At 61.0% G+C, this 99639-nt stretch carries 81 protein-coding genes and 1 pseudogene (1 of these 82 only partly in view); 61 read left to right on the top strand and 21 right to left on the bottom strand.

From position 1 onward, the window contains the following. Positions 1-472 precede the first annotated feature (472 nt). The 3 genes from ACFPN5_RS25210 to ACFPN5_RS25200 all read right to left on the bottom strand — a co-directional run bounded on the left by ACFPN5_RS25210 (position 473) and on the right by ACFPN5_RS25200 (position 2271). Positions 473-637, bottom strand: a complete 165-nt coding sequence (locus ACFPN5_RS25210; RefSeq protein ID WP_379786599.1) for a hypothetical protein — start codon at positions 635-637, stop codon at positions 473-475. Between the two features lie 265 nt (positions 638-902). Beyond that, a complete protein-coding gene (locus ACFPN5_RS25205; RefSeq protein ID WP_379786598.1) occupies positions 903-1454 on the bottom strand; it encodes a TetR family transcriptional regulator in 552 nt (183 codons plus the stop codon). A gap of 166 nt (positions 1455-1620) precedes the next feature. Further along, positions 1621-2271: a TetR/AcrR family transcriptional regulator gene (locus tag ACFPN5_RS25200; protein WP_379786597.1), complete on the bottom strand. Its 651-nt coding sequence runs from the start codon at positions 2269-2271 to the stop codon at positions 1621-1623. 224 nt (positions 2272-2495) lie between these two features. Between ACFPN5_RS25200 and ACFPN5_RS25195 the strand changes: the two genes are divergently transcribed. Genes ACFPN5_RS25195 through ACFPN5_RS25185 form a run of 3 tightly spaced genes read left to right on the top strand, consistent with a single transcriptional unit; the run spans position 2496 to position 6761 of the window. Continuing rightward, positions 2496-4163, top strand: coding sequence for an MFS transporter (locus ACFPN5_RS25195; RefSeq protein ID WP_379786596.1), 1668 nt, complete (start codon positions 2496-2498; stop codon positions 4161-4163). A 4-nt stretch (positions 4164-4167) separates the two neighbouring features. Continuing rightward, positions 4168-5334: an HlyD family secretion protein gene (locus ACFPN5_RS25190; protein WP_379786595.1), complete on the top strand. Its 1167-nt coding sequence runs from the start codon at positions 4168-4170 to the stop codon at positions 5332-5334. Beyond that, positions 5331-6761, top strand: coding sequence for an efflux transporter outer membrane subunit (locus tag ACFPN5_RS25185; protein WP_379786594.1), 1431 nt, complete (start codon positions 5331-5333; stop codon positions 6759-6761). The genes ACFPN5_RS25190 and ACFPN5_RS25185 overlap by 4 nt, the downstream gene beginning before the upstream one ends. A 130-nt stretch (positions 6762-6891) precedes the next feature. Here ACFPN5_RS25185 and ACFPN5_RS25180 read toward each other — a convergent pair whose 3' ends face one another. Together ACFPN5_RS25180 and ACFPN5_RS25175 are read right to left on the bottom strand one after the other, a co-directional pair. Beyond that, positions 6892-9765: a bifunctional diguanylate cyclase/phosphodiesterase gene (locus ACFPN5_RS25180; protein WP_379786593.1), complete on the bottom strand. Its 2874-nt coding sequence runs from the start codon at positions 9763-9765 to the stop codon at positions 6892-6894. 59 nt (positions 9766-9824) lie between these two features. Next, positions 9825-9947 (bottom strand): hypothetical protein, encoded by a 123-nt coding sequence (locus ACFPN5_RS25175; protein ID WP_379786592.1) that lies wholly within the window; start codon positions 9945-9947, stop codon positions 9825-9827. 235 nt (positions 9948-10182) lie between these two features. On the opposite strand from ACFPN5_RS25175, the gene ACFPN5_RS25170 reads away from it, so the two are divergent. The 6 genes from ACFPN5_RS25170 (at position 10183) to ACFPN5_RS25145 (ending at position 17145) form a co-directional block, all read left to right on the top strand. After that, positions 10183-11040 (top strand): 3-hydroxybutyryl-CoA dehydrogenase, encoded by an 858-nt coding sequence (locus ACFPN5_RS25170; protein WP_379786591.1) that lies wholly within the window; start codon positions 10183-10185, stop codon positions 11038-11040. Between the two features lie 88 nt (positions 11041-11128). Further along, positions 11129-11878, top strand: coding sequence for an electron transfer flavoprotein subunit beta/FixA family protein (locus ACFPN5_RS25165; RefSeq protein ID WP_379786590.1), 750 nt, complete (start codon positions 11129-11131; stop codon positions 11876-11878). Positions 11879-12115: 237 nt separating this feature from the next. Beyond that, on the top strand, positions 12116-13045 hold the full coding sequence (locus ACFPN5_RS25160) for an electron transfer flavoprotein subunit alpha/FixB family protein (protein WP_379786589.1): 930 nt from the start codon (positions 12116-12118) through the stop codon (positions 13043-13045). A 493-nt stretch (positions 13046-13538) separates the two neighbouring features. After that, a complete protein-coding gene (locus ACFPN5_RS25155) occupies positions 13539-14486 on the top strand; it encodes a thiamine pyrophosphate-dependent dehydrogenase E1 component subunit alpha (protein ID WP_379786588.1) in 948 nt (315 codons plus the stop codon). Continuing rightward, positions 14483-15481: an alpha-ketoacid dehydrogenase subunit beta gene (locus tag ACFPN5_RS25150; protein ID WP_379786587.1), complete on the top strand. Its 999-nt coding sequence runs from the start codon at positions 14483-14485 to the stop codon at positions 15479-15481. Before ACFPN5_RS25155 ends, ACFPN5_RS25150 begins: the two co-directional genes overlap by 4 nt. A gap of 380 nt (positions 15482-15861) precedes the next feature. After that, positions 15862-17145 (top strand): cytochrome P450, encoded by a 1284-nt coding sequence (locus ACFPN5_RS25145; protein ID WP_379786586.1) that lies wholly within the window; start codon positions 15862-15864, stop codon positions 17143-17145. Between the two features lie 164 nt (positions 17146-17309). Here the strand turns inward: ACFPN5_RS25145 and ACFPN5_RS25140 are convergent, their stop codons facing one another. Further along, on the bottom strand, positions 17310-17792 hold the full coding sequence (locus ACFPN5_RS25140; protein WP_379786585.1) for an EthD domain-containing protein: 483 nt from the start codon (positions 17790-17792) through the stop codon (positions 17310-17312). A 54-nt stretch (positions 17793-17846) separates the two neighbouring features. Here ACFPN5_RS25140 and ACFPN5_RS25135 point away from each other — a divergent pair, with 54 nt between their 5' ends. From ACFPN5_RS25135 to ACFPN5_RS25120, 4 genes are read left to right on the top strand one after another with little or no spacing between them, the layout of a single operon-like run. Beyond that, positions 17847-19091, top strand: coding sequence for a WD40/YVTN/BNR-like repeat-containing protein (locus tag ACFPN5_RS25135; protein WP_379786584.1), 1245 nt, complete (start codon positions 17847-17849; stop codon positions 19089-19091). Positions 19092-19125: 34 nt separating this feature from the next. Next, the gene (locus ACFPN5_RS25130; protein ID WP_379786583.1) at positions 19126-21630 is read left to right on the top strand and encodes an efflux RND transporter permease subunit; all 2505 of its coding nucleotides are present in this window, start codon (positions 19126-19128) and stop codon (positions 21628-21630) included. Between the two features lie 17 nt (positions 21631-21647). Further along, entirely contained in the window at positions 21648-22919 is a 1272-nt protein-coding gene (locus ACFPN5_RS25125) for an NAD(P)/FAD-dependent oxidoreductase (RefSeq protein WP_379786582.1), read from the top strand. 25 nt (positions 22920-22944) lie between these two features. Next, complete coding sequence (locus ACFPN5_RS25120) at positions 22945-23265, top strand: 2Fe-2S iron-sulfur cluster-binding protein (protein WP_379786581.1); 321 nt, start codon at positions 22945-22947, stop codon at positions 23263-23265. 93 nt (positions 23266-23358) lie between these two features. On the opposite strand, the gene ACFPN5_RS25115 is transcribed toward ACFPN5_RS25120, so the two are convergent. Continuing rightward, positions 23359-25050, bottom strand: coding sequence for an FAD-binding protein (locus ACFPN5_RS25115; RefSeq protein ID WP_379786580.1), 1692 nt, complete (start codon positions 25048-25050; stop codon positions 23359-23361). 257 nt (positions 25051-25307) lie between these two features. On the opposite strand from ACFPN5_RS25115, the gene ACFPN5_RS25110 reads away from it, so the two are divergent. The 15 genes from ACFPN5_RS25110 to ACFPN5_RS25040 all read left to right on the top strand — a co-directional run bounded on the left by ACFPN5_RS25110 (position 25308) and on the right by ACFPN5_RS25040 (position 43679). Continuing rightward, on the top strand, positions 25308-26687 hold the full coding sequence (locus ACFPN5_RS25110; RefSeq protein WP_379786579.1) for an aromatic ring-hydroxylating oxygenase subunit alpha: 1380 nt from the start codon (positions 25308-25310) through the stop codon (positions 26685-26687). Positions 26688-26786: 99 nt separating this feature from the next. Continuing rightward, positions 26787-27575: an enoyl-CoA hydratase/isomerase family protein gene (locus ACFPN5_RS25105; protein WP_379786578.1), complete on the top strand. Its 789-nt coding sequence runs from the start codon at positions 26787-26789 to the stop codon at positions 27573-27575. Positions 27576-27623: 48 nt separating this feature from the next. Next, positions 27624-28415, top strand: a complete 792-nt coding sequence (locus ACFPN5_RS25100; protein WP_379786577.1) for an acetoacetate decarboxylase family protein — start codon at positions 27624-27626, stop codon at positions 28413-28415. Between the two features lie 40 nt (positions 28416-28455). Beyond that, positions 28456-30105 carry an AMP-binding protein gene (locus tag ACFPN5_RS25095; RefSeq protein WP_379786576.1) on the top strand — a complete coding sequence of 550 codons (1650 nt, stop codon included), beginning with the start codon at positions 28456-28458 and terminating at the stop codon, positions 30103-30105. Positions 30106-30157: 52 nt separating this feature from the next. After that, positions 30158-31267, top strand: a complete 1110-nt coding sequence (locus ACFPN5_RS25090) for a Gfo/Idh/MocA family protein (protein WP_379786575.1) — start codon at positions 30158-30160, stop codon at positions 31265-31267. Between the two features lie 890 nt (positions 31268-32157). Next, positions 32158-33528, top strand: coding sequence for a DUF1329 domain-containing protein (locus ACFPN5_RS25085; protein ID WP_379786574.1), 1371 nt, complete (start codon positions 32158-32160; stop codon positions 33526-33528). A gap of 73 nt (positions 33529-33601) precedes the next feature. Continuing rightward, a complete protein-coding gene (locus tag ACFPN5_RS25080; RefSeq protein WP_379786573.1) occupies positions 33602-34834 on the top strand; it encodes a cytochrome P450 in 1233 nt (410 codons plus the stop codon). A 47-nt stretch (positions 34835-34881) separates the two neighbouring features. Next, the gene (locus ACFPN5_RS25075) at positions 34882-35427 is read left to right on the top strand and encodes an SDR family NAD(P)-dependent oxidoreductase (protein ID WP_379786572.1); all 546 of its coding nucleotides are present in this window, start codon (positions 34882-34884) and stop codon (positions 35425-35427) included. Further along, the gene (locus ACFPN5_RS25070) at positions 35309-35635 is read left to right on the top strand and encodes an SDR family NAD(P)-dependent oxidoreductase (RefSeq protein ID WP_379786571.1); all 327 of its coding nucleotides are present in this window, start codon (positions 35309-35311) and stop codon (positions 35633-35635) included. The genes ACFPN5_RS25075 and ACFPN5_RS25070 overlap by 119 nt, the downstream gene beginning before the upstream one ends. 640 nt (positions 35636-36275) lie before the next feature. Then, positions 36276-37880, top strand: coding sequence for a DUF1302 domain-containing protein (locus tag ACFPN5_RS25065; RefSeq protein WP_379786570.1), 1605 nt, complete (start codon positions 36276-36278; stop codon positions 37878-37880). 185 nt (positions 37881-38065) lie between these two features. Continuing rightward, a complete protein-coding gene (locus ACFPN5_RS25060) occupies positions 38066-39184 on the top strand; it encodes an NADH:flavin oxidoreductase (protein ID WP_379786569.1) in 1119 nt (372 codons plus the stop codon). A gap of 66 nt (positions 39185-39250) precedes the next feature. After that, positions 39251-40000 carry an SDR family NAD(P)-dependent oxidoreductase gene (locus tag ACFPN5_RS25055; protein ID WP_379786568.1) on the top strand — a complete coding sequence of 250 codons (750 nt, stop codon included), beginning with the start codon at positions 39251-39253 and terminating at the stop codon, positions 39998-40000. Positions 40001-40164: 164 nt separating this feature from the next. Further along, entirely contained in the window at positions 40165-40836 is a 672-nt protein-coding gene (locus tag ACFPN5_RS25050) for a TetR/AcrR family transcriptional regulator (RefSeq protein WP_379786567.1), read from the top strand. A 558-nt stretch (positions 40837-41394) separates the two neighbouring features. Next, positions 41395-41961, top strand: a complete 567-nt coding sequence (locus tag ACFPN5_RS25045) for a carboxymuconolactone decarboxylase family protein (RefSeq protein ID WP_379786566.1) — start codon at positions 41395-41397, stop codon at positions 41959-41961. A 347-nt stretch (positions 41962-42308) separates the two neighbouring features. Continuing rightward, positions 42309-43679: a DUF1329 domain-containing protein gene (locus ACFPN5_RS25040; RefSeq protein ID WP_379786565.1), complete on the top strand. Its 1371-nt coding sequence runs from the start codon at positions 42309-42311 to the stop codon at positions 43677-43679. Positions 43680-44291: 612 nt separating this feature from the next. On the opposite strand, the gene ACFPN5_RS25035 is transcribed toward ACFPN5_RS25040, so the two are convergent. Then, positions 44292-45455: an AraC family transcriptional regulator gene (locus ACFPN5_RS25035; RefSeq protein ID WP_379786564.1), complete on the bottom strand. Its 1164-nt coding sequence runs from the start codon at positions 45453-45455 to the stop codon at positions 44292-44294. Between the two features lie 541 nt (positions 45456-45996). On the opposite strand from ACFPN5_RS25035, the gene ACFPN5_RS25030 reads away from it, so the two are divergent. From ACFPN5_RS25030 to ACFPN5_RS25010, 5 genes are all read left to right on the top strand, one after another. Further along, positions 45997-46716 (top strand): CoA transferase subunit A, encoded by a 720-nt coding sequence (locus tag ACFPN5_RS25030; RefSeq protein ID WP_379786563.1) that lies wholly within the window; start codon positions 45997-45999, stop codon positions 46714-46716. Then, entirely contained in the window at positions 46655-47344 is a 690-nt protein-coding gene (locus ACFPN5_RS25025) for a 3-oxoacid CoA-transferase subunit B (protein ID WP_379786562.1), read from the top strand. The genes ACFPN5_RS25030 and ACFPN5_RS25025 overlap by 62 nt, the downstream gene beginning before the upstream one ends. A 277-nt stretch (positions 47345-47621) precedes the next feature. Beyond that, complete coding sequence (locus tag ACFPN5_RS25020) at positions 47622-47852, top strand: biotin/lipoyl-containing protein (protein WP_379786561.1); 231 nt, start codon at positions 47622-47624, stop codon at positions 47850-47852. Between the two features lie 13 nt (positions 47853-47865). Beyond that, the gene (locus tag ACFPN5_RS25015; RefSeq protein WP_379786560.1) at positions 47866-48615 is read left to right on the top strand and encodes a 2-oxo acid dehydrogenase subunit E2; all 750 of its coding nucleotides are present in this window, start codon (positions 47866-47868) and stop codon (positions 48613-48615) included. Positions 48616-48816: 201 nt separating this feature from the next. Beyond that, the gene (locus ACFPN5_RS25010) at positions 48817-50799 is read left to right on the top strand and encodes an oxidoreductase (protein ID WP_379786559.1); all 1983 of its coding nucleotides are present in this window, start codon (positions 48817-48819) and stop codon (positions 50797-50799) included. Between the two features lie 107 nt (positions 50800-50906). Here the strand turns inward: ACFPN5_RS25010 and ACFPN5_RS25005 are convergent, their stop codons facing one another. The 3 genes from ACFPN5_RS25005 to ACFPN5_RS24995 are packed head-to-tail and all read right to left on the bottom strand — an operon-like array spanning position 50907 to position 53883. Continuing rightward, complete coding sequence (locus ACFPN5_RS25005; RefSeq protein ID WP_379786558.1) at positions 50907-51452, bottom strand: nuclear transport factor 2 family protein; 546 nt, start codon at positions 51450-51452, stop codon at positions 50907-50909. Positions 51453-51462: 10 nt separating this feature from the next. Then, positions 51463-52647, bottom strand: coding sequence for a beta-ketothiolase BktB (bktB, locus tag ACFPN5_RS25000; protein ID WP_379786557.1), 1185 nt, complete (start codon positions 52645-52647; stop codon positions 51463-51465). Positions 52648-52695: 48 nt separating this feature from the next. Beyond that, positions 52696-53883 (bottom strand): acyl-CoA dehydrogenase family protein, encoded by a 1188-nt coding sequence (locus ACFPN5_RS24995; protein WP_379786556.1) that lies wholly within the window; start codon positions 53881-53883, stop codon positions 52696-52698. A gap of 247 nt (positions 53884-54130) precedes the next feature. Here ACFPN5_RS24995 and ACFPN5_RS24990 point away from each other — a divergent pair, with 247 nt between their 5' ends. The 15 genes and pseudogenes from ACFPN5_RS24990 (at position 54131) to ACFPN5_RS24920 (ending at position 70109) form a co-directional block, all read left to right on the top strand. Continuing rightward, positions 54131-55264, top strand: coding sequence for an acyl-CoA dehydrogenase family protein (locus ACFPN5_RS24990; RefSeq protein ID WP_379786555.1), 1134 nt, complete (start codon positions 54131-54133; stop codon positions 55262-55264). After that, complete coding sequence (locus ACFPN5_RS24985; RefSeq protein ID WP_379786554.1) at positions 55245-56312, top strand: phosphotransferase; 1068 nt, start codon at positions 55245-55247, stop codon at positions 56310-56312. Before ACFPN5_RS24990 ends, ACFPN5_RS24985 begins: the two co-directional genes overlap by 20 nt. An 18-nt stretch (positions 56313-56330) precedes the next feature. Further along, entirely contained in the window at positions 56331-57524 is a 1194-nt protein-coding gene (locus tag ACFPN5_RS24980; RefSeq protein ID WP_379786553.1) for an acyl-CoA dehydrogenase family protein, read from the top strand. Positions 57525-57549: 25 nt separating this feature from the next. Next, positions 57550-58302, top strand: a complete 753-nt coding sequence (locus tag ACFPN5_RS24975) for an SDR family NAD(P)-dependent oxidoreductase (RefSeq protein WP_379786552.1) — start codon at positions 57550-57552, stop codon at positions 58300-58302. Positions 58303-58512: 210 nt separating this feature from the next. After that, positions 58513-59625 carry a Re/Si-specific NAD(P)(+) transhydrogenase subunit alpha gene (locus tag ACFPN5_RS24970; protein ID WP_379786551.1) on the top strand — a complete coding sequence of 371 codons (1113 nt, stop codon included), beginning with the start codon at positions 58513-58515 and terminating at the stop codon, positions 59623-59625. A gap of 10 nt (positions 59626-59635) precedes the next feature. Continuing rightward, complete coding sequence (locus tag ACFPN5_RS24965) at positions 59636-59974, top strand: NAD(P) transhydrogenase subunit alpha part 2 (RefSeq protein WP_379786550.1); 339 nt, start codon at positions 59636-59638, stop codon at positions 59972-59974. Then, positions 59971-61440, top strand: coding sequence for an NAD(P)(+) transhydrogenase (Re/Si-specific) subunit beta (locus ACFPN5_RS24960; protein ID WP_379786549.1), 1470 nt, complete (start codon positions 59971-59973; stop codon positions 61438-61440). The genes ACFPN5_RS24965 and ACFPN5_RS24960 overlap by 4 nt, the downstream gene beginning before the upstream one ends. 167 nt (positions 61441-61607) lie before the next feature. Continuing rightward, a complete protein-coding gene (locus tag ACFPN5_RS24955) occupies positions 61608-61793 on the top strand; it encodes a hypothetical protein (protein ID WP_379786548.1) in 186 nt (61 codons plus the stop codon). Positions 61794-61920: 127 nt separating this feature from the next. Continuing rightward, complete coding sequence (gene ppsA, locus ACFPN5_RS24950; protein WP_379786547.1) at positions 61921-64353, top strand: phosphoenolpyruvate synthase; 2433 nt, start codon at positions 61921-61923, stop codon at positions 64351-64353. A 123-nt stretch (positions 64354-64476) separates the two neighbouring features. Next, complete coding sequence (gene ppc, locus ACFPN5_RS24945) at positions 64477-67224, top strand: phosphoenolpyruvate carboxylase (RefSeq protein ID WP_379786546.1); 2748 nt, start codon at positions 64477-64479, stop codon at positions 67222-67224. 131 nt (positions 67225-67355) lie between these two features. Continuing rightward, the gene (locus ACFPN5_RS24940) at positions 67356-68072 is read left to right on the top strand and encodes a histidine phosphatase family protein (RefSeq protein ID WP_379786545.1); all 717 of its coding nucleotides are present in this window, start codon (positions 67356-67358) and stop codon (positions 68070-68072) included. 199 nt (positions 68073-68271) lie between these two features. Continuing rightward, the gene (locus ACFPN5_RS24935; protein WP_379786612.1) at positions 68272-68616 is read left to right on the top strand and encodes a hypothetical protein; all 345 of its coding nucleotides are present in this window, start codon (positions 68272-68274) and stop codon (positions 68614-68616) included. Further along, a complete protein-coding gene (locus tag ACFPN5_RS24930) occupies positions 68529-68735 on the top strand; it encodes an integrase core domain-containing protein (RefSeq protein ID WP_379786544.1) in 207 nt (68 codons plus the stop codon). The genes ACFPN5_RS24935 and ACFPN5_RS24930 overlap by 88 nt, the downstream gene beginning before the upstream one ends. A 537-nt stretch (positions 68736-69272) precedes the next feature. Next, positions 69273-69341: pseudogene (locus ACFPN5_RS24925) on the top strand (adenylate kinase); the annotation flags it as partial. Positions 69342-69521: 180 nt separating this feature from the next. Then, positions 69522-70109, top strand: coding sequence for a recombinase family protein (locus ACFPN5_RS24920; RefSeq protein ID WP_379786543.1), 588 nt, complete (start codon positions 69522-69524; stop codon positions 70107-70109). Between the two features lie 235 nt (positions 70110-70344). On the opposite strand, the gene ACFPN5_RS24915 is transcribed toward ACFPN5_RS24920, so the two are convergent. The 4 genes from ACFPN5_RS24915 to ACFPN5_RS24900 all read right to left on the bottom strand — a co-directional run bounded on the left by ACFPN5_RS24915 (position 70345) and on the right by ACFPN5_RS24900 (position 73777). Further along, on the bottom strand, positions 70345-70731 hold the full coding sequence (locus ACFPN5_RS24915) for a type II toxin-antitoxin system VapC family toxin (RefSeq protein WP_379786542.1): 387 nt from the start codon (positions 70729-70731) through the stop codon (positions 70345-70347). After that, positions 70728-70928, bottom strand: coding sequence for a type II toxin-antitoxin system VapB family antitoxin (locus ACFPN5_RS24910; protein ID WP_379786611.1), 201 nt, complete (start codon positions 70926-70928; stop codon positions 70728-70730). The genes ACFPN5_RS24915 and ACFPN5_RS24910 overlap by 4 nt, the downstream gene beginning before the upstream one ends. Before the next feature lie 649 nt (positions 70929-71577). Beyond that, the gene (locus tag ACFPN5_RS24905) at positions 71578-72753 is read right to left on the bottom strand and encodes a tyrosine-type recombinase/integrase (RefSeq protein WP_379786541.1); all 1176 of its coding nucleotides are present in this window, start codon (positions 72751-72753) and stop codon (positions 71578-71580) included. A gap of 673 nt (positions 72754-73426) precedes the next feature. Further along, positions 73427-73777: a hypothetical protein gene (locus tag ACFPN5_RS24900; protein WP_379786540.1), complete on the bottom strand. Its 351-nt coding sequence runs from the start codon at positions 73775-73777 to the stop codon at positions 73427-73429. Between the two features lie 31 nt (positions 73778-73808). On the opposite strand from ACFPN5_RS24900, the gene ACFPN5_RS24895 reads away from it, so the two are divergent. From ACFPN5_RS24895 to ACFPN5_RS24880, 4 genes are all read left to right on the top strand, one after another. Further along, the gene (locus ACFPN5_RS24895; RefSeq protein WP_379786539.1) at positions 73809-74120 is read left to right on the top strand and encodes a hypothetical protein; all 312 of its coding nucleotides are present in this window, start codon (positions 73809-73811) and stop codon (positions 74118-74120) included. Between the two features lie 619 nt (positions 74121-74739). After that, entirely contained in the window at positions 74740-75636 is an 897-nt protein-coding gene (locus tag ACFPN5_RS24890; protein ID WP_379786538.1) for a LysR family transcriptional regulator, read from the top strand. A gap of 131 nt (positions 75637-75767) precedes the next feature. After that, the gene (locus ACFPN5_RS24885) at positions 75768-76553 is read left to right on the top strand and encodes a dioxygenase family protein (protein WP_379786537.1); all 786 of its coding nucleotides are present in this window, start codon (positions 75768-75770) and stop codon (positions 76551-76553) included. Between the two features lie 58 nt (positions 76554-76611). Further along, complete coding sequence (locus ACFPN5_RS24880; RefSeq protein WP_379786536.1) at positions 76612-77190, top strand: YceI family protein; 579 nt, start codon at positions 76612-76614, stop codon at positions 77188-77190. A 62-nt stretch (positions 77191-77252) separates the two neighbouring features. Here the strand turns inward: ACFPN5_RS24880 and ACFPN5_RS24875 are convergent, their stop codons facing one another. From ACFPN5_RS24875 to ACFPN5_RS24850, 6 genes are all read right to left on the bottom strand, one after another. Further along, on the bottom strand, positions 77253-80045 hold the full coding sequence (locus ACFPN5_RS24875; RefSeq protein WP_379786535.1) for a glycosyl hydrolase 115 family protein: 2793 nt from the start codon (positions 80043-80045) through the stop codon (positions 77253-77255). A 227-nt stretch (positions 80046-80272) separates the two neighbouring features. Beyond that, complete coding sequence (locus ACFPN5_RS24870) at positions 80273-81277, bottom strand: alpha/beta hydrolase fold domain-containing protein (protein ID WP_379786534.1); 1005 nt, start codon at positions 81275-81277, stop codon at positions 80273-80275. Further along, positions 81274-82884, bottom strand: coding sequence for a family 43 glycosylhydrolase (locus ACFPN5_RS24865; protein WP_379786533.1), 1611 nt, complete (start codon positions 82882-82884; stop codon positions 81274-81276). Before ACFPN5_RS24865 ends, ACFPN5_RS24870 begins: the two co-directional genes overlap by 4 nt. A gap of 21 nt (positions 82885-82905) precedes the next feature. Next, on the bottom strand, positions 82906-84969 hold the full coding sequence (locus ACFPN5_RS24860; RefSeq protein WP_379786532.1) for a GDSL-type esterase/lipase family protein: 2064 nt from the start codon (positions 84967-84969) through the stop codon (positions 82906-82908). Between the two features lie 8 nt (positions 84970-84977). Then, on the bottom strand, positions 84978-86636 hold the full coding sequence (locus ACFPN5_RS24855) for a glycoside hydrolase family 43 protein (protein ID WP_379786531.1): 1659 nt from the start codon (positions 86634-86636) through the stop codon (positions 84978-84980). Positions 86637-86670: 34 nt separating this feature from the next. Beyond that, positions 86671-88992, bottom strand: coding sequence for a pectinesterase family protein (locus ACFPN5_RS24850; RefSeq protein WP_379786530.1), 2322 nt, complete (start codon positions 88990-88992; stop codon positions 86671-86673). A 226-nt stretch (positions 88993-89218) separates the two neighbouring features. Here ACFPN5_RS24850 and ACFPN5_RS24845 point away from each other — a divergent pair, with 226 nt between their 5' ends. The 9 genes from ACFPN5_RS24845 to ACFPN5_RS24805 all read left to right on the top strand — a co-directional run. Continuing rightward, positions 89219-90433, top strand: coding sequence for a XylR family transcriptional regulator (locus ACFPN5_RS24845; protein WP_379786529.1), 1215 nt, complete (start codon positions 89219-89221; stop codon positions 90431-90433). A gap of 2 nt (positions 90434-90435) precedes the next feature. Continuing rightward, on the top strand, positions 90436-91500 hold the full coding sequence (locus ACFPN5_RS24840) for an aldose epimerase family protein (protein ID WP_379786528.1): 1065 nt from the start codon (positions 90436-90438) through the stop codon (positions 91498-91500). Between the two features lie 126 nt (positions 91501-91626). Beyond that, a complete protein-coding gene (locus ACFPN5_RS24835; RefSeq protein ID WP_379786527.1) occupies positions 91627-92787 on the top strand; it encodes a fumarylacetoacetate hydrolase family protein in 1161 nt (386 codons plus the stop codon). 10 nt (positions 92788-92797) lie between these two features. Then, positions 92798-93583: an SDR family NAD(P)-dependent oxidoreductase gene (locus ACFPN5_RS24830; protein WP_379786526.1), complete on the top strand. Its 786-nt coding sequence runs from the start codon at positions 92798-92800 to the stop codon at positions 93581-93583. Between the two features lie 50 nt (positions 93584-93633). Next, positions 93634-94473 carry an SMP-30/gluconolactonase/LRE family protein gene (locus tag ACFPN5_RS24825; RefSeq protein ID WP_379786610.1) on the top strand — a complete coding sequence of 280 codons (840 nt, stop codon included), beginning with the start codon at positions 93634-93636 and terminating at the stop codon, positions 94471-94473. Next, on the top strand, positions 94470-96266 hold the full coding sequence (locus tag ACFPN5_RS24820) for an IlvD/Edd family dehydratase (protein WP_379786525.1): 1797 nt from the start codon (positions 94470-94472) through the stop codon (positions 96264-96266). The genes ACFPN5_RS24825 and ACFPN5_RS24820 overlap by 4 nt, the downstream gene beginning before the upstream one ends. Positions 96267-96352: 86 nt before the next feature. After that, positions 96353-97357, top strand: a complete 1005-nt coding sequence (gene xylF / locus ACFPN5_RS24815) for a D-xylose ABC transporter substrate-binding protein (RefSeq protein WP_379786524.1) — start codon at positions 96353-96355, stop codon at positions 97355-97357. Between the two features lie 6 nt (positions 97358-97363). Beyond that, positions 97364-98902: a D-xylose ABC transporter ATP-binding protein gene (xylG, locus tag ACFPN5_RS24810; protein ID WP_379786523.1), complete on the top strand. Its 1539-nt coding sequence runs from the start codon at positions 97364-97366 to the stop codon at positions 98900-98902. After that, a protein-coding gene (locus tag ACFPN5_RS24805) for a sugar ABC transporter permease (protein WP_379786522.1) crosses the window boundary here: on the top strand, positions 98899-99639 show its 5' portion. It continues 462 nt past the right edge of the window; the window shows 741 of its 1203 coding nt (coding positions 1-741); the start codon lies at positions 98899-98901; its stop codon lies beyond the right edge, outside the window. The genes xylG and ACFPN5_RS24805 overlap by 4 nt, the downstream gene beginning before the upstream one ends.

Below are 99639 nucleotides of genomic sequence, written 5' to 3'. Positions count from 1 at the left end.
GCTATCCGGTCGAAATCCTGGGTTGTTCTGGCTGCGGGGTTGTGCCGGGTCCTCGTCGATGAGCTCGATGTCGACCATCAAGGGGCCGCCGCTATGTGCGGGCGGGGAAGGTGCAGCCACGCCAGCTGCAGCCCCATTGGGTGTGCCTGCCGTACGCCGGGTAGATCCTTCGTTGGCCTTCATCGCTTGGTCACCCTTTCGACAAGTTAGTTTTTCACTGCAGGTTTGCGTTATCAGACCAGTTCTGCAGACCAGGCGTTTCGGTGAAAACGACGAGACGGCCTTGGACTACTGCTAATGTAGTTTAGACGGAAGCGCCCGCATAACTTTCGATATATCGATCAAATTTGAGCTACCTTCGACCGCTAACCCGACTTTTAGGTGCTCATCAGTTATCGGGAGCGGTATCCCGAGCATTGCAACAGGGAATCGTCGTGAACGGCCTCTTCTAGCCATGCCTAGCGCTAACTATTCATTCCGATGAAGCTCTTCGCGAGACCGATAGCTTACCCGCGCCATTCGCGTTGCCGGTGTGGCCTTCCAGGCCCTGCGCGCGCTTGCCTTGGTACAGAGCTTCGAGGCCGGTGTAATGTGGCGTCAGGCCGCATTTGGAGGCGACGTTGACGACGAGCAGCACCTGCCCTTATGGGCGGCGAGGGTGTCGTCGCTGCTATCGATGCGTTCCAATGGAATGTCCTGGATGGAGGCCATCTAGTTCTTTTGTTGGGTGAATAAACATTTTAGCGACTCGGTGGAAAACGCGTTGGGGATGCGCTGATCAGGCAATGCTCTAGGTGAACGCGGCTACTTCCGCTAGCGCGAAGTGCTGCGAAAGCGGTGATCAAAGCAAGAAAACAATGCTGTCTTTAAGAGCTCAGCTAGTTGGGCTAACAGATCTTTTGTTATTCGATTCGCAGGCGATTGAGAACATCCATGATAATCATAGTCCCCGTGTCCATGAGCGAGAAAGATGTCGGGTTGAACATCCAGGTGCGCATTAGCCCGTCCATCGTGGACCAGAGGTTTAGCGCAAGTATGCCCGGCTGAATGCCATTACGAATTTGCCCGCACTCGACCGCGAGTTTCAACAGCGTTTCTACCTGAGCCAACCAGTCTTCTTGAGCTTTACGCAGTCGAGCGCGCACAGCGCCGAGTTCGTCAACAAATTCAACTTTCACGGTGACAACCGCGAATACCCGCCGGGTCCGGGGATTGTGCTCGATAATACGAAATACCTCGAGAATGACGAGGAAGAGGCAGGATATAGGGTCAAGCCCATCTGACTCCGACAGTCGTCCGCGCGCGCACTCGAAAGGTAAAGTGGCCCGCTCAAGCATGGCATTGAACAGCGCGCTTTTATCGTCGAAATGCCAATAAATCGCACCCCGGGTTACGCCCGCAGCGCTTGCGACATGTTGCAAGGTCGTCCGTGACACGCCTTGCTTTACAAACAATTTCTCTGCAGTATCTAAAATAGTATTGCGCGTAACAAGCGCGTCTGCTTTGGTTCTCCTGACCGTGTTCCCCGTCCCTCGGGTGCTTTTTTTGGTTACTGCAATCTTGAGTACATGGGGCCATCAACTCGATGGAGAAACACGATCAGTGCGCTCTGCGCAGATGCTAGGACGGGGCGCCCCGATCGACGGCCAGCTGCTCTTTCAGTAGCTTCCGATGGGCTTCCCGAATCGCGATAACCTCAGCATTCGGACCGTTCCCGGTCCCATTCAACAAGTGAACCATCAAAGCATGAACCAAAGGCGACAAGGTCAGCTCATTGTGTTCCGTCAGGGTGCAACGCTGCACGTTACCCTTGGAAATCAACGCATCCGCAATCCGCTGCTGCTCGGCACGCTGTGGAGCGAGTACATCACGGCGCCAGTCGCCTACAAGATGGCGAATGCGATTACTTTCGGCAATCAATATGCGGAATACAGACTGAAACACCGGATCTGCGATCCGCGTGTAGCTGAGATCGATCCACGCGTCGATCGCCGTGCCAAGCACGCGTTCGTCTTCGCGCATCAGCAGATCCCATTTCGGCACCAGCGTTTCCTCCAGTAAGGCGGCGAGGATTGCATCCTTGCTGTCGAAGTGTGCATACAGTCCCGCCTGGGACAGGCCAGCGCGTTGGGCAATCTTTTCGGTGCTTGTTGCTCCGAAGCCGTTCGCGGCAAACTCGGCAAGCGCCGCATCAAGTATGAGGCGTTTGCGCGCAGCAGGCGCGAGCCGCACCCGCTTTCGGGTCGGCGAAGTCTCGGCAGGGTCTGACATCGTGTGGTTCCAAATTGTAAAGAGACATAGTTGAGCGCCGGCTTGTTTCCAACAAGCTCCGCGGCCTCACCGGATTATAACGTTAGACCTATCGTTAGTGTGTTACAGTGTGAAGCTCTAACGATAGAGCTATCATTAAAGGATGGGCTAGCAGGTGGTCGCGATACCCCCAAGGCTGGCATGAACGCTGTGCGCGATGACCGCCGCAGTCACAGGAGCAACGAATGGCAACGCCGCAGTACCTGAAACCGAATCCGAACTGGGATGAGCACGAAAAACCCTCGTTTCCTGGCTCGGCGTCGATGCCGTGGCATCTGCCTCATACCCGCTTGGCCTATGCCTTTATTGCTGTGCTTGTTGGTATCACGGGTGGACTCGGCAATGCCTTAGTATCGGTCAACCTCCCAGCCATCCAGGGCTCGCTCGGCCTGACCCCGGCCGAAGGCGCCTGGTTGCCGGCGGCTTACATCATGGCTAACGTCACCGCGAACTTGTTGGTTTACAAATTCCGTCAGCAATTCGGGATGCGAGCATTCGCCGAGATCGGTCTTTCCCTGTATACGCTGCTGACCTTGCTGCACCTGGTGGTAGGGGGCTTTGAAATGGCTGTGCTCGTGCGGGCGGCCAGCGGCCTGGCCGGTGCGGCCACCAGCACGCTGGCCATCTTGTACATGCTCCAGGCGGCGCCCAAGCAGTACACCGGAAAAATGCTGGTGTTAGGAGTCGGCATTGCCCAACTCGCTACGCCGCTGGCCTGGCTGATATCGCCGTCGCTGCTCGAACTCGGCCGTTGGCACAATCTTTACCTGTTCGAAGCAGGCCTCGCATTGCTTTCGCTTGCCGCGGTCGTCGTACTCAAGCTTCCCCCTGGCGAGCACGTGAAGGTGTTCGAAAAACTCGATTTCCTGACCTTCGCGCTGATGGCGCCGGCAGTAGCAATGATCGTCGCTGTGCTTGCACAGGGTTACATGCACTGGTGGTTTGACACGCGTTGGCTGGGGTATTTGCTCGTGGCGGCCGTCGTGCTGCTGAGCGTGGCCCTCTTCATCGAACACCACCGCTCAAACCCGCTAGTGCAGACTCGCTGGCTGATGATGGCGCCGACCTTGCGCTTCCTGATTGGCGCCCTGATCATTCGTTTCCTTACCGCCGAACAGTCTTACGGCGTGGTCGGCATGCTGCGCAGCCTTGGGATGGGGCCGGACCAGATGCAGCCCTTATTCGCCATCATCCTGGCCGGCATACTCTGCGGCATTGCCGCCAGTGCGCTCGCGTTCGGACCAAAAACACTGATTCCGCAGCTGTTGCTGTCGATCGTGCTGCTCGGTCTTGCTGCTGGCCTCGACTACGGCCGCACCAGTCTCGACCGTCCGCAAGATTTCATGGTCAGTCAGTTCATGGCGGCCGCCGGCGCGGGAATGTTCATGGGGCCGCTCATCATGATCGGCGCGATGCAGGCGCTGAAATATGGGGCGGACCACCTTGTCACGTTCAGCGTCATGCTGGCGGTCACGCAGAGCATGGGCGGCTTCATGGGCAGCGCCTTGCTGAGTACCTACCAGCTACACCGCGAACATACCTATTCGACCGACATGGTTGCGCACATCAACCCGGCCGATGCGGTCGTAGGAGCGCGCCTGCGCCAGCAGCAACAGATCTACCAATCGACCCTCACCGATCCGGTGCTGCGATCTGCTACCGGCCTGGCCCAGATGGCGCAGCTCAGCCGGCGCGAGGCCAATGTACGCGCATTCAATGATGTCTTCGCGCTCTGCAGCGCTGCGGCTTTGCTCTTCCTGATCTGGAGCCTGGCACTCGCCATCCGTGCCGCCTCGCTTGCTAAGAAAGCTTCCACTCCTTCAACTCAGGCACCTTCCGGCGCCGCACTTTAATTCCATGAACAGCTCTACCAACCCATCCCGCGCAGACCTGCCCCAGGAAAACCTCAATCCGCCAGCCCCGGACGATTCGAGCAACAGCGCACCGAAATCTTCTGAAGCACCACCGAAGTACATTAAACCCAAACGGTCGACGGTCATCCTCATGGCCGGGGTCGCGTTGGTAGCAATCTTCCTGATTTTGTTTGCATGGAAGCTTGGACCCTTCAAGACCTCGGTGGTGGAAACTGATAACGCCTATGTACGCGGCGCAATCACGGTGCTGGCGCCGCAAGTGAACGGCTATGTAGCGGAAGTGTTGGTCAAGGATTTCGAGCGTGTCAAAGCAGGGCAGGTACTGGCCCGGATCGATGCGCGCATTTACCGGCAACGGGTTGAACAGGCGGTGGCGCAGCGCGAAACGGCATCCGCGCAACTGGACAACGCGGCCCAGACGCAAGCCCAGAACGCCGCCTCGCTCGCCGCGGCGCGCGCCGACCTCGTGGCTGTGCGTGCTGAGGAGGCCCGCGCCAAGGCCGAACTGGCGCGGGTGGAGGAACTCGCGAGCCGCGGCTCGGTGTCGCTCAACGAGCGCGACAAAGTGCGCACGACCGCGCGCCTGGCCACCGCCAACGTGCTGAAGGCGCAAGCCCAGATCGACATCGCGAGCCAGGCCGTCAAGGCGACCCAGGTATCGCGTAGCGCCCTGGAAGCGCAAGTAAAGACGGCGCAGGCCCAGCTGGCCCTGGCGCAGATCGACCTTGATAACACGGTCATCAAGGCGCCGCGCGATGGTCAGGTCAGCGAAGCATCGGTGCGCCTTGGGCAATACGTAACGGCCGGTTCGCAGCTGTTGTTCCTGGTGCCAGACAACTTGTGGATCGTTGCCAATTTCAAGGAAAACCAGACCTGGAATATGCGCATTGGCCAGAAGGCCACCTTCGCGGTCGACGCCTTCGAAGGTGCGCCGCTGACTGGCCGCATCGAACAGGTCGCGCCAGCCACCGGTTCGGAATTCAGCGTGCTGCGTCCCGACAATGCGAGCGGCAATTTCACCAAGGTTGTGCAGCGTTTGCCAATGCGGATCGCAATCGACCCCGGGCAGGGGCTGGCCGAGCGCCTGCGGCCCGGCATGTCCGTGGTGGTCAAGGTCGACACTGCGACCGGCCGCGGGAGCGCGCAATGAAGACCCGTCTCCACAGCACTGGTCCGTTCCAACGTATGGCAGTAGCAGCACTGGTGGCCGGCACGCTGGCAGCCTGCTCGCCGGCCCAGCGTCCGGAGCCCCTGTTGTCGCAGGTTACCGCGCCGTCCGGCTGGCGCGACGGCATCACCGGGGAGCAGACAATCGATGCGCAGTGGTGGCATGGCTTCGGCGACCCAGCCCTGAACACCCTGGTGGGGGCAGCCTTGAGCCGCAACACCGATATCCTGGAGGCGACGACGCGGGTAGATGAAGCGCGCGCGCTCTTGCAGGCAGCGCACGCGGCGCGCCAACCAGCCATCAACGCAGTGCTTGGTGCGCAGGCGGGACACGCGTTGGGTGCCACCGGGCCTACAACGACGCGCGCGGTACAGCCCGAACTGCAGGCAAGCTGGGAAGTCGATTTGTGGGGCCGCCTGCGCCAGCAGGAGCGCGTAAGCACCTTGCAGTATCAGGCAAGTCAAGTTGAGCGCGACGGCGCCATGCTGGGCGTCGCGGCGGCCACCGTGCAGGCCTATGTGGGCCTGCTGGCGCTGGACGCGCAACTGGCCATCACGCGCGACACCGTCAAGTCGCGCGAAGAGGCGCTACGGCTTGCCAAAGACCAGGCCCGGCTGGGTTATACCTCCCAGCTGCAACTGACGCAGGCGCAGGCCGAATACCAGGCCGTGCTGGGAGCCATCCCGCAACTCGAACTCGCGCTGCGGCGCCAGGAAAACGGCTTGCGGCTGCTGGTCGGGGAGATGCCCGGTGCCGTGACGCGCACGGGCCGCCTGCAGCAGTTTCGGACGCCACCATTCGCAGTGGCGCTACCATCGGAACTGCTGGGGCGACGGCCCGATATCGTGCAGGCCGAGTTACTCCTGGCGGCGAGCAACGCCAGCCTCGCATCGCGCCGAGCGGAGTTCCTGCCGCAGGTGGCACTCAAAGCCAGCCTCGGCAGCCTGTTTGTTAACGGACTGGATTACGATCCGGTTTCACTATGGAGCATCGGCGGCAGCGTGCTGGCACCGATCTTCTCGGCCGGGCGCATCACGGCCCAGGTGGACGCGGCCACGGCACGGCGTGACCGTGCTGCGTTTGCCTACCGCCGTACGGTACTGGCGGCATTCGGCGAAGTCGAGAACGCGCTCACCGCTGTCAGCCGGCTGGAGGAACAGATGGTACATGTCCGCCAGCGGCGCGACATCCTGGCTCGTACGCTCGGGTTTGCCCGTGACCGCTACGAATCCGGCTATGCCGCCTACCTGGAAGTCCTGGACGCGCAGCGCAACCTGTACCAGACCGAGCTTGACGAGATCGCACTGCGCCAGAGCCAGGCCAACAACATGGTTGCTCTGTACCGGGCGCTCGGCGGCGGCTGGTCCGCGTCAGGATTTGCAGCAGCACCGCCCGGCGTCATACGGTAAAGATGTCATACCAGCATATTGTGAGGGCCTCGACGACACCGCGCGGCGGGCATTATCCTGCAACACGCTGCTCGCGTATCACCGAACGGAACCGATGCTTCCTGTCGAAACACGCATTTTCCTCACGCAGTCAAGTCAGGGGTTGCCTTGGCAACGGACGGGCACTTCGATGCTCAGGATTCAGGTGCTTTCCTTCCTGAAGCATCTGCTTCATCGCTGCCGCCGTGACGGGTCTGCTGAAGTGGTTGCCCTGGATCTCGTCGCATCCGTGACGGTGCAGGAAGGCAAGCTGTTCAGCGGACTCAACCCCTTCCGCAATCACCTGAAGCCGAAGACTGTGGGCCAGAGCAATAATCGAAACGACGATGTTCGCGTCGTCCGGGTCGGTGGCGATATCCCTGACAAAGGATTGATCGATCTTCAACACATCGACTGGAAAGCGCTTCAGGTAAGCCAAGCTTGAGTAGCCGGTGCCAAAATCGTCGACCGACAGGTGGACGCCGAGGGTCTTAAGCGCGTGCAAGGTGCTGACTGTACGTTCCACGTCATGCATGACAACGCTTTCGGTCAGCTCGATTTCAAGGCATGCAGGGTCAAGTTCCGTTTCCTGTAACGCAGCAGCGACGGTCTGCACGAAATTGGGGTGAGCGAACTGGATGCCTGACACATTGACGGCGATCCGCAGTTTGCCAAGTCCCGCCCGCTGCCACGCCTGATTCTGTGCACATGCAGTGCGCAGAACCCATGCGCCGATTGGAACGATCAGGCCTGTTTCTTCTGTCAAGAAGATGAATTCGATGGGGGAGACCATGCCGAGTTCGGGGTGCTGCCATCGAATGAGTGCCTCGGCTCCGACGATCCTGCCCGTTTTCAGGTCGACTTGCGGCTGGTAGTTCAACAGGAACTCATCACGATCGAGGGCCTTGCGCAAGCCGCCTTCAATCCTCAGCCGGGCTTGCGTCCTGATGTTCAAGGCCGGTTCAAAGAACTGGAAATTGTTCCGCCCCATTTCCTTGGCGCGGTACATGGCGATATCGGCATGGATCAGCAAGGCCTCTGGAGTCGACCCGTCGTGCGGATAGACCGCAATGCCGACGCTGCATGTGACGAAAAATTCTTTTCCACCAATGGGAATGGGCTTTGCAACCTGGACCATGAGTTCCTCGATGGTGTCGATCGACATAGGTCCTGTGTCGTACTGCGGCAGCACCAGGACGAACTCGTCGCCGCCGAGGCGGCTTGCCGTATCTCCTTCGCGCACGGCGGCATTTAAACGCCCGGCGACGACCTTGAGCAGCATATCGCCATAATTGTGCCCGGCGCTGTCATTCACGAACTTGAACCGGTCGAGATCGATGAATGCGACCCAGACTGTCCTGTCAAGGCGGGATGCATAGGAAATTGCCTGCTGCAGGCGGTCGTGCAACAGGTTGCGGTTGGCCAGTCCCGTCACCGGATCGAAGTGGGCCCGGTATTCGAGCTGTTCCTGATAACGTTTTGTATCGGTCACGTCATAATGGACATGAACGAAGTGGTGCACTTCGCCATTCTCGTCGCGCACCGGCGCGACATAGACATCACTCCAGTACATTGTCCCGTTCATGCGATAGCTGCGAACGGTTGTATGGGCCTCTCGCCGGGCTTCCATTGCTGCCATGAGTTCAGCGACACCGGGCTGCTCCGCTCCGGGCCCCTGCAACAGCAGTGCGGAGTGGCCGACGATATCCGCGGATTGGTAGCCGGTGGTGCGTTCGAAGGCCGGATTGACATACTCGATAACATAGTCGGGACCCAGCACACTCGTGATGAAAATAGGATTGACGCAGGCTTCAATCGCCCGATTTCGCAGCTGAAGTTCACCTGCCGTCGCCCGCAGCTCTGTCGTGCGTTGCTGAACGGCTTGTTCAATAACGCGCGAACGCGATGCGGTGGTGGTGAGGTAGGCCGCACTCAGCAAGCTCAACAGGATTCCGGCCGCCAGCACAAGAAATGCGCCTGCATAGGTGTCCTCGCCGGGGCGATCGCGGGAGACGACGATGGACCACGGCGTGCCTGCGATATCGATCACGCTCGATACGCGGACCAGCGCATCCGTTCCGAGCAGGCGCAATACGAGCGAACTGGCGTGTGCGGCCGCGGGCGGCGCGGCCCCGTGCCGAAAGACCAGTTCCGACTCGACAGGTGCAGCCGACGCGTAGACGCTGATGTGCGTGTCAGGCCGGTCCAGCAAGCCCGCGTGGCCAAATATTTGTCGCACGAACCTGGATGAATCGAACACGACCATGGTGTCGCCGATAAATGCCCTTCGCCTCGTATCTATATCGTTGAGCGGGGCGCCGCGCCGGTATAGCGGCTGAGCGATCGCGAGTAATTTCGTCGGCTCACGCATGGTGGGCAGAATGGTTGGCCTGAGCCTTGCCGCCGAAACCAGCCCCGTGTCCATCGCACGTTGCCGGGCAAGCGCTTGCACCGGGTCCGACAGGGAATCGTAGCCCAGTCCCGATTCGTTTCCTTTCAATGGCGCGATATATTCGACAACCAGGAATGGCCCGTTGCCAGTTGCCGGGACTATTTTTCCGGCCTGCACGCGCTTGATGGTGAAACCGGGGTAGGTGTGGCGCATCGCAGCTTCGTATGCGGGCCGCTCCGGACCTGTGACATAGCGGTGGAAAACGAAGTTTCGCACATAAGGTTGCTCGGTCAGCAGCGGCAGCGTGAATTCGCGAAATTGTTCGCGGCTGATGGGCGTAGGACTCGTCGCGAACAGCTGGTTGACGCTTCGGAGTCCCGCCAACGATTCGTGGAGACGTTGACGGAATATCCGGACCCGCGAATCGGCACCTCTGGAAAACTCAATATTGTCGTTCGTCGTTTCCAGCCGGTAGACCTGGGCAAACAGAGACGCGGTTAAGACCAGCCCGAGCAGCAATGCAAGGAGCGCGCTTTTGGGTATGGCACACTTGTTTACGCCCGCCCTGAACAATCTGGATTTCGGCTTGGCCACTCTGGGTTCTCGTTCGATGCAGGGCGGTTACGGTCGGCCTGCGACACGGCAGCTATTGTTCACGTCTCGTAACTCGAAGACGCTGGTGTCAGCAGCCGCAGCATGCCTGACCGCATTTTGAGGATGAGCTTGCGAGGCTCGTCGATGTCGACATACAGCTTGTAGCCCAATGATTTTGCCATACTTCCGGTTCCTCTAGGTGCGGACATCCTGCCACGCTCGCGTTGACTGTACGAGGGGCTCTCGGCACCAAATCCAGGAAGTCCTGTGCGAAACGCTGCAGCACCCCGCCGGCTCCGTCCACACATTCCATCAGCTGCACGGTTGTGACGCCATAAGTCAATACAGCTTCGGTTCTCCCGGCAATACTTCGGGATCTGCTTTTGGCACTCACAATTCAAGTCTTCAAGGTCAAACATGGAATTCAATACTATCGGGATTATCGGCGCCGGCATCATGGGCAGCGGAATTGTGCAAGTCTGCGCCGCTGCCGGGCATGAAGTCGTACTGGTCGATGTCACGGACGCTGCAGTGAGAAAGGGCATTGCTGCCATCGGCAGCTCGCTTGATCGTGCGGTCAGCAAAGGGAAACTCAGCGCTGTCGACGCGGCCTCGACACTTGAACGGATCAGGGGCACGACCGACTACGCCAGCCTTTCGCGGTGCGGACTGGTGATTGAGGCCGCTACCGAGAATCCGGAAATCAAGCGCCGCATCCTGGAGCAGGTCGATGCAATTGTTGGCCCCGATGCGATTATTGCCACCAACACCTCATCGTTATCGATTACGAAACTTGCAGCGGAAATTTCTCGTCCAGACCGGTTTATCGGCATGCATTTCTTCAACCCTGTGCCGGCGATGGCGCTGGTGGAAGTTATCCGTGGGCTGCAGACCTCGGATATCACACATGAGCGCGTGAAGGCGCTGGCAATCCGCTTGGGCAAGACGTCGGTGGCGGTCAAGAATAGTCCCGGCTTTGCCGTGAACCGGATCCTGTGCCCGATGCTGAACGAAGCCATTTTCGTGCTCCAGGAAGGGCTGACGTCGGCAGAAGAGATCGATGCCGGCATGAAGCTCGGCTGCAATCACCCGATCGGGCCCCTGGCACTGGCTGACATGATCGGCCTCGATACCCTCTTGTCCGTGCTCGAGACGTTTTACGAAGGGTTCAGCGATCCGAAATACCGCCCAGCGCCCTTGTTAAAGGAAATGGTCGATGCCGGACGGCTTGGCCGAAAGACTGGACGGGGATTCTATGAATACACCGAAACCTGAGTGGCATGCCGATCTCATTGCGCATGGTGCTGGCGCTGAGCGGAATGCGATCTCGCCACGGTGAAGTAAACATTTTGAAGGAATAATCATGAAAATCCTGGTCGCAGTAAAGCGCGTTGTCGATTACAACGTCAAGGTGCGCGTCAAATCCGATGGCAGCGGCGTCGAGCTCGCCAACGTCAAGATGTCGATGAATCCGTTCGACGAGATCGCAGTCGAAGAAGCAGTGCGGCTGAAGGAATCCGGCACGGCAAGTGAAGTGATCGCAGTCTCGTGCGGCGTACCGCAATGCCAGGAAACCCTGCGCACCGCGATGGCCATTGGCGCCGACCGCGGCATCTTGGTCGAAACCGGCGAGGAGCTGCAGCCGCTGGCGGTGGCAAAGCTCATCAAGGCGCTGGCCGACAAGGAGCAGCCGCAACTGATCATCCTCGGCAAGCAGGCGATCGACGACGACGCCAACCAGACTGGGCAAATGCTCGCCTCAATGCTTGGCTGGCCGCAAGCAACTTTCGCTTCTCGGCTCACATCCGAAGAAGGCAGGGCTACGGTCACCCGGGAAGTCGATGGCGGCCTGGAAACGCTGACACTGAACTTGCCAGCGGTGGTGACCACTGACCTGCGCCTGAACGAGCCACGCTATGTGACTTTGCCCAGCATCATGAAGGCGAAGAAAAAGACGCTGGAGGTGGTCAAGCCGGCCGACCTTGGCGTGGACGTGGCGCCTCGCCTCAAGACGCTGAAAGTGGTCGAGCCAACCAAGCGCAGTGCCGGCATCGTCGTTCCCGATGTCGCCACTCTTGTGCGCAAACTGCGAGACGAGGCGAAGGCGATTTGACGCCGAGTCCGTGCGTCCAGGAAAGGTCGAGTATGAAAAAAACTTACCCCGCCAGCAAGGAGAGAGTCCGTGCATGGCTGATGGAGCGGCAGGCCGCCCCCCGCCCTTTACCTGATGGGGAACAGATACGGCGAGAACTGGGGTGGCATCTGGATGGAGATGAGCGTCGAACCGGATCACATTCCAGCCAAACCAGCCGGTCCGCCAAATGCAAGATGTGAACTTAAGGAAACCAACATGACTGTACTCGTGATTGCCGAACACGATAATGCTTCGCTGAAGGGAAGTACCTGCCATACCGTGACCGCTGCTGCGCAGTGTGGCGGCGACGTCCACATCCTCATTGCCGGCGCCAGCTGCGATGGCGCCGTCGAAGCGGCTTCAAAGTTGGCCGGCGTTGCCAAGGTGTTGGTCGCCGACGCCCTGCAGTTTCGCGACGGGCTGGCGGAAAACATCGCCGAGCAGGCGCTGGCGCTGGCCAAGGACTATTCGCACATCCTTGCGCCTGCCACCGCCTACGGCAAGAACATCCTCCCGCGCGTGGCGGCGAGGCTCGACGTTGCCCAAGTGTCCGAAATCACCAAAGTCATTTCCCAGGACACCTTCGAGCGGCCGATTTACGCAGGCAACGCGATCGCCACAGTGCAATCGACTGATCCGGTCAAAGTTATCACGGTGCGCACTACCGGCTTTGACCCCGTCGGCCTGGGCGGCAGCGCCACAGTGGAAAGCGTCACTCCGGTGAATGACTTCGGCAAATCGGCATTCGTGGGCCGCGAAGTTGGGAAATCCGACCGGCCTGAATTGACGGCGGCAAAGGTGATCGTGTCGGGCGGGCGCGGCATGGGCAGCTCGGAGAATTTCAGGGTGCTGGAGCCGCTTGCCGACAAGCTCGGCGCGGCAATGGGCGCGTCCCGGGCCGCGGTGGATGCCGGGTTCGTGCCGAACGATTTGCAGGTCGGGCAGACCGGCAAGATTGTCGCGCCGCAGTTATATCTGGCAGTGGGCATTTCCGGTGCAATCCAGCATTTGGCCGGGATGAAGGATTCGAAGACGATTGTCGCGATCAACAAGGATGCGGAAGCGCCGATTTTCTCGGTGGCCGATTACGGAATCGTTGGTGATCTGTTCACCATTGTGCCGGAGCTGGTGAGAGAACTCGGCTAAGCGATCGCACAGGCATCCCGCTGCGATGCAACGCATACGGTTGAACCGCGCTACCTGTTCCAGTGTGGGCAGTCCGGCGGCGTTACGTGCCTCCAGCAGCGGTCGTGGATCAGCTGGCATTAGTAACCGCCGCTGATTCATTCTCCCGTTTTCGTCAAGTGTCGAGCCGCGCCGAGCGAGCGCTCGCATTCATTCAGCTCGCGTCCTTCCGTTCCAGCGAAACCTTTCATGCCGGCGGCTCACGCAGGACGCATGTCGTCTCAGCGGCATAGCCACCTTCGCTTTCCTGGACGCCGGAACGAATCGGTTTGCAGTCCTCATCGGCAGCGGCAACACTGCCCGCGTCATGTCGCACCACGTCAAGATCAACTGCAGTCATATCCCTATCCTGTTTCAAGGACGCAGGTACGGGCGCAACGGCGCCACGAGGATGCATTGTCCGCCGCTTTTTAATTGGGAGCCTACATTGAATGACAGGACAACATTAATCGAAATGTTCCGGAAGATGGCGCTGTTGAAGCAGAACGACGAGAAATTGCGTTCTGTGATTAAGTCCGGTCGTCTCGTAATGCCGTATTACTCGACACGCGGCCAGGAGTGCATCCCGGCCGCGATTTCGGTCAATCTGACCAAGGAAGACTATATCTGCACCATTTACCGGGGCACCCATGACTCGCTGGCCAAGGGCGTGCCGGTCAAGCTGCTCTGGGCGGAGCTTGGGGGCCGCAGCACCGGCACCTGCAAGGGCAAAGGCGGGCCGATGCACATTACCCACCCTGAAAGCGGTGTCATGGTCACGACCGGCATCGTCGGTTCGACCATGCCGATCGCGAACGGTCTGGCCCTGGCGTCGCAGCTGTCCGGTGACGGACGGGTGACGATCGCTTATTTCGGCGACGGTGCAAGCAATATCGGCGCCTTCCACGAATCGCTGAACCTGGCCTCGCTCTGGAAACTGCCGGTCGTGTTTGTCTGTTCGAACAACCAGTATGCCGAGCACACCCGCTTCGATGTCGGCACCGCCATCGACCAGGTGTCCAAGCGCGCCGCCAGCTATTCGATGCCGGGCGTGACGGTCGACGGCAACGATCCCGTGAAGATGTGCGAGGTCGCCCGTGAGGCCATCGAGCGCGCTCGCCGCGGAGAAGGACCCACCCTGATCGAGGCGATGACCTTCCGCTTCCATGGCCACATTTTCGGCGACGACGATTCGTATATGGGCCAGGGGGAACGCGCCCAGCGTATGGACGAAGATCCGTATCCGCGCTACCGCAACTGGCTGATCGAGCAGGGCCACGCCAGCGAAGCCGACTTGGCCGCCATCGAAGCGGCAGAGCTGGCCGACATCGACGAGGCATTGAAATTCACGCTCGAGAGCCCGTTCCCGGAAGTGGAAGAAATTTATCGTGACGTTTATCAGGATGAGGTCGAACCGACATGAGCACCGAAAACAAGAAAATGAACCTGCTTCAGGCGGTCAATCTTGCGCTGCACGACGCGATGGAGGGCGACTCCAAGGTGCTGGTGTTCGGCGAAGATGTCGCCGACCGTGAGGGTGGTGGCGTGATCGGAGCCACCAAGGGGCTGTCCAAGCAGTTCGGCGACCAGCGCGTGCGATCCACGCCGATCGCCGAGCAGGCGATCATTGGGGCCGCCATTGGCGCCGCGATAGTCGGCTACAAGACTGTGCCCGAAATCATGCTCATGAACTTCACCACAGTGGCCATGGACATGATCGTCAACCATGCCGCGAAACTGCGCTTCATGTCGGGTGGCCAGACCAGCGTGCCGATGACGATCCGCACCATGACTGGCGCGGGCATGGCCAATGGCGGCCAGCACAGCGACTTTCTGGAAGCGTGGTTCGCACACACTGCCGGCCTGAAGGTGGTGGTGCCGGCAACGCCGGCCGATGCCTACGGTCTGCTGTTGTCGTGTATCGACGATCCCGATCCATGCATCTTCGTCGAGACGCTGCCGCTCTACTGGACGCAAGGCGAGGCGCCCGTCCGCGGCCAGCGTATCCCGCTGGGCAAGGCAAACGTGGCGCGTGAAGGGACTGACGTTTCCGTGATCACCTATGGCCGCCAGCTTCACGATGCGCTTGCAGTCGCGAAAAAGCTGGAAGGCGAGGGGCTGTCGGTCGAGGTCGTTGACCTGCGCACCATCTCGCCGCTCGACACGGCGACCATCCTCGCTTCGGTGCGCAAGACCAAACGTGCCGTCGTCGTGCACGAGGCGACAAAGAAGTTCGGCCCTGGCGCCGAAGTCGCTTCCATCATCCATGAAGGCTTGTTCAGCGAGCTGAAGGCACCGGTCCAGCGCATCGGCGCAGCGTTTTCGCCGGTACCGTTTTCCAAGCCTCTGGAAACCGCCTTCATGCCGTCGCAGGCGCAGATCGAGGCCGCGGTTCGCAAGCTCGTTGCCATTGCCTAGGATCGGGGCCGGGCGCTGTTCCAGCAGAAGTGGAATAGATGGCTACAGTTGAGGAGACCGAAGTTTATGCCGATTCGGCCGGACAGCAACCGTCGTCCTAGCCAGCCCTTCTGCGGATAGCGACACGCTGCGTGCCGAGCGAAGTCCTTGCGGGCCGTCGAACCGTGTCCCTGTCGCCGCTCGGCTTCCGGGTTCCCGGCAACGGCTGTCCGATCGCATCGGTGGATTGCCGCTCGCGTGTCCGCTGGGACCATGGCAGCACCAGAGGTCCTGAACAGGTGCGAGCAAGGCGTCGGGTATCTTCGCGGGTCAGCGCTGGGACGAGTTCACGCTCCCCCTATCCATATAGAGCTGGTATCAGCAAATCAAGGAGACAACAAATGAGCATCAAGAATACTGGAAACGCCGGAGACAAGATCGATCTGGCAACAGCTACAATTGCCGACCCCGAATTGTCGAAGTGCCCGTTCGCGTATTACGCAAAATTGCGCCAGGAAGAGCCGGTCCGTCAGGACCCATCCACAGGGCATCATTGGATCGTCAAGAACGACGATGTCATGAAGGCCTTCCTCGACAGCGAGCACTTCTCATCGCACCACCAACTTCAGTTCCGGGATAAGTTTCAGCCAAAGGCACAAAAGCTGTTCGAAGCAGCCGGACTACAAGTTCCGCCGACGATTCTCACCTCGGATCCGCCCGAACATGCCGAATTGCGATCCTTCGGCATGACGCTGTTCCCGGTAAAGCGCGTTGCCGAGCTTGCGCCGGGAATTGAGACCATTGTTAACGAACTCATCGATGATTTCATCGACCAGGGACATGTAGAGTTCTCGAAGAAATTTGCTGCACTTCTTCCGGCAACCATTGTCGCCGACGAATATGGTTTTCCACGCGCTGACCGGGACCAGTTCAAGACGTGGGCGGACGCGAACCTGGTCCTGCAAACGCCCGGCATTACCGAGGACGAAGAGGTCGAGCTAATCGGGCAACTGATAGAGCTCATCAGATACATCGAGAAATACCTGGTCAATCCGCCCGACCGTTCCCAAGGCAGGGTTATGTATGATCTGGCCACCAGGAATCGAAGTGACGGCACGCCGTTCACGCTCATGGAGCGAATCTACACTGGGCTGACGATTTTCATTGGCGGAGTCGATACTACAGCTGGCGCCCTGACCGCAATGCTCAACCACCTGTGTCATCACCCGGAAATGCAAGATCAGCTGCGCGGCAACACAGAGTTGATCTCTCACTTTGTCGAAGAGATTCTGAGGTTGGAAGCGCCTGTGCAGGCAACACCCCGGCGCATTACCAAGGATATCGAATTTGCCGGCAGGCAGCTTAACGAAGGTGAGTTTGCCATGATTTGCAACGGTTCCGCCAACCGTGACGAAGCGGTCTGGGGGGCCGATGCGGACGAATTCAAGCTCGTCAGGTCCAACCATAACCAGCACCGGACTTTTGGCTACGGCCGTCATGTCTGCGTCGGGATGCACCTGGCAAGGGTCGAGTTGAACATTGCTATTCGGGTGATTCTCGACCGCATCGAAGATATCCGTTTCCAGAATCCGGACAACCCGCCCCAGCGCGTTCCGATGGCGATTTTTAACGCATACGATTCGATGCCCATCACGTTCAAGGCGCGGACAGTGCACACTGCGTGAGCAGTCGCTGATGGCCGTCCGGACCCGGCATCCGGGAGCAGTCACCATGACCTGCGGGCGCCATCAGCTTGAACGATAAAGGCCCAGTCCTATGTAACATGGAACTCAGCCTTGGGGTGCCGCGATCCTGACTGTCCGCCTGGACGGCTTGACCCCAGGATCCGCTAGACAGGCGAAGGCTGTGCTCGAGCGGACATCAGAACGTCCACCGGCGTAGTCCTTTCATCAACAAAGTACATCACCATGGCCTTTCGGTCGAGGAAATTTTCCTCGTCATCCGCAATCTGCTTGCCAATGACAGGGTCTTTCAGCGCCGCCAACATGCCCTCGTAGTCTGCACGGTTGCCAAACGAGATCTCGGTGATGACATCGAAAACAGGAACCGGAGGCAGTTCCTCATTCAGATGCCCAGGTTTGTATTCTTTATCCTTGATCACATACTTTCGCTCATACGAAGAAAAGAAGGGCAGGAGTTTGGTCGCAAGTGGCGCATGATTACTTTCATAGTAATTCATGAACTGCTCGGAACTCAGTCCGTCTTTTTTCTTGAGAAAACAGATTATTTTCATTAAGCGCTCCTTGTCGTGAAAAAATGGCGCCCAAAAGGGCTGCCCGTGCCACCCGTACTCACTGGTTTGCTCAACCACTCTAGCTCTTTCCCCTCACTTGAAATTGACTGGAAACGACAACCCAAAGCCACGATGTTTGTCGATTTGGTGGTGTCGCATTTGGTCAATACCGCCGGAAGTCGGGGGCCTAGACTCGCTCCACCAGTCCGCTGTCGCTTCCTTCAACCATGCCGATTCGGAAGGTCTGATGGCAGGCAAAACAGTCGGACGCGAGCCAATCATCGATGTGGAAGAGGGAATATTTTGTCGCGACATATTCTGGGAAGCATTTGCATTTTTTGCGTGATAGCAGTCACGCGGCCGGCAGCTGCCGCGCCATTTGTTCCGCCACTTGAAACGCCTGCCAAACACCACGTCAGGCCTGCGCACGCGCCATTGGTCGCCGTGGCGTCGGCAGGTCAGCGAATTCTGGCTGTAGGGCTGAGAGGAACGATCGTGTACTCCGATAACCGTGGTGCAAGCTGGAGCCAGGCGACCGTTCCGGCGAGCTCCGATCTCGTGTCGGTCGACTTTCCCACTCCGCAAAAGGGGTGGGCCGTTGGCCACGACGGCCTGATATTGCATAGCACGGATGGCGGCAAGACCTGGATTCGCCGATTGGACGGTCGACAAGCGTCGAAACGCGCCGTAGAGCATTACAGCAAGCACAAAGACGAGGCCGGACAGGCAGTCGTCCTCAAACAGGAAGAAAGAATCATGGCCGATGCCGAACAGGGCGGGGCGCCACCTTTCCTGGACGTGATGTTCGAGAACGAGCGCAGTGGATTTGTCGTCGGCGCATTCAACCGCATTTTTCGTACCGAGGATGGCGGACAGAGCTGGGTGCCTTGGATGGACCGCGTAGAGAACCCTCAGGAACTGCACATTTACGCCATCCGACGCGCCGGAAGCCAGATCTATATGGCAGGCGAGCAAGGCGCGGTGTGGATCTTTGATGCAACGGCACAGCGCTTCGTCCGGGCATCCATACCTACCAAGGCCACATTCTTCGGGCTGCTTGTCGCGCCAGACATCGTGCTCGCCTACGGGATGAGGGGGGCAGTGTTTCGCTCCACGGATCAGGGGCGTACCTGGGGCAAGGTGGACGTCGGCAGCTTGGCGGGAATCACGAGCGGCGGCGTGACCGGAGATGGCCGGCTGGTGCTGGTGGGCTCTTCGGGAGAGGTGTGGCAAAGCAGTGAAAAGGGCGCGCGCTTTTCGAGAGTCGGCGTTGCGACCGGCATTCCGTCCTACTTTGCGGTGACCGGCCTTGGCAAGCAGGGCCTCGCATTCGCCGGCAGCACCGGAGTTCGCGTGGCGAGCCTGCCCAACAAATAGCGATTGATGAGTAATTCTGGAAAAGTGGCCGACTATGTTTAGTGAAAAAGAGAGCAGCGCCCCGGAGATGGCGGTAATCAAGGACCTGAAGGATTTCGACCGGTACTCGGGGAACTGGCTGGAACGTCTTGTTTTCAACAACCGGCTCTGGATGGTGCTTGCATGCGCCTTGTTGACCGTATTTTTTGCGCTCCAGATACCGAAGCTGCAGGTGAGCGCGAGCTTTGAAAAATCCTTGCCGACCAGCCATCCCTACATCGTCAATTATCAGGAGAACCGCAGCGCGCTGCGTGGCCTTGGCGATTCGGTGCGTGTTGTCGTCGAGAATACCGAAGGCGATATTTTCAATGCAGCCTATCTGGACTCATTGGCGAAGATCAACGACGAGATCGTACTGCTGCCGGGCGTGGACCGTTCATGGTTGAAGTCGATCTGGACGCCGGTCGTGCGCTGGACCGAGTACACCGAGGAAGGTTTCGTCGGCGGTCCGGTCATGCCGCAGAACTACAACGGGTCGCCGGAAACGATCCAGGCATTGAAGCTCAACATCAATCGTGCGGGTGTGGTTGGGAGCCTGGTCGCGAACGACTTCAAGTCCAGCATGATCGTCGTGCCCCTGATGAGCCGCGATGCCGAAGGCCGCCCGGCCGACTACCACGCACTGTCGAAGTCGCTGGAAGATATCCGTTCCCGATACGAGTCGGCCGGGAAGCCCGGGTCGCCAAAACTGAAGGTTCACGTGGTCGGCTATGCCAAGCTGGTTGGCGATCTCATCGATGGCCTTCAGAAGGTCATGACTTTCTTTGTCGCGTCGGCCGTGATTGCTGCCTTCATTATCTTCATGTTCACCCGGTGCGTGCGCAGCACGCTGACGGTACTCGCGTGCTCGATCATAGCCGTCACGTGGCAACTCGGCCTGCTCGTCACGATGGGCTTTGCCCTCGATCCTTTCTCCGCGCTGGTCCCGTTCCTGATTTTCGCCATCGGGGTGAGCCATGGTGCGCAGAAGATGAACGGCATCATGCAGGACGTCGGCCGGGGCACGCACACGCTAGTGGCGGCACGGTATACCTTCCGCCGCCTGTTCATCGCCGGCGTGACCGCACTGCTCGCGGACGCAGTCGGCTTTGCCGTACTCATGCTGATCGATATCCCGGCCATCCGCGACCTGGCGCTCGCTGCCAGCATGGGAGTGGCGGTGCTGATTTTCACCAACCTGCTCTTGCTGCCGGTGATGCTGTCCTTTACCGGCGTCAGCCGCAAAGCCGCGCTGCGCAGCCTGCGCGACGAAGAGGAGCAAGAAAGTGGCAAGGGCCTGGGTGCGGTGTGGCGCTTGCTGGACCGTTTTACCGAGCGCCGCTGGGCGACCGCCGCAGTGCTGGTCAGCCTGGGACTGGCGGTGGGTGGCTACATCGTGGCGTTGAACCTGCAAACCGGTGACCTTGATCCCGGTGCGCCGGAATTGCGCCCGGAGGCGCGCTATAACCTCGATGACGCGTACATTTCCGCAAACTATGGCTTGTCGAGTGAAGTTTTCGCCGTCATGGTGAAAACACCGCCGGACGACTGCCGCAAGTTTGACACCCTGGTCGAGATCGATCGCCTGGCGTTCGCGCTGTCGCAAGTCCCGGGCGTACAAAAGACGGCATCCCTGGCAGACACGGTGCGCAACTACACCTCCGGCGGCTTCGAAGGCAACCCGAAATGGCTGACGATCAGCGGCAACCAGGGCCTTATCGACCCGCAGATCAGTAACGCGCTGGCCTGGAATTCCGAATTCATCACCGACGCTTGTGCGCTCACGCCAGTTGTCGCCTACCTGTCCGACCACAAGGCCGACACGCTCAATCGCGTCATGGCGGCAGCGGAAAAATTTGCTGCCGAGCACTCGACTCCGGATCGACAGTTCCTGCTTGCCGCCGGCAATGCAGGTATCCAGGCCATTACGAATATCGTCGTCAAGAAGGCCAATGTCAGCATGCTGATTTATGTCTACGCCGCGGTGATTGTGCTGTGCGCGATCGCGTTTCGCAGCTGGCGCGCAGTCCTGGTCGCAGTCCTGCCGCTGATGCTCACGTCCATTCTTGCGGAAGCACTGATGGTGATGTTGGGCATCGGCGTGAAGGTCGCTACTTTGCCCGTGATCGCGCTCGGTGTAGGTATCGGCGTCGATTACTCGCTGTATCTGCTGAGCGTGCAAATGGCATTGATGAGGAAGGGTGAGTCGCTCAGCGACGCCTATCGGCATGCAGTCCAATTTACTGGAAAGGTCGTGGCACTGGTGGGTGTCACGCTTGGTGCCGGCGTCGTGACCTGGGCCTGGTCGCCGATCCGCTTCCAGGCCGATATGGGCATCCTGCTGACCTTCATGTTCATCGTGAACATGATCGGTTCGCTGATCCTGGTTCCGGCGCTGTCCTACTTCCTGTTCAAGGAACCGCGGGCGAAGGATCGCCAGGCGGTTCCTGCTGCCGCAGGCGACGCGGTGGCTGGATCCGGGCGCCGCGGCGCCGGGGCCCCAAGCGCCGTTGCCCGCTAATCGAACCCGGAGCCAACATGGAAAATACGAGAGAAACAATTGCCCCGGGGAGCGAGGTGGCCATTATCGTCGGCTGCGGACATGCCGCCGGCGAACTGGCGACGAGGCTGCGCGAACAGGGCTGGGCTGGCAGGGTGATCATGATCGGCGAAGAACCCCATCTTCCCTACCAGCGCCCCCCTTTGTCAAAGGGCTTCCTCGAAGGTAAGACCGGTTTGAGCGACCTGTTTCTCAAACCACAGGCGACCTACGACCTGGCGCAGATCGAGGTCATCCTGAACACGCGGGTGGAGGCGATCGACCGCACGAACAGGACGGTTACCTTGTCGGATGGTAGCAGCCTGCAATACACGAAGCTGGCGATCGCCACCGGCGGGCGCCAGCGCCCGCTGCCTGGCGCCGACACGGCCCGGGCCGAGGCCTGCGATAACTTCCATTACCTGCGCACGCTCGACGACGCATTGAAGATCCGCGAACTGCTGAAGGCAGGCAAGCGCATGGTCGTGGTCGGGGGCGGCTACGTGGGCCTCGAAGTCGCGGCCACCGCGATCAAGCATGGCCTGCAGGTCACCGTCGTTGAGGCAGGGCCGCGCCTGCTCGGACGCGTGACGTCGCCAGCGATGTCGGCCTTCTTCGAACAGGTCCATTGCCAGGCCGGCGTCGACATACGGACCGGCACGCTGGTTGAGGGACTTGAGTTCGACGGCCTGCGGGTCGTCGCGGTTCGCAGCCACGCCGGGGAACGCATTCCTGCCGACGTCGTTGTCGTTGGCGTCGGCCTGTTGCCGAATACCGGACTGGCCGAGGCGGCCGGTCTCGCAGTCGATAACGGCATTCTCGTCGATGCATTTTGCGTGACGTCGGATCCCGACATCCTGGCGCTCGGCGATTGCTGCAACCATCCGAATCCCGTGGTGGGCAGGAACATTCGCCTCGAGTCGGTGCCGAATGCCGTCGAACAGGCTCGTTCGGCCGCGTCAACCATGTGCGGACAGGGCGAGCCGTACCGCATGGTGCCTTGGTTCTGGTCGGACCAATACGATCTCAAGCTCAAGTCGGTCGGGCTGTGCGAGGGCCATGAACGTATCGTCATGCGCGGGACGATGGAGGGACGTGCGTTCTCGCTGTTTTACCTGAAGGGGAAACGGATCCTGGCAATCGATACGATCAATCGGCCGCAGGATTTTGTGATGGGAAAACGCCTGGTGGGCGAAAGAATCGAGGTCGATGACGATGCGCTCATCGACGAATCGACACCGCTGAACAAATTTTTTACAGCGTCTTTGTGACGTGGACAGAAGAGAGGAAATGCAAATGGCTACTTTGAAGTTTATTGATCTCGGCGGGAAAGAGCACCTTGTGCAAGCGGAGACGGGAGAATCGGTCATCCACGCCGGCATGAGCAACCTGGTCCCAGGCCTTGTGTCCGATTGCGGCGGCAATTGCGCCTGCGCGAGTTGTCATGTTTATGTCGATCCGGAGTGGGTCGATCGGCTGGCTCCGGCGCAACCTGTCGAGGTTGACATGCTGACCTGTGTCCTCGAGCAGAAAGCCACCAGCCGCCTGTCCTGCCAGATCAAAATGAGGCCCGAGCTCGATGGCCTGGTCGTACATGTAGTCAAGAACCAGTTCTGAAGAAGGTCGGCGTCTTTGCGGCGCCGGCGAGGTCCCAAAGCAAAACGCCACCAGGACAAACCCGGTGGCGTTTTCTATTTCTGCACCTGGGGACTAGGCGATCGCCTTGTCCTTCACCGGAGACTTTTGACGGGCTGCGTCCTGCGCCGCGCGGCGGCCCGAAAACACGGTGTCGGCGATCGACATGCCACTCATGTACGCCGTGGAGCACAGACCAACGGCGGAGCGGCCTGCTGCGTAGAGGCCGCGAATGGCGGTGCCGTCCGGACGGGTCACGTTGCCGGTCTGCTCATTCACGGTCAGACCGCCCAGCGAAAACAGCATGCTGATGGTGAATTTATTGCTGAGGTCCATGTTGATGGCGAAATAGGGGCCCTGGGTAAGCGCACGGATATTGTCCGGCGATTTTCCGAAAGGGTCCACCCCGGAGGCTGCAGCCTGGTTATTGGCCTGGATCGAGCGCTGTAGCGACAAGGGCTGCAGCTTGCATCGTTTGGCCAGTCCGTTCAGTCTGAACGCGAAGCGCGTGCCGCCAAACAGAATGTTGAGCAAGCTCGGCAGCGTATAGAGATACATTCCCTTGCCCGGAAACAGGCATTGCTTGAGCGACGCGAAAAAGGCCTTCCGGTCCAGGATGAGCCATGCCTTGCCGTCGCCGGGCAAGTCGCCGATGGCCTTGCCGAGAAAGCCGTTGTACGCATCCTCGTTGAGGAAGCGGTTGCCGTCCTGGTCCACCATGACGCCGCGCACGAATCCGACAGGAGGGGCGATCGAGCGGCCGATATAGAAGTTGTCCATCAAGGCGGTGGCGCCGCCGGCCGACCGGCCCAGGTCGATCCCGCTGCCATCGCAACCCATCGAGCCAAGGCGCATGATCGAACGGAACACCTTGGCATACACCGGACGATGCTTTCGCACCATCTCCAGGTTGAAAACGAAGCCACCCGCGCTCAAGATGACGCCTCCACGTGCGCTCACGAGCTTGCGTTCCGAGTGTTCGCGTTCGAAAATGGCGCAGCGCTTGATTGCCTCTTCCTGTTTAGCGCCGGCGAACGGCTTCATAGGCGTCACACCGCTATACAGCGCGTCATGCTGCGGCCGGGCGCTTTCCGGAACCTGGCTGATCTCGACTCCGATGACAGTGCCATCCTGCGCTGTTACAAGCCTGCGTACCGGCGAATGCGGAATCAACCGTGTACCCTTGGACAGCGCGGCATTGCGCAAGGCATGGAAATGCACCGCGCCAGTGAACCCGGGGCCGACCGCGCGGTGGCCACGCGGTGCCGGAGCAGCATTCTTCTTGTAGCTCGGTACCTTTTCGTTGCCGGAAAAATACAGGAAAAAGCCTTCCGGCGGATAGGTGGTTTTTTCCGGGTAGGCCTTGCCGTTGAAAGGTACGCCCTGCGCCTCAAGCCACTCCAGGTCACCATTGCTGCCTTCGCAGAAGCGGCGCAGGGTTTCCGGGCTGACAGGCGCACCCTCCTGGCTCAGGTAGCGGTACATGTTATCGGCGCTGTCTTCGTAGCCCGCTTCCTTCTGGTAGCGGGTGGCGCCCGCATAGGTCACGCCGCCACTGTAGGCTGTCGCGCCTCCGCCGTTGAACCGGTCCAGCGCGATGACGTCAGCGCCAAGCTCGCGTGCCTGGATGGCCGCTGCCGCCCCGGCGCCACCAAAGCCGACGATCACAACGTCAGCTGTGTCATCCCAATGCACTTTGGATGGATCGAAAACCACAAGCGGGGGCTCGACGTCCGAAAGAAACTCGGTTGAAGCCAGATTAGCCATTCCTGGGTCCTTGATAAAAAAAGTGCGGCCCTGCCAGCCGCCGGAACGAAACTTAGCTCCAACATCATGTTGGCGTCAGGCCACGTGGTCTTGACGTTGAACGACATGGCCGCAGGCAAGGCCACCGTTGTTTCATGTGGAGTGGCTGATCCGGTTCGAGTGTGTCGTACGGAATCAAGACCGGCGCGTGCGGCCCTCCTAACATCTAGTCCACACCCGCAAGCAGATTGCCCAGACAAGAGGACAGAGGACGAGACATGGCGAGTTCACTCAAGGATTTTTCCCCGGATAAGATCCGGGATGACTTCATTCCCAACGATTCTTACATCGACCCGGATTTCGCGCGTCTCGAAGAGGAGCGCCTTTGGCCCAAGGTCTGGCAGCTTGCCTGCCGGCTAGAGGAAATACCGAATGTCGGCGACTACTGTACCTACGACATCGTCGACGATTCGATCATCGTTGTCCACGCGGAGAAGGATGTCATCAAGGCCTTCCACAACGCGTGTTCCCACCGCGGCCTGCCGCTGACCCAGGGCTGCGGCCGGGCGGAACGCTTCCATTGCCGCTTTCACGGCTGGAAATACAGCCTCAAGGGCGAATGCATCGAAATCGTCGACAGCAAGGACTGGAATGGCTGCCTGAAATCGAAGGATGTCGACCTGCGAGAGGTAAATGTGGCTACCTGGGGTGGTGCGGTCTTCATCAACATGGACCCGGAGTGCCAGCCGTTCGAGGAATTCCTGCGCCCGGTGGACGACTTCATGGGCAAGTTCGAGTTCGACAAGCTGCGTTACCGCTGGTACAAGACGGTGATCATGCCCGTTAACTGGAAACGCGTGCTGGAAGCCTTCAACGAGTTCTATCACGTGCAGCAGGCGCACGCGCAATTGCTCGCCTTTACCGACGACTATTCCACAAGCCGTGGCTTCGGCCGCCATGGCAACGTGCGCTTCGCCGCCGAGGGCACGGTACCCTTCAAGCGTTCGCCGCGCCTGCCGCCCAAGGAAGTGCCGGATTACCGCGACTATATCCTCGATTTTGTCGAGCAGTACAACCGTGACCTGCAGGCAATCGTCACGCCGCGCATGCACCGCGCCACCCAGCGCCTGCGCACCGAGGTGGAGGCCACCGCTGAACCCGCTGAAGTGTTGGCAAAGTGGATGCAATTCCTCGGCGAGGCGGCGGCTGAAGACGGCGTCGAGTTCCCGTCCGAACTCACGCCGGAGTATATCGAGGCTTCCGGGTTCGACTGGCATGTGTTCCCGAACACCATTTTCCTGCACAGCGTCGACGGCGTCCTGTGGTATCGGGCACGCCCGAATGGGCAAGACCCGAATTCATGCATTTTCGACGTCTGGGCGCTGGAACGCTACGCGCCCGGCAAGGAGCCGCCGCTCAAGCGTGAGTTCTACGCCAACTGGCGCGAGGGCGAATGGCCGCTCATTTACAAGCAGGACTTCGTGAACCTGGACCAGCTGCAGCGCGGCATGAAATCGCGTGGTTTTCCCGGACAGCTCGTCAGCCCGCTCCAGGAGCGCACAATCAGTAATTTCCATCGTGCCTTGCGGCGCTTTATGCAGGACCCGCACGACCATCCGGATCCGGCCCAGGAAGCAATGAGCTCGGCTCCTGAATAAACAAGCCATTGTGCCGCCGCGCAGGAAAGTGCGGCGGCTGGTAATGCGGCGCTATCGGATCGTCATGAAGGCGCAAGACAAGCAAAGAGGATTCAAGCAATGTACGAGAAATATGAGTTCCTGAAGTTCGAATATCGCGGCAAGTGCCTGCTGGTCACGATGGACAATCCGCCGGTGAATGCCGCCCACGTTGCCCTGCATAACGAACTATCGGAGGTGTTCTACGAGGTCGAGCGCGACGAACGCTGCGAACTCGTGGTGCTGACAGGGGCGGGCAAGGCCTTTTCGGCCGGAGGCGACCTGGCAGGCATGCTCAAATCGAATGAAGACCCCAAGCACGCGGCGTCGATGATCGTTCGCACCCCCCACATCGTGCGCTCGATGCTGGCCATGTCCAAACCTGTGATTGCGCGTGTCAACGGACATGCGATGGGCATGGGCGCGACGCTGGCGCTGTTGTCCGACGTCGTATTCATGGCCGAGGGCGCGAAGTTCGCGGATCCTCACGTCAACGTCGGCCTGTCGGCGGGCGATGGCGGGGCCTTGCTGTGGCCCCTCATGATCGGGTACGCCCGCGCCCGCCATTACCTGTTGACGGGAGAGGCGATCGATGCGGCCGAGGCAGCGGCAATGGGCCTGATCCACAAGGCCGTTCCGGCCGAGCAGCTCGACGAAGCCGTATGGGCCTATGCCGATCGGCTTCTTGCCTTGCCCGGCATGGCGCTGCGCATTACCAAGCGCTCGATCAACATGGAGCTGCGCAAGCTTGCCGAGGCAACCATCGATGCGCACGCCGGGCTGGAGCACCTGACCCTGGCCTCCAGCGACCACCGGGAGGCTGTCCTGGCTTTCATGGAAAAACGTCCGCCCGTCTTTCGCGGCGAATGATCAAACGCGGCGCCCATGGCGGCGTCGCATCCTGATAGAGGTTACGCAATGCCCCAAGCACGTTACGACATGCCTGCCTTGTTCGGCCCGAGCCTGATGCCCGACCAGACGCAGGTACCGCATGCCGAGGTCATCGTTGTGTCGTATGAGACCGCGCGCGACGCGGCTGCCCGGCTCCTTCCGCGCTTTTTCGAGCTGCCCGACACCGCAGTCATCTCGGTGTCGCACATCGATTACCACGATATCGATTACCTGGGCGGGCGCGGCTATCGTGAAGTGGTCATCAGCGTCGGCGCCGTCTACGATGGACCGGAAGGGCCGCTGCAGGCAGGGTTCGCGCCGGTCATGTGGGTGTCCGAGGCCGGGGCGCTGACCGCGGGCCGCGAGTACATGGGGTTCGCCAAGCTGCTCGGCGAGATCGGACCGGTCACCGCCGAGCCCGAGCGCCGCCGCTTCCAGTGTGCCGAGTACGGCAATGTGTTACTCGAAGGCGAAGCAAGCCGCTTGCGCCCCTTGTCGGACGAGGCACTCGAGCGGGTACGCCGCAATTCGGCGCAAGTGCGCACCTTCGGCTGGAAAGTCATTCCAGGGCCCCAGGGCGAGGCGCCAGACGCCGATTATCCGCTGGAAAACCTGATGCGCTGGTCTTACCAGCACGCCTGGGCCGGCGAGGGGCGGATCGACTGGCGTGCGCCCGAGCGGAAGGCGGCCCCGATCTCGGCGCGCGTGATCGCGGCGATGAAGTCCATTCCGGTCAAGGAATACCGGCGCGCCTTCGTGGGCGAGGGGAGTGCGGTAATCGATCGCGCTGCGACCAGGCGCTTGGGCGCAGGCGCCTGACTCTGGCGGCATGCATGGGGTAAATGGAGATTGGAAAACTATGGATGTGACTGAGTACCGGCGCGATGCCGGAGGCTGGCTCGTACGCTGGAATCCGGTGCTGGCTGAGAAGGCCGTGCGTGAAGGGGACTGGACGAACAAGACGATAGCCGAGTATGCGCGGGACCGTGTTGCCGCGCATCCTGAGCAGGTCTTGATCGTCGAAGGCGAGCGGACAATCACGGCGAGAACCCTGTATGAGAAGGCCCAAAGGCTTGCCGGCTGGTTCATCCGGCAAGGCCTGCAGCCCGGTGACGTCGTCTCCTTCCAGCTGCCAAACTGGTGGGAGGCCGCAGTCATCGACCTGGCCGCCTGCATGACTGGCGTGGTGGTCAATCCCATCGTGACCATCAATCGAGATACCGAAGTCACCTACATGCTCAACGAATCGGGCACCAAGATCATGTTCGTGCCGGAGGCGTTTCGCAAATTCGACTATGCCGAGATGATGCGGCGCATTGCGCCTGCGCTGACAGCTGCGCCCAGGGTTGTTGTGCTGCGCGGCTCGTTCGGCACGCAGCTCGTATTTGACGACATCATCGCTGCGGAAGCGCCGCTGGAAACACTGGTGGAGGTCGATCCAAACGCAGTCAAGCTGCTGATGTATACCTCCGGCACAACCGGCAGGCCGAAGGGCGTGCTGCACTCGCACAACAGCATCCTGGCCGACTGCGTGAAGATGAAGCCGGTCATGCAGCTCAAAGAACCGGATCATGTTTTTTGTCCTTCGCCGCTGACCCATGTTACTGGTTACCTCTGGATCCTGACCATGCCCTGGTATGGGGGCCTGACCGCGGTGACTATCGATACGTGGGACCCAAAGCGCGCGTTTGAACTGCTCAAGCGCTATCAATGTGCGCTCATGCTTGGCGCGACCCCGTTTTTGCAAGACCTGTTGGGCGTGGTGCGCGATCGGGGCGAAACGCTGCCTGCGCTGCGTTATTACCTGTGCGGTGGCGCTGCAGTCCCGCCGAGCTTGATCTACGAGGCGGCGGAGTGCTTCTCCAACTGCATTCCGTGGCGTAATTTTGGTGCCACCGAGGCGACGACCATGACAGCGCCGCCCCGTTCCCGGGCTGACGTTCGTTATGGCGCCGAAACTGACGGTCGCCTGCACCATGCAGAAGTCAAGATCCTGGATGTCGGCACCGGCCTCCCGTCGCTGCCCGGGGCCGAAGGTGAGATCCTGGTGCGCGAGCCGAGCATGGCCCTCGGCTATGCGCGCCGCGAAGACAATGAAGGTAACTATGACGACGAAGGGTATTTCCGGATGGGTGACCTCGGCCACTTGCTTGAAAACGAATATGTGGTTTGTACAGGGCGCAGGAAAGACCTGATCATTCGCTCCGGCGAAAACATCAGCGCCAAGGAAATCGAGGATGTGCTGCTGCGTTCGCCCTTGATCCGTGAGGCTGCGGTGGTATCGATGCCGAGCCGGAAAACCGGCGAAGCGATCTGTGCTTTTCTCGTTCCTGATACTGACGCCAGCTTTGGGATGGCGGAGGTAAGCAGCATGATCCAATCTGCCGGCCTTGCCAAACAAAAAACGCCGGAGCATGTCCAGCTCGTCGCTGCCCTGCCCAAGACGGCATCGGGAAAGGTGCGCAAGGACGTGCTGAGGGAAATTGCCAAGGATTATTCTCCTACCTGATTCCCACGCCTGAGAATTGATAACACCGGCCACTTAAAAGGGAAAACCTATTATGAAACAGCAACGCTTTCGTGTTGGGATTATTGGACTGCAACCTGGAGCGAGTTGGGCCGCGTTAGCGCACTTGCCAGCGCTTCAGGCTTTGCCGGATGACTATCAGGTCGTCGGCGTCGCCAACACCAGCCTTGCAAGTGCTGTATCGGCGGCGCTTGCATGCGGGGTTCCCCGGGCATTTTCCAGTGCTGCGGAACTGATTGGGTCGCCCGACATCGATGTCGTGGTCGTCGCAGTCAAAATTCCCCATCACTTCGACATCGTCAAGATGGCAATCGAAGCAGGAAAGCCTGTGTACTGTGAATGGGCGCTGGGAAATGGCTTGGCCGAGGCCAGCGCGCTTGCCGACCTCGCCCGTGCAAGAGGTGTACTCGGCGTGATTGGAACCCAGGCACTGGTTGCACCTGAATTCGAATACGCGCGCCAGTTGGTTTCCGAAGGCTATGTCGGCGAGGTTCTTTCGTCTACGCTGATAGCAAGTGGCCTCGCCTGGGGCGCCCAGGTTGACCAGAGGAACACTTACCTGCTCGACCCATCAAACGGCGCGACCATGCTGACGATTCCGTTCGGCCACACCATTGCTGCCGTCCAGAACATACTCGGTAACATTATCGAGGTGTCGGCACGGCTCGTGAACCGTCGCAAGTCGGTACAGGTAGTAGAAACCAACGAAGTCTTGCCGATGACAGCACCCGACCAGCTGATTGTCGATGGATTGTTGACAAATGGAGCGCCTATTGCGGTGCATTATCGAGGCGGAGTGTCACGGGGCACTGGCTTTCTGTTAGAGATCAATGGAACCGACGGCGACCTGCAAATTTCTGGTGATCATGGGCATGCCCAGTTCGCACAACTGTCGATCAGCGGTGGCCGGGGTGAGGACCGAGAAGTCCGCCCTCTTGACGTTCCCACGAGTATTGATCCTGAGTGGCCACAGCATCCCGTACCACGCAATGTCGCGCGCCTGTATGCCATGATGGCGCAAGACTTGCGTAGCGGTACATCGACGGCGCCGACCTTCGATTATGCTGTCGGGTTGCATCGTCTGATCGCGGCGGTGGAAGAATCGGCCAAGGCCGGCGGGCGTGTGTCGATTGATAGCCTTTGATTCAGTCGACATACTGACCATTCGGGCACCACATATTTCCGGACGCATCTGGCGCCTGTCGCGTGCCGTGGTCCAGGCATGCGTCGGCACCGTGTCCAGGGCGGGCACGGCTGCGGATCAGTAAGCGGGCTATGACTATCAGCGCAAACGCAACGCTCGTCAGTGCCGCAACCCCATCCTTCAATCCTTTTGTTTCGGCATCCTTCATTTCGTTCGTCCTAACAGCGGACTGCACGCGAGTCGCCAGCAGATGGAAAATAATTTATTGCGCTTCTGGCACGATGACCGAAATTTGTCGCGATGGATCAATCTTACCTTAATGAACGATATTAGAGTGGGTACGCCAACACGAAAAGGCTAACTGTGACACTGGCTTCGTTTGTGACCTCAAACATAAAAACGCGCAGAATAAATTTAGAAATCATTCGGAAGCACGCGTTGCCGCAAGGACTGCGTTGTCACAGGTGATCACGCTTTATTTTTTATTGCGCCAGTACTCGCATACGCCACTGAAATGATACGTGCACTGTAACCGGTACTTAGTACGCTGTGCTGTTTGTTCGCGAGAGCTGTCGTTAGGACTTAATACGAATGCGGATGACGAATCCTATGCTCCGCCGAAACTACCAGCTTTCGAAGCCTGAACTGCCAGTAAGGTCTTTGCCGGGAGGCGAATTAATAAAAAGATGATCCGGGCAATTCTATGGTGTCCGCTGAGGTTAAAACACTGTTTCCTTACCGTTGCATGGAAGACGATCCAGCATAGCATTCGCATGGAGTCGCGCCGTGACGAGTACGCATGCAGTTCTGGATTTGGTGGTATCGCAAGACCATGGGAATCGTGGCAACGTTACTTCGTCGTTCCAACTATAATCTAAGTGGAGACATATATGAATCATCGAATTCGAGTCTTGGCCGGAGCAGTGGCCTTGAGCATTTCCTCTACGGTGAATGCCGCGCAGAAACCGGAGGAAATCAGGCAACTTGGCACATCGCTGCTGCCTTGGGGCGCAGAGAAGGCGGGAAACGCTGCGGGAACGGTTCCGGCTTATACAGGCCAGGTCAAGGTGCCCGCCGCTTACGACCCGAAAAAGCCAGGTATTCGTCCTGACCCGTTTGCGGATGAGAAGCCGCTTCTCTTGATTGATGCCAAGAACATGGAGCAGCATGCTGGCAGGTTAAGCCCTGGTGTAATGGCAATGATGCGAAAATATCCAAGTTTTCGGATCGACGTATATCCTAGTCATCGCACGATGGTTTATCCGAAATGGGTGCAGGATAATTCCATTAAGAACGCGACATCGTGCCAAGCCGTCAACAACAACCTGACTTTGAAGGGTTGCTATGGTGGAGTGCCGTTCCCGATTCCGAAGTCGGGCAGCGAGGTAATGTGGAATCATGTGGTGAAATACTCCGCTCCCGAAAGCTGGACCGGCCGCTTTCAGACATGGGTAGTTGGCGGGTCGAACGCGCCGACTCTCCAGGCAGACCAAGTCGCCGCCTACAATTCGCCTTTCTTCGATGAAAAACGGGAGGGCCCGAATCCTGAAGGTACGGACTTTTTCCAGTTTCGTGCCGATATGACCGGCCCCGCGCGCAGGGCGGGAGAGAAGCTGCTCATTCTCGAATCCACGGCAATGGGCCCAGGCGGAACCCGCGTCTGGCAATATCTCCCTGGGCAGCGCCGCGTAAAATTGTCCCCCGACCTGGCCTATGATACGCCCAACCCTCAGTCGGGGGGCGCCTCGACGATGGATGATGCGCGTGCGTTCGCAGGTGCACTCGACCGTTTCGACTTCAAGCTGATTGGCAAGAAGGAAATGTACATTCCGTACAATACCTTCAAAATGCAGGCCGGAGGGCAGTGTTCGAATGCGCAATTGATGACCCCGAAGCATTTGAACCCTGATTGCGTGCGCTGGGAATTGCACCGTGTCTGGGTAGTGGAGGGCGTGCCGAAGCAAGGCGTACGCCATATTTACTCCAAGCGCATCATGTACTTCGACGAGGATGCGCCGGGCGCAGGCATCAGCGACGGCTACGATGCCGTAGGCAAGCCATACCGGGTCAACATGGTATTCCCTTATCCGTTCTACGAAGCGCCAGCGCAGGCGACCGACCGATTTGCCAGTTTCGATCTGGCAACTGGAACATATAACGAGGCAGTCGGTGCAACCGAAACTGGTGGTTGGTACCTGATTGGGCGAAAACCTTCCAGTTACTACACCTCAGACTCGCTTGCTGCTTCCGGAGTTCGCTAAGTATTTCCTGAAAGCCGCCTAGCGGCGGCTCATTACATGCTGTTACCCATAATCAATAAAAGGGTGATCCATTATGGACACAAGCATCGAGAACGCTGCGCTCGCAACGCGCCCTGATCATGTACCGCCGCATTTGGTCCTTGACTTTGACTGCTACAACATTGGCGGGTCGTTTGACGATCTCCAGGTGGCATGGCTTGCACTGAAAGAAAAGGCCCCATCAGGAATTTTCTGGACGCCGCGCAACCGTGGACATTGGGTCGTGCTGAACGGTGCCGACATTGAGAAAGTGTATTCCGATTACTCCCGCTTTTCCAGCGAGGACATCTTCATTCCTCCTAACGGGTCCCGTGGCAACGCGCTGATTCCGCAGGAAATGAATCCGCCGGCGTCACTCGCATATCGCAGCGTCATGCTACGCCCACTTATGCCGGCGAACCTTGGCCATCTTGAAGGACAAGTCAGAAAGCGGGCGGCACATTTAGTGGAAAAGCTTCTTCCACAAGGCGAGTGCGAGTTTGTGGAGGATTTCGCGACCGTGTTACCTGTCGAGATTTTTCTCGACCTCATGGGACTCCCACCGGAAGATCGAAGCACACTAATGCCCTTGGGGAAAATGTCGACACGCCCTGAGTCACCCGAACAACGTGCGTGGGCGCACGGTGAGATCCGGCAGTACCTCAGCACGTGGATAGACAAGCGGCGGGCGGAACCAGGGGAAGATCTTCTTTCCCGATTGGCACTTGCCAGCATCAGCGGTCAGGAAATTACGAAGGACGAAGCACTGCGGTTTTCTCTCAATATCCTGCTGGGGGGACTCGATACAGTCGCCAACCTGCTGGCTTTCTGCGCACTGTTTCTGGCACGTCATCCTGCGCAGCGGCGGCAGCTCATCGAGCGGCCGGAACTGTTAAAACCTGCCACTGAGGAGTTAATCAGGCGCTACGGTATGGTCGCTGTTGGAAGGCGTGTTGCGACCGACACCGAACTGTGCGGAGTACAGCTTCGTCATGGCGACATGGTCCAGGGCCCGACGATGCTCTACGGGATGGACGATTCGATCGTTTCGGATCCCCTCATGGTCGACTTTGAGCGCAAGAGCTGTCCGCATATGACTTTCGGTAGCGGGCCGCATATCTGCCCAGGTCAACATTTGGCGCGGAAAGAAGTTCAGATTTTCATGGAGGAGTGGCTGAAAAGCATACCGGACTTCAGCGTTCGCCCAGGCGCCAGTCTGGAGATCGAGACCGGCCTGGTCGGCGGACTGATATCGCTCAATCTCATCTGGAACACAAATGGCGCTTGATGAGTATTACCCGACGTATCCATATACATTCAATCACGGAAAGAAAAATGAAAATAACGGGACAACGTGTTGCCGGTAAGGTAGCGATCATTACAGGAGCCGCAGTTGGAATGGGAGCGGCACATGCACGATTGCTCGCTGCGGAAGGCGCCAAGGTCGTCATCTGCGATATTAGCGATAAAGAAGGACGGGCCACTGCGAAAGAGATTGGCGAAAACGCTCTGTTCGTTCATCTCGACGTCGCCAACGAAGAGCAATGGAAGAACGCAGTAGCCGCGGCCGAGGCAGCTTTCGGTCCCATCAATGTTCTCGTCAATAATGCGGGAATCGTTGCCTTGGCGAACATTGATCAAATGACGGAAACTGAGTATCGAAGACTGATCGACGTGAACCAGATTGGACCATTTCTGGGAATGCGGTCTGTTGTCGGTTCAATGCGAAAGGCAAGGGGAGGATCGATCATCAATATATCGAGTGTTGCCGGCTTCGCCGGTCTGGAGAAACTTTCCGGCTATACCGCCACCAAATTTGCGATCAGAGGTATGGACGAAGGCCGCATCGATCGACTTGGCATCGGACAACATCCGGGTTAATTCAGTACACCCCGGGATGATTGACACGCCGATGAACGTGGGCGCTACTTCTGCTCCGAAGCTGCAGGCCATCAAGCGCATGGGCCTTCCGCGGGAGGTCGCAGCAATGGTTCTTTTCCTGGCATCTGATGACGCTTCATTTTGCACAGGGAGCGAATATGTGGTCGACGGCGGCTATCTGAATGTCGTAGGCGAAGTGTTGATCTGATAGCGGAACTGGCGAAAATTATGCGAAAACTTACAGGACACTAAACGGTCCCTTGAAGATCGAAGATATATTCGTTCATTGGCAGCGCGTGCGGCGACGATCGTGGCGTCGCGCAGCTGCCGTTCACCTTACCCATCCACCGACTCGCGCTCGATGAAGGCACCCCGGCCGGCTCGCACTGATGCGCCAGCGGCCGCTTTGCGTTCTCAGGTTCGATCCAGCCAAGCCGCGCCTCACGGCTCATATCCCAGCTTTCTTTCGCCAGCAAAGTTAGCTTGCCAGCCTCATGCTCAAGCATCGCCAGGTAATGTTCGGTCGTTTATGGAGGCAGCACCGCTGTCGGCGCGCTGATTTTTCGCGATGTAGTTCAGCGCACCGTGCGCGCTAGCCGTCATGGCTGACTCTGGCGAGCATTTGCACGGTTACCGATGTGACACGGATGCCAACACCGTTTTCCCTACGTTACAACCTGCGTCGTCGTGCTTGCTCTGGACTGGACGATTCCGATCTGCTACCGAAATTTGTCGTGATCGGTCAATTTTACTTTTGCGAGCAATATTAGACTGAGCATATCGGTGCAAAGCAGCCCGCTGTGACACTGGCTTTGTTCGTGATGCGCAGTAAAAACTAGGAGAATACTTTGAGACACGTATCCGCAAAAAAAGTGACGGTTAAGAACACGCTGGCGCAGGCCATTATGCTTTGTTTTATAGTGCCCGCACCGGCTTATGCGATTGAAATAAAGACAGGAAATCCTGATCTGAGTATCCGCTGGGATAACTCCATCCGCTATAACCTGGGATTCCGGACCAAGGATCCAGACTCGGCAATCGCGAATACTCCAGGAATGTCCAATTCGACCTTGAAATTCGATAAAGGCGATGTCATTACCAACCGACTCGATCTGCTGTCGGAATTCGATGTCGTCTACAAGGAAGACTTCGGCTTCCGCCTCAGCGCCCAGGCCTGGAACGACTCGGCATATGACAGGCGCGAAAAAGTCGGCACAATCGCAGCTTATCCGAATGCGCGTTACACCGACTATACCACGCGCTGGAATCGTGGCCCTTCCGGGGAACTCCTCGACGTTTTTGTATTCGGTAAGTTCACGGTTGGGAGTGTCACAACCAACGTCAAGGCCGGTCAGCACAATCTTTATTGGGGTGAATCCTTATTCACACCAATTCACGGTGTCAGTTACTCCCAAGGCCCAGTCGACACGCGCAAATCCCAAGCAACGCCTGGTATCGAGGCCAAGGAACTGTTCAAACCTTTGAATCAGATTTCCTTCACTACCCAATTGTCCGACACGCTTGCGATCTCGGGTCAATATCTGCTCGATTGGCGCGGATCACCTTTGGCGGACGGCGGGACCTATTGGGGAAACTATGACTGGTTGACCATGGGTGGCGGGACGGTCATTGGGGGCGCGTTGCCCTTTGTGGGGACTATTGCCAAACCGCGTGACGACCGCGGGGACTGGGGCTTGATGGCACGCTGGAGTCCGGCCGCTGCAAAAGGCACCCTCGGCTTCTACTATCGGGAATACACCGACAAGTTCCCAGTTTTCGCGTTAGCGCAGGACTTTAGCAGTCTGGGGCTGGACTATTCAGCAAAGCGGACGACCTTAACTGGCATCAGCTATGCAACGCAGATCGCAGGTATTTCTGTCGGGTCCGAGCTCGTTCATCGCAAGAATACCGCGCTCCTTGCCACCGGGGCGACAACAGTGGGAAACGCGCCGATTGGCGATACCTGGCACGCCCTTGTGAACGTGCTGGGATATGCAGGCGAAACGCCGCTGTTCGATTCCATGGCCTGGATGGGGGAAGTCACCTATAGCCGCCTGGACAAGGTACGGGCGAATAGTCAAAACTACAATTCAGTGGATTTTGCCTGCAGTGGCTTGCCTAACCAACTTGCATGCGCCACCAAGGACTCCTGGACCCTTAGTGCCAAGGTTGAGCCAAAGTGGACCCAGGCACTCAACGGTGTTGATTTGTCTGTGCCGATCTTCTTTACAAAGACGTTGAAGGGTACTGCGCCAGTTTTCTTCGGCGGCTACGAGGGGAATGGATCGGTTAGCCTGGGCGTGACGGCAGAGTACAACAACGCACACACCTTCTCGCTGGTTTTTGCCCACTACATGGACAAGAAAACCATCAGGAATAACATGGTCCTGGATTCTACTTCCAACCTTTGGGATCGCGACAACGTTACTTTTACCTATAAGACAAGCTTTTAAAGATTGTAAGGCTTATTAAAGGGCGTTTTTCAGTCTTACCTGTCGGACGTGGCCGGGCCGCCTTGTTCAGGTAAGCGATACAGCGACCGGCGCGCATCGGCCAGCGGTTCCTGGGCGCCTTTCTTGTAAGTGGTGAAAGCAAATTCAAACGAAGGCCGCTACGAGGCCGTAACACTGGAGTCAGTATGTCCGAGATCGCTCTGCAGTCATTATTCTCGTCATTTGAGTACAAAAAGCTAAAACTGCGCAACCGCATCGTCATGTCGCCGATGACGCGCTATTTCTCGCCGAACGGAAAGGCTACCGATGAGGTCGCTGCCTATTACGCCCGGCGTGCCCAAGGCGAAGTCGGCCTGATTATTTCAGAAGGTGTCTATATCGATCGGCCAGTTGCCCGGAATGTAGATACTGTTCCATCGTTTTATGGGGACGCGCTCGAGCCCTGGAAAAAGGTTATCGCTGACGTCCACGCCGCGGGGGCGGCGATGGCGCCTCAGCTCTGGCACGTCGGCGGTAACGCGGACTTCAATTTCCCGGATTCGCCTCACTGCAGGGAGCTTGAAAGCCCGTCGGGATTGATTGGACCAGGGCTCGATGGTGGCCGGATTATGACGGAAGAAGACATTGCTGACGTGGTGGCTGCGTTTGTCAAAGCTGCTGTCGACGCGCAGCGCCTTGGCTTTGACGCTATTGAGTTCCATGGCGGCCACGGTTATCTGTTCGACTCCTTTTTCTGGGAGGCAACAAACAAGCGTACGGACCGCTACGGCGGATCCACACTTCGCGAACGTACCCGGTTCGCTACGGAAGTGATCAGCGCGACCCGCCGCGCTGTCGGTGACGACTTCACCCTCATGTTCCGTCTCTCCCAATGGAAGAATGGATTCTTTGACGTGAGGTTGGCGCAAACTCCGGACGCGCTGGAACAATGGCTCGCACCGCTTACGGATGCGGGTGTTGATATCTTCGACTGCTCGCAGCGCCGCTTCTACGAGCGCGAGTTCGAAGGCAGCGAGCTTAATCTTGCAGGCTGGGTCAAGAAGCTTACTGGTCAGCCGACCATCACGGTCGGCTCTGTTGGCCTGTCAACCGACTTGTTCATGGACATTGAAAGCGGCGCGGTGTCCGAGGCCACGTCCAGAACAATTCGCGAAGTCGCAGAACGCCTGGATCGGGGCGAATTTGATCTGGTGGCGGTAGGACGGGGGATGTTGGCCGATGCGCACTGGGCGCGCAAAGTCAAGGAGGGTCGGTTCGGCGAACTCCGGGGATATTCGACAGAGCTGATGAAAACGCTGGATTGATTCCGATGAACGCGTATCTGGCAGCCTGAGCGGCAATTCTTTAATTGAAATCGGAAGGAATGCGTAATGACCGTTAGCGAAGGTAGGCTGGTTGGGAAAGTTGCATTGATCAGTGGCGCGTCGCGCGGCCTGGGTGCCGCCTGCGCACGGCGCTTTGTTGCGGAAGGCGCGAAGGTGGTGATTGGCGACATCGACACTGGACAGGGGACGGCCTTGGCCGTCGAACTTGGACCTAACGCGGTCTTTGTCCAGCTTGACGTCACCAGTTCGCAAGACTGGAACGCGGCTGTTGCAAAGGCGGAGGCCGAGTATGGTCCCGTGACCGTGCTGGTCAACAATGCAGGAATCGTCGCGATGATGTCCCTCGATGAAATGACCGATGAGGCTTATCGGCGCATGATTGAGGTCAACCAATTTGGTTCGATGTTTGGAACGAGGGCGGTGATCGGTTCCATGCGTAAATCGGGCGGCGGCTCGATCGTCAATATCGCCAGTACCGCAGGACTGGTCGGACTTCCAAAGTTGTCCCACTATGTCTCGAGCAAGTTTGCCGTACGTGGCTTTACGCGCGCAGCCTCCCTTGACCTGGCCGATGACAATATCCGGGTCAACGCGGTGTTGCCGGGCACGATGGATACATCGATGACTGCTGGTGCGCCAGCGCCGAGACTTCAGGCGATCAAGCGTTTCGGCCGGCCGGAAGAGGTCGCCAACATGGTTCTGTTCCTTGCATCAGACGAGGCATCCTACTGCACCGGCCAAGACTATGTCGTGGATGGGGGCTTCCTGAATCTTGTCGGTGAAATAGTCATCTGATCTTTCGCTGCTCTATATTTCTTTCGAAAGTCGCGCGGCCGCCGGTCCACGGCCGCCTTTCCAACGTTACGGTTCAAAAAGGCAAGTATCTGGTGTACCGTTCTTGCATTTCATCCCTTCCCAAGTAATATGTTCTGCACCGTAGCTTTGGATTTGAGCGTTAAATGTTAAGACCGAAAATTTCGATTCGCGATGCAGGAAAGCAGCTGACCCGCGAGCGTCTGATGGACTCCGCTTATGCCTTGTTTGCAGAGTTTGGATTCAAGGAAGTAAGTATCCAGCAAATAATGAAGCATGCGCAGGCCAACCGTGCCACGTTTTACCTGCACTTTAATGACAAGCTCGACATCGCATGGGCAATTACTAAGCGCGAGGCCGGTAGGCAAGACGTGCATCGATTCAAAGAACTGGACGCGTTCCAGTCCCCATCCTTGGAAATTATCCAGCACTGGGTGCAGTGCCGGGTCGACAGTGTTTCCGCCAATCCTTCGCTCGCTTGCGTATTCCAGGAGGCAATCACCACGGAAGCTCGCTTTGCGGCAGAATACGCGTCCTACCTTGCACGTGTCTACGATCGTGTGCTCGTAAACATTGCAGGCAACCAGGAAGTGCGAGTACGCCCGGTAGCCCGCTCCAAGTTTGTTCTCATCGTGACGATGATGGATCGCTTCATCCTGCACTCCTGCTACCACAAACTCAACTTCTCTGGCGACGCGTCGATCGAAGCAATGGCTGAAATGCTGTGGGAGGCGCTTTTCTCGAACCATCCGCGCATCAGCGAATTCACAGCTTGGTGCGCAGAACGGAATGAGCAGAAAGAATTGCCTGTAGGATAACACTGCACGAGTTCGTTCAGCTCGGCGGCGAATGGTGCGTTTGCGCTAGCTGCACTTTCATCCACATTGCTGCGTTAGCCTTCTCCCGTTGAGAACCATATTTTTGCCAGTTCGTCGCGACGACGAATTGATGCGGTCTGACACGGCCCAGAGCTGCCGTATAGTGCAAGCCGGGATGAACTCAACGGAGCAAGGACCCGCCGTTCGAGAGAAACATTGCTTTTCCACCAGGTGACGCCAGACTGTTCGACCCGCTTTCACAGCCGCTCGGCACTGGACGACTGGCTCGTTGTGCATGGCAAACTTCAGTCGGAACGAACGGCGCGTACTCCTTGTGACCGGCTTGCACCGTGCAAGGCCATTGAACAAAGGCGACCAGACGAGCAAAGGCTGGCTTTCCATTTCTATTCTGGCCTATCGGCCATGCCGTTCTTGACGCACACGGTCAATACGGCGCCAGGTCTCCCCGCAATACTTCACATGGCTCAGGTTCACGTTCGGCCGCTGCCGAAGTTCGGCGTGGGCTGCTTTCAACTCTCACCATACAGGAGACTACCAATGCGTATTCATATACCAGAAACCCATGCGGCCACGCCGATGGCTTACCTAATGTCAGCGCATGCGGTCGAGATTGCCCGCGCGGGCGCGGATTTCTCCAAGTCGGTCTACGTTCACTCGACGTTTTCTCTGCGTGAGTTCGAAGCTGCCAGAGTCAGGACGGCGCAGATCAACGGCTGCGCAATGTGCAAGACATGGCGCTCGGCTCGTGATGTACCCGGCTATCTGGAGTCGATCGGCGCTGCAGGCCACACCTCGGTCGTCGGCAATGGACCGGCGCCCGACGAAGCGTTCTACCTCAACGTGGCGAAATGGCGCGACAGCGATATTTTTACTGAACGCGAGCGGGTTGTAATCGAATACGCCGAACTCATGGGACTTGACCCCGACGGTATGGCTTTCAACGATGATTTTTGGAGCCGTGCAAAGGCGGTACTGAGTGACAGCGAGGTGGTGGAAATGGGGTTTTCCATCGGATCCTGGATTGGCTTTGGACGCCTGATCCATGTGCTGGGCCTTGATGGCGCAACCGCCTGCCAGATTGAGCGAGGTAGCGCGCCCGCGTAATCGATCGCGATGTCGCCACCCTCCTGGGCGAGCCGAACGGCAAAGCGAGGGTGGACGCAACGCCGGACGTTAGATGAAGTGAGGATTAACAATGAACAGGCATCGATCTTCCGGCTGGGCGGTTCCAACAATTTGGTTTCAATACAAAAACAGTTCGATACACCCGTCGGGCAGCCACACGGTTGCTACGTGCCAGGAAGTTGTCGCAACCGGTCAATACCGAAGCAATGACTCGATCCATCCTGTAGTCCTGAATATAGCTTGTCGCCCCGTCCAGCAAACAGACGGACCAACGGCGATGTAAGTCAATGTTTATAACTACATTCTGACAGAAGAGGAGACTTTGCATGAATCACCGGAATCGATTAATGGCCGCTGCGGTGGCTATGAGCTTCACCGCTACGGCTTATGCCGCGCCAAGCGCTGAAGAGGTCAAGCAGTTGGGCGCGAGTTTGCTGCCATGGGGGGCAGAGAAAGCTGGCAACAAGGATGGGACGATACCGGCGTACACCGGGCAGATCAAGGTTCCGGCAAGCTACGATCCGAAAAAACCCGGCGTGCGTCCAGACCCGTTCGCAGATGAAAAGCCGATGTTTTCGATTGATGCCAAGAACATGGACAAGTATGCTGACCAACTGAGCGACGGCGTAAAAGCCATGCTGCGTAAATACCAGACGTTCCGGCTGGATGTTTATCCCAGCCACAGGACGATGGTATATCCGAAATGGGTGCAGGATAACTCGATAAAAAACGCGACATCGTGCAAGGCTGTCGACGATGAACTTGCCCTGGAGGGCTGCTTTAGCGGAGTTCCCTTCCCGATACCGAAAAAAGGTATTGAAGTCATGTGGAACCACGTCGTCAAGTATTCGGCACCAGAAAGCTGGACGGCGCGCTTCGAGGCTTGGGTCGTTGACGCCGGCGGGAATCCTATCCTCCAGGGAAGCCAGATTGCAGCGTATTCTTCACCCTTCTACAACGCAAAGCTGACAGGGCCGGTGCCGAAGGGAACCGACTTCTTCAACTATCGACACGACTCAACGGCGCCAGCGCGCAAGGCAGGGGAAAAGTTGCTGATACTTGAGTCCACTAAAATGGGATCCGGCAGTACGCGTGTCTGGCAATATCTGCCCGGGCAACGCCGCGTCAAGCTGTCTCCAGACTTGGCATACGATACTCCCAATCCCCAGGCGGGAGGTGCCTCGACGATGGACGACGCGCGTGCGTTCGCGGGGGCCCTGGACCGCTTCAACTTTACCCTGGTGGGCAAGCGGGAGATGTTTATTCCCTATAACACCTTCAAGATGCAGGCTGGCGGATCATGCACGAACAAAGTGCGGTTGAAGCCGAATCATCTCAACCCCGATTGCGTGCGCTGGGAGTTGCATCGTGTCTGGGTTGTCGAGGCGGTGCCGAAGAAAGGCGTGCGTCACATTTACGCCAAGCGGAGGATGTATTTCGACGAGGATGCTCCGGGTGCCGGGCTGAGTGACGGTTATGACGCCACAGGTAAGGTACACCGGGTCAACATGGTCTACCCTTACCCGATGTATGAAGTCGAAGCGCAAGGGACCGATATGTTCACGACATACGACTTGGGTACCGGAGCGTACGTCGAACAGGTCAGTGCAGCGGAGACAGGCGGGTGGCACACAATTCCGCGGAAGCCGTCGACTTACTACACTGCCGACGCAATGGCTGCGGACGGGATTCGCTGATTCGTTGTTATGGACCGCGCTTAGATACCTGGGCGCGGGCCTTTAGGCCGTTACGCACCTTCGTGCGCATTGGGCCAGCCACATCTTTTGAGTGCCGGAATGCATTAGACGCGACACGAAGAGAAGATCAGGAAGTGCGCTCTGCCGTTGCTGCCGTGCCTGCGGCAAACTTCATGGCGCACTGGTATACACGATTCCCACCTGCCATCTTGTACCGTCCGAAAATTGCGCGTACTTATACTTGTGGCGATGTTCGCGAGCCGTCGTTGCATCCGTCATCTTGCGTCAATGCTCATCCTTTGCGCGACGAAATCAGCAAGCAACCTTGTTCCACGACAGATAGTGCTCTGGCAAATCGAACCGCACGGTGACCGCACCGCTGGGCAGGAAAACTAATCGGAACTCGAGTGAAAGTGCGGCCGTCGGGGTTACCTTGACCCTGTGCCAGATAGATGCAAGAAATGACAGGGTATGTTTCTCCGCAATAGCGGCATGAATCGACGGTGTACTGCGGCTGCCATATTGCATGACACCCGCAATCGAAATTGGGTTTTAGAGGGGCAAGGCTGGCAATACGCTTGATGGACGCATTGCCAGTCCCGCGCCTTGACCTTAGGCTGCGCTCAGCTTGCCGACGCTTTGCGGATAGCAGTTGGCCGTCTGGCGATCAGGCAAGGACATCGCTGACAGACGCGACAGGATAGTGGGTTGGGCTGCTTTGCGAATCTGCCGAGGGGAGCGCGAAAACCAGCGCTGGCAGCTGCGTGTAAGGACGGACGATTCGCTGTAGCCAAGTTTTTCCGTAATCTGCGTTAACGACACCTGCTCGTCGGTCAGGTTGCGCAAGGCAATTTCCCTTCGTGCAGCATCGACTATTTCTTCGAAGGTCTTTCCCTCAGCACGCAAGCGACGCTGCAGTGTCCGCGAATGCATTCCCAGCATATCTGCCACCAGCACTTGGCTGCAGGATTCGCCTAGACGCAGTTTTGCCAGGACGACCCGGACCTGCCGGCTGACCGAGGACGCCATCGCCGGGAATTGTTCGTTGATGAGGCCGTCCGCCGTCTGGAACACTTGAGCGTTGCGATTTTCGATAGGCCTGTTGAGAACGCCGCAGCCGAGGTAGATGGCGTTATACGGCATGTTGAACTTCACTGACGTGCCAAAGAACTCGGCATGACTTGCGCAGGACTTTGGCGCACTGTGCGTGAACCAGACTTCTGTCGGCAGTATTTTCGCATCACAGAGAGAGAGGAAGGCGATGTAAGAAAGCCCGATCGCATGTTCGATGACTTGGCGCGGATGCTCTACGCCATTAAGCAAGACATCGACCAGCAGATAGTCGCGGCCGTTCCACTGATCGCGCTCACGGCTGGCGTGTATTGCCGTGCTGTACACATTGACATGGCTTGTGCAGTAATCGTAAGCCTCGCCTAGCGTCCTTGCATTGCGCATCGGGGTCTCGAGAGGGCCCAGAACGGCAAGGGCATTCTTCGTCTGGCGTGCCAGTCTGAGGCCGAAGTCCGGGCACCTGAGCGCGTGTGCTGCGTATTCAAACAAGTCAATCATTGCCCGATAGCTCAGCTTGCCTCCGGGCTGCTGGAGCACTGCTGGATCGATCTTGACGGCGGACATCAGTTGGACCGGGTCGCCTCCCAGGGACCGGACCGTATCGTAGAAAGAATATCTGAGAACGTCGACACGTACATATGAATCGTCGTGTTCGACAGGGCAGGCGTGGGTGTGATCACCCGGTGTTCCGTCCAATTGATACATTTTTTGTCTCCTGGCAACCAAAAATGAATACGGTTTTTAGGGCTGCGAGTCGTGCTTCAGATGCCGGTTCTTCCTGAGGAAGCCCTGAAAAAGTAAGGAACATAGTAGATTTCTTACAATTCCGGGCACGTTGCCCCAGCAGACCGGATGCACTTTTTTGTTTTACGCAAAACGATTTATCTCAATTTCGCCGCCATGTGTCAAGAGAGACGACGCGTGTTGTGTGAGTTTGCGATGTTTATGGTGTACTACGACACCTGTGTCGCACATTGTCAAGACCGGACGCGCCGTGAAGAGTCTATGCGCCGGAACTTCAGCGCCGAATCGTAATGTGTAATTCGGAATTCTTGACCGGCTTTTGGTCTTCAAGCCCATCGTGCGGCAACGGATCAGTCTGCTTTTCTCTGTCGTATTGAATCAAGACGGCGAACCCAGGCCACCATATGATCGTTTCATGGAAGTACCCTAAAAGAGGGTGTCTGATTTTTTTCCGTCCGGGATTCCAACAATCAATGGGATCTACATCGAGGTAATGATCCATATGAAAACGATATACAGGGATGCAACCACCGCGCTTGACGGTTTATTATTCGACGGCATGACTATTGCAGCAGGCGGGTTTGGATTATGTGGCATTCCAGAAAACCTGATTGCGGCCATCCGTGATAGTGGCGTGCGCAACTTGACGATTATCTCGAATAATGCTGGTGTCGATGATTTCGGCCTTGGAATGCTGCTCCAGACGCGCCAGGTTAGCAAGATGATCAGCTCCTACGTCGGCGAAAACAAGGAATTCGAACGCCAATACCTGAGCGGCGAAGTAGATATCGAATTCAATCCCCAGGGTACGCTAGCCGAACGCATCCGCGCCGGTGGTGCGGGAATAGCCGGCTTCTATACCCGTACCGGCGTCGGTACTGTCGTTGGCGAAGGAAAGAGGCGCCAGTATTTTAACGGCGAGGAATACCTCCTCGAGACTGGTCTTACCGCTGACCTGGCAATCGTCAAGGCATGGAAAGCTGATACGCGCGGCAATCTCGTCTATCGCAAGACTGCCCGTAACTTCAACCCCATCGTTGCAACGTGCGGCCGCGTTACGGTTGCGGAAGTCGAGGACATTGTCGAAGCAGGGGGCATCGATCCGGATCATGTTCACACCCCATCCGTCTACGTGCACCGACTGATTCAAGGTCGGAACTATGAAAAACGGATTGAACAACGTACGACAAGTGCAGGAGGAAGCATCCGTGTGGACGCGTGACCAGATGGCGGCGCGTGCCGCCCAAGAACTGCAAGACGGCTTCTACGTGAACCTTGGCATTGGGGTACCCACCTTGGTGGCGAACCATGTCCCGGTCGGTGTCGATATCACCTTTCAATCAGAAAACGGCATGTTGGGAATCGGTCCTTTTCCTACCGAAGACGAAATTGACCCTGACCTCATTAACGCGGGCAAGCAAACCGTTACCGAACTCGCGGGCACTGCTTTCGTGGACTCGGCCGCCAGCTTCGCCATGATCCGGGGCGGCCATATGAATCTGTCCATCCTGGGTGCCCTGCAAGTCTCGGAAAAAGGTGATATTGCCAATTGGATGATTCCTGGCAAAAAGGTTAAGGGCATGGGCGGCGGCATGGACTTGGTGGCCGGCGCCCGGCGCATCATTGTTCTGATGGAGCATGTGTCAAAGGGAGGTGCGCACAAGTTCATACCTGAATGCGGCCTCCCGTTAACCGGGTCCAACGTGGTCGATATGATCGTCACCGACCTGGCAGTGTTCGAAAGGTCCGACCGCAAGGGAGCATCTTTCCGACTGACGGAACTGGCACCCGGAGTCACTCTGGAAGAGCTGCGAGATAAGACGACAGCCAATTTCGTCGTGGATCTGTAGCAGGGTCGGGATGAGCAGCCGCGCCGCCGCAGGCGCTTACGCTTGTGCGCAATAACGGCCGGTACGCTGATATCCGTTCTCTGCACATTAAAACTCGGCTGTCGTATCGCATCAATACTTCGCATGATGAAGAACCTACCATTCTTCGTAACGATCGGTTCGAGAGCGTTACAAGCCGTAATTATTCAGGCGATATTGATGCTCCCGGTTAGCCGAACGCGGGGTCGTAACGATAATCCGCATTGAATTGATGGTCAATTAAATCAGCGAGGTATGCATGACAACTCAGGTATTTTTCCCCAAGATCGGCTTCTCCATGGAAGAGGGCACACTCGTTGAATGGATGGTCGCTGATGGCGCGAGCGTGAAAGAAGGTCAACCGCTTTATGCGCTGGAAAGCGACAAATCGGTGCAAGAGGTCGATGCGCCAGCAACTGGTACCGTGAAGATCATTGCGGTGGCAGGAGAGGTCTACAAAGTCGGCGATGTAATGTGCGAGATCGGCTAAGGGAGCGCACGTTATGAATGATTCTTCCCCTCGGTTCCTTCAATTAGATCTACCGCCATGGCCAAGCGCTGATTTTGCTGAATTCGGCGAAATAGAAGCGGTTCCACTTTCTCGAATTCAGGCGTTAACCTCTGGGTATCTGTCTCGCAACAGCGTTGTCATTCCACATGTGACACATCATGAGGAGATCGATATCACGGCGTTTGAGGCGTTTCGGAAGGAATTGGTTGAAAACACCGGCGTAAAGGTCACGCTGCTTCCGTTTCTGATCAAAGCAGTGGCCTCGCTGCTCGCACGCTTCCCGAAATTCAACGCGTCGCTTGATCAAAGCGGCAAGCGGCTGATCATGAAAAAGTATTTTCATATCGGAGTCGCAGTCGATACTCCTTCCGGCTTGCTGGTGCCTGTGTTGCGTGACTGTGATCGGAAGACTCCCATGCAGCTGGCTGACGAATTGGCAGGACTTTCAACACGTGCGCGCGAAAAGGGCTTGCCGATGAAAGATATGGTGGGCGGATGTATGTCGATCAGCTCGCTTGGGCATATCGGAGGCACTGCATTTACACCAATCATCAATGCGCCGGAAGTCGCGATTCTAGGGGTGACGCGGTCGCAGTGGAAGCCCCGCATGGGCGCCGGCGGAGAGGTCGACTGGCGCTTGATGCTTCCCGTCTCGCTGAGTTATGACCATCGCGTGATCAATGGCGTGGACGCGGCACGGTTCGCCGCCAGCATTGGCGCCGAGCTCGACGCATTGAAGTGACCACGTATACAGGGCACAGCGACTGGCAAGTCGCGCGTGCCCTGTACTACCTCGTTGTCGAAGGTCTCAGGCCCTGCACCCCGCTCAAAAATCCTCCTTATGCTAACTCGAGGTGCAGGCCCCTGATAATTTCTTCGCGGCTAAATTGCTGTCGACCTCTTCGACATACAGTCCCACCCTCATTCCTTGAAAGGAATGGTCATGAATTCCGCATCAAGCCTGCAGCGTGTATTCGAACCGATCACGATCGGCCGGGTTGTCATCCCCAACCGGGTGGTCCGTGCAGCCCATGATACCGGCTATGCCAAAGCGGGGATCGGCGAGGACTTCATTGCCTATCACGTGTCCCGCGCCAAGGGCGGTTGCGGCCTGACGATACTGGAAGCGGGCAGCGTGCATTCGTCGAGCCGGTTGGACCTGGCACTGTTCAGGGACGACATCGTTCCCGGTTTTCGCCAACTAATGGACGCTGTACGCCCTTACGGCATGCGGATCTTCCAGCAGCTGTGGCACGGCGGGAATTTGTATCCGGCCTACGACGGCGGGCCGCCGTTGGCGGTGTCGGACATCCCGGGCTATTGGGGCGTGGTAGGACGGCCGATGTCGCTTGCCGAAATTGCCGAAGTAAGACAGGCATTCGTGACCGCGGCGCTCGCATGCCAGCAGGGCGGTCTCGATGGCATTGAAATCCATGCCTGCCACGGCTATCTCTTCCACCAGTTCCTCTCTCCCTGCTATAACAACCGCAGCGATCAATATGGCGGCAGCTTCGACAATCGCTGCCGCTTCTTACTGGAAACGATGCGCGCGGTGCGTGCCGCTGTCGGGCCCGAGTTCGCGGTCGGCGTCCGGCTTGGCGCGAGCCAGGCGCCAGGCGGAATCGGCGAGGAAGAAAACAAGCTGATTCTGCGGCGCCTGGAAGACGAAGGACTGATCGATTTTGTCGACGTATCGAAAGGCGATTACTTCCGGATGGACACCATGGTCGGGTCGATGCAGAACCCGACCGGTTATGAGCTCCCGTCCACGGCCGATATCGCTTCGGTCGCCAAGGTCCCGCGTATCGTCTCGGGGCGGTTCCGTACCCTCGAGGAAGTGGACCAGGTGTTGCGGACCGGCGAGGCCGACCTCGTATCGATGGTACGGGCCCAGATTGCGGACCCCGACCTGGTGCGCAAGACGCGCGAGGGGCGGGCCGACCAGGTTCGGCCCTGTATCGCCTGCAACCAGGGCTGCATCGGCGGTTTGTTCCGAGCGGGCAGCATGGGATGCGCAGTCAATCCCGCGGTCGGGGTGGAAACCTCGATGAACGAAGACCTGATCGAGCGGTCCGCTTATCCGAAGAGGGTGCTCATCCTTGGTGGCGGCCCGGCCGGAATGGAAGCGGCCCGTATCGCAGCGCTGCAGGGGCATAAGGTGACGCTGGTTGAGGCGCAGCCGGTACTGGGCGGCGCGGTGAATATCGCCCGCCTCGCCCCATCGCTGCACACGCTGGGAGACATCACCTACTGGCTCGAAGCAGAGATCTATCGACTGGGCGTAGAGGTTCGCCTGTCGACCTATATGTCGGAAGATGATATTCTGGCAGAGGCGCCGGACGTATTCATTATCGCCACAGGCTCGACTCCGCGAATGGACGGCTTCCAGATCGCCAATCCTGGCGCTCCGATAGAAGGGGTCGATCAGCCGCATGTGCTGTCTTCCCACGATCTCCTGACCTGCGCCAAGCCCTTGCGACAGGGCTCCACTGCGCTCGTGCTCGACACCGTCGGCCACTATGAAGCACTTGCCGTGGTCGAGTTCCTGATGAAGCAGGGCGTGAGTGTTACTTACCTGACGTCGGCCCCAAGCATGACCCCCTATGTGCAGAGCACCTGGCGCGATGTTCCGGCGCTCGAACGATTTTATGCATTGGGGCAGTTCGAAGCGCTCGTCCGGCACCAGCTCGTCCGGATCGGCGCCGGCAGCTGTCATGTGCGGCCGCTTCAGGCCGGAGAGGGTCAGACACGGGAGATCGATGCCGACGCGGTGGTGCTGGTGACGCAAAATCAGTCGCTGCGCTCGTTGTACGATAGCCTGGCGGACCGGCGGGAGAGGCTGCTGCTGATCGGCGATGCCCTGTCCCCGCGCGACGTCCAGGTCGCGATTGCGGAAGGGCACTGGGCTGCGCGCAGCATCACCTGAACGCCATGCGAGGAGCTCGGAAGCCTGCGCCCGGCCTCCTCGCATTCATCAGGAGCGCATCATCGGACTGTCGCTCTTGATCGTTTGGTGGGGACCAGTCCCGAAGGTCACGCGGATTGAATCGGACGCGCGGCACCAAACAGCGTATAACTGGGGTCGTTTTCGATCCGGTTCGACTCGAAACGCAGCCCCAGTACCGGTTTGCTCCAATCCGACGAATCTTCGAATTCGCGGACCCAGTCATAGACGACACGACGCTCGCCGATACGCCATTCGCCGTTGCGGCACTCCATACGGTCGATGTAGCGGCCGGAGACGATGACGTCGTAAGGCTCGCCGCCGTGGCGGCGAATCCGGTGGTACGCCGTGAAATAGGTTTCAACGGCGGCCTTGTCGCCCTCCAGCTCGATCAGGATATTGCCGAGCAAGTGCATAGTCTGATCCATCGCGCGCAGCAACGGGATAACCCAGTCGATGAACGCTGCTGCAGTGCCCTCGAAGCTGCCGTGACTGTCCGTTGCTTCCGGCCAGTACACGGCGCCCAGGAGCTCGGGATCGCAGCGATCGATGGCGCGGGCATAGCGCATCAGACAGTGCCGGATATCTTCATGTGCAAGAAGCTTCTGAACTGCACTGTCGGAAGCATTCATCATGTCTTGCTCCTTAGATGCGTTCGAAGATTGCCGCGATTCCTTGGCCACCACCGATACACATCGTCACCAGAGCATAGCGGCCCTTGATGCGTTCGAGTTCGTGCAATGCCTTCACGGTGATGATGGCGCCGGTTGCACCGATCGGATGGCCGAGCGCGATGCCGGAGCCATTCGGGTTAACCCGGGCCGGATCGAAGCCAAGTTCCTGGGCAACTGCACACGCCTGTGCCGCGAAAGCTTCGTTCGCCTCGATGACATCGATGTCGCCGATGTTGAGGCCGGCTTTTTCCAGCGCCTTGCGGCTTGCGGGTACCGGGCCGATACCCATGTATTTCGGATCCACCCCGGCATGGGCATAGGAAACGAGTCTGGCGAGCGGCTTGAGGCCGCGTTGTTCAGCGATGCTGCGCTCAGCAAGGAGCAGGGCGGCGGCGCCGTCGTTGATGCCGGATGCATTACCGGCGGTAACAGTGCCGTTTTCCTTGATGAAGCCGGGACGCAGGCGGTCCAGGTCTTGCGCCTGCAAGTTCTCACGTACATGCTCGTCGGTATCGAACAGCGTATCGCCCTTGCGGCCCTTGATCGTCACGGGAACGATCTGGCTGCTGAAATAGCCGCTTTTCACCGCGTGGCTGGCACGGCGGTGGCTTTCGAGTGCCAGGGTATCCTGTTGCTCGCGGCTGATGCTCCATTTGGCGGCGACGTTCTCGGCCGTCACACCCATATGGACATTGTCGAAGGGATCGTGCAGCGCGCCCAGCATCAGGTCCTGGACCTTGCCGTCGCCCATGCGCAAGCCCCAGCGACCCGAGGGTAACAGCATGGCCCCGCGGGACATGCTTTCCGCGCCGCCGGCGATCGCCAGGTCGGTATCGCCCAGCAAGATGCTCTGGGCAGCACTGATGACTGCCTGCAGGCCCGAGCCACATAGGCGGTTGACGTTGAATGCTGGTGTCTCTTTCGAGCAGCCGCCGTCGATTGCAGCGATGCGCGACAGATACAGATCCCGGGGTTCGGTCAGGACCACCGTGCCAAAGCTGACGTGGCCAATGTCTTCACCGTCGACCTGGGTACGGGACAGTAGTGCGCGCACTACCTGGGATGCCAGCTCGGTGGGCGGTACATCCTTGAGGCCACCGCCAAAGCTGCCAATGGCGGTGCGTACGCCACCGACGATCACGACTTCACGTGTCATAATATTTTCCTGTATAAAAGGTGGAAACGACTGCAGGCTGCCTTTTGGCTAGCGCTTGAACATGGTGTTCCAGATGATGCTGCGTTGAATTTCATTGGTGCCGCCAAAAATCGTCGAGGCGCGCCAGTAGAGATAGCGTGACGACCGTCCCGGGGCATTCGCTGACGCCCTGGCGTGCAGAGGTTCGTGGTCATGCGGCGCGAAGCGCGGCAGCGTTTGCGGCCCGAGGATCTCGTTTTCCAGATCGCTAGCCCTCAGCAGGTACTCGGATCCGCGTACTTTCAGGCCGGAAGCGGCAGCGCCCAGGGCCGGCGAATCGTCGCTCGCGAGCGTGCGCAATACCGACCATTCGAGCGCATTCACATCCATTTCCAGACGTGCATGCTTGCGCATCAGGGCCTCGGCCGACGCCGGGGACAGGCCGTTATCTGCCTCAGCTTCGATCATCGCGGGAATCCTGGCGAGATAGCGTTTCAGGATTCCAATATAGGCGTTATGCGTGCGTTCGTTCCCGAGCAGGAATTTCGCTTGTGTCCATCCGCTGTTTTCCTCCCCGATCAGATGGTCGAAGGGAATTGCCACGTTGTCGAGGAACACTTCGTTGACGCTGTGGTCGCCGTCGATCGTCTCGATCGGGCGCACGGTGACGCCGGGTGCATCCATCGGCACGATGAACATCGACAGGCTTGCCTGTGGTTTCCCCTGTGGATTGGTGCGTGCAAGGCAGACCATGTAGTCGGCCATATGCGCCGCCGTGGTCCAGGTTTTCTGGCCGTTCAACACGTAGCCACTGTCGTTGCGGACGGCCTGGGTTTTCAGGCTGGCCAGGTCGGAGCCGGCTTGTGGCTCGGAAAAGCCCTGGCAGAACCACATCTCGCCCTTCAGGATCGGGTCGAGGTAACGCTCTCTCTGCTGCGCGGAACCAAAGCGGTAGAGTACTGGGCCAACCATGGACAGGGCGATCGGGTCGAGTTCGGGTGCGTTAGCAAGACCGTATTCAACTTCGAACAGGTAGCGCTGGGTAGGCGACCATCCGGATCCGCCGAATTCAACTGGCCAGTTCGGCGCAACCCAGCCTTTGTCGTAGAGGATGCGTTGCCATGCGCTGAGATCCTTGCGCTCCAGGTGGAAACCCTGCGCTTCGCGCCGTGCCAATTCCGAAGAAAGATTGTTTTTGAAAAATTCCCGGACCTCTTCCCGGAAAGCTTCTTCGCTACGGGTAAACGCCAGTTCCATAAATAGACTCCTTGCTGAATTGCTGCTGATTCTAGAAGGACGAATCTGATGGGTCTTGATGCGTTGCGACATGCACGAGGCTTCCGAAAAATGCGGCAGATTTCCAGGCAGCCCAGGGCGATACAACCCTGACGGGCGATATGGTAGGGCGGCAGGCTAAAAGGGAAGGCTGGCTTGTCGCAGCGCATCAAGATTATTGCGAATGCTTCTCCCACAATCCATTCCAGCATTAACTCTGGGGCGATCAATGGATTTTCGACTGAGTGGGGAACAGGAAATGTTGCGCGATTCCGCGCGACGTTATTTATTGGCTGAACAGTCCTTCGAGAACAGGCAGCAAGAGGCAAAGGACTACCGCGGCAACTGGGAGCAGCTGAGCGAACTCGGCTGGCTGGCCCTGGCGGTTCCTGAGGACCTCGGCGGACTAGGCAGCGGCGTTGAAGATCTGGCGATCCTGGGCGAGGAGATGGGGCGTGCCCTGAGCCTCGACCCATTTGTCGGGTGCGGCGTCTTGCCAACCCGGATCATCGACCGTATCGACAGGGCCGACAAGCGCGAACAAGTGCTGGCCCAGATCGCAGGCAACGAGACACGGATCGCTGTTGCCCTCTATGAGCCCGGTCGGCGCTATGACTTGTCTGCAGCCGGCATGCTGGCTGCGAGAACGGATGACGGTGCGTATCGCCTGCACGGGACCAAGATCCTGGTCAGCGGGGGCGCCGGTGCCAATCAACTCATCGTGTCCGCGCAGATACGGGACCGCGCTACGGAACCTGGCGGCCCGGCCCTGTTCCTGGTCGACGCCAAGCTGTCTGGTATCGCTTGTCACGCCTATCAGGCAATCGACGATTCCAGTGTTGCCGATTTCACGTTCGATGAGGTAGAGGTGCCGGCTGACGCCTTGCTGGCAGTGAGCGGGGGCGCGCTGCTCGAGGATGCGGTCGATGATGCGATCGTTTGCCTGTGTGCCGAAGCTCTCGGTGGCATGGAGAAAGCGATCGAAATGACTGCCGATTACCTGAAATTGCGCGCGCAGTTCGGCCGTCCGCTCGCTGAATTCCAGGTGCTGCAGCACACGGTGGCCGAAATGTTCATCGAGGCCTCGGACGCTCGATCGATGCTGTATCGGGCCCTTGCCACTCTGCCCGCTTCGGGCGCGGAACGGCGCAAGGCAGTGTCGGCATGCAAAGTCAAAATAATGGAAGCCGCCAAATGGGTCGCGGGTACGGCCGTGCATTTGCACGGGGGTATTGGCGTTACCTGTGAATACCCTGTCGGCCATTATCTGCGCCGGGTGCTGGTATCGGAACGCAGCTTTGGCGACAACGCCTATCACCTTGAACGTTATCTAAGTGAAAAAAATGACAAACGCTATCAATAATACCGGCGTGGGCGCGGTACGCGAAACGCTGCGATTCGATGAAATCCGCCTCGCTGAATGGATGCGGGAACACGTTGACGGGTTCTCGGGGCCGCTCACCATCGATCAGTTCCAGGGCGGACAATCCAATCCGACCTATCGGCTGACCACGCCTACCGGCAGCTACGTCATGCGGCGCAAGCCACCCGGCGACATCCTGAAAGGCGCTCACGCGGTGGACCGCGAGTACCGCGTGATTGCGGCCTTGCACTCGGCCGACTTCCCGGTGCCGCGCGTGTATGGCCTGTGCACGGATCCGTCCGTTATCGGTACCGAGTTTTATGTGATGGACATGGTCCACGGCCGGGTGATATGGGATCCACGTTTCGCCGAAGTCCCGTCATCGGAGCGCTCCCGCTATTTCGACGAAATGAATGCGACGATCGCGCGGCTGCACTCGGTTGACTACTCCGCCATCGGCCTAACCGATTACGGCCGCAGCGGAAACTACTTTGAGCGCCAGATTGCACGCTGGTCGCGCCAGTACCAGGAAGACGTGCTGGCCGGGCGTGACCGGAACATGGACAAACTGGTGGAGTGGCTGCCGGAAAACATCCCGCCAGGTGATGAAACCTCCATCGTGCATGGAGACTTCCGATGTGACAACATGATCTTCCACCCAACCGAGCCGCGCGTTCTGGCGGTTCTCGACTGGGAGCTGTCGACGCTCGGGCACCCGCTTGCCGACTTCGCTTACCACGCAATGATGTACCGCCTGCCGCCGACGATCATGTCCGGACTGGCGGGAGAGGACTTGGGTGCGCTCGGGATTCCATCGGAAGCCGAGTATGTGCAGGCATATTGCCGGCGCACCGGGCGCGATGCCATTCCGGGATATGAGTTCTACATCGCCTTCAACATGTTCCGCTTTGCCGCCATCTTGCATGGCATCAAAGGGCGTCAGCTCCGTGGCAATGCTTCGTCTGCGAAGGCAAGCGATCTGGCAAGCAAATTCGAACCGCTGACGCAACTGGCCTGGGAACAGGCTGAAATCGCGATGCGTCGCTAACATTGGTAAAGAGTTGATATGGATATTTCGAAAGCTAGTGCAAAGGCCCGTGAACTCGTCGAGCGGGTAGAGGCCTTCATTTGTGAGGAAGTCATTCCTTACGAAAAGGATCCCCGCAACCATGGACATGGTCCGTCGGAGGACCTGGTACGCGAGTTGCGCGCCCGGGCGCGGGCGGCTGGCCTTTTGGCACCACAGTTGCCGAAAGAGTGGGGCGGATATGGCCTGAGCCACACTGAAACTGCCGCAGTGTTTCGTGCATCCGGCTATTCGCCGCTCGGGCCGGTGGCGATGAATATCATGGCGCCGGACGAAGGCAACATGCATTTGTTGGAAAAAGTCGCCACCGTCGAACAGAAAGAGCGTTTCCTGCGCCCCCTGGCCGACGGCACGGCGCGCTCGGCTTTCCTGATGACCGAGCCGGACGGCGGTGCGGGGTCGGACCCGTCCATGATGAAGACCGTGGCGGTCGAGCGCGACGGAGAATGGATCATCTCCGGCCGAAAGTGGCTGATCACCGGGGCGGAAGGAGCAAGCGTCGGCATCATCATGGCGAAAACCGGGGATAAGGCGACGATGTTTCTGATTGATATGGAGACGCCGGGCATGCAAATCGAACGCATCCTCGACACGATCGACAACTCCATGCCGGGCGGCCATGCCGTCATCAACCTGGTAGATGTCAGGGTACCGGCCGATCAGGTGCTGGGCGCCGTGGACGAAGGTTTCAAGTACGCGCAGGTACGCCTTGCGCCTGCCCGCCTTACGCACTGCATGCGCTGGTGGGGTACAGCCAAGCGCTCGCACGATATCGCTTCACGCTACGCCTGCAACCGTCAGGCCTTCGGCAAGGCACTGGTGGAGCATGAAGGCGTCGGTTTCATGTTGGCCGACAATGAGATCGAGCTGAAACAGGCGGAATTGATGATCGACTGGTGCGCGTCAGTACTGGACGACGGCAAACTCGGCACGGTTGAATCGAGCATGGCGAAGGTGGCTGTGTCGGAGGCGCTGTTCCGGGTCGTGGACCGCTGCGTGCAGGTGCTCGGCGGCCTGGGAGTTACCCGGGATACGGTGGTCGAACAGGCATTCCGCGAAATTCGCGCCTTCCGTATCTACGACGGCCCGTCCGAAGTGCATCGCTGGTCGCTCGCGAAGGGCGTAAAGCATCGCTACAAGGACCGTACGGCTACAGCCGCCAATCCCGCCTGACCCTCGTTCATCGAAAGGAGCATCCATGCTGAGAGCTAATCTGGCAGGCCGCACTGCGCTCGTCACCGGCGCATCTAGCGGATTCGGCGCGCACTTTGCCCACGTTCTCGCCGGCGCCGGCGCCCACGTCGTCGTCGCAGCGCGCCGCGTTGACGCGCTTGAGCAACTGGTGGGAGAAATCCAAGACAAGGGGCAGACAGCGCAAGCCATGGCGCTCGACGTGACCGATTCCGCGAAGGTCGACGAAGCGATCGGGTCGCTCAAAGCGGTCGATATCCTGGTCAACAATGCCGGCGTTACGCTGAGCAAACCATTTGCCGCGCAGACCCCTGAAGACTGGGATTTCGTGATCGACACAAACTTGCGCGGCGCTGCACTGGTGGCAATGGCCGTCGCAAGGAAAATGAAGGGGAACGGGAGCGGAGGCACGATCATCAACATCGCCTCGATCCTGGGTGTGCGCCAGGGCGGCCAGCTTTCGGCCTACGCCGTATCGAAAGCCGGCGTGATTCAACTGACGAAGTCAATGGCGCTCGACCTGGCGCGCGACCGCATACGTGTCAACGCGCTTGCACCAGGATATTTCGATACCGAACTGAATCATGATTTCTTCCAGAGCGACGCCGGCCAGGCCCTCGTCAAGCGGGTGCCGTTCCGCCGCCTGGGGCAACTGGAAGACCTGGACGGGCCATTGCTCCTGCTTGCGACGGACGCATCGAGCTACATGACCGGGGCGGTGATCGCAGTCGACGGCGGCCACCTCGTCAGTTCGTTATGAGGCGCAAAGCGGCGGCGCACGCTCGCAAGATCACAGCTTCATCCGAATCGCTGATCACGCCGATCAGTTGACTAGTGCGTCTCCTCTCTTCTCAGGAAGGGTTTGCCCCCGCACGCGGTGCGGGGGATTTTTCTTCATTCCCTGCTGCGCCTGAAACTGCCGAAGCGGCGGAACGATACGCGCCATCCGAAATCAACGAAGGAATTACAGATGAGAATTGGCATTCCAGCGGAAACACGGCCGGGCGAGACCCGTGTCGCGGCAACTCCTGAAACAGTGAAAAAACTGGCCGGTAAACACCAGGTCGTGGTGCAGTCTGGAGCCGGCCTGCACGCGGCGGTGACGGACGAGGCGTACGCCGCCGCCGGTGCCACGGTCGGCAGCGCCGACGACGCGCTTGCCTGCGACATGGTCCTGAAAGTGCGCGCCCCCAACGAATCCGAGCGCGCCAGCATGCGCCCTGGCACGGTCGTGGTCGGCATGCTGAATCCTTTCGATACTGAGAATATCGCCGCCATGGCGAGCAGCCGCCTGACCGCCTTTGCGCTGGAAGCGGCACCCCGCATCACGCGCGCGCAGTCGATGGACGTGCTGTCCTCGCAGGCGAATATTGCCGGCTACAAGGCCGTGATGCTGGCCGCGAACACGTATCAACGCTTCATGCCGATGCTGATGACCGCTGCCGGCACGGTCAAAGCCGCGCGCGTGCTGATCATGGGTGTCGGCGTGGCCGGCCTGCAGGCAATCGCCACCGCCAAGCGCCTCGGCGCCGTGATCGAAGCTTCCGACGTGCGCCCGCCGGTCAAGGAGCAAGTCGAGTCGCTCGGCGCGAAATTCATCGACGTGCCTTTCCTCACCGACGAAGAGCGCGAGATTGCGCAGGGCGTGGGCGGCTACGCGCGCCAGATGCCGGCCGACTGGATGCGCCGCCAGGGCGAACTGGTGCACGAGCGCGCGAAACTGGCCGACATCATCATCACCACCGCCCTGATTCCCGGGCGCGCGGCCCCGACATTGATTGCTGAGGAAACCGTGCGCGCCATGAAGCCCGGCTCGGTGATCGTCGACATGGCGATCGAGCAGGGCGGCAACTGCCCGCTCACCGAACTGGGCAAGACCGTGGTCAAGCACGGCGTCTACATCATTGGCGAGCCGAACCTGGCGCCGATGGTCGCGGCCGACGCCTCGGCCCTGTACGCGCGCAACGTGCTCGACTTTTTAAAACTCGTCTTCGACAAGGAAGACAAATTTTTCATCGACCTGGAGGACGAGATCGTGCGCGCGACGCTGCTCTGCCACCAGGGCGAAGCAACGCGCAAATAGGGAGACGGACATGGAAATCAGCCACACCATCATCAACCTGATCATCTTCGTGCTGGCGATCTACGTCGGCTACCACGTCGTCTGGACCGTCACGCCGGCGCTGCACACGCCGCTGATGGCGGTGACGAACGCCATTTCCGCCATCATCATCGTCGGCGCCATGCTTGCCGCCGGCCTGACCGAAGGCGTGCTTGGGCAGACCATGGGCACGGTCGCCGTTGCGCTGGCCGCCGTGAACGTGTTCGGCGGCTTCCTCGTCACCCAGCGCATGCTCGAGATGTTCCGGAAAAAGGAACCGAAAGCGGTGGCGAAAGCAATCGACAAACTTGCGACGAAGGAGGCCGTATGAATTCCATCAGCATGAACCTTGTGACACTGCTGTATCTCGTCGCCTCGGTTTGCTTCATCCAGGCCTTGAAGGGCTTGTCCTCGCCGTCGTCGGCGCGCATGGGCAATACCTTCGGCATGGCCGGCATGGCGATTGCCGCGGTTACCACGGTCGCCCTGATCCTCAAGTTGCAAGCCGAGCTTGCCGCATCCTCCTCCGGGGGCAGCGGCATGGGTTTCCAGCTGGTGCTGCTCGGCGTGATTGTCGGCGGCGCGATCGGGGCCTACGCCGCGAAAAGGGTCGAGATGACCAAGATGCCGGAACTGGTGGCGGCGATGCACTCGCTGATCGGCCTGGCCGCCGTCTGCATCGCGGTGGCCGCCGTGTCCGAACCCTGGGCTTTCAACATCGCCGAGCGTGGCGGCGCGCTGCCGTTCGGGAACCGCCTGGAACTGTTCATCGGCACCTTTGTCGGTGCGGTGACCTTCTCCGGTTCGGTGATCGCCTTCGGCAAACTCTCGGGCAAATACAAATTCCGCCTGTTCCAGGGCGCGCCGGTGCGCTTTGGCGGCCAGCACATCCTGAACCTCGTCATCGCGATTGCCATCATCGCGCTCGGCTTGGTGTTCTGCTTCTCCGACGCGGTGGAGCCGGCCTGGACGCCGTTCGTCATCATGACCGCGCTCTCCTTTGTGCTGGGCGTGCTGATCATCATCCCGATCGGCGGCGCCGACATGCCGGTGGTGGTGTCGATGCTGAACTCGTACTCGGGCTGGGCGGCGGCCGGCATTGGCTTCTCGTTGAACAACTCGATGCTGATCATCGCCGGCTCGCTGGTGGGCTCGTCGGGCGCGATCCTCTCGTACATCATGTGCAAGGCGATGAACCGCTCGTTCTTCAACGTGATCCTGGGCGGCTTCGGCGGCGAAGCGGTGGCCGCCGTGGGCGGCGCCCAGGAACAGCGCCCGGTGAAATCCGGCTCCGCCGAAGACGCGGCCTTCATCCTGCAGAACGCGGAATCCGTCATCATCGTCCCGGGCTATGGCCTGGCGGTGGCGCGCGCCCAGCACTCGGTGAAGGAACTGGTCGACAAGCTGACCGAGCACGGGGTCAACGTGCGCTATGCGATCCACCCGGTGGCGGGACGCATGCCGGGCCACATGAACGTGCTGCTGGCCGAGGCCGAGGTGCCCTACGACCAGGTGGCCGAGATGGAAGACATCAACGGCGAATTCGGCCAGACCGACGTGGTGCTGGTGCTGGGCGCGAACGACGTCGTCAACCCGGCCGCGAAAGACCCGAAATCGCCGATCGCCGGCATGCCGATCCTCGAGGCCTACCGGGCGAAAAGCATCATCGTCAACAAGCGCTCGATGGCATCCGGGTACGCGGGCCTGGACAACGACCTGTTCTACATGCCGAACACGATGATGGTGTTCGGGGACGCGAAGAAGGTGATCGAGTCGATGGTGAAGGCGGTGGAGTAAGGGCTCGCGCCCTGCATGCCCTCGGGGTGTGCCGGCCGCTCTGCGACCGGCTCTGGCATGTGCCTCTCCACGGCAAAATGCGACGCCCGTGCGCAGGCCCGTAATCCTCGGCAATGTGAGCACCGCTATCAACACAATAAAAAAAGACAACCACCCAGGAGACAGCAATGAAAATTGGATCGCGACTCATGCAAGTGACGATTACCGCTGCCGTTTGCTATGTCTTTCTACAGGCGGCGGTGCGCATTGATGCACCGCCGCAGTGCGAACAGCAATGCCAGTGGGAGCAGCAGGCGAAGCGCTATTGCCCGCCCGTCGATTATCAAGTGATCGCTAACGCGCTGCACCGCTGACAGCGGTCGCGTCGGCGGGGTACTAGCGGCAGGGCTGCGCCTTCCGCCGTAGTGCGCAACTGCAAGCCGTCTGGGTTCACAGCCGAAAAGATTTTAATCACTCCGGAGCAACCTCAACATGAGCACCATGGCCTTATCTTTCCTCGACAAGCCAGCCTGTACTGATTACGTCAGTGCTTTGGACCAGTTACGCATGACCGACGTGGAGTCAGTCGGCGGCAAGAACGCCTCGCTGGGCGAACTGATCAGCCAACTTGCCAGTGCCGGCGTGCGCGTACCCGGTGGGTTCGCTACGACCGCGCAGGCGTTCCGCGATTTTCTCGAGCACTCGGTCGACGGCGCTGGTTCTTATATTCCCTCGCTGGCCGAGCGCATCGCTACCCGTCTCGAAGGCCTCGACATTGACGACGTGCGCTCGCTCGCCGCTGCTGGCGCGCAGATACGTCAATGGATCGTCGAGACGCCATTTCCACCGCGTCTGGAAGACGAGATCCGTACGTTCTACGCTTATCTGGTGGCCGATTCGACCGCCGAGATGTCGTTCGCCGTGCGCTCGTCGGCCACCGCCGAAGACTTGCCGGACGCTTCGTTTGCGGGCCAGCAGGAGACCTTCCTGAACGTGGTCGGCATCGACAACGTGCTCGAAGCCATGAAGCACGTCTTCGCCTCGCTGTACAACGACCGCGCGATTTCCTACCGCGTGCATAAAGGCTTCACGCACGCCGAAGTGGCGCTGTCGGCCGGCGTGCAGCGGATGGTGCGCTCCGACCTGGGCGCGGCCGGCGTCATGTTCACGATCGACACCGAATCGGGCTTCAAGGATGTGGTCTTCATCACCTCGAGCTACGGCCTGGGCGAAACCGTGGTGCAGGGTGCGGTCAACCCGGACGAGTTCTACGTCCACAAGCCGATGCTCCAGCAGGGCAAATCCCCGGTCATCCGCCGTAACATCGGCTCGAAACTGATCAAGATGGAATTCACCAGCGAGGCGAAAGCCGGCCGCTCCGTAAAAACCGTCGACGTGCCGATCGAGATGCGCAACCGCTATTCGCTGACCGACGCCGAAGTCGTCGAGCTGGCGAAGTACGCCGTCATCATCGAAAACCACTATGGCCGTCCGATGGACATCGAGTGGGGCAAGGATGGCCGCGACGGCAAGCTCTTCATCCTGCAGGCGCGTCCCGAAACGGTGAAGTCGCAGCAGAAGTCGACCGACGCCCAGCAGCGCTTTTCCCTGAAGGGCACCGGCACCATCCTGACCCAGGGCCGCGCAATCGGCCAGAAGATCGGCGCCGGTCCGGTGCGCGTCATCAAGGACCCGTCCGAGATGGAACGCGTGCAGCCGGGCGACGTGCTGGTTGCCGACATGACCGACCCGAACTGGGAACCGGTCATGAAGCGCGCCTCGGCCATCGTCACCAACCGCGGCGGCCGCACCTGCCACGCGGCGATCATCGCCCGTGAACTGGGCGTGCCGGCCGTCGTCGGCTGCGGCGACGCCACCGAGCTGCTGAAGGACGGCATCTTCGTGACCGTCTCCTGCGCCGAAGGCGACGAAGGCAAGATCTACAACGGCCTGCTGGAAACCGAGATCACTGAAGTGTTGCGCGGCGAACTGCCGCCGATCAAGACAAAGATCATGCTCAACGTCGGCAACCCGCAGCTGGCCTTTGATTTCCAGTCGGTGCCGAACAACGGCGTGGGCCTGGCCCGCCTCGAGTTCATCATCAACAACAACATCGGCGTGCACCCGAAGGCCATCCTCGAGTACCCGAACATCGACGCCGACCTGAAAAAGGCGGTCGAATCGGTGGCCCGTGGCCACGCTTCGCCGAAAGCCTTCTATGTCGACAAGCTGGCCGAAGGCGTGGCGACCATTGCCGCCGCCTTCTGGCCCAAGCCGGTCATCGTGCGCCTGTCCGATTTTAAATCGAACGAGTACAAGAAGCTGATCGGCGGTTCGCGCTACGAGCCGGACGAGGAAAACCCGATGCTGGGCTTCCGCGGCGCGGCGCGCTACCTGGCCGAGGACTTTGCCGAGTCCTTCGAGATGGAATGCCTCGCCATGAAACGCGTGCGCGAAGAGATGGGCCTGACCAACGTCGAGCTGATGATCCCGTTCGTGCGCACCCTTGGCCAGGCCGAGAAGGTCATCGACCTGCTGGCCAAATACGGCCTGAAACGCGGCGAGAACGGCCTGCGCGTGATCATGATGTGCGAAGTGCCATCGAACGCGATCCTGGCTGACCGCTTCCTCGAGTTCTTCGACGGCTTCTCGATCGGCTCGAACGACCTGACCCAGCTGACCCTGGGCCTGGACCGCGATTCCGGCATGCCGCTCTTGGCCGCCGACTTCGACGAACGCGACCCGGCCGTAAAAGCCATGCTGTCGATGGCGATCAAGGCCTGCCGCGCGCAGGGCAAGTACATCGGCATCTGCGGCCAGGGGCCGTCGGACAACCCGGACTTCGCCCAGTGGCTGGTGGAAGAGGGTATCGAGTCGATGTCGCTCAATCCGGATTCGGTGATCGAGACCTGGCAGAAGCTGGCCTCACGTTGAACTCTCGAGGGACATCACCGATGCGACTTTCGTACCTCTTCGCTTTGATAGCAGGAGTCCACCCGAATCTGCCACCTTCGGGATGGTTTACAAAAGCTGTAGCACACCAACAGGGGATGTCGAATGAATCGTGACGATCTGCAGAACTTCAAGGAAGAACTACTAGGCCGCGACATCCGGGAGCTCGGCCGGCAACTTGGCGAAACCATTCGTGCTCAGCACGGCGACCAGGTCTTCGATGAGATCGAATCGATCCGTAAAATGTCGATCGGATTCCGGCGCAGCCAGGACCAATCCACGCATGACGAACTGCGCGCTACCCTCAACGGCATGTCTTCCGACGATGCCATGCATCTCATCCGGGCGTTCAGTTACTTCTCCCTGCTGGCGAACATCGCCGAAGACCAGCATCATATCCGGCGCAGCCGCGCGCACCTGACCGCCGGTTCGCCGTCCAGGAAGGGTAGCATTGCCCACGCGGTCGACAGCATATGCGCAGCTGGCCGTATGGCGGAGTTGCCGGCCTTCTTCAGGGATGCGTGCGTCAGTCCCGTCTTTACAGCCCATCCCACCGAAGTTCAGCGCAAGAGCATCCTTAACTGTCAGATGGCGATTGCGCGCTTGCTCGACGAACGTGATCGCATGCAGCTCACGCCGGAGGAAGAACGTGAGAACTTCGACGCGATCGGGCGAGGCATCCTGACCTTGTGGCAGACCCGCCTGCTGCGTCCGGTAAAACTGTCCGTGATGGACGAAGTCGACAACGGCCTGTCCTTCTTCGAAAGCACGGTTTTCAGCAGCCTGCCGCGCTTGTACGCCGCTCTCGAGGACACGTTGGCCGAGAAGGAAGCCGGCTGGGCCGACATCGAACTGCCGTCCTTCATGAAGGTAGGCAGCTGGATTGGCGGGGACCGCGACGGCAACCCGTTCGTCACTGCGGATATCCTGCGAGAGACCCTGAAAGTCCAGGCTACGCAGGTGCTCGATTTTTATCTCGACGAACTGCTGAAGCTTGCGTCGCAGTTGTCCCTGGCTCAGTCCCTGTGCGCATGTTCGGATGAATTGCGCGCGATTGCGGACCGAGCTGTGGACAATTCTCCTCATCACCTGGACGAACCGTACCGCCGCGCCCTGTACGGCATCCACAACCGCCTGGCCCGTACCCGCGCATGGCTGGTTGAAGGCCAGATCCAGGCCGCCTCCGACCTCTACCTTAGCGCCGGCGAGTTCCAGGCCGACCTGGATGCGGTGCACCGGTCCCTGGTCTTCCATGGCGCCCGGCTGTTGGCGCGCGGTCGCCTGAGACAGCTGCGCCGGGCGGTCAAGGTGTTTGGCTTCAGCCTCGCCCCGGTCGATCTTCGACAGAATGCCGACGTGCACGAACGCGTGGTGGCCGAATTGCTGGCGCGCGCGCGGCGCGGCCTCAATTACCAGGCATTGGACGAGGCCGCACGCTGCACGTTCCTTCTGGAAGAGCTGTCCTCGCGGCGCCCACTGGTCTCACCCTTCGAGCGCTATTCGGAGGAGACCGAAGCGGAGCTCGCTATCCTGCGCGAAGTACAAATTGTCCAGGCAAGGTACGGACGCGAGGCCGTCACGAACTACATCATCTCGAAGGCTGCCAGCGTGTCCGACCTGCTCGAGGTGGCGCTGCTCCTGAAGGAGAGCGGCCTGATGCGCTTGGCGCCGGTTGCGCTCGACCTCAACATCATTCCGCTGTTCGAGACAATCGACGATCTGCGCAAGGGCGCGGCGGTCATGGCGCAAGCTTTCGAACTCCCGCTTTACATGGCCATGCTGGAGTCGTGCAACAAAGTGCAGGAGGTCATGCTAGGCTACTCCGACAGCAACAAGGATGGCGGCTACGTGACCTCCGGCTGGGAGTTGCACAAGGCGGAGATTGATCTGGTCGAGGTGTTCAGGCGGCATGGCGTCCAGCTGCAGCTGTTCCATGGCCGCGGCGGTTCAGTGGGCCGTGGCGGCGGTCCGAGCTATGAAGCGATCCTGGCCCAACCGGCCGGTGCGGTGCAGGGCAGGATTCGATTGACCGAACAAGGCGAAGTCATCACCGCCAAATACGCGAACCCCGAAGTTGGGCGGCGCAACCTCGAAGTCCTGGTTGCCGCCACCCTGGAGGCGACGCTGCTGTCGGCCGACAAGGCGGAGCCACGCAGGGTTCATGTGGAGGCCATGGAATTCATCTCGGCGCAGGCGCTGCGCACCTATCGCGCGCTGGTTTACGAGACCCCAGGCTTCGAGACCTATTTCTGGGAGTCGACGGTCATCTTCGAAATCGCCGCGCTGAACGTCGGCAGCCGTCCCGCCTCCCGTGGGAAGTCGCGTTCCATCGAAGACTTGCGCGCGATCCCCTGGGTGCTGAGCTGGGCGCAGTGCCGCCTGATGCTGCCGGGCTGGTATGGTTTCGGCACCGCGGTAGAGCGCTTCATGCACGACGCCCCTGCGGAGCGCCTGGCCATGCTGCGTGGGATGGTGCGCGAGTGGCCGTTCTTTGCGACGCTGCTGTCGAACATGGACATGGTCCTGGCCAAAAGCGACCTTGCGATTGCCGGCCGCTACGCCGCCCTGGTGGCGGACGAAGCCTTGCGCACGCATATCTTTGACACCATCTGCGCCGAGCACGCACGCGCTGTCGCGGCCCTCAAGCAGATCACCAGTCATGACCAGCTGCTCGATGCCAACCCGCTAATGCAGCGGTCGCTGCGCAACCGCCTTCCTTACATCGATCCCCTCAACCACTTGCAGGTGGAGCTGCTGCGACGCTACCGTCATGGCGCGAGCGACGAATCCACACGCAGCGGTCTCCACATGTCGATCAATGGTATCGCGGCTGGTCTCAGGAACAGCGGCTGAGCGAAGCAACTAGGTTGAAGGCGCGTTATGCGCTGACTTGGAAAGGGATACGTCGTATGGCACTTACCCATCTATTGCGCGGTGCCGACTGCCTACCCCTACGTCTCATGGTGATATTTTGTGGAGATTTTATGCACTGCCAACCTGCCTCGCGCCGGCGCATCTACATTATGCGTCATGGTAGCGTCAGCTACTTCGACACGGCTGGCCGCCCCGTTCTGCCCGAAAAGGTCCCGCTGAACGAGACCGGCCGCATGCAAGCCGACGCCGCTGGGGCCGCCTTCAGCGCCGTCGGCGTCTCTTTCGACCGCGTCATCATTTCCGGCTTGCCTCGCACCGCCGAAACCGCTGCCCGCGTCCTTGCTATCACAGGGCAACAGATCGCACCCGAAATATGGCCCGAGCTCCACGAAATCCGTGGCGGGCGGCTTTCAATCATTCCGGAAGACGAACTCAAGCGGGCCTTTACTGCCGCTTTCGACGGCTTGGTCGATCCTGGTCAACGCTTCCTCGGAGGTGAGTCGGTCAGCGAGCTGATGGATAGGGTGCATCCGGCGCTCGACCGTCTGCGCGCCGACTCCAGTTGGAACACAGTCTTGCTCGTTTTGCATAGCGGCGTGAATTGCGCGATCCTGTCCTTGGCTCTGACTGGTCAGCGTCTCTTTCTAGGTGGGCTGGCCCAAGAAGCCGGGTGCATCAATGCGCTCGACGTAGGCAGGGATTCGCTCGATTGGGTGGTACGTTTTGTGAACCATGTGCCCCCATGTCCCCTGCAGCCGGACGTGCGCAGCACAACCATGGAACAATTGTTCCACCAGTATCGCCGCGCTAGTCAAAGTTCTCCCTAAGTTCGAAAGTGGATTTGACAGATTAATCGTTCGGTCGTTTGCTTTATTGACTCCTTGCCGATCCTTGCGTTGCTGCCTGCTATGACCTGATCGGAATCTTATAGCCAGCCGGATAATCAGAAGGCAAGCGCTTGAGATCCTCAGGAGTAAGGGTTTATCTGAACGCGCTGCCTGCCGATTTGCCGGGGTAAGTCGGCGCGTGGCGAATTACGAGCTTTGGGTCGGGCGCATCGCCGTAGTGACGGATACGAAGGTGAGCCGGGTCTGGCGCGTCTGGAGCAAGCTCGGGCTGAACCTGCCGAAGCGTCGCCCAAAGAAGCGTCGCAGTGGGAGCGACAGCCGCATACTCGGTTCGACTGCGCACAACTCAGTGTGGACGGATGACTTCGTGCATGAACAGCTGGCCAACGGCGGGCCAATCAAGCTGCTCTGCGTCCTGGATGAGAACACGCGCGAATGCCTGGCCATCGAAGTATCAAGCCAGGCAGTCCATGGCAGAACGGATTTGTCGAAAGGCTCAACGGCAAACTGCGCGAATGCCTGAACGGGGAATGGTTTGTGAGCCGGCAGTGGGCCAAGCTGATCATTGAGAAGTGGCGGCATTTTTATAACAATGAGCGGCAGCATTCCGCACTTGGCAACCGCACCCCGGCTTCGGTCTAACGTGATCGGCGCCAGAAGCAGGTAGCTTGAAGTCGACGATTAACATTTGCCGTGGCCTCAAATTGGCCGATCAGGTCACATTTGAGAAGCCGGTTTCATGCGCTCGGACTTCCAGAGCTTGAGCTCCATGCAACACAGCCGTGATTTGCGCAACAATGCCGAGTGGGACGTACTTCTAAATGTTTCGATTATGACGCCACAGAAGTAAGGGGCGGAACGAAAGTTCAGGGCAGCGCAATAGAAGCTCATATTTCATCGTGGTTCATAAATTCCAGATGTTGCATTGCGAAACATTGTTTGAAACTGTGTTAGCAGCATGGCTTGCCGCTGAACAAAGACAGTCTTCAATAACTTATTGATTTAAAAATGAAATCTAGTTAGCAACGACAGCGTGGGCAGCGATCAGGTAGCGCAAATCCTCATGGCGCACCCCTTGCAAGACAGAGCCCTATCAATGCAAATCGCAGATGCGGAAGCATTCAGACCGCATGCGCATGCATTAATAACTATTGAACCAAGCCTCTTAGGAAACTTACGATGCGTCTTATTATGTTAGGTGCTCCCGACGCCCGCAAAGGCACTCAAGCCAATTTCATCAAGGAAAAATAAAACATCCCCCAGATATTCCGAGCGAAGATTATCATTGAGATATTTCTATGCAACATTCAACAAGCCCTTCAGCGGCAAGTACAGTGCCTGACGCGAGACAGGACGGTCGCCTTCTAGAAAGCGCTTAACTAAACAATTAGCAGATATCTCTCGGAACTAAAAGAGAAGGCAAGGAAAATGGCAGTTTTCGGGTATGGAATCTCAACTACGAAAGAGGTGCATAGCGAGCACGAACGCATCCAAATTGAGCGTGCCGGATATCAGATTGATCACTGGTACGCAGACGACGAGGCAAGCTACTTGCTATCGTCTTCGCACCGTGCAAAGTTTAGCGTTCTTCTCAATAATATTAGCAGCGGCGAAACGCTGGCAGTAGCCACACTCGACCGGCTTGGCCGGGATCTTCAGGACGTTGGCGCAACGATCAGGATGTTGGCGGCGCGCAAGGTCGAACTCATTATTCTTCAAATTGGAGAGCTCAATCTGACTTCATCGTCAGGTGAGCTGGTACTCGCGATGCTAGCCGCGTTGGCTGAGATGGATGGCGGTGCACCGGCTAAGCGCACTGCATCTCTTATATCGGGCCCGAAGACCGCTGGAAGGACTCTCGGTCGCCCGCGTAGCACAACCGAAGAGCAGCGCGTGGAAATGGTGAGGCAACATCGCGAAGGGAAAGGAGTATCAATTAGCGCCCTGGCCCGTGCGCACGGAATTTCCCGAGCCAGCGTGATGCGCATCGTGAGGCCGGCAGTTGCCTCGCACTGACAAAATAAATGAAAAAACTTTTGATCGCATTGGGCTTGATTGCATAAACTAGGCAGGAGACCCTGGTGTTAGGGCTTCAGATTGGTTTGAGCGCTTGAGTCCCATGGTAAAGGTAACTGGGGGCATTCCGAAGGTACATGTATCCGTCAATATTCATCGATCGGTGATGCGCCGGCCGGATCTTGGGTGTCACCGACGCGAATGTTCATGGAAGGTCGTCATGCACATCACGGCTTCAGTGTCGAGTTGGCTGGTAGGCGATGCCAAAACGCTGTGCCAGCTGCAGGAGGCGCCTGTCTTGCGTCCACAGCTGCGAGCCTGGGGTCAGCAACGCCGAGGCCAAGAGAGCCAGGTCGACCAGGCCGCACCCGAGCCCGTACAACTGTTCGCGCTCGATCAGCTCTCTTACTTCGTTGGGGCTAGCTTGCCGTGTCTGCGATAGCGCTGCGACGTCACTCAGCGTGCGCGCCCGCGGTGCCGGCGGCGTACCACACGCGAGCTCCGTCACCACCATCGGATGCGTTAACGTCAGATCCAGCGTCAGCAGATGAACAAGCGCCTCGTTGCGTTGTCGAAAATGATCGACCCATACCGAGGTATCGACCAAGACACCGCCCGTCATGCCAGGTCAGTGCCCCGACGCGGCACCTCAGGCATCGCCGGGGACACGCCGCCGAGTGCTGCGAGACGTTTTGCCGCTTGCACCCGAACGAAAGTTTTGATTGCCTCCCGAAACAGATCTCCCCGATCCATTTCCGGGTCGGCCATGTCGAGGGCTTTCGCATACAGCTCATCGTCAATGGTGACAGTTGTTCGCATCATCCCTCCGCATCAAAGATGATCCGATTGTGCATCAAATACAGCATCTTCACAAGCGTGTCTGTAGCACATAGTGGGAATGCCGCACCCGCGTCGTACGAGTGAGAGTAGCGTTCGAACGTTAATAGGAATCCTTGGGTGAATGTACTGCCTTTGTCGAGGCCGTCATCGACGTGAATGCCTTCAAGGAAACCAGCACAGCGGTGTGAAAACTGCAGCATATTAATTCGCAGCAGTAGCACAGAATAATTCGACTTAATACCAGCTATGTCCAAAGATGAGTTTTGACACTGCTTTCAATTCCTTTTGGGTTACATTTTACCAACACGTCAGTTGACGAGGAGCCTTGGCTGACGCTCAAATATCGCTGAGTGACCCTATGCCCGAATCACCGTAGGGTAACTTGTACGACGGTAGATATTTCGCCTGCCGATGACTCAATTCGGCGGCTGATCCTGCGCCAGATTTTCCTCTGCGTTACATTGCAAGCGCCTAGTAATGCCGACAGCGTGTGGGTAGCCGCGGGGGTAAATCGGAAAAACCGGCATTCTTCATAGGAGAGATGGCGGACACCGTCGGATTCGAACTGCACCCAGGCCTCGGATTTGTCTCGGCTAGCGGCATACTGGCTATCGCGCGGCATTAACCACTAAATCGCTAATTTAGACATTGCGCTTGCGGCAACTTCGCTTCTTAAGTGACCGTAATGCTTCTCGATCATTGCGACCGACGTGCCGCTAATTTGCGCAACGGTTAGCAGGTCCAAGCCACCGTGCACAAGGTCGCTTATAACGCTGTGACGCAAGGTGTACGCCGTTGTCTCTGTAGGCAGGCCTGCGCGCCGCACTGCGTCCTTGATCGGGCCTTTCCATGCATCCTTGTTCCAGGCATTACTGTCCGAACGCGCAAGTAGTGGCATGGTTTCGTGGCGATTTCGAGCAGCTTCAAGGAACAATACGGCAGTTTCTGCAGGTAATTTTATCTTGCGGTCTTGGCCGCTCTTGTCTTTACCGATGGTGAGCACACTCAAGCGTGAATCAAAATCCCTGACGGTCAACGCTGCCAAGGCGCCTGGACGCAGGGGAATCATTGAAAGCCCTCGCAAGAAGGCAGCTAGATCCGGCGGCGCGAATCGTATCAGCTCGCGACGCTGGAGAATGTCTAGATATAGGCTACGTCGCTTGCTGACGTTCTCAAAAGCTTTGAGCGGGGCCCTCCATGAGAAATCGGTCGCCACCATTCCGTTTTCATGAGCGTGATTAAGTGCTGCCCGCAGTGGGGCCATGTCACGGTTGACCGTGTCTTTTGAGCGCTGGCGTGCGTCGCCTGCCTTGTTGATCTTCACAGGTACCGCGACCATACGCCGGCGAAATGCGTTCAGATGTTCCCGTGTCAATTTTGATAGCTCGATCTTGCAAATCGGATCTGGAAGAATCCACCTCGTATATCGGGATGCGAGATCTTCCGCCGGCTTGACACCCTTCTGTTCCCTAATGAACTGAACATAAGCGTTGCATGCTTCCTCTACGGTACTTTGATGCTGAGGCGCCCCTTCAGCGCCGGTGCTTTCGCTTGCAAGCCATTCACGGGCTAGCGCAACGGCACGGTCAAACCGCTCACCAGGCTGAACTTCGTCAAGAGTCCCCAAGCCGCGTTCGACCTGTTTGCCTTTTTTATCGCGATAGCGAACGCGCCATATTCCGCTTGTGTCAGCCGACATTTTCCTAAAGCCAACATAGAAGCCTTTGCTGAGTCTGTGCCAATATGACTCTCGTTGAGGTCGTAGCTTGTTACGAGCCGTAACGGTATCGATTCTGATGGCCATTCTGCGCACCTCCCTGATCGGTTAGACCTTCGTGGAAGCGGATGGGGTATCGATCCAATGTACGAAAAAAGTACGAAAAACTGTAGCAGACTCCCTCGGACGACCATGGACAAAAATCAAAGGCTCTCCTATGAGGATTCGATCCAATGACGTCCAGCGAAGGCCGGATCACCACCATTCACACTGCAGGGGTCGCAAGTTCGAAACTTGCACTTCCCACCAGAATTCGTCATTAAGCCCATCAGCTTCGGTTGATGGGCTTTTTGCATTGTGGGCCGAGCGAATCGAAAGCAAGCGGAGGAAGCGTTGCGCGCAAAAGCGGAGCAGCGCTTTTTGCTTTTTATGGGCCGATTTTTGGCTGGATGGGCACCTGCTGGCTTGCTGGCGCAGTGCGCTGCCGAGAGCGTCCGCTCCAGCCAAAGCTCGGGCTGATATTCACCGGCTGTATGGCTGTGATTCCAAATCAAAATTAGACACATATGCCGTCGCGCAGCATACTGCACATGTCTCCTCCAACTCTTCTCAACAGAATTGGATTCAACCCGCCGTGATGGCGGGTTTTTTTTCGCCTGCTCCTCGCAAGGATGTTCATGCGCCCGGCCCACGCGGCTGTGGGTATGGTGCCCTTGCACCGTCACACCCCGTGCGCCAAACCCAGGCGCGAGCCCCCGGGTCATTGACAGTGCCGCCGCATCATTTCCATGTGATGCTGACGCATTTCCGGTGTCATGCCTTTCATTTTTTCGTCCATCATCGCCCGGTGCTGTTCCGGCGACATTTTCTGCATGTCGCGGTGCATGGGGCACATCGCGCCCATGTTCGTCTGTCCGGGCGCCATCTGGCCGGACGGTGCGCCGGACATCGTCGCCGCTCCTGACTGTCCGCCCGACATGCCGCCCATCGTCGTGGCATCGCCCTGCGCAGGGGCCCGTGCGGCCCGGTCGGGATGGTGGGCGGCGTGGCCTGTCGTGCCGTCGGTTGTCGTACAGGCGGCCAGTGCCAGGATTGCCAACGGCATGGCCATGCTGCGGGCCGGTGAGTGAAATACTGTAGCCATGCCGGACCTCCTTCTCGTGCGTCGTGCCTACGCCGCTGTTCAAGCGCTCGGGCATCGGCGAGGGCAGCGCAAACAGCAGGTTCTGTTTCATGTTGTGCACGGTGCGCTCCTGTTTCAGGCGCGCTGCGGCGATACCCCGCAAATATCCTTTGACCAGCGTGACCGGCGCGCCGTTCATGGCGACATCGGCTCCTGTCAGAAATTGTGGCGCGCACCGACGTTGAACGCACGGTCGCCGGAACCGGCCTCGGTATTATTGCTGACCCTCCATCCGGAACCGGAAGCGTTATTCGATGGCAGCTGTTTTTAGATCCAGCCGGGCCCGGTCAGTCTGGACTATGCGATGCACATGCCAGGCCATTACAGGAGCGGGCAGGCAGGCAGGTAGCCGCGCTATTCAATAACGCGAGACGCGTTGCTCGGCACCGTCCCGCCAGGAGCAGGCTTTTTGGTCTTCCAGAGCCGCGTTACGCGGAGCGGTCCACGACTGGCCGTGTGTTACGTGCACGGGGTTTTTCGAACAACTGGTGCTCGCGACGGATGCTCTCAACGATGAGTTGAACATGATCGGCAAGCAGGATGTTGGCGCGAGGAAATGAGTCGGGCGTCGCCATCAGCGCGTTTTAGCGGGAGCAGGCCTGGCGAAAATCCGCTTCGCGTTGCTCACCGGCTTTGCGGGCCTGATCGGCGGCGTGATCCGAAAGTGTCAGGATGTGCATTGTTATCTCGGTAGTTTCCATCTTCGATTGCCGAGACCGCCAAGGGTTCTGACTGGATGTGCATTCTCTGTGGCTGCTCAAGCGAGCGTTGACCGCCCCGACGGGCCATGGTTTGCCCTGCAGTGCCTAGGCCGAGCGGTAACGGTTGATCACCTCGGCAGTTGAGATAATCCGCTTAAAATGCGGGGTGTCGTTCCAGCCGGAGAAATAATGGACAGGTTCCTCGAAATGAAAGTGTTTGCGGCCGTTGTCGAGGCCGGCAGCTTTACCGGTGCGACCGAGCCACTCGGCATGTCGAAGGCGGCCGTGTCGCGCTATGTCGCCGAGCTCGAGGAGCGCCTGGGCGTGCGCCTGCTGCACCGAACCACGCGCAGGCTCTCCCCGACGACCGAAGGCGAGATCTTCCATGCACGCTGCCGCGAGTTGCTGGGCAACCTGGACGAAGCCGAAGCCGAGATCAGCTCGCGTAGCGGCGAGGCAAGCGGGCTGCTGAAGCTGAATGTGCCGGTGACCTTCGGCCTCATGCACCTGGCCTCGCTGTGGCCCGCCTTCCTCGCCAGGCACCCGAAGCTGGCGCTCGACATCACGCTTTCCGACCGCGTCGCCGACCTGGTCGAGGAGGGCTTCGATGTTGCGGTGCGTATCGGCCAGCTGGCGCCGTCCTCGCTCATCAGCCGCAAGCTGGCGTCCACGCGCATCGTCCTGTGCGCCTCGCCGGCTTACCTGCGCAAGCACGGCGAGCCGGCCACCCCAGGCGACCTGCTGCGGCACGCGGTGATTTCATACAGCCTGTTCGCGAGCGGCGAGAACTGGAGTTTCACCGGACCGGAAGGCGAGGACACCGTCAAGGTCGCGCCGCGCGTGCGTACCAACAGCGGCGATACCTGCCGCGCGGCGGCGCTCCAGGACCAGGGCATCATCCTCCAGCCGACCTTCATCGTCGGGGCGGACCTGGCCCAAGGCACGCTGCGTGAAATCATGCCGGGCTACCGTTCGATCACGCTGGGCATCTACGCCGTCTACCCGTCGCGCAAATTCGTGTCGCCCAAATTGCGCCTGCTAATCGATTACCTGGTAGAGGCTTTCTCCGACCCAAGCTGGGAGTAGAGGGTATTTGATCGACTGTTCCTGAAAGTGGAACAGTATGCCCCGTCGCAGGCTATTTATCTGTAAAAGCCAAAGGAATAAGATGATCCTATTCATGCGGCAGTGGCCGCGCTGACGAACAGGAGTTCGGCATGACCCGGTTTCCATCCATTTTTCTTTCGCATGGTTCTCCCATGCTGGCATTGCAGGACAGCCCTGCGCGCCGCTTCCTGCAAGGGCTCGGCGCATCGCTCGGCAAGCCCAGTGCCATCGTCGTTGTCTCGGCCCACTGGGAAACCCGGGGTGGCCCGGCCGTGAGCCTGGCGCAGCGACCGGAGACGATCCACGACTTCGGCGGCTTTCCCCGCGCACTGTTTGAAATGCAGTATCCGGCCCCGGGCGCGCCGGCCGCGACTGAACGCACGGCGGCGCTGCTCGAAGCACAGGGCATCCCGGTCGGCCGCAGCACCGATCGCGGGCTCGACCATGGCGCATGGGTACCGCTGAGCCTGATGTACCCGGACGCGGACATCCCCGTGACGCAGCTGTCGATAGTGCGTGGCGCCAGCCCGGCCGAACACGAGCGCCTTGGCCGCGCCCTGGCGGCGCTGCGCAGCGAGGGCGTGCTGGTGATCGGTTCTGGCTCGCTGACGCACAACCTGTACGAAATCAGGGGGCAGGGCCCGGACGCGCCGGTGCAGGACTGGGTCAGCCTATTCGGGGACTGGGTCAAGGCGCGGCTGGAGGACAGCGATCGCGACGCCCTGCTGGACTACCGGCGCGCCGCGCCGTTCGCGGCGCAGAACCATCCGACCGATGAGCACCTGCTGCCGCTGTTCGTCGCCATGGGCGCGGGCGGCGAGGGCGCGCGGGCGACGCGGCTGCACGCCAGCGTGGAGCACGGCGTGCTCGCGATGGATGCCTATGCTTTCCAATAAGGCCGCGCGGCCACCTTATCCAAATCTCCCGATTCACCCATTTTTCAAAGAGAAAACCATGAACCAACTGAGCAAACTGATTTCCGCAACCGTCCTGGCGCTGGCCGTTTCCGCCCCGGCACTGGCGGCCCCTGAATCCTACACGCTCGACCCGGCGCACACCTTCCCGCGCTTCTCGTACAACCACATGGGCTTCTCCACCCAGCTGTCGCGCTTCGACAAGACCAGCGGCAAGGTGGTGTTCGACAAGGCGGCGAAGACGGGCAGCGTCGATATCGTGATCGACATGAAGTCGGTAAACACGGGCTTCCCGCTGTTTAACGAGCACATCCAGGCGGAAGACTTCCTGGACACCGGCAAGTATCCGACCGCGACCTTCAAGTCGACGAAAGTCAATTTCAAAGGCGGCAAACCGGCTTCGATCGTGGGCGACCTGACCATCAAGGGCGTCACCAAGCCGGTCACCCTGACGGTGACCTCGTTCCAGGCGATGCCGCATCCGATGCTCAAGAAGGACGCGATCGGTGCCAACGCCACGACCACGATCAAGCGCTCCGAGTTCAATGCCGGCAAGTACGCACCGGACGTCGGCGATGAGGTTCGCATCGACATCGCCCTCGAAGCGATCAAGGAATAAGTTCTTTTCCAGCGTCCTGCAGCGCCTTCAGTATCCATCCCCGCCCGGCGCTTCAGGCGCTCTCAGTCGCGGGGCGGCATGCCGTAGTAGTGCGGGGCGCCGTCCATCACCACGTCGACCCGGTCCAGCACCACGCCGGGGTCGAGCGCATACACGCGCAGCCTGTGCACCCCGGGCTTCATCTGCGCCACGGCCGTGGTGCGCACCGCCATGTTCGACAGCACGTTCTGCTTCCATTCGTCGCTGCGGCCGAACGTCGTGTAGTCGAGGATGTCGAGCGGCCCGTCGTCGAGCTGCACGGCGATACGCAGGCGGTTGGCCGAGGTCAGCGCATGCACCGGCACGGCAACGAAGCGCAGGGTGGCGCCGCCTTCGCTGCGGGTATGGAAACGGTACTCGAGCGGCGCGCTGCCATTTTGCGCCGCAGCCTTGCGCGACGGCAGGCCGAGGCGGGCGCGCATGGCCTGGCCGGAGCTGCCCAGGCCCGGCTGGGCTTCCCAGTCCGCTCCCGGGTTTGCGGACCCCGCCGGCAGCACGACGATCCGTTCGCGTTCGCCCGGCAATCCGGCGCCGGCACTGTCCTTTGCCGGCGCCTGCACCTGCAGGTTCAGTTTGAACACGTTCCCGCCGCATTGCAGCGACATGGCCGGACTGGCCGCGCCGTCGTAGTCGAGCGTGATGCGCTGCTCGTAGCCGTTGCGCGCGTCCAGTGCGCCTGACGCGAGCTGCGCGCGCACACCCTGCGCTCCGGGCGCGACGGACCAGGTGGCCGCCTGCTCGCCGTAGCTGACCAGCGTGACGATACGGCTGGCCTTGCGCCCGGCGGGCAACACCAGCGCGTTCGCTTCGACCGAGTGCGGCGCCGGGTAGGTCACGCCGCAGCCGCGCTTTTGCGAAGTGCCCCAGGTCGGATAGGCCGGTTCGGCGAACACCGGCAGGCGGCGCGGCGCGATGTCCATGAAGTGCGCCCACCTGCCGCCGCCGAGCGTGTTGTAACTGGCTGCGTCGGCCACCAGCGCCGCGTGCGCCTCCCTGGCCTGGCGCGTGTACAGGTTGGGGGAAGGGCGCTGCTGGCGCGCGTATTCCGCTGCCAGGTCCAGCTTCAGGATGCGGGTATTGAGGTTGGCGCTGGAGCGCACCGGGTACAGCACCAGCTGGAAGTAGGCATCGCGCAGCTCGGCGGGCAGGCGCGCAGCAAGCGACTCGGCGCGCCCCACCAGCGCCGCATAGCGCGCCAGGCGCCCCTCGGCTTCTTCGCCGCCGGTACGGATGTAGTCGGTACTGCGCACCTGCCTGGTCGGCTCGGTCTGGCTCCAGCCCATGAATTCGGGGCGGCGCTCCCATGCCAGGCGGTAGTACTCCAGCTGGATGGCGGCGACTTCCTCGCCGTGCTCGCGGCCGAACTGTTCGCCGCCCCAGGCGGCCAGGTGCTGCGCCGGGTCCTGCTTCAGGACATTGGCGTCGAAGGCGGCATCCAGGAAGTACTGCGTCAGGTATTCGTTGGGCTTGATGTCGCCCACGTTCACCACCCACAGGCGGCGCGTCTGCGTGGCCCAGGCGCGCTGGAGCTGGTCGCGGATCAGGGCCGGATGGGTGGTCCCCAGCCACAGGTAGTCGTGCGGACGGCCCCAGTAAGAGATGTGGTAATACAGGCCATTGCCGCCGCTGCGCGCGCCTTCCTTCGGCGTGCCGAGTTGGTGCAGGTAGCCGTAGTTATCGTCGGGCCAGGCCAGGGTGACATCCTCGGGCACCTTCAGGCCGAGGTTGTAGTAGTCCAGCACTTCCTTGTACATCGTGAAGACCTGGGGAATGCGTGCGGCAGGTTTGCCCAGGCTGCGGCTGAGGATCGCGCGCTGCTGCTTGATCACTTCCTCGACAGTCCCGCGCGCATGCTCGGGGCTGGTTGCGCCTTCCATGGCCGAATCGTGCACGCCGCGCAGGCCCAGCGTATACACGTTCTCGAAGCCCTTGACCTCGTCGACGCGCTCCTGCCAGTAGCCGAGCAGGCGGTTCCGGTTCGTGAAAAAGTTGAACGGGCCGTAAGACTTCTTCCATTCGCCGACGTTATTGCGCATCATCGGCTCGGCGTGGGAGCTGCCCACCAGGATCGCGTGGTCATCGGCCGCCTGGGCATTGCCCGGCACCGTGTAGAAGGCGCGGGTTGAGTCGTGCATCGCGGGCCAGATCAGGTTCGCCTTCAGGCGCCACATCAGCTCGAACACGCGCGAATAGGTGCGCGGGCCGATGTCCTTGACCGGGTCGTAGTTCCTGGCCGCCCAGGGCTGCAGGCCCCAGTCTTCGTCGTTGATGAAGATGCCGCGGTAGGCCACCGAGGGCGCGGCCGACAGTCGGTAGGCGCCATCCAGCGTGAGACCGGCGCGGCGCCGCGGTTTCACGTCCGCCCACCATTCCCAGGGCGAGATCCCGAGTTCGCGCGACGTGTCCACTACGCCATACACGCTGCCGCGGCGGTCGGAGCCGGCGATCAGCAGGATGTTGCGCCCGTTCGCCCGGCCGGCTACCCGGATGTAGCGTTCCTGCTGGCCGGCCAGCGGGGCCAGGTCGACGCCCATGGCACGCGCCACCTCCGTAACAAGCGGCGACTGCGCGCTGCCGATCACGATGCAGTGCGCGCGGCAGTCGGCCAGCGTCTCCACGCGCGCGGACTCGAGCCCGGTCAGCTGCTGCAGGTCGCGGCGCAGCAGGTCCCCGGCGAGCTGGAAGGTGACCGGCGAATCGCTGACGATGGTGGGCAACTGCGTCTCGGTGCCGAGCGTGAAAGGCGCGGCACCTACGATGCCGCTTGCCAGCACGAGGCCGAGGGCCGGGAGCCATACTGCAAGGCGTAATGTCATGATGATCGCGATAGGGGTGGGCGCCACATGCCGCATCTCGCAACGGGAGTTGTCATCAAGGGGCGGCTTATGTACTACTCATTTATTAATATATCAGCGCATTGTATGGACTTAATTTGCCTGGCGAAGGCCCCGGACCGACATCAATCAGGATCTTGATTGAAGGCGCCGGAGCGTAACGGTCCGTCCTGCCGGCGCCTCGCGGGTACGCTTTGGGTGCGCCTTCTTTAGCGGCCCAGGTTCTCGTCCAGAAAGCCGACGGTGGCATCCACCGTCGGCTGCAGCCAGGGGTCGAACAGCCAGAAGCTGTGCGGGGTATCCGGCAGCAGCACGACGCGTGCCACCGCTCCGCGTGCCGCCATCCTGGTCACCATCTCGTCGCGCCCGGACTGGAAGCGCGCCTGGCTACTTCCGATGAAGAGGATGGGCGGCATGCCGCGCCGGACATAATTGATCGGCGAGGCCGCATGCCACACCGCCCGTTTCTCCGCATAGCGTCCTCCCAGCCAGACTGCCGCCGGCGAGGGAGGCTTGCCTGGCTCGTTGTCGTGGCGGCGCGACTCCTCCGTGGTGAAGTCAACGGTGCCATCCACGTTGACGATGGCCTGCACCGCGCTCGATACGGTTCCGTCCCGCGCATGCGGGTCGAACCCATGCAGGTCCGCCGTCAAAGCGGCCAGGCCGGCGACCTGCGCGCCCGCCGAACCGCCGGCAAGTGCGATCCGCTGCGGGTCGATACCGTGGCGCTCTGCGTGCCTGCGCACCCAGCGCACGGCGGCGCGCGTGTCGTCGACCGCGGCCGGATAGCCTGCCTCGCCTGCCAGCCGGTAGCTGATGGTGGCGGCCGCGTAGCCGCGCTGCGCCAGACGCAGCGCCATCGGCACGAACTCGGAGCGATAGCCCGCATTCCAGCCGCCGCCGTGCACCAGCACCACCACCGGCGTTCCGCCCCGGGGCGCCTGGGCGGGAAGATACAGGTCAAGCTTCAGGCAACGGCTGCCGTAGCGCACATAGGTCTGGTCGCGTACCACGCGCACATTCGACGGCACGGCCGCGCTGGCGATGTGGATGAACGGATAGCGGCGCACCTGCTTGGAATAGGTGCGTTCGGCATCGTAGGTGTTGTTCGGGTCGGGTGCCGGCTCCACGCAGCCGGCGGCCTGGACCGCCAGCGGCGCGGCCAGGCCAAGGGCCAGCAGCACGCCCGTGAGTGAAGGCAGCTGCGCCCTCATCCAAAGGCGCGGTAGCGGAAGCCGCGGAAGCGCACCTCGCCCTTGCCGGCCGCGTAGATGGCGGGTTTCAGCGACATGAAGCCGCCACGCACATTCTGGTGGTAGCCCGACACCTCGTAACCGCGCGGGCCGCGCTTCCAGGTCTTGCCGTCGGCCGACATGTGGATGCTGACGATATGCCGGCGGTTGCGGATCCGCAGGAACAGGCGCCTGCCATACGGATTGGCGAACTGGCCGTGTTCGGTGCCGTAGCGATGCATCACGAATTGCTCGGCACCGAAGCCGAGACCGCAATACAGCTTGTGGTCGTAGAACAGCAGCAGGCCGGCCCGTGCTTCCGGATCGACCTCGATCTCGCATTCGAACTCGTAATCCTGGTCGGGGGCGATGAACACGAGCGGCGAAGAATTCGAGGGCATGTCCCCGCTGGCCTTCAGGTGCAGGACCTTGTCGCGGCGTGCGAGCCGGCTGGCTTCATCTGGCGCCGGGCTGAAGAAGTTCCACTGGATCCCGTATTTGTCCGTCGAAAAATCGTCGGACAGGGCCAGGCCGTGGGGCACGGGCTTGCCGCCGGTCGGCATCGGGATCGGCCTGGACAGGTCGCCGCCGCCGAAGTCCGGCCAGCCGTCGCGCGACCAGGTGACGGGCGCCAGCAGCGCCTGCCTGCCGAGCGTCCAGTAGCCGTTCTCATAGCCGTGGTAGACCCCCCACCAGTCGCCGCCCGGACCTTCCACCAGCGTGGCGTGTCCGCGCGACCACCACTTTTCTTCGACCCGGGTGGTGCGCACCAGCGGGTTGCGCGGGTGGTGTTCCCAGGGGCCGTGGATCGATTTCGAGCGCGCCGCGATGACCATGTGGCCGGTCGGCGGGCCCGATGTGCCGCCGACGGCCAGGACGAGGTAATAATAGTCGCCGCGGTGCAGCACTTTGGGCCCTTCCGGCGAAAATGCCTCGACTTCCCAGTCGTCCGGATAGCGCCACGGGTCGTAGACCTTCTCCGGCTGGCCGACGGTAGACAGGCCGTCATCGGACAGGCGCACACGGTCGACGCCGGAGAGGAACAGCCAGCGCGAGCCGTCTTCGCCGACGGCATGGCCGGGGTCGATGTGGCGCGGGAGGTTCAGGTCGATCGGCTCCGACCAGGGGCCGCGGACGTCGTCGGCCCAGATCACCCAGGAAGTCGTGCGCGAGCCGGCGACCGCCGTCTTCTTGGTCGGAATGTACAGGTAGTAGCGGCCCTTGTGCTTGCACAGCTCGGGCGCCCAGACCGACCCGATGTTTCTTTTCAGGGCCGAGACCAGCGGCTGCCAGTTGACCAGGTCGCGCGAATGCCAGATCGTCAGGCCAGGGTAGGCGTCGAAGGTGGAGAAGGTCATGTAGTAATCTTCGCCATCGCGCAGGATCGACGGGTCCGGGTGGTCGCCGGCGAGGATCGGATTGAGATAGGTGCCGTTGCCCAGGTCGGCCTTGCGCTGGCCCTCGACGCCCCGTGCCCAGGTGGCGGGCAGGGTGGGGGGACGCTTGGCGGCGGCCGCGGCGCCGGGCGCGCCGCCGGCCAGGAGCGTGCCCAGCCCGGCGGACTTGATGGCGTTTCGTCGTGAGACCATGTCGATTCCTCGTGTGATGGACTAGTTGTCGTTTTCGGCCTTGGGTGCCTGCGCCAGCACCCAGATGAAATACAGTGCCTTGGCGGCCTTGGCGCGGGTGACGAGCACCCGCGGCTGGAACAGGTCGCCGTTGACCATGCGGCCGCGCGCAATGCCCGCTTCCGAGCGCAGCAGGCCGAGTTCATATGCCGTTTTGACCTTCGCGGCGTAGCGAGCCGACACCTCGCCCGTATCTACCAGCTGCTGCCATCCGAGCAGCGGGAAGTACATTGCGCCGCGCGCCCCGCTGTCGAGGTTGGGGTCATAGCCCGGTGTGCCCGGTACCACGGTCTTGCCGTTGTAGTCGGTCATGTACCTGGGCGGCGCGGTGAATTTCGCGCCATAGGCGTCCGCAAGGATGGCGCCCATGACTTCGCGCGACAAGGGTCCGTCGGCGTAAGCGGCCAGGGGGGCGGCGGGCAGGTTCATTACGACCCGCAGCGCGCCGATGAATTCCCGCGCCTCCATCGTTTCCTGCGGCCTGAAGTTGCCCCGGGCGTCCTTGCGCAAGGCCCCCAGCTGCAGCAGCTTCTCTATCTGGTCGCGGTAGTAGGCGTTGTCCCCTTTGAGGATGTCGCGCGCGATTTCCGGATGGACCGCAGCCCAGTCATCCGCGGCGATCGCGGCCCGCACGTCACCCTTGAGCTGCGCGGCAATGGCGGCCGCCACCTTGTCGCCCTGTTTCGCAAGCTGCGCGAGTTCGGTGGCGACGATGCGCGCGTATTGCTTCGACAGCGACTCCCTGAAATGGGTGCCGTCGATCTTGTTGGCAGGGTGGCCGTTGGCATAGCTGCCGTCGTTGGTCTTGCCGGGTGTCTCGCCGGCCTCGATCGCCATCACCATCGCGGTCGTGGCCGCGACGCCATTGCGGTTGTAGAAGTCGACGCTGCGGGCATTCAGGTCGACCACCGTGACGCCGTTCGCCGCGCCCAGCTTTTTTATGAGGTCGGGGAAGCGCCGCTTGGAAAACGAGTTCACGTACACCTCATCTCGCCCGGCGTTGCCCTTCACGCGCGACATCGGCGTGACCAGTACCGGCACCATGCCACGCGCGCGGATCGCGGGCAGGTAGAACTGCGTGATGAAGGTTTCGTACATGGCCTCGGTCGAGCCGCGTCCGAAGCGGCGCGTTTCGTCTTCGCTCTCGTCGTTGTGGCCGAACTGGATCATCACGATGTCGCCGACATGGCCGGCGAACAGCAGGTCGTTCAGGCGACCTTCGGCATAGGCGTTGCGGAAGGAGCGGCCGCCCATCGAATAATTCAGCACCCGTACTTTCTTCGGGTCGAACAGCTTGTCGAACACCTGGCCCCAGCCGCTCATCGGTGCTTCGTCGAAGGTGTAGGATTTGACGGTCGAATCGCCCAGGGTATAGATGGCCGGCAGCACGCCCGCGGGGCGCGGCTGCGGCGCGATCGGCGTGAGGACGATTTCCTCGACCCCGACGGGAACGCCTGGCTGCTTGGGCTCGATTTCGATGTCGATAAAATCGCGCCCGTTGACGTAGCGGTAGGCCCACTCCCTGCCTTGCGCGGACACGGTCGTCCGGTTCGGCAGCAGGCTGGCGGCGTCCCAGAACACGCCCGGCGCCAGGCGGCTGGCCTGCATGCCGGTGATTGAGACGATGGTGTCATCGAGACTGGAGGTGGTCCTGACCCGGATCGCATAAGCGCCTGGCGCGGCCTTGATGCGGAAGGCCATGCCATAGTTGTTGTAATGGTCTTTCTCGAAACCCTTCTCGGCTTCGAAGGCCGGTTCGCTGATCGTGAAACCCTTGCCGTCGCTGCGGATCGAGGCCGTATGCACGGGCCGCGCGGGCAGGGCGCCGGTGCGGTCGACAAAGCCGAAGCCGGTGGCGGCGTCGTACAGTGGCGCGCCGCTGCGCTCGTTCCATTTGACCTGCACCGCGCCTGCCTGCGGCTGCTGCGTGAAGTTGAAATGCAGGGCGGGCCGCACCTGGGCCCGCATCTGGGCGGGCGCCTGTGCGGCCGCCAGCGCCGGCAGGCAGAATAGCAGGGTGGCCGCGGCGTTGCGCCAGCCCGTCATTTTGCCGCTCATTTGCCACTAACCCTGAAATAATCGACGTCGAGGTGCGATGCCGGCGCACCAAGCTTGTCGCCGACGCTGAACAGGCCTACCTGGGCGCCGACCCAGCGCCCCTTGCTGATCTCGAGCGGCTGACCGGCCGGGGTAAAGGTGACGTTGTCGAGACTGTACGAGAAGCTGGCCATCGCCCCTGGCGCCATGGTCATCCGCAGGTAGAGGCTGGACGGCGCCGACGGCAGCACCACGCCCGTTTTTTCAGTGCAGCGCTCCTTGGCCGGCGTGCAGCTGGTGTACACCAGCTCAGTGGCGCCCGCCGTCTTGCGCAGGCCAAGCCAGGCGTACTGCATGGCGTTGACGATCAGACCGGCGCGGTCGCCCTCGACGGCGTTATTCAGCGCCACGTGGGTGTTCACCACGAAGCTCGGGGCCGGCAGCTTTTGCGCCAGCAGCGAAGGCGTGGCGCGCACATAGCCGGCGGCGGCGGGGGCCACCTGGGTATGCAGGCGCAGCATGCCGGGCCGCTCGACGAGCGAGGCCCAGCGCGGGTCGTGATTGGCGTTCCACTGCCATTGCAGGCCCAGTGCCGGGGCGTTGAATTCGTCGGAAGTGGGCGGCACCTTGATGGTGGAGCCGGCGACCGGTTTCGCGTGCGTCAGCACCGGCTGGCCCGTGCCCGCGCGCGGGCCGTCCTCGCCGATGACCGGCCAGCCGTCCGCCCAGCGCATCGGGTTCAGGTGCACCACGCGCCCATAGGCTTTCTTGTCCTGGAAGTGCAGGAACCAGTCCCGTCCGTCCTGCGCGCGCACCCATGCCCCCTGATGCGGGCCGTTGATCGCAGTGTTGCCCTGGTCCATGACGATGCGGTCCTCGTAGGGCCCGGCGATGCTGCGCGAGCGGAACACCGACTGCCAGCCTTCCTCGACCCCGCCCGCCGGTGCGAACACATAATAGTAGCCATTGGCCTTGTAGAACTTCGGTCCTTCCAGGGTGCGGTAATTCGGCAGCTTGTTGCCGTCGATGACGGTCTTGCCCTCGGTGTCGAGCAGGCGGCTGCCGTCCGGCGCCATGCTGCGCAGGGTCAGGATGTTGTTGAAGCCGGCGCGGCTCTTGGCCCAGGCGTGCAGCAGGTAAGCCTTGCCGTCCTCGTCCCACAGCGGGGTCGGGTCGATGATGCCTTTGCCGGGCAGGAGCAGCCGCGGTTCGGTCCACGGGCCGGTGAAACTGGTGGCAGTGGTGACGAAAATGCCGACGTCCGGGTCGGGATAGAAAATCCAGAACTTGCCGTCGTGGTGGCGCAGCGACGGCGCCCACACGCCTTCGCCATGGCGCGCCTGGACGTAGCGCTCGGCCGGGAGCAAACGCGGCAGCGCATGCCCGACCAGCTCCCAGTTGACCATGTCGGTCGAGGTGAGCAGCGGCAGGCCGGGCACGGCATTGAAGCTCGACGAGGTCATGTAATACCGGTCGCCCACGCGGATCGCATCCGGGTCGGAATAATCGGCGTGCAGCACCGGGTTCTGGTAGCGCCCGTCGCCGAGGTCCGAGACCCAGGGAGCGGCACCCGGGGCGGTCGGGGTCGACTGGCAGGCGGCCAGTGTCATGGCCAGTGCCGTCGGCAGGAGGACGGCGCCGGCGAGGCGGAGCGATTTCGAGCGAGCTGTTTTCATTCGTGTGCCTTCAACTTGATAAGTGAATCTGGTGTCATTGGTTGTCCTGGAGCTGCGGGTTCCAGCCGCGGCCGTTGTCGAATCCTGCGAAAACCTGGGCGCGGTTGGCAAAGCCGGCTGCAACCTGCGCCGCCGTCAAGGTCCGCCCGCCAACCCGGCCCGACAGGTCGAGCGGGGCGCCATGCATGTCCATGCTGCCGTACTCGCGCCACCCGGCGCCGGCGCCCGCGTGGGCCGACTTCGGCAGCGACCAGCCGGCCGGCGCAATGTGCGCATCCATCCGGCAGTTGATGTAGATGACCTTGTCGTGGCTCTGGGGCGTGCCGGGGCGCGCCAGCCAGGTGGTGCCGGGCGGGACGTCGTTCTGCGCCGGACCCGGTCCGTGCGTCAGGCGGCTGTTCAGGAAAACGAATCCCGGGTCACTCGCGCCCAGGGTGCGGGCCTGGACGACATAGCCGCCGCTTTGGGCGTTGGCGCTGTCGCCGAGCGAGCGGATTTCGCTCTCCTCGAACAGCGCGGCGCGGTTGCCGCCCCAGATGAAGTCGACGTTGCCGGCGATGAGCGAGCGATAGAACCAGGAGTAGCCTTTCACCTGGATCGTGTCCTGCTCGCTCCAGAAACTGGCGTTCCTGGCGACCAGGCGCCCGCCGCTGTTGAAGTTGAGCGCCTCCGCCTGCGCGCCCAGGCTGCCGGCGCGCCGTGCCGTGTTCACCAGCGTGAGCGTGTCGAGCGTGAGCAGGTCGGCATCCTCGACCAGGAACACTGCGCGCCCGCCGCTCGCGCCCGGGGAGACCGGCCCCTGGCCGCTGCCGGAGCCGGCATTGGTACCGTCGTCGTTGCTGGTGCCGATAACGACGCCGTCGCGGCTTTCGCCGAGCAGGGTGACGCGGTCCTTGCCATTCAGGTACAGCAGTTCGTCGTAGCGGCCGTTGGCCACCCGGATGGTCACCGGCGCCGCGCGCGGCAGCTGGCCCATTGCATGGTTCAGCGCCCCCTGCACGGTGCGGAAGTCCGCCGGGCCGTCGCCGTCCACGGACAGCACCGCGCCTTGCGGCAGGGCGGCGCGGGTGCGGAAGCTCCAGTGGCGGCGCCCGCCGAGTCCCGTGAACGGCACGCCGCCCAGCACAGCATCTTTCAACACGCCCGGATCGACCTGCACGTAGTAGCCGCTATCGTAGACGAGGCGCGACGAGTGCGGGCGAATGACGACGCTGTCGCCCTCGATCTTGACCAGCTTGCGGCGCACCACGCGCTTGAACGCCTGGCGGCGCGCACCCATGACATCGAGCTCGTCGCCGACGTTGATGACGTCGACCAGCGCATCGTCGGCTGCGCGGAAGATCCGGACCGAGCCGCCGGCGCCGAGGACCGGCGGACGGTCGAAACGGATGCGCAGGACGGTGTCGACCGGCACCTGCGCGGCCCCGGCCGCGGGGCTGAATCGCTCCGCCGCGGGATAAGCGCGGACCGGCGGGGCGAACCTGGGGCCGACGCTCACGCCCAGCCAGGCGGCCACGTTCCGGTCCGCGCTGCTGGCGACGCCGACCGTGGCCTGCCCGGCCCGATGCGCGGTCACCACCAGGGCGTCACCATCGATCACGGCGGAAGCCACCGAAGGATCGCTCGACATTGCGGCGACGGCCACGGGACGGCGGCCGTCGGCATTGACCAGCAGGCGCAGCGGCGCGTCGCCGGCCTGCAGGGCGACCCGGTTGTTCATGCGCGCCAGGCCGATCCGGCCAGGGAGCGCGTCCGGTGCGCCCAGCCGCACATCGTCCAGCTCGAAGGCCGCGCCCTGGGTCAGCAGGCCGATACGCCCGCTCGTCATAAGCGGCTCGGTGGCGCTGGTCAGGCGCTCGCCGTTCAGGTACAGGGTCAGTTCGTCGCCGGCGAGCGCCAGGCGTACGGTATAGAAAGCCTTTTCCGGCAGCGACTCCTTGCCCCATTGCTTCAGGCGGGTGAGCTTGCCGCCCTGCATTTTGGCGATGACGAGGTTGACCTTCGGGCTGCCGGGCGTGACATCGATGCCGGCGCCGATCCAGTTGCGCTCGTCCACATAGCGCGCCAGCAGGTAGGACTGGCCGGCGGCGCCGAGCGGACGCATGCGCGCCTCGACAAAGTAGGGCTGGGCGGCGGGGGCGACGCTGTCGCGGCTGGCCAGCGTGCTGTCCGGCTCCAGCCTGAGCACCTGGTCGCCCGTCCCCTCGCGCACGGGCGCGGCCCTGCCATTCGTCGCCGTCCAGCGCGCGGCGCCGTCGTCGAATCCGTCGCACCATACGGCCGCGCCCGGGCAGCCGGGGGCGGCGAGGGCATGGGTCCAGAGCGCCGTACCGAACAGCGCAGCAATCAGCTTCATCTTCATTGGTCGTGGTGTGTCCCTGTCGAATCGAAGCGGAGGTTAGCAGACAGAATTGAAACCGGCCACGTTTCCATGCCTGAATGAAAAGAATCGCACTGCCGGTTGGCGGATTTCACAATTGCCGGGCTCGCCCCGACATTGCAAAATGGAACCGAGTTCAGGCGCGCGGTGGTTACAATCACAGGAAGAAGGACCGCGCCGAACCGGAAGGAGACGATTCACCATGTTGACGCCAAAGACGCATCGTATTGCGCTGCTGTTCAACGCAAACAAGATATTCGACCGCGAGGTCATCACCGGCATCGCCGGCTTCCTCGCCAGCACCCGCACCTCCTGGGACCTGTTCCTGGAAGAGGATTTCCGCCTGCGCCTGTCCGGCATCGAGAAGTGGCAGGGCGACGGCATCATCGCCGATTTCGACGACCCGGCGGTGGCGGCGGCCCTCGCGCCCAGCCGCATCCCGCTCGTCGCTGTGGGTGGTTCCTACGAAAACGTCGACGACTATCCGGCCGGGGTGCCGTATGTGGCGACCGATAACTTCAAGCTGATCAAACTGGCCTACGAGCACCTGATCGACGCCGGCCTGCGCAACTTTGCCCTGTTCAGCCTGCCGGAGGCGCAGGAAAACCGCTGGGCGCAGGAGCGCGAAAAGGCATTCGGCACGCTCATGCGGGGCGACCGGCTGCATCCGGAAATCTTCCGCGGCCAGTCGACCCGCGCGCCATCGTGGGACGAGGCGATCGGTCAGCAGGTGGCCTGGCTGCACAGCCTGCCCAAGCCGGTCGGCGTCATCGCCGTCACCGACGCCAGGGCGCGCCAGCTGATGCAGGCCTGCGCGCTGGCCGGCATCGTGGTGCCGGAGCAGGTGGCGATCGTCGGCATCGACAACGATCCGCTGGCGCGCATGCTCACGCGCATTCCGATGAGCTCGGTGATGCAGGGCGCCCAGGAAATGGGACGCACCGCAGCCCACCTGCTCGACCAGATGCTGCACGGCATGCGCCTGGGCGATACCCGGATCCTGGTGCCGCCTGCCGGCATCAACGTGCTCGCGTCGTCGCGGCATGAAGCGGCCAAGCACCCGCACGTGATGCGGGCCCGGCACTTCATCCGCCAGTACGCCTGCCAGGGTATCCGCACCGGGCAGGTGGCCGATTACGTCGGGATCTCGCGTTCTTCGCTGGAGAGCTATTTCCGCCAGGAGCTCGGCTGCAGCGTGCACGACGCGATCCTGCGCTTCCGGCTCGACGCTGCGACCGCCATCCTGGCCTCGGGCGACTGCAATCTTTCCGAGGTCGCGCGCAAGTGCGGTTTCACCTCGAGCCAATACATGCATTCCGTTTTTAAAAGGGAACTTGGCTGCTCGCCGCGCGCCTACCAGGAGCGCATGGCGGGGCAGGCCAGGGCTTGCCCGGTACCCGATCCCCAAGAAGGATGACCATGACCACCACCCTCACCAACACCGCCCTCGGGCAGAGCGCGCCGGCCGGCACCGGGGAACCACGGCTGTTCACGCTGCGCAACGCGCACGGCATGCACCTGACGATCAGCGAGCGCGGGGCGGCGCTGGTGTCCTGGTGGGCGCCGGACCGCTACGGACGCAGCGCCGACGTGCTGCTCGGCTATCGCGAGCCGCAGGAGTATGCGGACGACACCTGCTATTTCGGCGCCATCGTCGGGCGCTGGGCCAACCGCATCGCGCGCGGCCAGTTCGCCCTCGACGGCAAGCCCGTGCAGGCGGCCGTCAACGACCGCGGCAACCACCTGCACGGCGGACCGCAGGGGTTTCATGCGGCGCGCTGGCACGGCGAAGCGAGCGGCCAGCGGGTGTCGCTGCGGCTCGACTCCCCAAGCGGGCAGGGCGGTTTCCCGGGCAATGTCGAGGTGCAGGTCGATTACACACTCGGCGACGACGGCAGCCTGTGCATCGAGTACCAGGCCGTCGCCGACGCCGCCACGCCCATCAACCTGACGTCGCACCCGTATTTCAACCTGAACGGCGGTCGCGGCGATGTGGGCGACCACATGCTCCAGATCGACGCCGACTATTTTTTCGAGACCGACGCCGGCGGCATTCCCACCTGCGTGGCCGCGGTCGAGGGCACGCCCTTCGACTTCCGCAGTCCGGCCGCCATTGGCCCGCGCCTGCGCTGGCCCGACCGACAAGTGGGCCTGGCGGGCGGCTTCGACCATTGCTATTGCGTCGGCAGCGCCCCCGACGGTCGCCACGGGCCGCTGCGCGAGGTGGCCAGGGCCTGGGACCCGCGCTCGGGCCGGCGCCTGCAGGTATCCACCACCGAAGCCGGCCTGCAGTTCTACAGCGGGAACGCGCTCGAGGGCGTGCGCGGGCGCTCGCCCCGGCCCTACGCGCGGCATGCCGGCTTTTGCCTGGAGGCCGGCGCCTATCCCGACCAGGTCAATGGCGAGCACGCCGGCGCGGTGATCCTGCGCCCGGGCGAGGTGTACCGCCAGACCACCGTCTACCGCCTCTCGCTGCAGGGCTGACAGGCCCGCTCATCGGCTGCCGTGGGCTGCAAGGAATCATGATTCGTGTTGGTGAGTTTCGCAATTGCAGGGCCGGGTGGCGTCGGGCACCATGCGACAACTGATGCAGCGATCCGAAAGGGAGTAATGAAAGATTCGAGGAATGCCATGTTGCCGGACGACGGCGAGCGCGCGCTGCTGGTGGGCCGGGTATGGCGCGACGGCCCGGATGCCGGGCCGTCGGTGGTGACGCTGCGCGGCGGCGAGCTGGTCGATATCAGCCGTCACGCGCCAACCGTGTCCGAGCTGTTCGAGCGCGCCGACCTGCACGCCATTGTGCGCGAGGCGCCAGGCGAATCGCTCGGCACGCTCGAAGCCGCCCTGGGCGGCGGCATCCGCCTGCTGGCCCCGTGCGACCTGCAGGCGATCAAGGCCTGCGGCGTCACCTTCGCCGTCAGCCTGCTCGAGCGCGTGATCGAGGAACAGGCCAAGGGCGATCCGGCACGCGCCGCCGCCCTGCGCGCCCAGATGCAGGAATGTATCGGCGCCGACCTGTCGGCGATCCGCCCGGGTTCGCCTTCCGCCGCGGCGCTGAAACAGGACCTGGTGGCGCGCGGTATCTGGTCGCCCTACATGGAAGTGGGCATCGGGCCGGACGCCGAAGTGTTCACCAAGGCCCAGCCGATGTCGGCGGTCGGAAACGGCGCCGCGGTCGGCCTGCATCCGGACTCGCACTGGAACAATCCCGAGCCGGAAATCGTGCTGGCCGTGAACAGCGCCGGCACCCCGGTCGGCGCCACCCTCGGCAATGACGTCAACCTGCGCGACATCGAAGGGCGCAGCGCCCTGTTGCTGGGCAAGGCCAAGGACAATAACGCGTCCTGCGCGATCGGGCCCTTCATCCGCCTGTTCGACGAGCACTTCACGATGGACACCATCCGCAATGCCGAGGTGAGCATGCTGGTCGAGGGCGTGGACGACGGCTTCACGCTGTCGGGCAGCAGCCGGATGCGCGAGATCAGCCGCGATCCGCTCGAGCTGGTCGGCCATACCTACGGCCGCCACCACCAGTATCCGGACGGTTTCATGCTCTTCCTCGGCACCATGTTCTCGCCCATCAAGGACCGTGACGCCGAAGGGGGCGGTTTCACCCACCACCTGGGCGACCGCGTCAGCATCTCCACCCCATCATTGGGCACGCTCACCAACGATGTCCAGCGCAGCGACCAGCTCGCCCCATGGACCTTCGGCGTGCGCGCCCTGTTCGACAACCTGGGAGGCCGCGGCCTCCTGAAGCGCACTCAATGACGATTATTTAATGAATCAAGCAAGAAAAGTCACGGCCTACGCCACTTACCCGGACCTGCCGGGCAAGCGCGTGGTCATCACCGGCGGCGGCAGCGGCATCGGGGCCGAAATGGTCAACGCCTTTGCGCGCCAGGGCGCGAGTGTGGTGTTCCTCGATATCGCCGCCGAGGCCTCCCAGGCGCTGGCCGCATCGCTCGCGCAGTTGCCCCAGCCGCCGGTGTTCCTCCACTGCGACCTGACCGACCTCGAGGCCGTGCGCGCCGCGTTCGTCCGCATCGCCGAGGCCGGCCCGGTCGACATCCTGATCAACAACGGCGCCAACGACGACCGCCACACGGTGGCGGACGTCACGCCCGGCTACTGGGACGGACGGATGGCGGTCAACCTGCGCCACCAGTTCTTCTGCGCCCAGGCGGTAGCGCCCGGCATGCAGGCCCGCGGCGCCGGCGTGATCCTGAACCTGGGATCGATTTCCTGGCACCTCGCGCTGCCGCAACTGAGTCTGTACATGACGGCCAAGGCCGCGATCGAAGGCATGACGCGCGGCCTGGCGCGCGACCTCGGCGCCCATGGCATCCGCGTCAACTGCATCGTGCCGGGCGCGGTGCGTACCGAGCGCCAGGAAGAACTCTGGACCGGCCCCGACGAAGAAGCGAAGATCCTTGCCGCGCAATGCCTCGCCCAGCGGGTCGAGGTCGAGGACGTGGCGGCGCTCGCGCTGTTCCTCGCCTCCGACAGCGCGGGCCGCTGCAGCGGCCGCGATTACTACGTCGATGCAGGGTGGTACGGGGCATGAGGATGGACACAAGCTTGCACCAGCCCGAATCGATCTGGGACGTCGGCGCCATGCTGGGCGAGGGCGCGCTGTGGCATGCGCCGACCCGCTCGGTGTATTTCGTCGACATCAAGGGCAAGCGCGTGCACCGCTGCGCCTTCGACGGCAGCGAGCGCCGCAGCTGGGACGCGCCGGGGCAGGTCGGCTTCGCGCTCCCGATCGAAGGTGGTGGGCTGGTCTGCGGCGTGCAGGGCGGCCTGTACCGCCTCGACGAAGCGAGCGGCGCCTTCACGCGCCTGCTGCCGGTCGAGGCGCAGCAGCCCGGCAACCGCCTGAACGACGGTTATGCCGATGCCGGCGGCGCCCTCTGGTTCGGCTCGATGGACGATGCCCAAGCCGCGCCTTCCGGCGCGCTGTACCGCCTCGGGCGGGACGGCCTGAAGCGGATGGACGAAGGCTACATCATCACCAACGGCCCCGCCGCCAGCCCGGACGGCACCACCCTGTACCATACCGACACCCTCGCCAAGCGCACCTGGGCCTTCGACCTGGCGCCGGATGGCAGCCTGAAGGAAAAGCGCCTGTTCGCCGAATTCAGCGGCCATGGCCATCCGGACGGCATGGCGGTCGACAGCGAGGGCCATGTGTGGATCGCGCTGTTCGGCGGCGCGCGCATTGATCGCTTCCGGCCGGACGGCAGCCTGGCCGGCAGCGTCGCCTTCCCGTGCTCGAACATCACCAAGCTCGCCTTTGGCGGCGACGACCTGCGCACCGCCTACGTCACCACCGCGCGCAAGGGCCTGACGCCCGCCCAGCTGGCGGAGCAGCCGCTGGCCGGCAACCTGTTCACCTTCCGTGTTGCGGTGCCGGGCCTGCCGCAACACCACGTATCGAAAGAGGTATTCGCTTGACCACGCAACAGCCACAGGCGCTCGAACCCCAGCGCCGTTTCCGCTCGCAGGACTGGTTCGACAATCCCGACCACATCGACATGACGGCGCTCTACCTCGAGCGCTTCATGAACTACGGGATCACGGCCGAGGAGCTGCGTTCGGGCCGCCCGATCATCGGCATCGCCCAGAGCGGCAGCGACATCAGCCCGTGCAACCGGATCCACCTGGAGCTGGCCAAGCGCGTGCGCGACGGCATCCGCGACGCCGGCGGCATCCCGATGGAATTCCCGCTGCACCCGATTTTTGAAAACTGCCGCCGCCCGACCGCGGCACTCGACCGCAACCTCGCCTACCTGGGCCTGGTCGAAATTTTGCATGGCTACCCGATCGACGCGGTCGTGCTCACCACCGGCTGCGACAAGACCACGCCGGCCCAGTTGATGGCGGCGGCCACCGTCGACATCCCGGCCATCGTCCTGTCCGGCGGACCGATGCTCGACGGCTGGTTCGAGGGCGAGCTGGCCGGCTCCGGCACCGCCATCTGGCACGGCCGCCGCAAGCTCGCCGCCGGCGAGATCGACAACGACAAGTTCCTGCAGATCGCGGCGGCCTCGGCACCCTCGGCAGGCCACTGCAACACCATGGGCACGGCCTCGACGATGAACGCGATGGCCGAGGCGCTGGGCATGTCGCTGACCGGCTGCTCGGCCATTCCCGCTCCCTACCGTGAGCGCGGCCAGATGGCCTACGAGACCGGGCGCCGGATCGTCGAGATGGCGCACCTGGACCTGCGTCCCTCGACCATCCTGACGCGCGACGCTTTCCTCGATGCGATCGTCGTCAACGCCGCCATCGGAGGCTCGAGCAACGCCCAGCCGCACCTGATGGCGATGGCGCGCCATGCGGGCGTCGAACTCGAACCGTCGGACTGGATGACCTATGGCCATGAAGTGCCGCTGCTGCTGAACATGCAGCCGGCCGGAAAATACCTGGGCGAGCGCTTCCACCGCGCCGGCGGCGTGCCGGCCGTGATGTGGGAGCTGCTGCAGGCGGGCAAGCTGCGCGCCGACCGCCCGACAGTGACAGGGCGGGCCATGGCGGCCAACCTCGAAGGACAGGCCAGCACGGACCGCGACATGATCGCGCCCTTCGCCGCGCCCCTCAAGGAGAACGCGGGCTTCGTGGTCCTGTCGGGAAATTTGTTCGATTTCGCCATCATGAAAACGAGCGTGATCGGCCCGGCCTTCCGGGCCCGCTACCTGAGCCGGCCCGGCATGGAAAACGTGTTCGAGTGCCGCGCGGTCGTGTTCGATGGTTCGGGCGATTACCACGCCCGCATCAACGACCCGGCGCTCGAGATCGACGAATCGTGCATGCTGGTGATGCGCGGCGCCGGCCCCGTGGGCTGGCCCGGCTCGGCCGAAGTTGTGAACATGCAGCCGCCGGACGCGCTGGTGAAACGGGGCGTGTTCACGCTGCCGACGCTGGGCGACGGGCGCCAGTCGGGCACCTCGGACAGCCCGTCGATCCTGAACGCCTCGCCCGAGAGCGCCGCCGGCGGCGGCCTGGCCTGGTTGCGCACCGGCGACACCATTCGCGTCGACCTGAATACCGGCCGCTGCGACGTCCTGCTCGCCGACGAGGTCCTGGCGCGGCGCAAGCAGGAACCGGCGCCGCCGGTGCCGGCCAGCCAGACACCGTGGCAGGAACTGTACCGCGCCACGGTCGGCCAGCTCGAAACCGGCGCCTGCATGGAGATGGCGCTCCCTTACCGAGGCGTTGGCCACGACATGCCGCGGCATAACCACTGACGTATGGCAAGATGAACATGACAGCCTGATCGTGCCGGCCGCGCCGGCGACTAGTAAGACAAGCCTATAAAACAGATGGAGACAGCATGAAAAAGCAATTGAGCATCGCACTGGCCGCGGCCATGATGGCATTGGGTAGCGGCCAGGCCAGCGCGGACGCCGCCAACCCGAAAATCGGTTTCTCGATCGACGACCTGCGCCTTGAACGCTGGGCGCGCGACCGCGACTATTTCGTCGCCGCGGCCGGACAGCTGGGCGCCAAGGTGTACGTGCAGTCGGCCGACGCCAGCGAGCAAAAGCAGATCGCCCAGATCGAGAACCTGATCGCGCGCGGGGTCGACGCGCTGGTGATCGTGCCCTACAACGCCACGGTGCTGGCGAACGCGATCCGCGAAGCGAAGAAGGCAAAGATCAAGGTCATTTCCTACGACCGCCTGATCCTGAATGCCGACGTCGATGCCTACGTCTCCTTCGACAACAAGGCGGTCGGGCAGATGCAGGCCCAGGCGCTGGTGACGGCCCGCCCGAAGGGCAATTACTACCTGCTGGGCGGCGCGCCGACCGACAACAACGCCAAGCTGCTGCGCGAAGGGCAGATGGCGGTGCTGCAGCCGCTGGTCGACAAGGGCGACATCAAGATCGTCGGCAAGCAGTGGGTCAAGGACTGGAGCCCGGCCGAGGCGATGTCGATCGTCGAGAACGCGCTGACGGCCAACGCCAACCGGATCGATGCGGTCGTCGCCTCGAACGACGCCACCGCCGGCGGCGCGATCCAGGCGCTGGCGGCGCAGAAGCTGGCCGGCAGGGTGCCGGTGTCGGGCCAGGATGCCGACATCGCCGCGGTGCGCCGCGTGACGGCCGGTTCGCAGGCGATGACGGTGTATAAACCGCTGAAAACCATCGCCGGTTCCGCCGCCAGGCTGGCGGTACAGCTGGTGCGCAACGAAAAACCGGCCTACAACGCCCAGTACCACAACGGCTACAAGCAGGTCAACGCGCTGCTGTTGAAACCCATCCTGCTGAACAAGTCGAACGTCGACCTGCTGGTCACGGACGGCTTCTACACCCGGGCCCAGCTGGCGGGGAAATAGGCGGCCATGTCCCAGTATCTGCTCCAGATGACGGGCATCGTCAAGGCCTTCGGCGGTATCCGGGCGCTGGATGGAATCGACATCAGGATCCGGGCCGGCGAATGCGTTGGCCTGTGCGGCGAGAACGGCGCCGGCAAGTCGACCCTGATGAAAGTGCTGTCGGCGGTCTACCCGCACGGCAGCTGGGAGGGCGACATCCGCTTCGACGGCAAGCCCTTGCAGGCGCAATCGATCCGCGAAACGGAAGCCGCCGGCATCGTCATCATCCACCAGGAACTGATGCTGGTGCCCGAGCTGTCGGTGACCGAGAACATCTTCCTCGGTAACGAGATCACGCTGCCGGGCGGGCGCATGGACTACCCGGCCATGCACCGTCGCGCCGCCGAGCTGCTGCGCGAACTCGGCCTGCCGGCGCTGAACGTGGCGCTGCCCGTGAAGAGCTACGGCGGCGGGCACCAGCAGATGATCGAGATCGCCAAGGCGCTGAATAAAAAGGCCCGGCTGCTGATCCTCGACGAACCGTCGGCCTCTCTGACGGCGTCCGAGATCGAGGTGCTGCTGCAGATCATCCGCGGCCTGAAGGCCAAGGGCGTGGCCTGCGTCTACATCTCGCACAAGCTCGACGAAGTGGCTGCGATCTGCGACACCATCTGCGTGATCCGCGATGGCCGCCACATCGCCACCACGCCGATGGCCGAACTCGATACCGGCCGCATCATCGCGCAGATGGTCGGGCGCGCGATGAATCAGCTCTACCCGCGCCAGGAACATCCGATCGGCGAGGTGGTCCTCGAGGTGCGCAACGTCACCTGTTACGACCTCGATGCGCCGCAAAGAAAGCGCGTCGACGACGTCTCGTTCAGCCTGCGCAAGGGAGAAATCCTGGGCATCGCCGGCCTGGTGGGGGCAGGCCGCACCGAGCTGGTGTCGACCCTGTTCGGCGCCTATCCCGGCCGCTCGCGCGCCGAAGTGCTGCTGGGCGGCCGGCCGGTCGATACCAGCACCCCAATCAAGGCCATTGCCGCCGGTTTTGCGATGGTGCCGGAAGACCGCAAGCAGCACGGCATCGTGCGCGACCTCGACGTCGGCCAGAACATCACCCTGTCCGTGCTGAGCAGTTTTGCGCGCTTTTCCCGCATCGACGAAGACGCCGAACTGGTGGCGGTGAACGCCCAGATCGAGCGCCTTGGCCTGAAGACCGCCAGCCCGGCGCTGTCGATCACCAGCCTGTCCGGCGGCAACCAGCAAAAGGCGGTGCTCGCGAAGATGCTCCTGACCCGGCCGCAGGTGCTGATCCTCGACGAGCCGACGCGCGGCGTCGACGTCGGCGCCAAGTACGAGATCTACAAGCTGATTTTTGAGCTGGCCATCCAGGGCGTCTCGATCATCATGGTCTCGTCCGAACTGCAGGAAGTGCTCGGCATTTCCGACCGCGTGCTGGTCATGGGCGAGGGCAGGCTGCGCGGGAATTTCATCAATGACGGGCTGACCCAGGAGCAGGTACTGGCGGCGGCCCTGGACCAGAATCAGGAGGCGCACGCATGAGTGCAAACTTGAACGCTGCGGTGCCGGCAAAGGCATCCGCACCAGTACGAGAACCACGATCCAGCATGAATTTCAAGAAGATCTTCACGCAGTACAAGATCCTCGCGCTGCTGTTTGCCATCGCCCTGATCTGGGCCTTCTTTTCGTGGCATACCGAAGGCGGCTTCATCTCGCCGCGCAACCTGTCGAACCTGATGCGCCAGATGGCCATCACCGGCATCCTGGCCTGCGCGATGGTGTTCGTGATCGTGGCCGGCGAAATAGACCTGTCGGTCGGCTCGCTCCTCGGCCTGATGGGCGGCGCGGCCGCGGTATTCGACGTCAGCCATGGGCTGCCGCTACCGGTTACCATCGTCGCGGTGCTTGCCTGCGGCCTGTTCCTGGGCCTGTTCAACGGCTACCTGGTCGCCTATGCGGGCATCCCCTCGTTCATCGTCGGCCTGGGCGGCATGCTGGCCTACCGCGGTGTGGTGCTCGGCATCACCGGCGGCACCACGATCGCGCCGGTGTCGCCCGAGATGGAATACCTGGCGCAGGGCTACCTGCCGCCGCAGCTGGGCATCGCGCTTGGCGTCGCACTATTCGCCCTGGCCGTCTTCCTGGCCTGGCGCGGACGCGTCAACCGCGCCCTGCACGGATTGCCGGTAGGGCCTGCGTGGCAGGCCGCCGCGCGCGTGCTGGCCATCGGCGTGGTGCTGGTTGCGTTTGTCCGCACCTTCAACAGCTACGAGGGCATT

Origin of the sequence: Massilia niabensis (genome assembly GCF_042655085.1) — a bacterium.
GTDB lineage: Bacteria > Pseudomonadota > Gammaproteobacteria > Burkholderiales > Burkholderiaceae_D > Telluria > Telluria niabensis.
The sequence above is the reverse complement of the archived record's forward strand: the minus strand, read 5'-3'. Positions and strand labels throughout refer to the sequence as shown.

Bases quoted from the DNA above. Each gene is read 5' to 3' on its own strand.
- ACFPN5_RS25090 (WP_379786575.1), top strand. From the start codon at position 30,158: ATGAAACAGCAACGCTTTCGTGTTGGGATTATTGGACTGCAACCTGGA.
- ACFPN5_RS24955 (WP_379786548.1), top strand. From the start codon at position 61,608: ATGAAAATTGGATCGCGACTCATGCAAGTGACGATTACCGCTGCCGTT.
- ACFPN5_RS25165 (WP_379786590.1), top strand. From the start codon at position 11,129: ATGAAAATCCTGGTCGCAGTAAAGCGCGTTGTCGATTACAACGTCAAG.
- ACFPN5_RS24880 (WP_379786536.1), top strand. From the start codon at position 76,612: ATGAACCAACTGAGCAAACTGATTTCCGCAACCGTCCTGGCGCTGGCC.
- ACFPN5_RS24965 (WP_379786550.1), top strand. From the start codon at position 59,636: ATGGAAATCAGCCACACCATCATCAACCTGATCATCTTCGTGCTGGCG.
- ACFPN5_RS25080 (WP_379786573.1), top strand. From the start codon at position 33,602: ATGGACACAAGCATCGAGAACGCTGCGCTCGCAACGCGCCCTGATCAT.
- ACFPN5_RS25020 (WP_379786561.1), top strand. From the start codon at position 47,622: ATGACAACTCAGGTATTTTTCCCCAAGATCGGCTTCTCCATGGAAGAG.
- xylG (WP_379786523.1), top strand. From the start codon at position 97,364: ATGTCCCAGTATCTGCTCCAGATGACGGGCATCGTCAAGGCCTTCGGC.
- ACFPN5_RS24930 (WP_379786544.1), top strand. From the start codon at position 68,529: ATGCCTGGCCATCGAAGTATCAAGCCAGGCAGTCCATGGCAGAACGGA.
- ACFPN5_RS25100 (WP_379786577.1), top strand. From the start codon at position 27,624: ATGCCCCAAGCACGTTACGACATGCCTGCCTTGTTCGGCCCGAGCCTG.
- ACFPN5_RS25145 (WP_379786586.1), top strand. From the start codon at position 15,862: ATGAGCATCAAGAATACTGGAAACGCCGGAGACAAGATCGATCTGGCA.
- ACFPN5_RS25035 (WP_379786564.1), bottom strand. From the start codon at position 45,455: ATGTATCAATTGGACGGAACACCGGGTGATCACACCCACGCCTGCCCT.
- ACFPN5_RS24885 (WP_379786537.1), top strand. From the start codon at position 75,768: ATGACCCGGTTTCCATCCATTTTTCTTTCGCATGGTTCTCCCATGCTG.
- ACFPN5_RS25105 (WP_379786578.1), top strand. From the start codon at position 26,787: ATGTACGAGAAATATGAGTTCCTGAAGTTCGAATATCGCGGCAAGTGC.
- ACFPN5_RS24985 (WP_379786554.1), top strand. From the start codon at position 55,245: ATGACAAACGCTATCAATAATACCGGCGTGGGCGCGGTACGCGAAACG.
- ACFPN5_RS25200 (WP_379786597.1), bottom strand. From the start codon at position 2,271: ATGTCAGACCCTGCCGAGACTTCGCCGACCCGAAAGCGGGTGCGGCTC.
- ACFPN5_RS25115 (WP_379786580.1), bottom strand. From the start codon at position 25,050: ATGGCTAATCTGGCTTCAACCGAGTTTCTTTCGGACGTCGAGCCCCCG.
- ACFPN5_RS25130 (WP_379786583.1), top strand. From the start codon at position 19,126: ATGTTTAGTGAAAAAGAGAGCAGCGCCCCGGAGATGGCGGTAATCAAG.
- ACFPN5_RS25190 (WP_379786595.1), top strand. From the start codon at position 4,168: ATGAACAGCTCTACCAACCCATCCCGCGCAGACCTGCCCCAGGAAAAC.
- ACFPN5_RS25155 (WP_379786588.1), top strand. From the start codon at position 13,539: ATGTTCCGGAAGATGGCGCTGTTGAAGCAGAACGACGAGAAATTGCGT.
- ACFPN5_RS24975 (WP_379786552.1), top strand. From the start codon at position 57,550: ATGCTGAGAGCTAATCTGGCAGGCCGCACTGCGCTCGTCACCGGCGCA.
- ACFPN5_RS25160 (WP_379786589.1), top strand. From the start codon at position 12,116: ATGACTGTACTCGTGATTGCCGAACACGATAATGCTTCGCTGAAGGGA.
- ACFPN5_RS25175 (WP_379786592.1), bottom strand. From the start codon at position 9,947: ATGGCAAAATCATTGGGCTACAAGCTGTATGTCGACATCGACGAGCCT.
- ACFPN5_RS25125 (WP_379786582.1), top strand. From the start codon at position 21,648: ATGGAAAATACGAGAGAAACAATTGCCCCGGGGAGCGAGGTGGCCATT.
- ACFPN5_RS25170 (WP_379786591.1), top strand. From the start codon at position 10,183: ATGGAATTCAATACTATCGGGATTATCGGCGCCGGCATCATGGGCAGC.
- ACFPN5_RS25055 (WP_379786568.1), top strand. From the start codon at position 39,251: ATGACCGTTAGCGAAGGTAGGCTGGTTGGGAAAGTTGCATTGATCAGT.
- ACFPN5_RS25060 (WP_379786569.1), top strand. From the start codon at position 38,066: ATGTCCGAGATCGCTCTGCAGTCATTATTCTCGTCATTTGAGTACAAA.
- ppsA (WP_379786547.1), top strand. From the start codon at position 61,921: ATGGCCTTATCTTTCCTCGACAAGCCAGCCTGTACTGATTACGTCAGT.
- ACFPN5_RS24835 (WP_379786527.1), top strand. From the start codon at position 91,627: ATGAAAGATTCGAGGAATGCCATGTTGCCGGACGACGGCGAGCGCGCG.
- xylF (WP_379786524.1), top strand. From the start codon at position 96,353: ATGAAAAAGCAATTGAGCATCGCACTGGCCGCGGCCATGATGGCATTG.
- ACFPN5_RS25005 (WP_379786558.1), bottom strand. From the start codon at position 51,452: ATGATGAATGCTTCCGACAGTGCAGTTCAGAAGCTTCTTGCACATGAA.
- ACFPN5_RS25120 (WP_379786581.1), top strand. From the start codon at position 22,945: ATGGCTACTTTGAAGTTTATTGATCTCGGCGGGAAAGAGCACCTTGTG.
- ACFPN5_RS24860 (WP_379786532.1), bottom strand. From the start codon at position 84,969: ATGACGGGCTGGCGCAACGCCGCGGCCACCCTGCTATTCTGCCTGCCG.
- ACFPN5_RS25075 (WP_379786572.1), top strand. From the start codon at position 34,882: ATGAAAATAACGGGACAACGTGTTGCCGGTAAGGTAGCGATCATTACA.
- ACFPN5_RS24920 (WP_379786543.1), top strand. From the start codon at position 69,522: ATGGCAGTTTTCGGGTATGGAATCTCAACTACGAAAGAGGTGCATAGC.
- ACFPN5_RS25185 (WP_379786594.1), top strand. From the start codon at position 5,331: ATGAAGACCCGTCTCCACAGCACTGGTCCGTTCCAACGTATGGCAGTA.
- ACFPN5_RS25110 (WP_379786579.1), top strand. From the start codon at position 25,308: ATGGCGAGTTCACTCAAGGATTTTTCCCCGGATAAGATCCGGGATGAC.
- ACFPN5_RS24905 (WP_379786541.1), bottom strand. From the start codon at position 72,753: ATGGCCATCAGAATCGATACCGTTACGGCTCGTAACAAGCTACGACCT.
- ACFPN5_RS25025 (WP_379786562.1), top strand. From the start codon at position 46,655: ATGAAAAACGGATTGAACAACGTACGACAAGTGCAGGAGGAAGCATCC.
- ACFPN5_RS24970 (WP_379786551.1), top strand. From the start codon at position 58,513: ATGAGAATTGGCATTCCAGCGGAAACACGGCCGGGCGAGACCCGTGTC.
- ACFPN5_RS24875 (WP_379786535.1), bottom strand. From the start codon at position 80,045: ATGACATTACGCCTTGCAGTATGGCTCCCGGCCCTCGGCCTCGTGCTG.
- ACFPN5_RS25095 (WP_379786576.1), top strand. From the start codon at position 28,456: ATGGATGTGACTGAGTACCGGCGCGATGCCGGAGGCTGGCTCGTACGC.
- ACFPN5_RS24855 (WP_379786531.1), bottom strand. From the start codon at position 86,636: ATGAAAACAGCTCGCTCGAAATCGCTCCGCCTCGCCGGCGCCGTCCTC.
- ACFPN5_RS24830 (WP_379786526.1), top strand. From the start codon at position 92,798: ATGAATCAAGCAAGAAAAGTCACGGCCTACGCCACTTACCCGGACCTG.
- ACFPN5_RS24995 (WP_379786556.1), bottom strand. From the start codon at position 53,883: ATGGAACTGGCGTTTACCCGTAGCGAAGAAGCTTTCCGGGAAGAGGTC.
- ACFPN5_RS24910 (WP_379786611.1), bottom strand. From the start codon at position 70,928: ATGCGAACAACTGTCACCATTGACGATGAGCTGTATGCGAAAGCCCTC.
- ACFPN5_RS25135 (WP_379786584.1), top strand. From the start codon at position 17,847: ATGTTTGTCGATTTGGTGGTGTCGCATTTGGTCAATACCGCCGGAAGT.
- ACFPN5_RS24940 (WP_379786545.1), top strand. From the start codon at position 67,356: ATGCACTGCCAACCTGCCTCGCGCCGGCGCATCTACATTATGCGTCAT.
- ACFPN5_RS24960 (WP_379786549.1), top strand. From the start codon at position 59,971: ATGAATTCCATCAGCATGAACCTTGTGACACTGCTGTATCTCGTCGCC.
- bktB (WP_379786557.1), bottom strand. From the start codon at position 52,647: ATGACACGTGAAGTCGTGATCGTCGGTGGCGTACGCACCGCCATTGGC.
- ACFPN5_RS24900 (WP_379786540.1), bottom strand. From the start codon at position 73,777: ATGGCCATGCCGTTGGCAATCCTGGCACTGGCCGCCTGTACGACAACC.
- ACFPN5_RS24825 (WP_379786610.1), top strand. From the start codon at position 93,634: ATGCTGGGCGAGGGCGCGCTGTGGCATGCGCCGACCCGCTCGGTGTAT.
- ACFPN5_RS25030 (WP_379786563.1), top strand. From the start codon at position 45,997: ATGAAAACGATATACAGGGATGCAACCACCGCGCTTGACGGTTTATTA.
- ACFPN5_RS24890 (WP_379786538.1), top strand. From the start codon at position 74,740: ATGGACAGGTTCCTCGAAATGAAAGTGTTTGCGGCCGTTGTCGAGGCC.
- ACFPN5_RS25150 (WP_379786587.1), top strand. From the start codon at position 14,483: ATGAGCACCGAAAACAAGAAAATGAACCTGCTTCAGGCGGTCAATCTT.
- ACFPN5_RS24990 (WP_379786555.1), top strand. From the start codon at position 54,131: ATGGATTTTCGACTGAGTGGGGAACAGGAAATGTTGCGCGATTCCGCG.
- ACFPN5_RS25195 (WP_379786596.1), top strand. From the start codon at position 2,496: ATGGCAACGCCGCAGTACCTGAAACCGAATCCGAACTGGGATGAGCAC.
- ACFPN5_RS25050 (WP_379786567.1), top strand. From the start codon at position 40,165: ATGTTAAGACCGAAAATTTCGATTCGCGATGCAGGAAAGCAGCTGACC.
- ACFPN5_RS24980 (WP_379786553.1), top strand. From the start codon at position 56,331: ATGGATATTTCGAAAGCTAGTGCAAAGGCCCGTGAACTCGTCGAGCGG.
- ACFPN5_RS25040 (WP_379786565.1), top strand. From the start codon at position 42,309: ATGAATCACCGGAATCGATTAATGGCCGCTGCGGTGGCTATGAGCTTC.
- ACFPN5_RS24840 (WP_379786528.1), top strand. From the start codon at position 90,436: ATGACCACCACCCTCACCAACACCGCCCTCGGGCAGAGCGCGCCGGCC.
- ppc (WP_379786546.1), top strand. From the start codon at position 64,477: ATGAATCGTGACGATCTGCAGAACTTCAAGGAAGAACTACTAGGCCGC.
- ACFPN5_RS25010 (WP_379786559.1), top strand. From the start codon at position 48,817: ATGAATTCCGCATCAAGCCTGCAGCGTGTATTCGAACCGATCACGATC.
- ACFPN5_RS25045 (WP_379786566.1), top strand. From the start codon at position 41,395: ATGCGTATTCATATACCAGAAACCCATGCGGCCACGCCGATGGCTTAC.
- ACFPN5_RS25085 (WP_379786574.1), top strand. From the start codon at position 32,158: ATGAATCATCGAATTCGAGTCTTGGCCGGAGCAGTGGCCTTGAGCATT.
- ACFPN5_RS24850 (WP_379786530.1), bottom strand. From the start codon at position 88,992: ATGAAGCTGATTGCTGCGCTGTTCGGTACGGCGCTCTGGACCCATGCC.
- ACFPN5_RS24865 (WP_379786533.1), bottom strand. From the start codon at position 82,884: ATGGTCTCACGACGAAACGCCATCAAGTCCGCCGGGCTGGGCACGCTC.
- ACFPN5_RS24915 (WP_379786542.1), bottom strand. From the start codon at position 70,731: ATGACGGGCGGTGTCTTGGTCGATACCTCGGTATGGGTCGATCATTTT.
- ACFPN5_RS24870 (WP_379786534.1), bottom strand. From the start codon at position 81,277: ATGAGGGCGCAGCTGCCTTCACTCACGGGCGTGCTGCTGGCCCTTGGC.
- ACFPN5_RS24895 (WP_379786539.1), top strand. From the start codon at position 73,809: ATGCCGGACCTCCTTCTCGTGCGTCGTGCCTACGCCGCTGTTCAAGCG.
- ACFPN5_RS25015 (WP_379786560.1), top strand. From the start codon at position 47,866: ATGAATGATTCTTCCCCTCGGTTCCTTCAATTAGATCTACCGCCATGG.
- ACFPN5_RS24845 (WP_379786529.1), top strand. From the start codon at position 89,219: ATGTTGACGCCAAAGACGCATCGTATTGCGCTGCTGTTCAACGCAAAC.